The following is a 115,343-nucleotide window of genomic DNA, read 5'->3' on the forward strand; positions in this document are numbered from 1 at the left end:
CATTATTGGCAAAAGCTCTCACAACCGGCGTCCCTTTGAACAGCATCGTGTAGGATTCGAAGGTGAACTCCATCGGCCACAGCGTAACGAACCCGGACATGACGGGATCTTTGCCGCTCAAGGATAGGGACGCAAGGTGAACGAGAGGCAAAAAACACAGTAAACCGGCAGCAGCCAATACCATATAGTTAATGCCATAAAATAATTGTTCCGAAAATGAACTGCGCATGGGTGCAAACCCTCCTTTCACCACAGCTGTTTGTTGAAGCGCCTTGCGATGGCGTTCGTCAGCACGACAAGCACCAGCCCAACCAGCGATTCGAACAGGCCGAGCGCCGCTGTAAGGCTGAATTGACCGCCCTGTAAGCCTGCTTGATAGATGAACGTGCTAATGACCTCGGAAATATTGGCGACAATCGAATTTTGCAATACGTAGACCTGATCGAAGCCGACCTCCATTACACGGCCCATAGCCAAGATCAGCATGACGATTATCGTCGGACTTATACCCGGCAGCGTCACATGCCACATCTGCTTCCATTTCCCCGCACCGTCGATGCTGGCCGCTTCGTATAAGCTCGGATCGATGACTGTAAGAGCAGCCAAATAAATGATGGCGCTGAAGCCCGCTTCCTTCCAGATACCGGAGCCTAAGAAGATCGTGATCCACGACCATTCATGGAACAAAAAAGCGTAAGGCTCTCCCAAAAGCTTCGTTACAAGCGCATTCAGCATACCCGTTTGCGAGAACAAAGTGATGACGATTCCTCCGACGACCACCCAGGAGAAAAAATGCGGCAAATACACCAGTGTCTGAATCGTGCGTTTAAACCACATTTTACGAACCTCGTTCAGCATGATAGCGAGTGCGATCGGAAACGGGAAGCCGACGAAAACAGACAGCACGCTCAGCAAGAGCGTATTGCGGATAATTTGAACCGACTGGGCCTGTGTGAATAAATTGCTGAAGTTATCGAAGCCTACCCATTGGCTGCCCCAGATGCCTTCATAGAACGTATAGTTTTTGAAGGCTATGACAAGGCCAAGCATAGGGGTGTACTTGAAAAGCACATAAAAGACGGCGACAGGCAGAAACATCAGCCACAGCGGTACGTTTTGGCGAAATCGTCTGCTGCTCCATAAGGGGCGACGCCGGGCAGCATGCTTCTCTTGGAGTCCTGCTTCCCAGGCTTGCTGGTTATTCATATGTGTACCTCCTTCCCGGCTGTTAATGCGGCGAGCGCTTGCCCGCCTCTCTTGCTGAGATCACCTTACCTTTTGAAGGCGGTATACGGCAATATTCATCTTTCTTGTATACGGCTGCAATAACGAAAAAACCCGTCAGCCAGGCCCATGGGCGGCCAGGTGCTGGTTGCCGCTCCAATTTGCTCTATGCTGACGGGTCACGTTTTACTGTCATAAGCTTGAATCTTCCGTTCGCTGGCCGTGCTCCTTACGGTAATCGCCCGGAGTTATTCCTTCGACCTTCTTGAACACACGGATGAAAGACATCGGGTATAGATATCCAACTTTCTCAGCGATGACCTGGACCGGTTCCGATGTTTCAATCAGTTGTTTTTTGGCTTGTTCTAGCCTGACCTTAGCTAAATAATCAACGAATTTCTCTCCGAATTCCTCTTTAAAAGTTCGGCTCAGCGTCTTCTGGTTCATATTCAGCGCATCACTGACCTGAGACAGCGACAAGTCGCTGCTGGCATAATGCTCCATCACGTACTCCCGAACCCGTGAGGCAAGCGTGTATTGCTCCCGGTTTATACGCAGGCCGTGGAGCTTCCGCTCTACGCTGCCCAGCAGCTCCGGCAGCAGGCTCTGCGTCTCCCCGATCCATTCCGGGTCTTCGGGCAGCTCCTGAATGCGGGGCAGCCCATCCGCCTTCCACACATCCAGGAGCTCGGGCGGCAGCTCCTGCATTTCGCGTTTCAGCTGCCCTTTGAACAAGCGGAGCATCCCCGTGACATCCTCACGGGAATAGATTCCTGCCGCTATAGCTTGAAACGCCTGATTCATTAACAGCTTCCAATCCGGGTTGCCCAACCGGAACAATTGTGCGGTCTCCTGCAGCTCCTGCACTAACGTATCTACACCTGTTCCTTCAGCTAACGAGTCCCATTGCAGGTCATATACGACTACTTTATTGGCACCTAACGATATTTTGCGTTCAAGCGCCTTCCCCGCTTGCCGGAACGACGTGGCAATGTCCTTGGGATCCTTGACCGTCGTGCCGATACCGAATGTTACGGTAAACTTCAGATAAGCTTCCACCCATGCACGGGCCCTTTCGGCCAGCTCAGTTACTTTCACAACCATGTGCCGCTCTCCCCCGCTGCCCGCTTTTCGATATAAGAGCCCGAGCCGGTTAGTACTCAGCCATTCCGTCCATAGGAATTCGCCTTCCTCCTCGGCTATTTCCTGAATCGCACTGCGCAGCGTAAATTTGAACAGCAGCTGGTCCCTGGAGGAATACCTGGATACAAACCCGGCATATGCATCCATCTCCACGATAGCTGCAACGACATAATCAAACGGGGCATCCAGCCCCAATAGTGCGGATTCCCGATGAAGCTCTTCCTTGGTAACGTGCCTGGAGCCTTCCATCAAATCTTTGAACAGCATCGTACGCCTGTACAGAATTCCCTCAGCCTGCTGTTCTTCGAATTGATTCGATTGCTCGATTAAGCTAACCAGAGCGTGATCAATAAAGGCAAACTCATCCTTCACACTGGCTTGAGGGACCTGTCCCGTCTTTTTCTCCGTAAAGGTGACGATACGGCTTAGTACCTGATCGATTGGCCGATAGTGCCTGTGGCTGATGTAAGTCATCGCGCCGATTCCGCCGGCAATGGCGATGAGGCCAAGCACGAACCAGATGTACGAGAACGTGGACATTAACGAAAACCAGCTCCCCTGCTGAATGCTCATATACAGGCTCCAGCCGGTATAAGGCGAAACCAGCGTAACCTCCCCCTCATTAGCGGATGAAGAAGTCTTAGCACCGCATACGCGGCCAGGGCCCTCCAGGCTATTCCCGCTTGCATCGGCCAAACATGCAGCGCCTCCCCCGCCGGCTCCTGCGTACATTTCCTTCACCAGTGCTTGCAAGGATCCGGAGTGGATATTGATGACTATCAATCCTTGGTCACCCGAGTAGTACGGCATTTTTTTCACCAAGGATACAACAGTGCGCTGCCGCTCCTCCGATTGATATAGCGATAACGGCCTAACGCCGCTCCACGTAATCGGTTTCGTGCTTTTCACCGCTTGCTCAATAAATTCCTGGTCCCCGAACTCGTTGAGATCCGACGAGAATTGCTGCATCAATATTTTGCCGTCGGTTGCACGGTATAAGTAAATGGAATCGATCATCGGCAGAGGAGCTACAAAGTCGAGCAGCACCTCCGTTACACCATAATACGAATAGGGGGATTGCTCCCCCGTATTTTCGAAATATGCGGCTACCTTCGGATTCAGCAGCAAATTTTTACTGGCCAGTGTATCGATATTTTGCAATGTGGAGTCGACAATATGCATAACTTGCTGTGAATATACATGGTAAGCATTCAACGATTGCTTCTTCGTCCATTCGTTAACACCGAGGAAAAATAGCAGCATCAAGCAGAAGATGACCGCAAAAAAAATCGGGATGTAAGATAAAATAAAGCGGTACAACCATTTTTTCTGCAAAGCGCATCTCTCCTATGACCGTGTTTTAGGGTTAAGTGTAGATTTACCTGCATGATTATGTGATGACTTATCGATATTGTTGTAATACCAGTCTCATCAAGCCAGCCAATCGTTCCCCCATGAGCATATGTCCATAGGGTCCGGGATGAATCATGTCGCACGATAACGATGAGTAATCCTGCATGATGGCAGCCCCATCTAGTAAGTATAAATGAGGATGCCGCAGAAGAGCTACCTGCTGATGCAAAATTTCATTATACTGCCGCTCCCGATCCCCTGCTTGAAGGTCGGATTGAGTGGCGAAGTTAGGATACACTGTGATGATAAACACCGGCTTATCCGGGTGGTGCTTCACGACACGGTGCAGCAGATATTCGGAGCGTTCGGCAAAGGCCTCCGGCGTGAACCGGTCCCGCATGTTCACTCCCAGTTCAAGTGTCATCACATCCCAGTCCTGCTGGTCGACAAGAAAGTCAGCCATCTCCTTCTCGCACAGGCATGAGCCGCTCATCCCTTTGTTCAATACGTCAGCCTGCAGCCGTCGCGCCGCTTGATCGATGTAGGATAGCGGATAGCTTGAGAGACCATGTGTGATGGAGGACCCGTAGGCGATCCATCTCAGACTCGGTGTTTCATCAGGTCTCGGCGCACGTACCGGATGACCGAACGTATTCAGGTGAAGCAAAATACCGGCCGATCGGCCGAAGATAATTCTCCATACCTCCGGCGCAAAGCCCGAAGACAGCAGCTGTCCCCTTGGGATTGCACTTAGTCTCGCAGGCTCCTCCAAGTGGAGTGTATGGGGAACTCCTGCCTGTAACCGGTGTGACGAGTGAAGTATCCCTCCTTTGTACACGGCCACTTCCCCTTCTTGTTCGGGAGCTATCAGAGAAAGCCGAACATTGGATGCCGTCGTGACAAAACGGATTTCGCAGCCTGTTGATTCCTCGGCAATGAATTTGCCACGTTCGCCAAGTGAATGCCGCACTGCTTGCGGGAAGCGGCATAGATGAGTCCCTCCGAAATGAGGAACTTTTTCTAATGCTGTCACATTATGAAACAGCAATCCGTTTTCAATTAATGGCATCTTGATTTAAACACATCCTTCTATTCCAATTATGCCGCCGCTACAGCCTCACTTCTGCTCCGGTTCTCGCCGACTCGTATATAGCAGATAAAATCTTTATCATGTCCACTCCATCCTGCGGCGTGTTCAGCGGCTTGGCTCGACCTTGGATACAATCAATAAAATGATACAAATGCTCCTTATGTCCGTTACCGTCCTTCGGGAGCTTCGGCAGCAGATCGACCAGCGTCCCCTCTACTTCTGTAAACACTTTGGCTTCACCGCGTTTGTAGGAGAGTCCTGCCTTCGTGCCGCGCAGCTCGACGAAGCTCATCTCCTCCTCTACATTGGAGGCCCAGCTGAATTCGATTTGCAAGGCTGATCCGTTATCAAATCGAATGAAACCGGAAGCAAGATCCTCGACATCGAAGATTCCTTCCGCCTGAGCTTCTCCGAACTGGCTGTGCACCGAATCGCTGATCGTGGATGAAGCGAACTTGTTGTAAGCCGCGCCGGTTACGGACACTGGACGCGGGTTCCCCATCAGCCATACAGCTACATCGATAAAATGTACGCCGAGGTCGATCAACGGTCCGCCCCCGGACAAGGCTTTGGTCGTAAACCACCCTCCCTTGCCCGGAATTCCCCGTCGGCGCACCCAGCCGCATCGTCCCGTATAAATGTCGCCCGCATGCCCGCCTGTAATATATTTGTGCAAAAATTGCACCGACGGCCGGAACCGGTTGTTCCGCATTGCCATCAAAATTTTACCGCTATCGCGTGCTGTTTGCGCCATATGCTCAGCCTCTTCCGGTGTTACGGCATCCGGCTTTTCACAAAAAACATGGATACCCTGAGCAAGCGCTGCAATCGCTATCTCACTGTGATACGCATTGGGCGTACAAATATCTACGAAATCCAAATCAGGATGGGACTTCAGAAGCTCCCTGTAATCCTCATATACATTATTGATTCCAAGCTCTGCCGCACGCTGCCTGGCTCTTTCTAAATTGATGTCACACAATGCGACGAGCTCGACCTCCGGGTGACCGGCTAAGGCCGGGGCGTGAGCCGATATGAAAATATTCCCCGCTCCGATAATTCCAGCCTTCAAGCTAGTATGTTTCATAAATGATCTTCTCCTCTATTGATGAATGCTGTACCGAAGTAACATAAGTAATGTCTCGCGTACAGATAGCTTCAACATAGATCGGAATACCATCGCAAGCAATATTCAACTTTCTTGTATATAGCGTGAGTAATGTTCTTCTTTTAATAAAAAAGAAAAAAGCCGCATTGACATGCGACTTTTAATGTTAGTTAGCTTCCTCTACATCGATTGTGCTGCCCGTAAATATGCCAGTAATTTCTGCTACCAACTCTTCGATAGATTTATCATTGGCATCAATCGTATAATCAGCATATTTTCTGTATAATCCATTTCTTTCATTGTATACATCCAACATGGTTTTCCCTTGATCTATCACGATCCCGCGGCTTTGTATGTCCGTGTTCTCAAGCCGTTTTTTTATATTCGGATAGGAGAGATCAATAAACAGGATATCTGCATTTTGCTTCAGAAAGCTCATGGCTTTATCCGAATATACCGCGCTTCCACCTGTAGATATAATGGAATTTGTGCAATCAAGCGAACAAATCACTTCAGATTCTTGAATAATAAATTCTTTACTGCCGATGTCTTCAAGGATTTGCCACAGCCGCTTGCCGAATTTGTGCTCCATGATATGATCTGTATCTATAAATGCCATATCCAGTGCTTTCGCAATCAAGACGCCGATGGTGCTTTTTCCGCATCCCGCCATGCCTATAAATACGATATTTTTTTCCCCATGAACTTTATCCACTATATCACCTTCCAAACCGACTTTAGGTGGATATGCCGAACCATTTTTATCCACTTAATGATAACGAATCACCGGGGTGGGATTATCAAACAACGTCAACGTTAGCTCAAGATCGATTTGGACTTCAAAAGATGATCTGTTTCTTGAATCAAATCACGCAGCATGGTCAAAGCTTTGGCTAAGCCATCAGGATCTTCTGAAATTAAGGTGAAAATTTCATTAACTCTGCTTGAGTAGCTGCCGGGTACTATGTTAAATGAATCGGCTATGGCCGTTGCTCCCTTTTCGTTCATAAGATAGGTTTCGTTAATGGCAAACAAAACTTGGTTCAAGCATGCTACTGCCCTGAAGCAACACCCGGCGATATAGGACAAATCTTGTTTATAGATTCCTTTCCATCCGTTATCCACAGAAAAGCCGACTTCCCAGAAAAAATTTTGGATCATCGCTTTTTGAAACAATGTCGGGTAGGGTGCCGTCTTACGTTTCAGCTCTGCGATAGCTCCGGAAGGGTCCCATAAAACTTTGCACAATGCAATTTCGGCCAAATAAATGGAGTTGACGAAACCATGCGGATGCCCTGGCTGATAATCTATCGTAATATCTCCCTTAACACACTGCTCCGTGACCTGAGACACTTTATGGTAATCGCGAAATAAAAGATCAACCGGGGTTTGCTCCACCTGCAGCCAACCGCCGCCATTAATCCAAGGTCCCCATTCCCCTATGCCTGTTATTAGGTTTTCCCTATGATCATCATCAAGGAATACAGCAGCCTGACGAAGCCGGGCTAGATCCAATTCCTCTTCCGAATGGTAATAAATTCCAACATCGATATCGGAAGTAGGGGTGTCACTCCCCCTAGCTCTGGAGCCACCAAGTACAATGGCGCTTACTCCATTTATTTGCTTCAAACTGTCGACAATATTGGAAATTATGCTGTTCGCGTCCATCTATTTCGCTCCGATCCAAGGTTAGATCTGTTCATTATAATGAATGCCGTTCTTGTTGGGTAGGGAAAGGATTTGTTAAACGATTCTGTCACAGCGATCTTCCTCCATTATTGAAATACAATCATTTCTCCGATTTCCATAAATCCGAAGCGCTTATAGATATTTTTCCCATCCTGAGAAGCCTGTAATACAACCGGTTTATGTTTATCTGTTGTTTGGTTTAGAAGGAATTGGAACATTTCACTGCCGTATCCTCTGCCTCTATACCCTTCCCTTGTCATTACGTCATAGATGCCGTAGCTATCTTTGGCTTCTATTAATAAACCGGTGGATACCGTATTTTCCCCTACGCTGCCGATAAACATTTGAATCTCTGAGCCTAAGGCTTCATAGGAAAAGTTATCAAAATACGCTTTTAACGCATCCTTCTCCGATGTACCCTCAAATAGGCTCATAAAAACCTCTTTGTAGTTCATGAGTTCTTCATTATTTCTAACAGGAGTAATGGTAAGCTGATGGGCCATTCTCGCACCGACATGAAGCGTGTTATCAAGTTTCATTGTCACATTACGCTCCGCTTCCTTGAGGTCATATTCCTGAAGCAGATTGATCCACTCATTACTCAAATACGCAGCATCCATCCAGGCACAGAAAGGATATGCTTTCAACCGGAAATTTTCGATTCCGTGTGCGAGCTTTGCGGCATTTTGGATATTTGGAGATTTCGGCAGCAGCACGTTGAACGTATCGGTAGGAATTTCTGTATTCGCTATGAAGAAATCTACCTCCTCGGTAAGTTTTCCATTGACCGCTTGGGTAAATGCTTTTAACTTCTCCTCAAAATTACTTATAACTACTTGTTGATCTGTATTTACGTTCACGATTCTATCTCCTCCCTGTTTACTATATTTCTGGCCGTCATAATCACCGATAGATAATCATGTATCATGTCTCGAGTCACTTCAAATGCTCCTGAATGGTTAGTGCTTTTGTTGATCTATTAGTTCTGAGGGGTATGTAACAGATTAAATTTTAAAAATTCCTTATAATTCTATACTTGGCTAACTCTGTTTTGAACCATAGTCCTATGTAGCTTTGCCATTTGCAGCGCGCATCCCTGGAGGTCACCTGTTTACAACACCCAATCCAATAGGGACTCGCCCATGACCATATCATACACAATATCCATGCGGTTGTCGCAATTAATAATCCCATATGCCTTTGGTTTTGCAAAATGCATACATTGCATTGCCTTGGTATTATTGTATTCTCTTTCTACCGCATTAATGGGATATCTCTTTTTGAAAAGCTTAAGTACTTTTCCTTCCACCCATTCATACACCGTTGCCGTATTGCCTTCTCCAATGATTTTTCCATAGCCCATTCGTAAGCCTCCCTTATTAGGCCTTCAATGGGAGCCTCCTTGTAACTGTAGCAACCTACCAGTATACAAAAATAACTGAAACAAAAGTCCTCACCCTATCCTCTTCATCTCATTCGGATTCGATGGGAGCGTAAACATCGATGCGTCTGCATCGAAGTGATCGTGAGCACTGTTTCATGCAAGCTATGTTTGGTATTTAAGGGTTAATGGTATTGGGGGCAAAACATATGAAAAAAACAGTTCTTTCAAGCGGATGTACAGGCAAACTGTTTGAACAAATCTATGACTATATTCTGGATCGGATCCGTCGAGGAGAATGGAAGCCGCATGAGAAGCTTCCCTCCATCCGCTCGCTGGCGATGGAATTCAATGTGCATCGACTGACAGTCTTTAAAGCTTATCAGCTACTGAAGAAGAATAGAATTAGAATCGTCGAAGCGAAGGACAAGTCCGGCTATTATGTGAGACCGGACAGCGGTCTTCCTCCAGATTCGCTGAATAATCCGATCATTTCCGCTTACGTACATGAAAGCCGTCTTTCTGAAATCCATCAGGTGCAAGCCGAATATGTTCTGTCGAGATCGCTGCTCGACCCAAACCTGCTCCCCAATCTTTATTTTTCGGAATATGTGAAGCAAGTGTTCGATTTCTATCCCAAAATGCTCGGCACCTACTTTACCGCGCAAGGAGACCAGGAGCTGCGGGATGGGTTGTGCCATTACTTTACCGATTGCCATCGGTTTCACTTGTCTGCAGACGAATTGTTGATTACTTGCGGATCGCAGGAGGCCATGGATTTGGTTGCCAGAGCACTGGTCAAGCCGAGAGATGCCGTTATGTTGGAGCGTCCTACCTACAGCACGGCGATTGATATTTTCAGAAGACAAGGCGCAACTATTGTTCCGGTCGAGATTCACCCGTACGGTTATGATCTGGAGCAGGTGGAGAAGCTGATGCAAACCTACAAGCCACGGCTGTTTTATCTAAATCCCACCTTTCAAAGTCCAACAGGCTATATCGTACCCGCCGAACAAAGGAAAAGGCTCGTTGAGCTTGCCGAGCGGTATCAATGTCTGCTCTTAGAAGACGATCCTTATCGCGACATTTATTTTGGCGAAGAGCCGCCACGGCCTCTTTTTGCTTACGATACGGCAGGATGGGTCATTTATCTTCGCAGCTTCAGCAAATATATCGCTCCCGGCCTCGGCATCGCCATCGTTGCGTGCCGTCCTTCCATCATGAACTACCTGCTAAAAGCCAAATTGTTGTCGGACAGCGGGACGCTTTTGGTGAATCAGAAAATATTTCTCCATTATTTTTTCTCCGAGCGGCTGCAGCAGCATATAGAGAAACTTCGCATTGCGCTTGCGGTCCGCAAGGAAATCGTAGAACAGGAATTGTCCGCTACCGACTGGCAGTGGAACTCCCCTGCTGGCGGATTCAACTTATGGGTGAAGCTTCCGGAAACGGTGGAGATTGAACGTTTACTCAGTACATGCATCAAGCAATCAATCACCTTTGTGCCCGGAGCGATTTGCGATCCGCTCAAGGAGTACAAATCATGGATACGCCTCAGCTATTCCTATCTGAATGAGCAGCTATTGAGAGAAGGCGTCCAGAGGCTTGTCGAATTGGCAGACGAGGTTTGAAAGGATGACCTTGGGAGGATGTATTTATTGAAGACAAAATCAAAAAATTTCACCTATAAATCGGAGAATGTGGTGGTATGTTTCTAAAGACTTGATTTGTAATGATATCTTAGTACAATAGTTTTATGACTACTCAAAAAATAACAAGTGATGAGCACAGAGTCAAAATATTTAAGGCGTTAGCTGATGACACAAGATTGGACATCGTACGGGCTCTCTACGCCAGCAAGAAAGAGATGAATTGTGGAGAAGTAGGGAACATTCGCGATACTACGAAATCGAATACTTCATATCACTTGCGTACTTTAAAGGAGGCGAAATTGATCAAGGTACGAAAAGAGGCTCAAGCGAAGTATATGAGCATCGATTTGGAGACATTTCAAACTTACTTACCTGGATTTCTGGATACGTTGTAGAAGGGAATCTCTTTTTTTCTTCAATTAGTTCAATTGTCATTGAACTTTAGAACAAAATTGAAAGGATGGATACCATGTTAAGATTAACAACCCTATTATTCCTCGTCATGTTTGTCATCGGTACGGATACTTTTTTGATTTCTCCGCTCCTCCCCACGCTCCAACAATTGTTTCATATCCCGACCGAATCTGCCGGTTGGATGGTCGGAGCCTATGCCTTAGGTTATGCCCTATTCGCGCTGATTGCAGGACCGCTTTCCGATGGCTGGGATCGCAAAAAGGTCATGCTTTACGGCATGGTATGCTTTTCGGTTTCAACCCTGTTATGCGGCTTTGCCACAGGTTTTTGGTCGATGTTCTTATTCCGTTTTTTTGCCGGAGTCAGTGCAGCATTTGCGGCTCCTCAAGTCTGGGCCTCGATCCCTGCCCTATTCCCAACGACGAAGATCGCCAAAGTATCCGGAATCGTCATGGCCGGCTTGGCTTCTTCCCAAGCGTTCGGCATCCCTATTGGAAGTCTGCTTGCCTCCATCCATTGGTCTTATTCTTTCTTTACAATCGGAGCATTCGCATTATTCGTGGCAATATTCATTAATTATGCCTTGCCCGAAATGAAACCGAATCAAGGTCAAAAAAACAAATCTCCTATCCTCAGTAGATACCTCCCGCTATTGAATAGTTCAATGGCGAGAAGAGCTTTCTTCGCACATTTCTTATTTCAATGCGGATTCTTTGCCTCCTTCTCTTTCATCGGAAAATGGGTGACGGATCGCTTTCAACTTTCAATCGATCAAGCTGGGTATGTGATGTTTTTTCTTGGTCTCGGAAATATAGTTGGGAGCCTCAGCGGTGCCTATGTAATCAAAACATTAAACCGTTTCAACACGCTGGTTGCAGGATTTCTTGTCTCTATTGCATGTTTTATTGTTTTGCCCCACTTGCCGTCGGTTGCGGCTTTCGAAAGTGTTTACTTTTTCATATTCGTTACCATGGGAGTCACTTTTCCACTCATACTGGGACTGCTGAATTCATTAAATCCGACCATACGCGGCACGATCTCTAGCTTGGCCAATTCGATCATGTACGCCGCGACAACGCTCGGTTCTTGGATTGCTGGCCTGATTTACGCGTCTTTTAACGGTTTTTTCGCCGTTGGCTTGTTTGCGGCTACTTGCTTTGCCGGTTCGTTGTTATTGTTTATATTCAGCGGTATTTTGGCCAGTGATGCGAAAATAAAGAAGGAGTATGCAGCATAACTGCAAAAAAAAAATTCAAATGGATATGTTAAATCTTTCGAAATTCAACATCCTAGGTATTAGAGAGAATGAATTCGATATTCTAATTCAAGTCGTCGCTAACTCTCCACCTTTGACTTGCCCTCATTGTGGAAGTATAGCCAACCTTTACAAACACGACAGCAGGGAACAGATTTGTATGGACTTACCTATTCAAGGCAAGCATGTTGGGCTACTTATAAAGCGTCAGAGGTATCGCTGTAGAGACTGCAATCGAACCTTTTGGGAACACCTAAACCACACTATAGACGAGAAGCGAAGTTGCACCAAACGTTTATTGTCTTATATAGTGAAGCAAAGCCTTAAACGCACGTTTGTCAGTATATCCGAGGAAGTTGGATTGCATGAAAAAACGATACGTAATATCTTTCGTGATTACATCGATCATCTTAAAGAAACTCATTGATTCGAAACACCTAATTGGCTTGGGATTGACGAGATACACATTAAATGCCCCACAGCAACGGGCTATGCGGCTAATATTTATATTTAAAAAGGCATTTATTAATTCACTGTAATAAAATGATTTCAATTTTTAATTTACTCATCTAACAAGAAGGAAATTACTGTATTTCAAGCGAATTCCATATTCTTATCATCTTTGCTTCAAACATAATAACAAAGAAGGAGTGATAAAATGAGCTATATTTCAAGAATAGCCGGAGTGGAAATTCCTGTTTCCAATCTGAAAGCCGCCATCGAATGGTACGAACGAGTGATTGGGGTGAAAACCGTAGGCGAATTCGATGAGTCATGGACAGAAGCAATGATTGATTTCCCCAACCATCCGGTGGGGATCTATCTTGTGCAGACAGATACAGCGGACAGGCTTAAGTTCCACAATACCAATCATAATTACACTCAAAGCGTCATTGATTTTTACACTGAAGACCTGGTCGGGTTTCACAACTACTTAAAATCACTTGGAATCCCTACGAATCGTGAAACAATCGAATTAAAGCCGGGTGAGATTGGCGGATTTGGTTTCTTTGACCTCGATGGAAATTCTCTGGGGGCTACAAACGGTTAAATAGAATTGGCTCCTGTATTTCAATCGAACCACTAATATGCACACAAAGGCCAATCCCGAAAGGATGGCCTTTAAGTATGGATACATTTTTAGAACGCGTCGAACCAGAGAGAGGAAAATTACTCGGCGTTCATGTGTAACAATTGATAATTCTCTCCCCCCACTGAATCCCAAGAAACGGACAATCCAAGCGCCGACGTATTCTTCCAAGCCACATCCCAGGATATCACCTTCATCTTTTAGACGAGGTTGTTACATAAAAAGTTATGGCAAGCAGGATCTCGAATAAAAACCAATCTGCACAACTCTTATTACCTGAATTGGTTTACAATACCTTCAAGAAGTTTGCTGTATTACCCCGATGACCGGGTGGTACGCTCCATTACGCCTTCTAAGAACAACTGCAATTCGTTGATAAAAACCTTAGCCGCACGCCCCATAAATTTATCCGTCCGATGAATGATGCAGATATCCTGACTGGGCGTCGGATCAATAAGCTTAACCGCCGAAATGTTCTCTCGATTCAGATAATCAAGCAGCAGGCGTGGAAGAATACATGCTCCAATCCCTTGTTCGACTAAGGATAGGAGCGTTGACAAGCTCGAGGTGACAATCGGATTGTAGATGGTGATCCCTTTTTCTTGACAGCAGGAATGGAAGATTCGCGTGATTTGGTGCTCCGGCCCGAACATGACCAGCTTCAAATGCTGCAGCTGCTCAAAGGGGATTGCCTTTGATTTTGCAATGGGATGATCTGAACGGATAGCTAAAGCAAACTCTTCGTGGAACAAAGGAATGATACGGACACGGTCATCCGGGTTCGAAGGAACTGTGGTTACCCCAAGGTCCCTTGTGCCGTTAATAACCTGTTCATATACATCCATAGTCTCCGTTACACTAATCGATAGCTTGGGATAGGTAAGATGAAAGTTGATCAGCAGTGCATCAAATAACAAATTTCCATCACCAGGAAGGATTCCGATGTTCAATCTGCCCCCCTCTATATCCTTAAGATCCGTAATAGCGCCTTTAATATAGTCGATACGTTCGAAGATGATTTGGCATTGCTCCAGCAAGATTTTTCCGGCATCCGTTAGAGCGATCCGCTTGCCGATACGATCGAACAAAGGCATCCCCAGCTCATTTTCCAAAAACTTGATCTGCTGACTTAAATTCGATTGGGTAGTGCACAGATTCTCAGCCGCCCTCGAAAAATGCATCTCCTTACATATGGCAGCAAAATACTCAAGCTGTCTAAGCTCCATCCTCTCCGCCCCTTTCACCAATGGTTTTATTAGATTCGTTACGTCTAGCAATTTGGATGTGAGAACAAACCCTATATCAAGGCGATTTCATGATCTCTATTCTCCTATTAATAGAATATACCAACTACAACCTAGAACTTGTCTGCAATATTTAGAATAAGATACTTGTATTCTGAGACAGTTGGAGGGAGAGCAGGGAAATCATTAAATACAGGCGAATTTACTTTGTTACAACGTGAAATTCAATCCTTCGTCCGTAATGCAACCAAGCTTAACCTAAAAGTAACGGCCATTCACAACCATTGGTTATTCGACAAGCCTAGATTAATGTATGTGCATTTAGAATCCGTCGAAAATCCCATAGTTTTTGCAAGAAAAGTGGCCTCGCTTCTGAAAAGATTAAACTAATACAATCGAACAGTATCCTCCATCCTACTAGAATTCCAGCCCTATTTATCAGCTATAGAACTCATTATAATCGACACAGCGCCTGAAAAGAAGAAGGGGTTGGACTTACGAGTCCACTTCGAGTCAACACCGTTAGCTTTCGGTCTTATGTGCACCGAGCTGTGGGGCCGCCTGTCAGAGGAAGATCGAAATACGATGTATGAAACCGTCGGGCACGATCTTCCGGTCAGGCGTTGTAGGAGAACCAGAGGATGCGGCGGAAGCTTTTTTTTATTTGATGCGCGCGGATTAACAACTAGACAAACCATGGTCGTTGACGGGGCTCCACCTTGGTATGATGCAGTTCCCCCCTGTTATAACCTCAATAGTTTAATAAGTATGGAGCAGCTGCGAGAGTAGTTTGCTCCTTGTTTTTGCAGCTTCGTTGGATAACGTTATAGCCATTCAAAATCTTACGTCCTGTTTGTGGAAAAACGAAATACAAGCTTTTCCCCGTATTTGGGGTGGCGACCCATTTCTTCAGAGTACTCGCCATTAGTACAAGCTTCCAACGTTTTGCGCCAAAATTGGATAGCACGCACATTTCGTTCGGAAGGGTTGGTCTGCAATTCCCAATGCCCTGGCAACAAACCTATAAGTTGTCGCATCGCTTGTTCTCCGATCCCCTTACCACGATAATGACGCAACAGGAAGAATTCATTCAAAAAGTAATTGATGAAGCTGGGGCACGGAGTGTAAGGCGGGGTTGCTACAAAAGCAAGACCTGCCGGGATCTCATCTACCTTGATGATGTATGGAAACAGGACACCCGGGTGCTCCCACCAGATGTCAAAGATTCGATTCTGTTCAGCCAATGTCCGGGCATCGTCCTCTTCAAAAACACCAAAACGATTGGTCTTAAACTCCCACACTTCAGATAAATCATGTAAATATAGCGGGTATATGTTGTTGATGATAAATTTGTCATCGGCGCTGCAAAGCTGTACCACGACATTCGCATTCACATCTATCACTTCCTTAGTGTTCATTTGTTTGAAGCGAGGTTGGAATATCCCCGATCTTTCAATGAAAAGTATATAGATAGGCAGCACCGAATAATAGGCAGACAATACCTATAGCCGTTTATTATACAAAAAAGCCTGCGTTGTTATTTCAACTGAACGCAAGCCGTTGGATTATTATTCTTTTGTGTACACGATCTTCTTGATACTGTCTTCGGACAGGCAGTATGTAGTTGAGAGCTGATCCATACGGATGCCCTTACGAAACAACTCTCTAATTTCCGAGTTCCGATTGTTCAGATACTCTCTCTGTCCCGACAGCTGACCCCATTTTTTTCTGGCGCCTTCACGAGCCGGGATATAGAGCACCCTGCCTTGAATGTATTGTTGTATTTCACGAAGTAAATGCTCGGGTAAAATTTCATTCGCGGATATATATTTCATTGGCTTCGCCCCTCCATCTGTTAGTAGATGTACGGTTGCAAAGCCTGCGTGACAAACTTTTGTATCCTATGTGTCTAGAGCGGTTAAGTCATCAGGCTCCATGCAAACAACCGCTAGCGTTTGTCACATAGACTTTGCATGGAGCTTATTGGTAAACTGTGCATCGAAAATTTTTGACAAGTTTGCTTGAGATGTATTATCCATAATGTATAAAAGGTCAGCAGATCGTGCTGGCTACCCCTATCAAATATTTTACCAACTCAGGTTTCAATAGCAATGACATTGATGATATTATCATCCGGATCCCAGAAATCAAACAGTCTCATCTCTTTAAAATCAGTGTCCGCATCAACCTCAGTCACTTTAACACCCTTTTCTTTTAATGTCTGATGCAGCTTCTGAATATCCTTTGTAGCAAAGTTGAATGGAACATATTCCTTATTCGGCGTGTGATTACCAACCTGTACAAGATGAAAGCCGCAATTTGAAGCGACTGCAAGACCCGCCATTCTTTCATTTTTCCAACGTAGCTTAAAACCAAATAATTCTTGATACCATTTCAAAGATGATTCGAGATTTTTTACAGGCAGGAATACGGCGTCAATTCTTTCGACTAGCTTTTCAGATGCCTCTATCAATATTCACACAACCTTCCTTATTTTTTGGATTATAAGGTATATTATTCCATCCCATTATAACGCACATTTGTTCCTATAGTAAATAAACGTTCGTGTTCTTATCTGATGAAAAGGTCCCTAAATAGAAAAAAGCACCTGATCATGGATCAAATGCTTGCTCATCTTTATGATGTGTTTATGACTTGGAGGAGTTTACTCCTTCTCTTCTTCCCGAAACCGGAACGAACGCGCCAAATATAACACCGGTGTGCCTGCTGCAGAAATGACGAACTTCAGTACATAGGTTGTTAAAAGAATTTGTACCCATACGCCTAGCGGATACACCTTGTAGAAGGCTATGGAACAAAACACTAAAGAATCGACAAATTGGCTAAGGCCGATGCTTCCGTTAATTCGCAGCCAGAACTGGTTATGATTAGGAAACCGGTTCTTCAAGGCACTAAAAACACGAACATCCAGAAATTGGCTGACGAAATAAGCTGCCAGACTTCCCAGTGCAATTTGCGGTGCCAAACCAAAAATCGTCTCAAGAGCTTCCTGTGAAATATCGCCTTGCTGAGGTACGAAGAACAGCACCATCTGCATAATGATCGCCGAGGCAAACAGGCTGAAAAATCCGAACCACACCGCCTGCCGCGCGGCTCTGGGCCCGTACTTCTCATTAAGCAGGTCCGTCGTCATGTATATCGACGCATAAATCGAATTACCGAGCGTCATCACAATGCCGAATATTTCGATCGTCTTGACGACTTGAATATTGGCCAGTGCAGTAGCGAAGCCTACCCAGGCATACAGCCCCTTGCGCCCGAACAGGCGGTAGCTGAGCAAGAACAGCCCGAAATTGACGATGACAAATGCAACGCCCCAAACGAAATTGAACATAATCACTTTCCCCTTAGTTTTGATCACGCGGGATGGTTTCGAACCGCGATCGGCATAAAGCCCGCCAATTGGGCAGAGTATGATTGTATCATAGCCCGTTAATTCCGGCAATAAGGGATATGATTAGCGCTAAGACGAGCTCATCGTTCTGAAAATTAAACCAAAAAAAGCTGCCGCGAACACGCAGCAGCTCTTGGCTGATCAAGAATGATGTTCTTGTCTCCCGGCATAGTAAGGCTCTCCCGGGTCGATGTCGATCACGACTCGCCGAGGCGCCGCCAATGCATATTGATGCTCGCAGCGCCAACGCATATCTTCCGTGAAGCCGATAGTCTCACCGTCGGAGATCACATCTCCCTGGTTGAATAAATAATAGGCGATATCCATTAAAGTCCCGGCCATCTGGGAAGGGTCAAGATCATAGAAGTGACACTGGACGTCCGGAATGCCCAGCGCCGCGAGCCCAATGGAATCCATCAATCCTTCCTGACGCCCGCTTCCGCTTCCCTCGACATTATAGTAACGGATGTTCATGGCGCCGTATAAAAGAGCCCCCTCTTTAATTGCAGTTAAATAAGCGCCTGGCTCGACCAGCTTATCGCTTTCCCTGAAATAAACCGCATCGCAGGGTGCCGCCTCCAGAACCGCCTGAAGAGCACCAGTGAATAGCTGCAATCTTGATTTAGGATCCAGGCTTGATGCCATCATGTCGACGAGCAGAAGAGAATGGCTGCATGCATTCAGCGTCTCTCCGGCTTCCCGCCAATGCCAGGCTTGTTGAACGGCCGTTGTGTAGTCCGAAGCAGGACGATGATCAATGTTCATCAGGCTGGTTTGGGCAGGCATCTCCCCTTCTGAATAGGCGATCATATAATTCATATGAAAGAAATGCAGCAGGTTTTCTTTATCTGCGTCATTGGCCTCCCAAACTGCCAGCCTCGAGCCTTCTTCTTGCTGCTGCTCCGGCTGACTCAGCTTCCCTGTATACAGCTCCATTTTTTCATAAAGCAGCTGTCGGTCGAGAGTGGGCGGCTGTTTATATTTCAATTCTACGGCATATACTCTCGCAAATCCGAAATCTTGTTCCTGCTGAAGCAACTCTTCCATAATCTCCAAGCTCCTTTATCCGATCATCATCTATTTCTAGTTATTTCAGCGCTCCTGGCTTGCTCAGCTTGAATAAAGCGAGCAATAGGTTCTGTCAAACCGTCTTGCAAGAAGATCCTCTTTGCGGATGAAAAATTGCAGCGCTCCTGCATCCCACCAGCAAAATCCAATATCATTATCGGATTCCAGCTCAAAAAGCAGCAAAGTATCCTCGATCTCCTGTCTGGCCTTCGCCTCATCTCCTGCAAAATGAGCGGTGATCTGTTCAAGCGCCTTGCTTTTGCTGTAGTTGTAGTTTGTACCTGTCAATATCGTCAGGGCTGCTTCATGTTCGGCGTCGTCGTGCTGGCCATCTGGGTAGCCGAACAACGTAGCAACGTCATCGCTCTTGGAGCCGTTGATCGAAAAGCTTAAATCCTCGTAATCCTCATATCCTACCGATTCGTTCTCTATCTGATCATAATCGACATAAGCATAGTTCGGCGGTTCAAGAGAAGGCCTGGCCGTAAGCCGGAACCCGCGGAAGCTCTCCTCCAAGGCCGTCTCTTTCGGAGCAAAGCGTCTTTCGACGCCAGCAAGCTCTTCCTTGGTCACATACAAAACACGATGGTCAATATGATATGCCGGCTCGTCTATCCCTACAAAAAAATAAAGCATCCCGTCAACCGGCAGCAATGATGCTGTGTCATAACCAGACAACTCTTCCAGATTCAGCTGAGCCAGAAATGTCATCGGTATCCCGTCCTTTGTCAGCGGCCATTGCATGGAGGTCGGTAAATCCGGATCTCCTCCGGCTCTGGAATCGCACAGGGTTTCGTAGCGAGTCTCTCCGGCTTTCGTACAGCGAATGCTTGGACGGATATGGTCCAATATATACTGGGAAGCATGGGCAAATCCATACTCCTCAATTAAGCTCTCCACTTGTTTTCGTTGCTGCTCATTCAAATTCAACTGAAATCCTCCCATTTTAACGATTATGTCTATTGTACCGGGATTTCCCATCTCCTTCCATAATGCCATGTACCTAGGCCGCTTAGGGCCTTCAGGCTCAAAATGTCCCCAAAAGTAATAGAGATCAGTCTGCGTCTCCTACTGTCATGTTCATCGTTGATTGACGCGTCCCTTCACGGGAGATCGTTCAACCGTTCACGTAGACGGGTATATCCTGGGGCAGCCTCTTTTTTCGTACTCTGGTACCTTGGAAAATATAGGAACATTCATTAACCTAATGTTGGGTTACTAAAATAGAGCTGAAGGAGGAGTTTATCGTGAACTTCAAAGGCAAGCGGCTGGCGCTCATTCCCGTCATCGTTGTTCTGCTGACGTTGCTGTTCAGTCTGCCGGCCGCTGCGGAAGAGCCTGTAAAAATATTTGTCGATACTACGAAAATCGCTTTCCAGGTGGAGCCTCAAATTATTGAAGGTACTACGCTGGTGCAGTTCCGGCCCCTTTTTGAAACGATGGGCATGGAGGTGAAATGGGATGAGATTAGGCAGCAGGTGACGGGATCGCGGCCCGGCCTGTCTATTGCCCTCACCATTAACGATTCGAAAGCAGACGTAAATGGGAAGCAGGTGGAATTAAGTCAAAGTGCCCAGATTATAGACGGCAGCACGATGGTGCCGCTGCGTTTTATCGGTGAAGCCACGGGAGCCATTGTCCATTGGGACGAATATACCCGCGAAATTCAGATTATTACCGATGCGTTTTTAAAACAAGTAGGCATGTCCAAAGAGGAAGTGCAGAGACGCCTGGCAGAGTACGACGCCAAGCAGGCGAAGCAGCATGCGACTCAAGACACGCCAACCGGGCAGGAGACAACGCCGGCTGCACAGGAACCAACCCCTCCGCCTCCTGCAGCAGCCAGTGAGCCCGTAGATCTGTCGAATCTTTCGGGAATGTATTACGGTCTAAGGGATGATTTTGGCGGGTTTGAATGCGGCGGCGCCTGCTGGGATATGTATACCTTCCTTCCAGATAACCATATCTTCGTGGGCCCTCCGCCTCAAGGCGGACCGGAAACCATCGATTGCTCCAGGGACGGCTGCAGCACATACACCATCGCGAATGGAAAGCTGCAGATCAGTGCGAATGACATCCGTTCCATCCATATTAACGATAGGGGCGAGCTCGTTATTAATGATGTCGATATGTCCCCTATCGCAGCGGTTCCTGAGGGGACGAAGCTCAAGGGAACATATCAGTATATCGGCTACAGCGGATTGGTCGGGATCAATGCGTCTTCCAGCTCATGGACGGAGTATTTAAGCTTCTCCGGCGACGGTACCTTCCAAAGCACGGATTTGACTCTTTCCTCATTGAATAATACAGTATCGTCCACTAATGCGACAGGATCGAAGAGCGACAAAGGAACCTATGACATCTCGGGCAACACGATCACGCTAACTTATAAAGACGGAACCGTCGTGCGCAGTGTTTTCTTTTTCCATGACAATTACGGCAAGGACTCATTCCGCAACATCCAAATCGGGCAGAACCGCTTCTATATTCCGAAGGAGAACTAGCTCTTTAGCATACCGGTAGCCACTTCTACTTAATTTGAGGTCAGCCAGCTATTACTGGTTGACCTCTCTTCTATTTCATCTATTCTTCTATTCTTATGTTCCATGGAGCAATGACCCCTGAGATCCCCAGATTCTCTATTTTACCGATTTTACCCATATAAATGGGAAGCACTTTCTCAATTGCCTGTCCCCGCTTCAAGCTCGGTAGGCTTTTCATTAATGCAGTTCGCCAATTTCCATAATGTTTTTTTGAAAAACCGTACAATCGAGTCGACATCCATCCCTTAGATATATTTGCCGTGAAGCCTTCGTTCATCCACGATTCTAATCGAAAGTGTCGAGTCAATTTATATCTCCCGCTTAATTTATAGTAATAATCGGCAGGATATGATCGAATATATCGATGAGCGAGTAATAAACCTACAGCTTCTCCATAACCTTTATGCGGACTATCAACGGCATGTCTGACGGCTTTCATACCGCCTAAATAAATGTATCGGTTTGCTATAGTGAGGATTTTCTTGGATTGAATATCTCTGGTGCCTAATTCTAATAAGACGATGTAAGCGTCTGGAATTATTACACGTATAGACTCCAACGTTTTCATTGTTTGTTTCAATCTTTCTTCGGGTGTAAACCTGGAACGAGTTTTGCTGTAGGACAACGGGGAAGGCTCGAAATAGATAACTGAAGTAACAATAAACATGATCTTTTTCCGATTCAAAATATCACCTCCGTTACAAGGTTTGGCATGTCTTATTCTATGAAAGAAACGAAGATGAAGTGATAGAAAAACGAACTAAATACTTGTAAGTTGGGTCTATGAATCCACCGTTCTGACCTACCAAAGTAGTGCACTAAACGGCTGCTTCCGTATGCAATAAGCAGGATGGAATAGAAGAGCAAACTATCGATTATCACATACAAGTAGCATTATCTCTTCTAGAGACCCCACTAAACCAAACGTCAGAACTGTGCTTGAAACCGAAAGCGCAAAAAAAAGAAATCGGTCACAAATGGGAACGATTTCTCGAGGAATTTATTGGTCTTGTTCGGGATAAAGGTAAGAATCTCCTTCTTATGCGATATATCTTATTATCAAGAGGATGGTAACCTTGTCCATTCCGGCAGATTCATAGAGACATGCGTCTATTTTGCTGCCCAATCCATGTGGATAAGCATCTATGCACAGATAACGAACATAAACTGTTGACGTAACATAAAAAATATTGAATTTAAGGAGGATTTTTCAATGGCTCAAAACAAACGCTCTTATCAGCATTATCCTCATCATATGTACCATCATCCGTACCATCCGCATCATGGTTATCATCCGTATGGGTACCATCCTCATGTCTATCATGGGTATCACGGCTATCACCCTTATGGCTATCATCCGCATCATATTCACCACCCATATCATCATCATCATGGAATGGGACACCACGGCTATGGCCATTAATTCGACGCTTGAGGGTCCTCCAAACTTCTCTTCGTTGGACGGACCTTCGCGGTCCCTTATTACGTTGGGACAAGCCTTAACATAGAAACATTCCCGTTCTATATACCCAGACTTTGTTTGTACGCCAAGATTTCCTCGACGGCTCGCCGGTACCCTCCCGCGGCACGGAAAGACTCGCCAATGGCTTCGCTTGCTTTGCGGAATGATCCATCCTTGAGTACGCGTTCTGCCGCTCCTCTGAGCTCATCCGCGGTCAAACTCTCCTGATTCAGCTGGATGCCTGCCCCGGTTTCCGCCACGCGACGCGCTATAACAGGCTGGTCGGCACTTTGGGGAAGAACGATCAGCGGCACACTGTTATAAAGTGCTTCACTAGTGCTATTCATTCCTCCGTGGGTAATAAATAATTGGGCATGCTGCAATATTTCCAGTTGAGGTACGTAATCCCGAACGATAAAATTGGCAGGAATATCCCCTAATTCTTCAATCCTGGTTTGTTTTCCGACGGACATGATGACAGAGTAGTTCGTTCCGGCGAACGCGGCAAAACATAGCTTATAAAAATCCGCAGCTTGATTAAATACGGTACCGAGAGAGATATAGATCAGGCGATCCTTGTCCACATTAGAAAAATTAAACGATTCTTGAGAGCGAGGCACGATTGACGGACCGACAAACTTATACGTCTCGTCAAAGCTGCCGCCATCGGGTTGAAATAATTTGGATGTGTAGACGAGAGTCATTGGAGCCGGATTGCAGAAAACCTCATAAGCGGAATGAATTTGCACAGGGTATTCTGCCTGCACTTTATGGACCAGCTGTTGAAACTCCTGTTTCGCTTGATCATTTACCTCTGCCGGAAACTGCTGTGTCAGGCGATCCTGCAATTTGTCAAAGTCGTTTTGCTGAGAGGCAAAGCTTGTGCATGAGTTGATTGCCGGCAAATTAAGGATTTGTGCAAGCAGCCGGCCGCAGCCAAACATCGAGTCATGAATCATGTAATCAAACCGCTCTTCTCCAATTTGCTGCAAGAGGCTGGGGATGACGATATCGGCGGTGCGCAGCAGTCCGCCCACTCGAGCCCAAGGACTTCTTCCTCCTGCAATAAATGCCTTTATAAATTTGCCGTTATCAAGCGTAATGACCTTTGCCCCCGTCGGCTCTACGAGATCACGAAAGGGTTCCGATAAAAAGTAAACCACCTCTTCGCCGCGGCGGATCAGTTCCTGAACTACACCGAGCGTCGGATTAATATGTCCTTCGGAACCGGCATTAACCACCAATACACGTGCCATACCCATCACCTTTCAAGTAGAAATTTCCGCTTGCCTTTTGCGGTATTAGGTTTAGTATACTCCACCCTTCTCCACATATCATCCCTTCTTGGGGGTAGCTTACCGGCCATGTCCTTATCGCCTCTTAGCGTCCTACATGTGCTTGAGGCATAGGCTGCGAGATAGAGGACAATCGCAGCAGCTCCTCTTAAAAAGCTGAAGCTTCCGGTACCACACGTTGAGGCGTTTATGCTCTGGAGCTTGCAAATCTTTGCTTACGCAGCATCATCACATTGTAAGTGATGTAATAAGCGAACATAATAAGTATGAGACCGGCTGTCCAACCGGAACCCGAACTAAACACAGAGTTTGCCCAGGGATTGCCTGATTGCAGGGTATCTGAAGCACCCGCCGTATATATCCCAAATAACCGATATATGAAGCGTCCAATAAAAATAACAGTTACGAGGCTTCCGATCCATAGATTCGGGCGATAAAACCAATGACCATTGCGCATCTCTATCTGAGTAAGCTGAGCTCCAACATAAGCCAGAATACCTCCAGCGAGAATACCGAGCAGATCCGATATGACGGTGCTTACCTGGAATGTTCCTACCATAAGAAACAACAGCCCAATGATACTCAAAAGAACTATGGACACACCCATTTTGCGCGGCTGCAGCTGCTGCCAGCCGATATTACGGCGAATTCTCAAAAACATACGGTACATAATAAAAATAATAAGTAAACCCGTGATTATAACCTGTGTTTGCATAAAACGATGCCCCCTTAACATAATGCGTTTCATGCTTCTATACTACCTTTCCCGCGAATTAGGTTCGACTAGCTGAAGATAGAGTGTTCTCCCGCTCTTCTCTATCTACAGATAGATATTGCTCCAAAATAGGCTCTATTGATTGATTTTTTTCATGAAAGCATGGCACAATGGAGTGGTTGCATGGTAAAGGAGGGTCACGATGAAATATTACTTGTATGGAAGACCTGTAACCGACTCCGCTTTTTTATTTTTTTTAATGCAGTTCAATCATTTTCTCCAAGGTCCTCCCCTGAAAATCGCACTCAATGTAGTACTCTGGGTAACCTATACCTGTATGCTTTTTCTCCCTAAGAAGCTCTGGACAAGAACAAGACTGATGCTGGCTGCATGCCTGCTTTTGCTGGAAGCCGCAGTCGGGGTGTTCGGATTTCAAGAAATGAACCTCATATACATCATCGCAATCATTTTATTTGTGGGGGCTATTCGCCTATCCTTTATCAAACTGCAGACCCCTGCGATACTAGCCATTTGCGTAACCGCGGCATTCTATGTGAAATTCGGAAGCGGAGATATTTTTAATATCATCTCCTTTCTCTTCTTTGCGACAGCCCTGTACTTCTCCATACGAAGCCGAAGACAACGGAATGAAATGTATGAATTAAATAAAAAGCATCTGGAGGAGCTTCAATCAGCCTACGACCAGCTCCATCAGGCTTCGGCCACCACTATGCAATACGCGGTCCTCGAAGAAAGAACACGGATTGCAAGGGATATCCACGATGCGGTCGGACATAGTCTCACGTCCTTGATTGTACAAATACAGGCTCTGCGCTATATGGTGAAAGCAGATCCGGAGCGTGCCGCACATTCGCTGGACGGTATGCTGGCCGTAGCACGCCAAGGGCTTCAGGATATACGCACCTCTGTTCATGCTCTTGCGGACAACCGCTCCATACCTGGAGTAACAGGCTTAAAATCACTGCTCGCCCGAATGGAGGCTACCGCTTCCATTGCTTATACCTTTCACACTGATTTACAGGATGGAGAGGTTGAGGCGGAGGCATATGAAACCTTTTTCAGAGTTCTTCAAGAAGCCATTACGAATATTATCCGGCATTCGCAAGCGACCCAAGTCGAGGTTGGGCTTTTTAGGCGGACCGATAAGCTTGTAATGACTATCCGCGATAACGGGGTTGTCACAGCTATAAACGATATCAAGGAAGGATACGGCATCAAGGTTATGAAGACAAGGATTGAGGAGCTTGGTGGAAGTCTTCTTCTCACGAGTTTGGTACCAAGCGGGTTGGAGCTTACTGCGGCTATACCATATAGAGATCGTTCATCAGGTGAACTGGAAGAGGAGGATTGAGGATGCAGGAGCATCATAAAATTAAGGTACTGCTTGCCGACGATCAAACTATGATTCGGCAAGGATTCAGCTATGTTATCGGATTGCAGCCCGATATGCAGTTAGTCGGAGAAGCATCCGACGGTCAGGAAGCGATTGATTTGGCCTCAGAGCTTCGTCCGGATGTGATATTAATGGATATCCAAATGCCAAGAAAGTCCGGCATCGAAGCGACTCGAGAAATTAAGAGACAGTGGCCGGCTACGAAAACGGTTATTCTCACGACTTTTGATGATCAGGAGTATATTTATCAAGGAATTCGGTCTGGAGCGGTCGGATATTTATTGAAGGACGCAGAGGTGGAACAGATGCTGGAGGCTGTACGTTCCGCATTTCGCGGTGAGGCCATTTACAAGACAAGTCTCGCGGCCAATGCCCTGCTTCGGGTCGCTTCCTCAGCAAATACCCCTAACGTAACGGATGCCAAGCCGCTGCTTATTGACCCATTGACAGAACGTGAACAGCAGATCCTTCAGGAAATGGCCTACGGTCTCCGCAATGACCAAATAGCGAAAAAGCTGTTCATTACCGAGGGCACCGTTAAGTCCCATGTTCACCGCATTCTGCAGAAATTCAGCTGCGAGGACCGCACACAGGTCGTAGTCGCCGCTCTTCGAAACGGGATGGTGGATTGATGCGCAAAGCTGAAAGGTGTTAAAGTTCTGGTAGCCAATGCGGCAGAGGAATCCCTGTAAAGTAAAAATAGGATAGATCGGTCCATTTTACTGGATGATCTATCCCTTTTTAGCTGAGTTGTCAGATCCAGGTTGTCCAATATTTTTTGCTGATAAGACCGACATGAATAGCGAAACGAGATGCTTGAAGGAAACTGCTTCATGTCAACACTCGCCCTCAAGAAACCGGATGAGGTACAATTCAGGCTGAGCAAGGAACTCCGGGAAGCTGCACAAATCGGCATACTCTTGATGCTCCGCATCATAACAGCCGATCAAGCCCTTTTTCTTGGGGTTCCATACGAGCTGAACATCGGAGTAATTATCGATATCGGCCGATAGCCGCAGCAGCTTTTGACGACCGATTCGCATCTCAAAGGTATCAGTCAAGGTGAAAAAATCGATATACCTGATCTCATAATCATTTGGCGCTAACTCGACACGAAGCTTATCCCCGGTAAGAAAGCGGATCAGCTCATCGGTCAATTTATACTTTTTCAGTTCATATTTTTTGTTCTCCAAATGATGAAACTCAGCCGGCTCCAATGATTTCAGATAATCAGCCAAAGCCGTATTTTTATTCATTACGGCAATCGTATAAGGCCTCTCGCCGTCTTTCTCTGCCATCGTAACGTCCGCACCACGTTCAATCAAATGTTTTACCATCGCTGCATTACCCAAGCGCGTTGCAACGGTTAAAGGAGTCGCACGATAAGGGTACACCATATCCGGCTGATTGTAATTAATATCCACCCCATGCTCGAGTAAATAATCGATTGTTTTCAAATCATGATCGGATACGGCATGACGCAGCACGGCACCCCCATGCTGTTTAATATCCAATCCCAGCTCACGAATAAGCGGAATATTGGATTTGTTGCCGTAGTAGGCTTGGGAATAAGCTCCGGACCGAACTTGATTCAGCATGTCCATCCTGGCGCCATGTTCGGCAACGTAACGAACCATATCTTCCTTGCCATAGCGTACAGCGCGTAAAAAAGCAGGATTATGTTCAACATTCAAGTTAACTCCATGCTCGACCAGCAGCTTAACAACATCCAGTCTTCCGGATATTATCGCCAGATCTAATGGACTTAACGTGGTATATTGGCTAAGTACAATACCTTCCTCTATATCCCATCCCGATGCTACGGCTTCCAGCAATACCGGAATATTCCCTTCGTAAATGTGCATCGCGATTTCCGGCAGTTCTGCGAACTTCCCAATATCTTTCAAATGAATCATGACATACCCGCTCCCAGTCAAAGTCTTATGAAGAGTATAGAAAACTGCCAGACAAAAAACAACGGGTCTTTGGGCTTAAGACTATTCGTACACTCTTTATGGGACATAAAATACCTCCGCAAAGCGGGGCGTTGGTTTTCGTGCCATAAAGAAAAAGGCCCTTATCAGCCGCTTCATATTCCCATGGAGCCTAGCAGACTTGGATTGGGAATATGAGAATGGCGATTCAGGGCCTTACTGCAGCCTATCGGCAAAATCCATTAACGCTTAGGAGCGAGCTCAATAGCTTGGCGCAGCGCTTCCTTCATGCTTTGTTCATCGGCAATGCCTTTTCCTGCGATGTCAAAGGCCGTGCCATGGTCGACGCTCGTGCGGATGATCGGCAGTCCTACCGTGATGTTGACGCCGGCTTCCAGGCCGAGCACCTTGATCGGGCCGTGACCCTGATCGTGATACATAGCTACGACGATATCGAAATCCCCGCGCGTAGCACGGAAAAATAACGTATCAGCAGGCAGCGGACCGACGGCTTGAATGCCTTCCTGTTGAGCACGCTGTACACCGGGAATGACCTTTTCTTCCTCTTCGCCGTAGCCAAACAATCCGTTCTCGCCCGCATGCGGGTTGATGCCGCATACCGCAATTTTTGGTGCGGTGTAGCCTGCCTTTTGCAAGGTTTCGTGGGCCAGACGGATCACCTTGTACACACGGTCCGGATTAATCTGCTTCACCGCATCGATAATGCCGACATGCGTCGTCACATGAATGACCTTCAGCTTAGGTGCGGACAGCATCATCGAATAGTCCTTGGTGCCGGTCAGCTCCGCCAAAATTTCCGTGTGGCCCGGGTAAATATGGCCTCCCTTGTGAAGAGCTTCTTTATTCAACGGCGCCGTACAGATCGCGTCAATCTCTCCCCGGTTCGCCAGCTCGATGGCTTGCTGCAAGTACATGAACGCGGCATGGCCCGCCTCAGGACTTACCTTGCCGAACGGCAAATCTGCGGGAAGCAAATTCAAATCCCAGCAGTCAACGGTACCATGCTCGAATTTGGCTTCCTGAAGCGCTGCAATCGTATTGACCTTGAGTCCGCTGCGAACAACCTGCGCCGCTCTCTCAAGGAGCTTGGCGTCCCCGATAACAAAAGGACGGCTTTGCACATACATCTCCGCATCACTCAGCGCCTTCATAATAATCTCCGGCCCGACTCCGGCTCCGTCCCCCATGGTAATACCAATGATCGGTTTATTCATGTGTATACTCCCCTTTCAAAATTTGCATGGCATGCCATAACGAATCGACATTGCCAAAAGCTCCTGCTTTGGTGACTGTAGGTACATTCCGTGCGCCAATCAGTCTGCCGAGCGGAATACCCGGTTCAAGCTCCGAAGTCAATTCAATACCCCTTACACCCAAATGGCGGCATACCGCCTTAGCGGTATCGCCTCCGGTCAACACCATTCCCTGCAGCGTATATGCCGAGCACACAGCCGCGGCTACTTCCCCTAATGCATCCGCGATGGCATTGGATACGCTGGATGCATCCATCCCCCGGCTCGACCCGAGCTTCTGCGCTTCAGCTACCTGCTCCGGCGATGAACCTGCATAGAACGATACGTCCGAGCCTGCATTAAGCGCTGAGGACAGTCTGCGGTAGCAGTGCTCCTTCTCCTGAGCGGCTTGCTCCGGCGATGCGAGCAGTGTCAAAGGGTCCAGCTCCACGCATGCCACATCCGGTTGCTCATTTACCTTCTGCACCTGAGCGCGTGTTACACGAGAGATGCTTCCGGCCACGAGCATGACAGGCTGTCCGCCGCGTTGAACCTTTTGCTTCAGTTCCGCATCTGCCGCAGCTTCAGCCACATCAGCTCCTTCGGTGGACGTATCCGAGCCGACCATTCCAATGGATGACAGAGGCAAATATTCGGCCAATCCGGCAGAGCCAGCCCATAATAATCGTTCCTTAAGCTTTGGCATCAGCTCCGCAATTTGTTGAAGATCCTCGTCCGTCTCAGCATCGATCACTAACAGCTCGGCACCAGACTTCAATGCATGATTGACGCTCTCCTCCAACGCCGAAAGACCTTCGCGAACAGCGGCGAGCGGAATGCTCACCGCTGTTCTCCTCGCTTGCCCCGACAGCAGCTTGCTGATATCAGCTTCGGGAACAGGCGTCTTCGGGTCCCTGCCGATCTCTGTCTCATGGATCGGCACCCCATTTAAGTAATGCCTGCCGCCGACCGTCGTTCTCCCTATTCTCGGAAAGGCCGGAACGACAATGGCCCCCTCAAAGCCGTACACATCCAGGACGGCTTCGATTTCTTGACCCAGATTTCCACGAAGCGTGGAATCCATTTTTTTATATATAAAGGCGCAGCCTTGCTCCTTCAAGGACGCGGCCGCCTCTCGTACGCGCTGGTACGCCAGCTCCCCTGGTACCGATCTGCTGTCGGTATCCAGGACAATGGTCTCCGTTCTAGAAGATGAAGCGTTCAGCTCCGACCAATCAAAGACTACTTGAGTCGGCAGCCCTTTTCTAGCCACTTGCACACCGGAATCGGAAGCTCCCGTTAAATCGTCCGCAATAATTGCTAACCGCAGCAATCCGTCTCCCTCCCTTACTTTGAAAAATAGAAAGCATGTCCGGCAAACCTGCCGGAACACGCCTTCCTACCGGTTATTGCCGTGCCGTTACACCGACGCGTTTGGCCCACCAGGCCGTGACAATCGGCACCAAAATCGCTGTGACGATAACACATGACGCCACCAGGGCCGTCGCTGACGGAACAACCGGAGCGTACACGGAATTGGCTGCGGCTACTGCCGCCGGAACTCCTGCTGCATTCCCTGCTGTGGATGCCGCGGACAAGCCTGCAATCCCGTTACCGCCTGTCAGACGATCCATCAACAGAAGGGTAATTCCTGAGATAACAACAACACCAATACCGAGCAGCACACCGAGAATACCGGCTTGCCATACATTTTGCAAATTCAAGCCGGCGCCAAGGGCGAATGAGAAGAAAGGAACCATCACCGGTACGGCCTTACCCAAAAACTCGCGCAGCTCTTTATCCAGGTTCCCCAGAATCATGCCGACCACAAGCGGCAGGATGGCTCCTACAAGCGTCTGCCATGGAAATGCAGCCAAACCTGCTACGCCAAGTGTAATCATCGTAAGAAACGGACCGGACTCCAAGCACATAATAGAGTAAGCCCCGACATCTTCCTTCTTGCCGAACTGGCCCATCAGCGCCATATACAAGCCGCCATTCGTGTCATTCATCGCTGCTACAATCGCTACGACGGACAAGCCTGCGAATAATCCGCTTTCAATCATGCCCTCACCGAGAAATCTTGAGGCAATCAAACCGACGATAACCGCAGTCAAAATCTTAGTCCCGAGCAGCGTCCCGCCTTTTTTCAAAATATAGGGGGTAGCTTTAAAATCGATGGTCGAACCCATGCAGACATAGAATACAGCCAGAATCGGCAGCGAACCGGTCATCAACGCTCCGGTGAACGAACCGAACGTCTTGGGAATCGAAGGAAAGAGCGTGTTAATAATGGCACCCAAAAGCAAAGGTACAATCATCATTCCGCCGGGAATGCGTTCAATTGTCGCTTTAATTTTCACAAGTAACCCTCCAAGATGTTTGTATTATTTTGCAACAATTTGAAAGTTATAAGACCTTTCCTTAGTATTATAACAAGCTCTTTCTTCGCCACTCAATCCTGTTTATGTTTTATTTTTAAACATTTTGTTCATTTTTCTCCACAGTGTAGCCCGATTAATGCCAAGTCTCTTACAGGCTTTGGATTGATTCATTCCCTCTTCCTGCAGCACTTGCAACAAGATCCGTTCCTCAATCTCCTCATAGGTACCGCTTAAATCAATCTGAGCATACGCTGCGCGGGATGTGCCGGAGCCTGCATGCTGTATCAGACGCTCCCAGACTTCATGGACTTCTTCCCATTCGGTATAATGACCTTTTGTCATAAGAAGCATTTCCTGGATCGTACTCTCAAATTCCGGGATATTACCAGGCCAATCGTATTGGGTGAGCCGCTCGAGCACCGTCTCTCTCATCCCTACGATCTGCTTCCCGAACTGTGAATTATATTCTGCGATGAGTCCCCTTATCATTTCTTCCGCGTCCTCCAGATGCTCGCGGAGCGGCGGAACGGTTAGATGCAGCTCACCTACGGCATAAATCAAATCCTGGTTATAATCGCCACGTTTAGCCAGCTTGGACATAGCAATGGAGGAGGAAGCGATAAAGCGAAAGTTGCGGTTGCTGCGAATGAGCTGCAGAACGATCTCCTGCGCCTCCGGACTTAGACGGTCCGCGCGATTAAAATACAGCGTCCCTGTATAACCTCCGAGCAATAACCCGGGAACTCCTGCACTTCCGTAAACAAGCCGGTTCATCTCTTCATCGGTTACATCCTCGCATGTAATCATATAGAAGCCTTCCTGCTGCCGACGGCTGGACGAATGGATCGCTTGCGCGAACATGAACTTGCCGCTTCCCCTCTCCCCCGATATCCAAATATTCCGGTCCGATTCGGCGAATTTTTTGGCGCGGTTGACTGTTTTTTGCAGTGTCGGGCTTGTGCCTACAAGCTGTGTGAAAGTAGCAAGTCGTGACGGGATGTATGCTTCAAATCGACGCTCACTCCTCCATGCGGTAAGCGACTCCAGATAAACCAAATAGCCCCGATGTTCTTCCTCCTCTCGAAGCATGACACTGACCTTATACTGCTCATCAAACAAATGCACATAATGCTCGCGGTCTGAGGTGTTCCGGCTTTCTCCGGTCTGCTTGATTACATTCGCCAAGGCGGCCGAGGCCAGGACGATGTTTTGCCCCCGCAGTGTTCCTTCTGCCTGACGCAGCATCCGGCAAGCCGCTTCATTAACATATTCGACACGCCGCTTGTCATCCAGAGCGATGATCCCGCGAGAATCCGCATCCAGCAAACGCTGGTAAAAGCGCACCTGTTCCTGACCTTTGCGGTACACCTCGTACACTCTGTGCACTTCGCCCAGCATATCCGCCGCCGATTCTCTGCCGGATGTGATCAATATGCCCCGATGCCCCATGTCCTGAGCGGTACGGATAGTAACCATGTCGCCGAGTACAAGCTGGACACCCGATTGAAAAGCCTTCTGCAGCGCTGCCGCAACCTCGGACTTGTGCTGCACTTCATAGGAAGGGATGTCCATTTGCAGCAGGCTGGATACTTCTTTAACCCCGCGGCATATGGAAGGGAATCCAATAATAGCCACGGAGGCGTTGGAATTTTTCACAAGCGTTAATACCCTCAGGATGTCATACCCCGAGACTGGAATGTCTACGACCGGAATGGTCACATGCTCGCGAATCACCGTTGCCGTACCGCCCCGGCTCACAATCATGTCATATCCGCTTTCCTCAGCATGCTGAACGAGGGGAATCGCCTCCTGCAAATCGGCAACCTCTACGTCCATTTGAATCGTCTCTTCTTGCCTTGCCGCATCAAGCAGTACATCCTTTAAGCCGGGATAAGGCGCAATCGCTAATACGCGAATTTTCGTTTGCATAGAAATCCTCCAAGCTTTGTTGCTAAATTAATCATCACTACATAATTATACCTCATTACAAACCAAATGTTGGAGGTCTATTCAAATGTATATGTTCATTTTTTAAACAATCTTAAAAGTTTTATCCGTTGCTTCAACTATTTTCCCAAAAGAGGTCGAATAGAATTCACCTGGGAGAGCCGGTTGATGAACCTGTCAGGCTTGCATGTCAGACCGGTGTAGTATCAATCTGGAATGGGTGGATTGGGCAGAATCGCCCGTAAGTAGGGCATCACCAGCATGTGATATATGGGGAAATTAGCGGAGAAGTGAACATAAGATATCGCCTAGCCTTTATATGTCCACGGGAAAAGCATCGTTTTTGGAGATGTGTATCTTATCGCTTGGAAAAAACTTCATAAGATACTTTTCAACTTTAAAATGGATGTCCTTATGGTACCACTTCGATAAATCATGCGCTTCAAATATATGGGACATGCCCAAACGCTCTGAACGCTTCCCCATCGAACCGTCGCCGATATGAAGCGTATCGATCCAGATACGATCGGCAATGCCTTCGAGCATCTTGGGAAAATCAGGGGTAAACGGTAACACCGGAGAAATAGAAGCCTGTGTGGATATTCCCGCTTCATGTACCTCTTTTAATGCTTTGAGCCGCAATCGGATTCCCGGAGCATACGGAGCAAACGTCCGCTTGATCTCCTCCCGGTCTGTTTCGATCGTCATGGATACAAGGAGCTTGCATTGATCCTTCAATTTCACTAGCAAATCCAAGTCCCTTGTGACAAGAGGGCTGCGGGTCTGTATTTGCAGCAGATCCGGCGGAGCTTCCAGCATTTCTTCCAGTACCCGCCGAGTAACAGCCGCTTCCCTCTCAATAGGCTGATACGGATCGGTCGCCGAGGACATGAACAGACGAACCGGCTTGTTTCTTCGACGAAGGCTAGCGATTTCCTTTCTGTAATTTTCAGCGGCGTTTGTTTTGATGTCGACCCATTCTCCCCAAGGGACCTCTTTGAACTTTTGGATCGGCATTTCTCTCACATAGCAGTACTTGCACGAAAAAGCGCAGCCGCTGTACGGATTTAAGGAATGAGTAAAACCTATATCCAAGTATCCCTTGGCATCGCTAAGAATTTTTTTCGAAAGGATATTTCGTATTTCCATCTGCATGGTGCCCTAACCTCCGTTGGCCGATTTGACTTCTTTATTAACAGTACCATTTTGTGAGGTATCCGAACATAGCTTTCTCCCTGCTTCCGTTACTTTCCTCTGTCTACTGCTTTTCGATTATTAAATAAGAGCCGCTCACGTATACCAGACTAGCAATTGATAATCCTAATACAGGGAAATGGTAAACTGTAGGGAACCGTCACGATAACCGCCGGGGGAGACATCACGGGGTATTTGCCGCAGTGAGTCGGCATTGAGGATGGGAGTGAACAACATGAAGCAGAAATGGATGGATGTTATCAAAAACAAAGCGATCGTATGGAAAATCCCGCTGGCGGCAGCTCTTTCGTGGGAAATTGCGGAATGGGCCGGGTCCCAGCATCCGTACCTTGCGCCTTTGACGGTCATTTTATCCATTCAATTAACCGTCGATAAGTCCATTCAATTTGCATGGCAGCGTATTACGGGCACCATTGCCGGCGTCCTGTTTACTGTATGGATCGCGCCTATAGTTGGTACCAGCGGTTGGAGTATCGGCCTCCTCCTGTTGGTCGGAGCTCTATTGGTAACTTGGTTGAAATTAGACCATGCCATCCTGGTACAAGTTGCTCTCAGCATTTTATTGGTCATGTACTTTCAAAGCAAAATGCCGAGCTATCCCTTGGACCGGGTACGCGATACGCTAATCGGAGCTGTTGTCGCTATGGTCATTCATTTGCTGGTGTTCCCGCCCGATTCCATTCACAAAGCCCGCAAAAAGATGGTCCATTTCTCAGATCATCTGTCCCATCAGTTTACCAATACGGCACTATGGATCAAGGAAGGCTGTCCCCCTCATAAAGCCCAAGCCCTGCAAAACCAATTGCAGTCGTTATTTCAAGAGCTGCATCAGACAACGACCGAGCTGGATCAAGCGGATAAGAGCTTGAAATACAATCCGTTAGGCACCAGGAAGCGCATGATCTTGAACCAGCTGACGAGGCACATGGAGCGGCTGCGGTCCGGATATGCCAATCTGGCTGACATGCTGCGGGTTTTAACGAAATGGTCCGAAAGCGGCCATTTTGCAATAGATCATCAACGCATGTGGTCCGAACATTTGTTTGAGTTATCAAGTCTCATCAAGCATTGGAAAAAAGGGTTGGAGGAACCTGAAGCTGCTAACACCATTTCTAAAGCATCTACCCAGCAAATCCAGGCTCCCGCTCATTTAAAAGAAGAGCAGTATCCGCTTGCGTTATATATGAATGCAGAACAGGTGATTCAGGATTTCCAGAGCTCCAGTAAATTCCTGTAATCATCTGGAGTATCCACGTCCATAAACAAGTGCGGGCTCGCAAAATCTAGACAAATACCGGAGGGATCGTTGCGGATAAGCCGCCTCGCTCCTTCGTCCTTCTGCAGCATGAGCAGGTCTGGGAATGTTCCCCTCGAAAAAAGTACCGGCGGTCTTGCCAAGCCGTCATATCTTGAGGCTGCGAAGCTGCTGTTGGGATGGGATTGATATGCAAGCAGAAGCTTGTTAATCATTGATGGAGTGATCAAAGGCTGGTCCGCTAACAGGATCATAATCGCTTCCGCTTCCATCTCTTGTGCAGCCATGACACCGCACCGCAAAGAGCCCGCTTGCCCCAAGTGTGCATCAGAACACGGAACAACGGACCATTTCCGAGACATCGGCTCCACATACAATGAGCTGTCGATCCAATCTGCTTCACCGTCCCCCGACACTATCACTACATGATCCAAGTCGGAGCTCAAGGCCGCTCTCAACGCATAATTTCCCAAAAGCATTGATCCCAGCGGGAGCCGAAGCTTATCCGAACCCATTCGGGTGCTTAGTCCTGCGGCCAAATAAATCCCTACGATCTTATTCCGCTTCACGGTGCACCCATCCCTGTAGCGCTATTTTTTCTAAGCACGGCTATGAGCTCAGCCACAATACTGACGGCAATTTCCTCAGGCCCTTCCGCTCCAATGTCGAGCCCGACAGGATAATGAGCCTTCACAGCAACCGGCACATCGGACAGCAAACGTTCCGTTCTTCTTTTTGACCCCAGAATGCCCAGATAGCGAAAGCGCTTTATAGACAGCAGCCGAAGCAGCTCTTGATCCCTTTTCAAATGATGAGTCATAACCACTACAAATTCGTAAGGTGAAAACGAAATCTCCGGTATCGTTTCTTCGGGAAACCCAACAAGGATGGAATCGGCATCCGGAAAATAACGCCGGTCGCACAATGCGGGTCTCCAATCGCTAACCAACACGGAAAAGCCGGCAGCAGCAGCCAATGCAGCAAGCGGTCTTGCATCGGGTCCGGCACCGAACAAGACGAGTCTCGGCTTCGGTTCATATCTATACGCAAACAAAGAAGACGGGTCGGATGAAAGGAATCTGTTACCGCTATTGCAGTGTGAACCCGTCCCGGTGGACATCAACTCTGTGAGTGATCGAGGAAGATCCCCTCTCCATTCTCCGAACAGGCGGAGATTTTGGGTCAAGAACCCGTATTCGGCAACGGAGCCATCCGGTTCGAATCTTTTGATCGCCATAACCGTGTTTTGCTGATCCAGGCAATGCTTCAATGTGACTAAATGATCCTTGAGAATATCATCTACCGGCTCCATCGTCACCTGAACAATACCGCCGCACCCCTGCTCTTCCCCCCACGACAACACATCCGATGATTGCATATCGAACACAAAGCTGCGGGAAAGTCCGGTTTCCAATATATCCGGCACGCAGGCTGCAAGGTGAGCTTCCAAGCACCCGGCACTGAGAACCCCGATTTGTGAACCGTCCTCCTGAAACAGCATGGCGGCTCCTTCTTTCCGGTAGGCGCTCCCTTTCACATGGGTAATTGTTGCCAATACACTTCTAGGGCCGGTACGTTGGACAGCTTCCAGAATACGATGTATATCCGCCAAACTCTTCCCTCCCTCTGCTTCGAGATTAGTCCATCATGATGATTTCGGGGATAATATTTCCTTTACTGCAAGATATATTTCTTCATAGGACGTGCACCTGCAAATGTTGGACTGAAGCCACACCCGAATGGTTTCTTCATCTGCATGGGGATGTGCTGCCCTTCGTAACCCCTCGCAGTTCATGATAAACCCCGGCGTGCAATATCCGCACTGGAACGCCTGATATCGAACAAATGCCTCTGGTACCGGAGAATTCATCAAGCCTTCAATTGTCGTTACCTGCTTTCCATCGGCTTCCACAGTGAGCATTAGGCACGATTTCATGGGCAGGTTACCTAATAAAATGGTACAAGCGCCGCAATCGCCATTATCGCAGCCGGATTTGGTTCCCGTAAGCCCGAGATGATCACGAAGCGTATATAAAAGAAGCTCGGCGGCTCTTGCATGAATCGTTCGTTTATCGCCATTGACTTCACACTGCACCTGAACCATAGTCGAATCGCGCAACACCATCCTTCACCTGCCTTCCAATGAGTGTAACGTATCCGCTATCGTTTGTTTAAGGACAAACCGCCGATAAGGGGCAGACCCCTCGACATTAGTCAATAACGGAGCGGGAAGCTTGCCGATTGCCAGTTCTATTCTGGTCTCCAATGCCATCGAAGAATCGTTCAATAACTCATCCATCGGGATGGATCGGAACGGGAACGAGCAGACGCCGCTATATGCGGTATGAACCTTACGGTCCTTCTTCATCGCAGCTAGAGTCACTACGGGGTAGCCGATGCTCCCGATCTGCCTTTTTTTGTAATGAACGAACGGCAGCCCCAAATTGCTTTGGTCTGTTAATGTCTGTACGAGAAATTCACCTTTCTCCAGTCTGATTTGCTGTGAAAACACCTGATGGATCGAAGCCTCCCGGATACCATGCGCTCCTGCAACAAGCACACGGCTATCGGCCAGAAGAAGCGGAAGCACTACTTCCCTGTAATGAATTTTGCCACAGATGTTTCCTCCCAGTGTAATTTTGTTCCGGGCTGTTTGATCAGCTATTCCAAGGGCCGTTTGACTGAGCAATGGAAACAGATTCGCGGCGGATAATGCGGATAACGTGACGCAGGACCCGATGATCAGCGAACCGTTACGGATGCCCATGACATTGCATTCCGGTATGGATTTTATATCGATAACAGCATCCGGATGGATGGCGTGAGTTCGAGCCCATGTAATGATTTCCGTTCCCCCGGAATAATAGATAGGCTGCTTCCCCTGCTTCTGCAAATGCTGAAACTGTTCGACAGCCATCTGAATGGTAGAAGGCTTGAAGTATTCAAAGTTCAGCGGTATCATACATCGTCCTCCAGATCATCTCGGGCGTCAGAGGCAAATGTTTCAGCTGCACACCGGCGGCGATACTCAAGCTATTGGCCAAAGCCGCGGGCATGCCGATCAAGCCATGTTCCCCGATGCCGCGCAAGCCGTAAGGCGCTTCCCAATGAGGCGTCTCTACGAATTCAACGAAGTACTGTGGCTGCTCCCCGTAATGAATCAATTTGTAGGTTCGAAATTGCGGATTAAGGACGGCACCTTGTTCATTGAATACAAAAGCTTCCCGGCTTGCCAGACTTAAGCCCATACTCATGGCGCCTGTCACTTGGCTGCGGGCAAATGCAGGGTTAATCACTTTGCCGGCATCCAAGACCGCTGCCGCTTTGATGATTTTGTATGTGAAATCTTTGCTATTCCATTCCACCTCTACCGCTTGAGCGCCAACCGTCCATTCCGGCCCGGGGTTCCCTTTTCCAGTCTCGGGATCCAATAAAGTCAGGTTCCGCATAGCGTAGCTTCCGCGGCCGATGATTTGTCCGCCGATTGTATTGCCATTCGGGTATGTATAGCCGTAAGCGATTTTCTCGATAGGAATCCCTCTATCAGGGTCATTCTGCAAGTAAACCCGGCCCCCGCCTACCTCCAAGTCTTTTGGCAAGCATTGCATTACGACAGCCGCTATGCTTTTTAACTGAAGGATGGCATCATCGGCCGCTTGCAGAATCGCATTGCCGACAAGAAAGGTGCTGCGGCTCGCCACGGTTTTCCAGTGATGGGGATCGGTTGCTGTATTAACATCCGGCGTTATGTGGATCCTCTGTTCATCCATTCGCAAGCGCTCGGCTAACAATTGAGTCAGCGCTGTCCTCGTCCCTTGACCAATTTCCACTGCGCCGCAAAGCAAATTCACACTCCCATCGGGATTGAATACTACAGTGGCTCCCGCTCCGGCATTTGTCGGCGTACTCGAATTTTTCCAGAAACAGCTAACCCCTGTTGCCCTGACGAGATGACCATGAATTTCAAGCTGGGGACGGTCGTCCCAGTGGATTAGTGATTTTAATTTCGCAATGCACATGGGCAAATCGCCCAGGTTACTTCTATTCAGCGCTGTTTGTGTCGGAGACGTAGCCCCTGGCCCTATCGCATTATAAAATCGGAATTCCAAAGGATCCATCCCGATTCGTTTCGCCAGCTCATCCATAGCTCTTTCTATGGCGTATGTCAGTTCCGGATGGCCGAATCCCCGAAAGGAAGTCGAGTACGGGTGGTTCGTGTACATGCACAAAGAATCGCAATGAACATTCTCGATGTGGTACGGCCCTGTACAGTCGACGGCTGCGGCCCGGCTCATGATCGCTCCCCTGTCCGAATAGGCTCCGGCGTCAAAAAAATGCCATATTTCTGCAGCCATCAGTTTGCCTTCACGGGTGCAGCCAAGCTTTATGGTGGATTCGAGTCCAATATGAACAGGAGAAGTGACCATGTCCACTTCACGGGAATTAATCAATCTCACTGCTTTGCCGCCTACAGCAAGGGTTGCCATATAGGCAAGAAACTCCAGCTGTATCGTGGATTTCCCGCCAAAGCTTCCTCCGACCAGCGGAGTATGGACAGTCACCTGATGAAGCGGAATATGGAAAATTTGGCTGATCTCCTTCTGAATTTCATAAGGCGATTGGGATGCGGAATGGATGATCACTTGTCCGTCGGGCATAATCTGGGCCGTACTGCAGCGTCTTTCCATCGCAGCATGATCTGACTGAGGTGAACGAACCTCGATTTCAACAATTTGATCACTAGTCCTCCATCCCTCTTCCATATTCCCCTTGCGTATTTTAGTACGGTTTGCAACGTTAGTCCCGGGCTCCGGGAACACCTCCTCATGGCGCGCATACTCTTCCAACCGCTCATGAATGATCGGAGCATTGCTCCGGTAAGCTTCCTTGGGGGACTGAACGACGGGTAACAGCTCGTATTCTACCTTGATTCGACGGGCCGCCATCTCAGCTATGTATTCTTCTTCTGCGACAACTATAGCCACAGGTTCGCCGTGATATCTCACCTTATCTATTGCAAGTGGAGGGCGATCGGACAAAGGCGTCCCGGTCAAGACGGGATAATGACGACCTGTAACGACAGCTTTAACGCCAGAAATCTTCATGGCCTCGGATGAATCGATTGATTTTATTAAAGCGTGGGCGTGAGGACTTGTAGCAAGCTTCGCATACAGCAGCCTTGATGCCGGAATATCATTTACGTATTGCGCCGCCCCTGTAACCTTATCCCACGATTCTTTTCTGGGGATGCTTTTCCCAACCGACCGTCGGATGTAGACCCCCTCCTTACATTGAATTCATTCGCACATACTTATCTTCCTTTTCTATCTATATACAAGAGATGTTGTCCGTATTATCTATTTAAATGAATGAACTTCCAGATAAAGGAGAACCTATTTTATATGGTACAAGGAAGGGATCTGAACCTGCACTATGGAAGCAATATGGCAAAGCTCCATCCGGACGTTGTTAGGCTTTATCGTTTTGCTGTTATTAACGCGTATTTTAGGAAAAAAACAATTAAGTCAAATGACCTTCTTCACCTACATTACAGGAATTGCCCTTGGCAACATTGCGGGTGAGATGGTTTTACATAAAGACGAAATCGTTTCCGGTATCACAGCCATGACCGTTTGGGCAATGCTGACTATCTTTGTCGAGCAGCTAAGCCTTAAATCACCGATGATACGAGTTCTATTCGACGGTGAGCCTGCAATCGTCATCAAGCATGGAAAATTACAGCAAAAGGCGATGGCTTTAAGCAAATTAAATATGGATGATTTAAGCATGCTGCTAAGGGACAAAAATGTGTTCTCCATCCGGGAGGTCGATTACGCGATCCTGGAGCCTAACGGCAAACTAAGCGTATTAAAAAAGCAAGATATGGAAAGCCCGACAAAAAAGGATCTCCAGCTGCCTGTTCAAGATCGTTTGTATCTCCCTACCGAGCTCATCGTCGATGGCCAGGTTGTCAAAAGAAATTTGAAAGAGCTGCAACTGAGCTATAAGTGGCTGGAAGAACAAATCAGGCAGTCCGGCGCCGCCTCTATTCAAGAGGTGTTTTTTGCCGAGCTTCAAAGTGATGGCAGTCTTTTTGTGGATTTAAAATCAATCTTTTCAAAGCGGTAGATAGAACCGATTTTATTGATTAATCAATTACTATTTCTCAAAAATATCTCACTTTCTGTTCTGCAATTCCCGGATTGTTGCTGCAATCCCGTCTGCTGGCTTCGTAACCGGAATCGGTCCGATGTGGCGCCTGTATTTCTCCCCGCTTAAGCGCAGCGGTTCCTCCGTTAAGTACAGCATTTCAACAACCTCCTTCATGACAGGAACGAATAGTCCCAGCAGCGACAATCCGAACCTGCCAAGGGCAATAACGGGCTTCTTCATTCCGCTCGCTTGTCTGGCAATCCGAACTATCTCATGTCCGGAAATCACGTCGGAGCCAGGAATATTCCAATTTTGCCCGTATGCATGGTCGCGTCCCGCCAGCTCAACAACCATCACAGCCGCGTCAGGCAAATATACGTATTCCCGAGGTACGGTCATATTGCCAATGAAAAAGGCCATTTTGCCCGCGGCGATCGCTTCAAGTGTCCCACCCAGATATGAAGCCTGATTCGCAGTCGGTCCGTAATAATCCGGCAAACGAACTATCATAGCCTGCGTTTGCCCCCATCTGCCGCTAAAGATCATCTGCTCGAAAGCAAGACGCACTTTTCCTTTCTTAGTATGCGGTTGTTTGGGATGCTCCTCCGCAACCGGATTTGTCTGTCTCCTTCCATAAGGGTAGATACCGTCTATTGCGACTACCTTCAAGCTCAGTCGATTAGCTGCCTCCATTACGGATTCACCCAGGGGAATCAATTTGCTCTCCATCTCGTGGTAAGGGACATTGGCACAATGAAACAATACATCTGCTTCCTTCGCCGCCCTAGCGATATCATCCGGCTTGAACGCATCCCCAGTAGCCAAAGATAGATGCTCTGGATGACCGAGCTCTCTAGCAAGCTCCTCGAGCTTTTGGCGTGACCGCCCGAAGGCAATGACGGGGATCCCCCTTTTTGCCAACTCCGCTGTAATAACTGCACCCGTACCTCCGGTTGCGCCCACCACAATCGCTTTATTCATCATTCATCAGCACTCCTTTTTATTTGTAATTGATCAATCACTAACTTATGTGAAAACTATACCAAGTTGTTATTGATTAGTCAATAACTAATTTTCCGATTTGTTGAAGAATAATAGTACAGCTGCCGCGGCACGCCGTTCCTTAAGCTTTACGACTGGTTGTAAGTTTGAGCACGGATAGAGGAGTTGGACCATCATGGACAGCGCGTAAAGGCGGAAAACGGGATGCGAGTGCTTTTGTCATATGTACAAAAAAGCCCCCTTAAGTAAGGGGACTTTAGAGTTATTGCATGCTAATTATTAATTACGGATTAGATAGTCGAATGCGCCTAAGGCCGCATTGGCACCTGATCCCATAGAAATAATGATTTGCTTGTAAGGGCTGTTGGTGCAGTCGCCGGCAGCGAATACACCAGGAACATTCGTTGCGCCATGACGATCTACGACGATCTCGCCGAAGCGAGTACGTTCAACCGTATCGCCCAGCCAATCGGTATTAGGAACAAGACCGATTTGAACGAATACTCCTTGCAAATCGACATGGTGTTCAGTACCCGAATCGCGATCGATATAGGTAATTCCATCTACCTTGTCCGTGCCTGTAATCTCCTTGGTTTGGACGTTCTTGAGGACCGTCACGTTAGGGAGGCTATAGAGCCGTTTTTGCAATACCGCATCGGCCTTAAGTTCAGGCATGAACTCGAGGACCGTCACATGCTTCACGATACCGGCCAGATCAATAGCCGCCTCGATACCGGAGTTGCCGCCGCCGATCACGGCTACATCCTTCCCGATGAACAATGGGCCGTCACAATGAGGGCAATAAGCTACCCCCTTGTTCTTGAATTCCGCTTCACCCGGAACCCCGACATTGCGCCAACGGGCACCAGTCGAGAGAATGACGGTTTTGCTCTTCAGCACTGCGCCGTTCTCAAGCTCGATTTCGACGAGATCCTTCTTCTCCAAGCGTTTGGCACGCTGAAGCTTCATGACGTCGATGCCGTATTCCTTTACGTGCTCTTCTAAGCTCGCCACGAGCTTGGGACCTTCGGTATACTTCATGCTGATGAAGTTTTCAATACCCATGGTATCCATGACTTGTCCGCCAAAACGCTCGGCGACAATCCCGGTGCGAATCCCTTTGCGTGCCGCGTAGATTGCCGCACTGGCACCGGCAGGACCTCCGCCAACGACAAGGACGTCGAAGGGCTCTTTATCAGCAAATTCAGCCGCGTCAGGAGCGTTACCGAGCTTCGCAAGAATCTCTTCAAGTGTCATACGGCCGCTGCCGAAAAATTCATCATTGAGATAAACCGAAGGTACGGCCATAACGTCTCTCGTTTCAACCTCGTGCTTGAAGGCTGCGCCATCAATCATCGTATGGCTGATACCGGGATTAAGGATGCTCATCAGATTCAAAGCTTGGACGACATCGGGACAATTATGGCAGCTCAGGCTGACATAGGTCTCGAAACGGTATTCGCCACGGATGCCCTTGATCTGATCTATGAGGTTCTGCTCTACTTTAGGCGGTCTGCCGCTTGCTTGAAGCAGTGCAAGTACCAAGGACGTGAACTCGTGCCCTAGAGGGACACCGGCAAAAACGACACCCGTGTCTTCACCCGCACGGTTCACGCTGAAACTTGGCGTGCGATATAGCTCGGTTCTTTCTACCGTAATCTTGGAGGAGATGCCGGTGATTTCATCGATCAGCTCCAGCATCTCCTGGGATACGGCATCAGAACCCGCACTCACTTTGATCTGCACATCGCCTTCCATGAGCTGCAGGTATTGAGTTAGCTGTTCTTTGATATCCGCATCCAATGCCATAAGTTATCGCTCCTTAGATCTTTCCGACGAGATCAAGGCTTGGCTTCAAGGTTTTGGAGCCTTCTTGCCATTTTGCAGGGCATACTTCGCCTGGATTGTTACGTACGTATTGAGCAGCCTTAACCTTGTTCACCAAGATGCTTGCATCACGGCCGATTCCGCCTGCATTGATTTCAAGCGCTTGGATAACGCCGTCCGGATCGATAATGAAAGTACCGCGATCTGCAACGCCTTCCTCTTCGATCAATACGTCGAAGTTACGGGAGATCGTATGAGAAGGATCGCCGATCATGATGTAAGTGATTTTTCCGATTGTCTCGGAGCTATCATGCCATGCTTTATGTGTAAAGTGAGTATCTGTGGAAACAGAGTATACTTCAACGCCCAGGCTTTTCAGGGTTTCGTACTGGTTTTGCAAATCTTCAAGCTCTGTAGGGCATACGAAGGTGAAGTCTGCAGGGTAGAAGCAAACAACGCTCCATTTTCCTTTGAAGTCGGCTTCTGTAACATCGATAAATTTGCCGTTATGGTAAGCTGATGCTTTGAATGGTAACACTTCTTTTCCGATTAGAGACATAGTGAAAGTTCCTCCTTAGAAATTGGATTCGTTTTTGTACATATCATATGATACCTCAAACTGCCATTTTAATCATGAAGTTATGATGAAGAAATTATGAAAGAATGATGAAAATCATGGAGAATCCGATTGCGGGCCGGATATGCATTCAATAACTTCCTTTGGATCATGTACAAAAAGAGGGAATCCCTTGCCTGCAAGCAAAAGTCTCCCTCATTATATGGAAGTTGATGATGATCCGGACTGCTAAAGCTAAACTGCGGCAGAAACAATCGGTTTCCCGATGGTTGACTCAATGGGCTTCAATAAATTCTCGTTGCTCATCGTCGTGCTCAGAATCAGTTGTTCTTTAGGTGCCGATATCACGGTCAGACGCTGGCCTTTCTCGATAGCTGCAGAAACAACCGGTTTAGCCGTGGATGCATCCAATGTCATGATCAGATCCGGAAAAGTCGCGAGCCGCTCCCCATCCTTCTCCAGCGTCATATATTCGTTCCAGAAGGTCAATTCAAATTTTCCGTCAACCGTAACGATACCGACATCGAAGCCATTTTTGGTCTCCATCCGGAAATCGGTCACCGTACCTGTTGTCTCTACGCGTCCGCCAAGCTTATTCACGACCGCATCAATAGCCGCTTCTCCCCTATGATTCAGCAAGGCTTCCCCAAGCTCAATTGCCTGCCGGATGGCTCCTGGGGCACCGTGCTGTTTGGCATAACGGACGGTAACCGGATTTCTGGCCACAGCAACCATCCCGCCGGCCTCAATCGACGCATTACGTACCATCGATGCGGATCTTTCCAGTACGCCGGATACGCCGATTTCGATGTAACGGCCGCCTTTGCCGCCGACTGCACCTTGATGGGAGATATAATCGGGCAATTCGGAAATGTTCATAGCCCCCATCAACCCTGTCGGATGCGCGCGGCCGTTGCAAGGATTATCAATGACCGGAATGCCGGTCATCGCGGATTGGAACCAGCCGTTCACAGTTGTCTCTGCGCCATTCTCGTTGGTAATCAAGCCTTGAATCGGCTTTTGCACTCTTTGCGATACCATTTCGAGAGCCCGGATATAATGAACCGGCTTCAAATATTTGTCCTTAGCGCCGGGAGCGCCGACTAGGGCTACCGTAACAAGAAGATCCTCGTCATTCAATTCGTCTACAGTAAGAAGCTTCGGTTCCCCGAGTTCAAGAGCAAGCTTGCCGATCTCAAGTCCTCTCTCGATCCAGCCGCCGCCCCCTCCTCCGAGCACCGCGCCGCCGTAAACGGCATATTCCATTATGCGTTGATCCAGTGTCATCGTTGACATGCCAATCCCTCTTTTACTTTTTTAATTTGAACACGGAATTAAAGAAGCTGTACAAAGCATCACCGGCAATGAATCCCGCTGCCATTATGCTCATCGTCTTTTCCGCTTCTTTACCTTTGACCTTCAAGACGATCAGGCGAATCGCAATCCCCGCCAGCACAGCCCAGCAAGCGTACGGTGTCAGAATCAGCAAACCGGTAGCAAATAAAATGCCCAGCTGCCGCTTCGATCCGCCGATCAGCTGAAGGAGCGCTCCCGGTATAGCCCATAAGACTAATTGCATAGCGACGTCAGGTGTAGTGCCGGCACTAATCGTTGACGCATACACGGTATCAATAGGAGGAACCATATGATTGCTAAAGTAGCTGGGATAAGTAAGGATAACCGTCAAAAGCGATACGCCGAAAGCAATCATTCCCGTAATATATTGGGCTCTTCTGCCCTGCAGCTCATACTCGATGTCTTCACCGTTCCCGCGCAGGATATAGCCTGTCTTCAGGTCATAACCCATATCCGCGAAGGCAGGCCCTGTCGCCGCACTGAATCCTGCCAGCAATGCCAATGCAACCGGCGGAAATCCGATCAGCATCCCGATTAGCAAAGTGATAAAGGACACGGCAAAAGCGGGAAACCAGCCGGAGTGCATCGCCGCAATGCCGACGATCAATTCATGCACAAACGCCGCAAAAGCAGCGAAAAGCAGGAAACCGATAAACATGCCGGCTGACATTTCACTCAGTATTCCGCCAACAATCGCAATGATCAGGGCAATCCCTAAATATAGAAGAAAGCCATATCCTAATACGCGTCTAGTTGCCTTGGTTGAAACCGTTCCTGATGAAGCTGAGCTTGAGGTGGGCTCCTGCTGGGCAGGCTCCTGTTCCTTTTGCTTCTTGAGGATCAGTGACGCGACCTGGAATAGCGCAACGAGACCGGCACCGATCATTAAACCGTGCGCTATGTAATACTTGCTGATGTCAAAATGGAACCAAGGCAGGGAATATTGCCGAATCATTAGACCGATTCCGAACATGATCAGCGCCCCGATATTACCAATAAAAGCAACCCCGAAGGCTGACATGGAGATGTGAAAATAAGAGCCGACTAAACCGATCAACGTACCAAGCCCAAGCAGTCCCGCACGCTTACCACCCTGGTCACCGGCCATAATGGATTCCGCTGTGGCTACTCCTGGCGCCCATGTTCCTTTGGCCGGAAAAATTTTGGAATCAAACAGCTTGTACAGCAGTGTGGCATCAAGGAGCATCGCCAAGGCGGCACCTACGAGCATAGGAACAATCAGCTCCTGCTTGCCCATCATAAAAGGAATCCCGATGGGGATTAATAAGCTGTTGGCCGCCCCAAAGGTCGCTGACGATATTGCCGTTTGAACCAGGTTCTGTCGATGAACCGAACGGTATCTGCTCAGGATGGCGACAGGAACCCTGGCAATAAGCATCGCAATCAGCGCGCCGATAATAGATGTGCTCGGTGTGATCCCGAGTGAAGTGATGATTTGCATCCCGATGATCGCACCGAAAACCGACGTGACAATAGTCAAGATTAATGTAAGCGGCTCCAAAGCAGACGGATGCTTTTTCTTTGAATGGTCCATGGTCATGTTGTAATCTCCTTCTATGCTGTAGTGTTATGGAAGCATCCGATATGCTTCTGGGTTCTGAGCAAGCAGTCTTTGAATTTCGGACTTGGCCGCTTTAAGATGCTCGAGGGCAGGCTCGATTTTATCGGCCGGCATCCGAAAGTCGGGTCCGCCAATCGCCAACGAAGCCATGATTTCATGACGGGCATTAAATATCGGAACAGCTATGGCAAAAACCTCTTCCGTATACTCTCCCATGGAATAGGCCCAGCCTGCTTTTCGAATTTCGTCCAGATCCCGACTCAGCTCTTCCTTCGATACAATCGTTCGATCCGTATATCGGCGCAATCCCTTATCCATGATGGCCATTTGGACATCCTTGCGCAGATAGGCCATGATCACTTTGTTGGAAGCGCCCACACAAAGAGGCGAGCGACTGCCGACGGTAACACCGTACCGGATCGTCTGCGAGCTTTCTACAATCTCAACACAAATGCCCTCATCCCCATCTCGCCAAATCAAATAGGTCGATTCGCCGGTTTCAGCGGCAAGACGGCGCATGACAGGAAGCATAAAATCGGAAATGGAGAAGTTGTCCTTCACGACAGCCCCGAGCTCCATCCATTTGATCCCTAGCGTGTATTTCTTTGTTTCTTGATTTTGGATCAAGTACCCGTGCTCCTCGAAGGTTGATAAGATCCGGTGAGCTATGGAGTGACTCATATTCATTTCCTTTGCCAGCTCCCGAACCCCCCATTGCGGCGTCTCTCTCGTAAAATAACTTAACAATTTCAATGAGTTATCCAGCGTTTTTAACAAAAGCAATCCTCCTTGTCCCTATATTAGAACCAGTGTATCTATTTTTGATTAAAAACAGTATAGTCAGTTTCGTTTGCAAATTCAAGAAAAACTATTCCGTACAATTTTGAATGATCCAAGCCGTTTAACCGCGATAAACTCCTTGCATGAGAAAAGGAGCTAAGCCGCCTTATTTGAGCTTAACTCCTTATATTTATCGCGCAACGATGGAAGATAGTGTCCTTCATTATTGGGAGCTGCGATCAGTGCCACAGTAAAATGATGACTATAATAAGCAGCTGGCAGTACAGATCAGAAGATTAAAAAATAATGAGCCGAAGTATGATAAGATGATGTAAAAGGAGTTGATAGACCGATGAAATATTTGCATTCCATTGCGGAGGAAAAAATTCAGAAGGCCATCCGGCAAGGAGAATTCGATCGTTTGCCCGGTGACGGAAAGCCGCTGCCTCCCGATGAATTGGAGAACGTCCCGGAGGAGCTTCGCGTCGGTTTTAAGATTCTTAAAAATGCCGGCCTGATTCCCGAGGAAATGCTGCTTCGCAAAGAAATGGTTACACTAGGGGACTTGATTGCCGCCTGTCAGGATGATACGGAACGCGAGAGGCTTCAGAACGAGTTAACCGTCAAGAAGCTTCGTTATCAATCACTAATGTCTGACCGCGGCTGGCTGGCATCCGATGCATTCTCCGAATATGAGCATCAAATCAATCAAAAGCTGACGGACAATGAAAAGTAATGAGGCCAAGGCGGCTTGCCTACGCTAGCTCCAAATGGTTTCGAATCATGGAAGCCAAATTGGCCGCTTGTTCCTGGGCTAATGCCCCGGATACTATAGATCGTGCCGCCGCCGGAATATACCAGGCTTTGATGTCTTCCTCCGATACACCTGATAAGCTGCAATACTCCTGAAGGAACGCATGACAGGCTGCCTGCTGCGAAGCCCGGAAGAACTCGTCCACTGCCGCAGACGTTTCCGGTGGGAGTACGGACCGGGGAACCGGCAGCCCGCTCTCCCAAGCAGCAGTACTATTCGTGAATTCCTGCTGCACGGCCTTCCAAGACGAATGGGCTTGATACAGCTTGACGACTTTGTCGTCACCGTCCCATGCATATACATCGCAACTCGAACCCGTTCCTACACAGTGTCCTAGCATGTTTCATCCGGCCTCCCCCTAGCTTCCATAGATTCTATTTTTAAAGCTAAATCATTCGACACCCTAGCCTATTTTCCTTTTTTTACCTAATACTATTCCTTAACAGTTCCCATTTCATCCCATATCCCCTTCTTTCTGGTGATTACCTGCAGTAAGAATGTCTGCTTTCTCTCTTTTTGAAAAAAACTATGTATTTTCAATGCTAAATTAAGTAATATTATATAGCGGAAAAATAATAGACATCAGGAGGTAACTATGCTGTTCAAAGAGCAATTCGATGAGATTCACCGGATCGCGCGGACGATCTTCGACAATCCCGAATTGGGTTATAAAGAAGTGAAGACCCGGCAGACTGTTGTGGATTTTTTGACTCGCGTCCATCCCGGGATCGAACTCGAATCCTTCAGCACGACAGGACTCAAGACGTCGCTCGGCAGCGGCAAAAAGCTGAACATCGCTTTCATTGCAGAGCTGGATGCCGTCTACGCCCCTTCGCATTGGCGTTCGGATCAAGCGACAGGTGCGGCGCATAATTGCGGCCATTATACCCAGGTAGCCATCGCGCTGGCGTTGTACAAGTACTTTTATACTACGGGCGCTTACAAGGCTTGGGATTACACGCTGACGTTCATCTTCGTTCCTGCAGAAGAGTATCTTGATCTGGCTTATCGGGACGAGCTTCTCAAGAATAAGCAGATTTCGTATTACGGCGGCAAGCCGGAAGCGATGAAGCTTGGCGTGTTCGACGATATCGACATCGGCGTTTGTGTCCATGCAATGGGCGGCGAATTCCCGGTACGGACGATTGAAACGAACTGTGACTTGGCCGGATTTTTGTACAAGCGCTATACGTTCGAAGGTAAGGCTACCCACGCCGGCTTCGACCCGTTCTCCGCGAAAAATGCTTACAGTATGTCTACGCTGTTCAATGTCGCTCTAGGCCTTGCCCGCCAGCAAATGAAGGATTCGGAAAAGGTCCGGATGAATCCGATCGTGATGGAATCCGACATGTCCACCAACGTCATTCCGAACCGGATTAAGGTCGGGTCTGACTTAAGAACGCTTACGGTCGATTATATGAAAGAAGCCGCTGTCAAAATGGACGATGCGGCAAGAGGAAGTGCCCTAGCGCTGCAAGGAAGCGTGTCGATCGAAACGCAGATGGGCTATTTGCCGTTCGTACAGGACCGTTATCTGTCCGAGTTCGTTATTGAAGCGTTCCATGCTAACGACGAAATCGCCGCCTTCCGGAACGAGACGCCCATCAGCGCCGCAGGCGACATCGGGGATTTGTCTTATATGATCCCTTGTATTCAAATCGGCTACAGCGGTTTTACCGGAACGATCCATGGAGATGACTTCAAGGATATCGATCCCGAGTTCATTTACGAAATTTTCCCGAGATTCCTCGCTGACGTATTTGAACGTTTCAATGGCCGGATCGACCGATCCAGGCTCTATCGTCGTTCTTATAAAGAATACGAGACATTAATTAACTCCATCGCGCAACAGTAATTAACGGAAAAGAGGATTATCATGAAATCGACGGCATCCAAGTCCCAATTTATACTTTTGCTTGTTTTCGCGCTTTTGGTCATTACCGTATCAGAGTTTATCGGCATCCAGTCGGTGAAGTTCGGTTCGGTTAAGATCAGCTTCCTGCCGCTGGTCTACGCGATCCTGATCACGATGATACTAGGGATCACCGTTGTGCGCAAAGGCATCCTGAAAAAGGTATACAGTAAAGAAAACGTCAACTTTTCAGGAAAATATTTGATTTTCATCATGCTTCCCTTGATGGCAAGATACGGGGCGGATGTAGCTCCCAAAATTCATGAGATTTTGCAGGTCGGCTGGATTTTCGTTATCCAGGAATTCGGCCATTTATGTACTGTCTTGATCGGCCTGCCGATTGCTATTCTGATCGGATTGCGCCGGGAAGCGATCGGAGCTACTCTCGGAATCGGACGTGAAGGCGAGCTTGCCTATATTTCCGAGAAGTACACGCTCGATTCTGACGAAGGCCGCGGTGTCTTGTCGCTGTACATCATCGGTACGCTCTTCGGAACCTTGTTCTTCAGTATCGTCACACCGATTCTGCTTTCTATCGGCTTCGACGTAGAAGCCTTAGCCATGTCGGCGGGTGTCGGCTCCGCAAGTATGATGACCGCTGCTTCCTCTGCCCTGGTCGCTGGAATTCCGGACAAGGCGTCCACTATTACGGCCTATGCATCAGCAAGCCAGCTGCTGACCAGCTTCATGGGTACGTACACGATGGTATTTCTAGCTGTACCTATTCAACGATTCATGTACAAACTATTGGTTAGAGGTGCTAAATAATGGAAGGCGGATTAAATAAATACGTAAAGTACGCTTTGGTGCTGCTGTTAAGCATATCCCTGATTTTGTTCACACAGGAAATTAAACTGCTCAAAAACCCGAACAGCACTCCGATTTCAATGATGACGATATATGGTTTGATCGTGCTGTGGGCGTTTTCCTTCATCGGAATTCTGATCTCCAGCCTGATGAAAAAAGTGCCGCTCAAGCTGATTCAGGATTTCCCTGTGCTCGGCTGGGTATCGATTACTTCCCTAGTTTTTTGCCTTATTTCCGATACTTTTATCCATATGATCCAAGCCGTCGACTTTCTGTCGATCACAACGCCGATCCTGACCTTCGCGGGAATTTCCGTTGCCGATCGTTTGATCGACCTGCGCAAAACATCCTGGAAGGTTGCTATCGTCGCAATCTTCGTCTTTAGCGGCATGTACGTAGGCAGTGCTATCCTGGCGCAAATCGGTCTGCATCTTTCCTAAGTACCTCCTGCGGGTTGATTCCAACACGGTTTTCCGGCCTCGCCGCATTTCCTGTACAGCAAAAAACCTTAGTCGCATGCAGCGGCTAAGGTTTTTTGAATTTTAACCTGCCCTATCTCTCCTACTCTGCTTCGCTGATCATACGGGGGCACTCCGCAGGAAAATCCCTCCCTAGGCTCGCACTCGATCCAAATATTCGTGCCAGATCTTGCTCTCCTCATCTGACATGCCACCCGTGATGGTAGAAAAATCGATGAACCGGTCGAATCTGTCTTTTAAAAGAGCAAATTGCTGGAATGAGGCCGTTATTTTGCTGAGCGAAGCTGAACTTGCCAGCTGCTCCAGATTGCTAGCATGAGTACCGCTTAGTTCCAGAGATTGAAGGTTTTCAAGCTGATTCAATGCAGAGATATCCTCTATCGCCGATTCTCTTACAATCAGCTTTTCCAGTCTATGGAGTCCTTCCATAAACTTCATATTCGGCAGAGTGCCTCCCTCCAGCACCAGCTTGCGCAAGTTTACGAGCTTGCCTAATTCAGTCAATTCGCTCTCCGTTATTTGACCCAATTTGGAGATGGTCAGCTCCTTAAGCTGTTTGAGTTCAGCTATACTGCGAAGCTGCTCCTTATCTGGATTGGATATTTCCAGGGCACGCAAGCTCTTGACCAGCTTCAACGGAGAAAAATCGCGAATCTCAGTATCCTGGACATCCAATATTCTCAATTTGGGAAGCGAGCTGAGAGGAGTAACATCCGTTACGGCCGAGCCGGAAAGAATCAGCTCCTGCAGCTGCTCACATTCTTGCAGAGGGCTTAGATCCGTAACCGGATTTTTCACCAGGTACAAATTTTTCAGCTGCTTGCAGCCGGTTAATGCTTCGATGGAGCGGATTTCGTTCACGCTCAGGACTAGCTCACGTACATCCGTGCACTGCCCTAGCGGAGAAATATCCGTCAATCCTTCTCGTATAAAATATAACTTTTTCGCACGAACAAACGCATCCGGGGAGCCGGTCGTCTTGATGATTCTCTCTTTCCAATCGTTATCTAGACTGTCATACCACTCATTCAAGTTCTGTCCGCCTATCTCTTGTCCAAACGGCTCACACACTGGAAGCTCCATTGTGCGGATCGCATCGAGAAAATGAACTTCCCCTTCCTTGCCGAAGCTCCAGGTGATATATTCTTCATCCTCGCGATTGACGCTGTAATTGCCTTCCCTTGCTGTGTTACGGATAAATTCAAGCAAACGAGTAAGCCGAAGAGCTATTACATACTTAACCTCTTCGTCGCGTCCGAAATTAATAACCTGTCCCTTTATTCCTTTGTCCGCAGGATCCATGTCAATGCCAAGGTTGTTACCGCCCCAATCCTTGCTGATCGGCAGCCAGTAACGATGGATATATTGTTCCTTGATCCAGCCGGCGGGAACAGAATAATGCTCGACTTCCATAGCATGATTCTCTAGACTGACCCAAATCCTCCATTCCGCAAGCATGTCATCCAATGATAGAAACGGTAGTCCAAAAAACAACCCCGGACCCCCGTCCTTTTCCCCATTATGGACTAAATAAAGCTCTCTCAGCTCTGCAGGCAAGGCAAATCCCATTTCCGCTTCCGCCTTGTGAAGCTCCTCCTCCGATGCCGGCGGATTTAACGCTCCGGCTAGCTCAGGAAGATCGGTCTGCAGCAGATCTATTATTTCTTGTAGTAATTGTTTCATTAGTACATTTCCTCCTTAAATAAAGCGGCGCTGAGTCCTGGAGCTTCTCATGAGCTCAATTAGCTTTCATATTCGACACATGCTAGAAGCACGGGTGAAGCCACTGCCTGTAAACCTGCTTTGTTGATACGAAACAACTCCTCGTTAATGGTTCCATAAGGCGATTGGTTTCCGTATTGGAGGATGATCGCGTTATAAGCCTGGATCGCCTCATCGATCGCAGCAGGGAGCTGCTCAACGAATGCTTGATGCTGTGAATATTCCAACCGCAAATAGTTAATAAAGGACTTACGATCTTCCTCGGCTCTGAAAAAATGCAGCTCTTGAAAATCTTCATCGATCCAGGAACATCCTATGCTAATTAAAAAAGCGGAAGGCCGCGCATCTCCTTCATCATCATACAGGGTCTCAGTAAAAGCTTCTAATTCTTCTTCCGTAGAAAAGTTAGCCCCCCATATCGTTACAATGTGCTTCATTATCATTCACCTGCCCTCAAGTTCAATGCCCCGGGATATCTCTCCTCACTTACGCTTGTCCATTTTTGCCAATATAGCTGCGAATAATTGCTGTTCTTCTTCGCCCGCTTCCTTGCGTGCTCTTGCCTCCAGGTTCTTCCTGCTGCCCCAGATCAGATACGCCAAATGCTCTACCTCATGGGATTTGAGCGGCTCCATGAATGTCAACAGAGCCTGCAAACTCCCTGCGCTTTCAAATCGGGCCTGTTCCTTGGCGAACTTGCCTTCGTTGCACCTCAAGAGACATGCTGCGACAGTCGGAAGCGTCGTCGAGTCAATGCCGTACTGCTGGATAAGCGCAAGCGTAAACGCCTGCTGTACCGATTGATGCTCCTGATCAACTACGCTCATATAAGCTTCTACCAAGGGAAAATAAGACTTACTCTGCAATCCCAAGCCGAATACCGCATATGTGCCGGGCATGCAATTTTTCTCCCCTTCAGTATCGTCGTACCATTCATGCTCGACCATGGCTAACCGCGCATAAACCTCGAGCTTCGGAAACAGCTCGGCATATTGCAATGCATTGGCGAAGAAACGATGCGTCTGCGATTTAGCCAGCCCGGGGATAGGGAGCAGCTGCTTGGATTTGGACTTCAGCTTGATTTGATAGCTTCTGGAGAAGCCTTTGTTCAGCAGATTGCAAATAAAATCAAGCGCTTTTGCATAGCTGTCCGCTCGTTCCTCCTTGATATGTATCGTAATCGTCGAAAAAATATCGTTAGCCCGGCATTCAAGCTGACTGTCCTTATAACTGATATCTTCATCGGGGAGAGTGCCGCTTCCATTCTCCATAGCCTGCTCCGCCCTGGTGCTCCCAAGCTCCTTCAACAGCTCCAACAGCTCGATACCTGTGCTTCTGCTGTAATTCGGCTCATGCTTGATGATCAGAATAGCCGTCTGCAGAGCAAGCTCCATAGCCTGCGGATCTATGCTGCTTGGATCAATCCCTTCCTTCTTCGTGTACACAGGGAGCCCCCATGTCTGCTTCGCACAATGGAAATAAAGTGGAAGAAATTCGGTCTCGGTCCAGCTTCGAAAAGCTCTGATAAACGTTGCCCTATGCTCGGCCAGCTTCTCCTGTTTGCTCTTGTTTAATTCGAGCACCCGGTCGTAAATACGAAATAGTTCCTTCAAGTCTATTGTCGGGAACAGCCCGGAATCGACTAAGTGATTCGACAGAAAGAAGCTTTCTAACGGAGCTGTCGGAAAGCTCTTGGCTTCCAGCTTATTGCGTATGTATTGACGGATTCGTTCCAGCAAATCGTTTCTCTTGCTTTGATTGATATAATCGACGACGATGACATCCCATTCCCCATCAGCTAAGGCGAATTTGCCTGCTATCCTGAAGCGGTAATTGAGCAAGGGGCTGCTATCGTACCTTTTTAACCGAAGAAGAAGCCTTTCTTCGAGCTGCGGCAGCAGCTCTTGCTCAATGCTTTCCTTTGTTAAAGGCACCACGGGCCGAGACCCTTGGGATTCGAATTCCGGTGAACTGAAGTCATCGTCGAATGAGAATACACGGATGGCTCCATCATCATATTCGAACCGGACATAATCATGTACGCCAATCTGTAAGGTGGTACGCCGAATAATGTCTGCGGCATCTTTCTTATCGAGTTGATCGAACCATTCGTTCAATATATCGGCTATTTCGTCAGCTATTGTTGCAACCATTGCTTGAGTATCCATTACGGTCATCTTCACCACCATGATTTATTAGTAAAAGGATTCCAGTAAATTCTATTATAAGTTTTGAAGCCAAAAAGGTCAGCGGTCTTAATACCTAATTAACAGGTCTTGGGACATACGATTGACCAATGGGCCTATTTGTGTCCCGCACAGTGGTGAGAGACTGTTAAGAAGACCTTGAATTAACGCCAATAACTTTGTTGGGGTATGCCCCTCCTGCCAGGCTTTAGAAGCGGATCATGGTACTCGGCGGGGGCGCTCCGAAGTTGTTCATTCCGTCAATTCAAAAAGAACGCCCATTGACCAATGAGCGTTCCTGTGTGGTTCATATAACATCTGCCCAGGGTTCAGCGTTCCTGCTTGATCTCCTTGGGCGCTTCCTCTTCCTTGATCTGCTCCCATTCTTGAGCATACGCGCCTTTGGCTAATACCTTCACATAAGCTCCTTCCGGCAGCTTTGTGCTTGCTGTAAAGCTCACCTTTTTCTTAAGCCCCTCTGCGTTGTATCCGGTAAGGTTGTATCTGAACCTTCCATCCTCGTCCTGTGCCGGTTGATTAATTCGAACATATACGTATTCTTTATTTATTAAAGGGTTGAAACGATCAATAACGTCTTTGGAAGTCATAAATACAATGGCAACAATCACGATAATCAATGCCAGAACCGCACCTGCTTTTTTCATCGAATTTTCCTCCTATTCCTTCACCAATGAGCTTATTTAGCCCCTACATCGCAAGCTTCACCATTCTCTTGTAATACCCGATGGTTAATGCTGCAAAGACAAAGTAAATCAAGGCATACACTCCCATAGCTATCGCAGACGGCACGACAATATTAGACAGCACAAGGATAGAGGCTGCCTTAACCGCGAAGACGGAATGCAGCAGCCCGATCAAAAGGGGGATCGCAAAGACGAAAAGCTGCTTGCGCACAACGCCTTTCATAATGTCCTGCACGTCAAAGCCAAGCTGCCGCAGGGTGACAAAGCTTCGCTTCTCCTGCTCCGCTTCCGTCATTTGCTTGAAATATAGAATGCTGCCGGTCGCAATCAGAAAGACAAGCCCAAGGAAGCCCGAGATAAAGATATACAAACCGAACGACTGAAGTGCAGCCTTAAATTGCGTATAGAAATCGGGCATGAATTTATCCTTCGGAATATATTTTGCAAAAAGTGCGGAAGCCTTGGCCCGTTCTCCCCGGTCAGGGACTTGAAAAGTATCAAAACGAACCGCTTCAACCTCGGGCAAGCCTTGCAGTTCCTCCCTGAGCTTCTTTAGGATAGATTCGGTTACGACGAGCTGGTCGCCGTACACGTTATAATTCATGGCAAACTTATCGACAAGCCCGGTTAGCTGAAGTGTTGGTTTGCCTCCACCGGTACCCAATTCAATATCCAACGGATAGTTCCTGTTGCTAACCCGCTGATTCCAATTGAGGCGGGCCCGGCCATCATAGAGAACGGCTTCGCCTTGACCAGGCGATTGTATAGCAGCCCCTGCTTCCAGAAGCTGCTCTGCGGGAAGAAACAGCATTCTTTTTTGAGAGTCTCCATCCGGGCCATTCACGGTGTCGCGAACCGTTCCCAGAACCCGTACGGCATCAACCGGCCTGTGAACGAACGGGATTCCCTCCCTTTTCAACTCCTCCCCAAAAGATTTCGCATCCACCCCGCTGTTCTCAAATACATAATCGTACGGGAGTGACAAACGGGTATCTGTTTCAGCGGAGAAGTATAACGAATAAGCCATTGCTACCATCGTAAGTGTCATGGCAGACAGCACGGTAATCAAGGTTAACGAATTGGCGTTGGCTTTCATTCTGTGCATAAGAGGAGCCAGCGACAAGCTGTTCTTTAGTCCGAGATGACCGTTGGCGCTCCTCCTGAATTGATAGAACAGCCAGCTGATGGTGACGCGGAATAACAGATACGTACCCATGATGGTGGAGAACAGGACGCCAAGCATATTCAAGAAGAGCATATCGTTCAGCATGTGCCCCGAAAGATAATAACCGAACGCAATAAGAGCAATACCAAGAACAGCGAGAATCGCGGCTGTGACCGTTTTTGGTTTGTGGGGATGCTCGCCCTGCTTCTCTGCATGAAAGAGCTGCAGCAGTGTGCTTCGATAAACGATCCGCAGCATCTGTATCGAGGTAAGCACGATAAGAGCGCCGTATACGATAGCGGTTTGAACGAGAGCTTGGCCGGAGAACTTGACTGAAATCACTTCTTCAATTCCCAGGAGCTTCATGAGAATGAGCAGGAATAGCCGAGTCACCAATGCACCTGCACCTAGTCCGATCAGTAGCGCCCCTACACCGAGCACGATATTCTCAATGATTAGAAACCGCGCGACGCCTCTCTTCGTCAGACCGATCAGCTGATACAGTCCAATTTCCTTACTTCGACGGTTTAGGAAAATGGAGTTCGCATAAATGATAAATACCGCAACAATAACTAATAGTAAAATTCCTGCTGCCTGGAAGGAAGCGGAGAAATTGACATCTGTGCTTGCCAAACGAATGATGGACGAGTCATACTGCAATGTGGCGAACACAAAGTAAAGACTTGTACTGAAAATCAGCGCGAAAAAGTAAAGGTAGTAATGCTTAATATTTTTTCGCATACTGCGGATAACCAGTTCATATAACGTCAACCGTGTCACCCCCAAGAATAGCCTGAACATCCATAATTTCTTTGAAAAAAGCTTGCCTTGACTTATCGCCGCGGTACAATTCCGAGTAAATCACCCCATCCTTTAAAAAGACCACACGGCTGCAGTAGCTTGAAGCAACAGGATCGTGAGTGACCATAACGATGGTAACGTTCCTTTCCTTGTTGAGCTCTGCAATGGTCCCTAGTAACGCGGAAGCGGTTTTGGAGTCCAGTGCCCCTGTCGGTTCATCGGCAAATACCATGGAAGGGCGATGGATGAGAGCGCGGCCTGCGGAAGTTCTCTGCTTTTGTCCGCCGGATATTTCGTGGGGGTATTTGTGTGCCAGCTCCTTGATCCCTAGAACATCGGCGATCGTATTGAACTCCTTCTCTGCCTCGGCCCGGTTCATTTTACCAAGTGAGATGGGAAGGAGAATGTTCTCTTTCACGGTCAGCGTATCCAGCAAATTATAATCCTGAAAGATGAAGCCCAGCTTGCTGCGGCGGAAGGACGATAACTCGGTATCCTTCATAACGGAGATATCTGTATTTTCAATAAGAATCGTACCTTCCGTCGGACGGTCAATGGTCGCAAGCACGTTCAGCAGAGTGGTCTTCCCCGATCCGGACGGTCCCATAATGCCTACGAATTCCCCTTCTCCGACGCGAAGATCAATCCCTTTTAGAACCTGCTGTACACTACCTTTCGTTCCGTAAGATTTGCGTACATTCTGGGCGTGCAGCATGGTTTTATGTGATTGGTTCTGATTCATATCTAACCTCCAAATGTGCTATAGCCTTATTGTAGTATGTCCGTCCGGCCTTGTCGTACGTTTTAGGTGATATTTGAACGGTCTAATGTTACATTATTGTCACTTTCGTCGAAGCAACCGCTCCTGCTATTAACAGAAAAAAAGCAGTCAGGGGCATCCTGCTGCTTGGATTTCTTGGCTACGCTTCATGGGTCTGAATAGCCGCTCTTCGAATAGATTCAAACTCATTTCTTGCAGAAAACGTCATTTTCATGACGGTACCCTTGTTCGGCCGGGATTGGGCTTCGAGCGTAATCCCTATTTTGTCGGCGACACTCTTGGTAAGATACAAGCCGAGTCCTGTGGCTGCATTCTGGATTCTTCCGTTTCCTCCGGTGAACCCTTTATCAAAGATGCGCGGCAAATCATGTGCAGGAATACCGGGGCCCTCGTCTACAATGCTCAGCTCGACCTTGCCGGTTTCCGACATCGTGGTAGTCCGGACCGAGATTGTCCCTCCATCCGGGCTATATTTCACAGCATTCATAAGGATTTGCCGGATAATGAACCGGCACCATTTGGAATCCGTTATGACTTCCGCTTCTTCCCCTTCGAACTCGACCGCAATATTCTTCTCCATGCACCACGAGGCCAGCTCCCGGACTTCCTGGGCTGCAAGCCGCTGAATCACCATTGTCCCAAGGACATAATCCGATTCCAGCGTTGGCAGACGTGTCATGTAAAGCTGACGATCCACCAGCAAATGGATACGAAGCCACTCTGCTTCCAGCTTGCGCATAGCCGGTACGCTTTGGTTCGAGTCGATGGCGAGCTTCATAGCGGTAAGAGGAGCTTTGATTTCATGTACCCAGGAGGTGATAAAGTCTTGCTCCATGAGGTGGTCTTTTTTGAGATCGTTCCATTTTCGTCTATAAAAGCGGTCTGCTGCACGCAATGCTTCACTTATTATCTCGTCCCGCGGATCTCCTGGTCTCGGCAATGCTTCCAGCCAATCGTCATGAATCTCCTGAGTGAGAGCCTCGAGAGCTTGTATGTATTTCATTTCCTTGAAATAACGCCAGATCAAGAAGATAGCAAAAAAGAGAACAAACAAACTATTCAAATAAATAATGGAGCCGGCATGTACAGAAATTCCTCTATCCAGTGCGATGAGAAGGTCCACAAAGCCAAGCATCAGGATGAACATCAAAATCCAGCTTTTCCTGCTGCTCACAAAGCGCATAAACACGGCTGTTCTTCCCCCTTATAACGTGATCGCCATGTAGCCCAATCCCTTCTTGGTGACGATGGCATCTTCAAGCTGAAGGATGGCCAGCTTTTGACGTAATCGGGTTATATTCGCGGTCAACGTATTATCATTGACGAATTGCTCATCCTCCCACAGCTTCCGCATGAGCTCATGACGCTGAACGATTTCGTTCTTTGCCTTTAAGAGAACAGCCAGAATGAAAAATTCATTCTTCGTCAATTCGACCTCCTTTCCCTCCCTGCAGATCACACACCGCCTCATATCGATAACCGCACCGTTCCATTCAACTAGATCAGACACTTCTTCTCCATAGGCATACGTGCGGCGGAGGATCGCCTGGATCTTGGCAAGCAGCACGTCCATGTGAAACGGCTTCTGAATGTAGTCATCCGCCCCCATATTCATGGCCATAACCATATCCATCGGGTGATCTCGCGATGATAAAAAGAGAATGGGGACCTTCGATACGGCGCGGATTTCCCGGCACCAATGAAAACCGTCATACAACGGAAGCTGAATATCCAATATGACGAGATGCGGCTGCTCTTTCAGAAATTCGCCAAGGATATCATCAAATTGTTGGGGTCCTGTGACACGCAGCGACCATTTCTCTAAGCGATCCTTAAGCGAATCCAATATCGAGGAATCGTCCTCAACAATGAAAATCCTCATATCCATTCAGATACCCTCTCTTCCAGGCGAATCTTAAAAATGCTAGATGGCTTTGCCGGCTTCTTCCCGCCTCTATGGTTCCCAATGCAGTATAGCCATTCTACCTGATCTTGAACTTATCGTTGTAAACTATTGTTAAATAAAATATTGTACCGGGTCAAGCCCTGGCTTTGAACCCCCTCTTTTCTTCCCAGCCATGAAGCAAGGCCCCCTGTCATTCCTGCAGCCGTTGCTTATCGTTTATTATGCTGCAGCTCTATCTCAAACGCAAAAAAAGCCGCACAGAAGGCGGCTTGAAATAAGTTAAGCTTATTGTATTTGATTTTTGCCCAAGGCTCTTGAACTGTTAGGGCTTCACCGTACCATTGGTCGGTACGGCCTGGAGTGTAACGGGTACGGCCGAGTTCCCTGCAGCGTCGACAGCTGTAATCGTAATATCGTTCATCCCCGGGCGAAGCTCCACCGGCGCCGAGGTAAAGCCCAGATTGTCGCCTACCTGCGCACGAACACCATTCACCTGAACGTCAGCCCTCTCGTTTATCGTACCGCTTAGTATCCAAGGCTTTGTCCCGATATTATAGTGATTGCCCGTTTTTTTGCCAACAGGCTGCAGCGAAATCACAGGTGCAATTGCATCCTCGACTCTCTTCATATCACCGATATTCAGAGACTGGCCATCAGCGGTTTTGGAGCTGCTGCCAATGACTTTGACGTAAACGCGGTTTTCGAAATAACCAACCGAATTAGCTATTTTGAGCAAGTTTAGAGGCCAGCTGCCTCCCCAGCTGTACCCGTTGCGCCGCTCGGCTTCGATTTCCAAAATATTATGTTTGATAACACCGTCACGCCCTGAGAAGATAGGCAGGTTCGTTCCTATTTCATAGAATCGGTACCAGGAAGTACTGGCAGGATCCGGTACGAAATACACATTGTTTTTATCTCCCGAAACATATTTGATACCGCTAAGCTTATTTGCGTCAAACCAGGCTAAAGCGCTTTCGATAGACTTTTTCACTTCCGGCGTTTGATTAGGCAGCGCCATCAAATACTTGACTATCTCAACAGATTCAGACCCGGAGATGGATGGATGCTCGTAGGCGCGGGCCTCACGCGGCTCATAAGTCACTGGGTCATGCTGAGCACACCATGCTGTGAGAATACCATTCACCTCAATTTGCGATTTGAGAATGTAATCCAATCCGCGATCCAGACTTTCCTGCAGCTTCGTTGCGGTGTCATCGGATACAATGTCGGTATTAAACGGGTACTCCCTCTTCTTAGCCATCGTAAGAACGTTCATGACACGCATCATCGCATTATCGTTAAAGGTGACATAATCGGAATAATTCCCCCGCGCCGGATATACCTGCGGCCATCCTCCATTCGGATACTGCATCGTCAGCAGAAACTTCAGCCCTCTATCCACCGCTTCCTTGTAGCGGACGTCTCCGGTCTGCTTGTACATAACGGAGAGGAACAAAATTTCATTCGTAGTGGCATTATTGTCGATAGTGCCGATATCCTTGCCGTCCTTGGTCCGCCAATCCGATTTGCCTTCCTGGCCGTCCCAGGCACGCCCGTATTTATCACTGATACTGTATTTATACCAGCCGCCTTCCGCTGTCTGCCATGTCAACAGGTTGTCCGCCTGACGAATGTCTTTTTCCGCATCCCCTGTATAATATGCCGCTTTTTGAAAAGGGACGCTCTTCGGGTTCTCTTTCGCCGGCCGGGTTATGGTAGCATCCGGGTTCATGGCTTCCTTGGTCTCAAGCACGACCGTCGTTCGGCCTTCTGAATCCGTGGCTTCCGAGGCGTTCACAATTGTAAACGCTTTCGAAAGATTCGGATTTAGAGAATACCAGTCTCCCATAGCTCCCTGAAGCTCAAGATCGGCTGCGTTAAAGCTGCTCAGCTTGCCGCTTAGAGTCACTTTCACCTTGGTCGGGGCGATCGCTTCGGCCTTGACGATCTTCGGCGCTTCGGCAGCTATTGCAGCGGATCCGGTGCCTGCCGGTTGGAACGAAAGCATCAGCATTCCTAATGAACACATCGTTGTAAGCAATACTCGTTTCGATTTGGATATCGATACCATCACTTTGATCCTCCTAATTCATGAGATTGGTAATGTGATAGAGAGATCGAAAAGCGGTTCGCTTTCCGATCCCTTTTGATAGACCGCCTATTCATTGTATAGGATAATGAGATGAAATTCTTGTCAAAAAATTGTTCATTCCTCCCGATTCTTTAACATTTTTGTCTAGATGGTCTTATTCACGGTAGCCTGTATAGACTTCATATATTCAACAAGTGTCATATAAATGATTCCCAAAACTTCCCGCCGCCGTAATGATCATTCATCCGTTATAATTACCTTTGAAGTGCTTACATAAGTCTTCTAGAAGACTGTTGAACATGGTTTAACGATGTCAGGAATCTGCTAACAATACAACATGAAAAGGTGTGATACCCCGTGCAATACCAGGTTATACATCTGCAAACCCGCGAACTAAAGACTCTTACGGCTTCCGATATAGTAGACATGGATTATGATTCCGAGGGCCGAGTCATGATTACTGCCACCGATCAAAAAATATATTTATTGCTTGCAAATAGAGACCTTGTCGAAGAGATTTAATTTACTTTTTCGGAAAAAAGCCCTTTATCCCAACAAGGAGATAAGGGCATTATTTTTTACACATCCATCTTCCGATCAATCCGTCCATCAAGTATTGTGTTCAGAAAAGCTAGCTCGGCAGCCGTCATAGATTTGTCTACAATTTTTTGCATCCAGCTCCAATTGAGCTGCCCATCGTTATAGGCCTTACCTAAAACCTCATAGAGAATGTCCCACTGCCATTGTTCCAATTTCATCGGCATATTGTCCTCATCCTCCTCTAACCTATCGTACCGGTCCAAACCATAGCTCTTGATGATTTGAATCAACTTATCTGCGTATCCGGGATCTGTTGCATATCCTGCTATCTGCAAGCTTCGGGCAGCCCCGGCATAATCCAAGGACGCGCAGCAAATGAAGAACCCGGCCTCTGCATATCGGGGATTCTCGATCAGGAAATTGCTATGGTCGGTCACACTTCCTTCCCAATCCGTATAGCTTCTGAATCCGGTGATAGTATCTATAAATTTTCCGTTCACATACTCCTTGGTGCTTAACTCCTGCCCCGTTCCTTTGATGCCAAATAAATTATTGCCGGGAGCTGAAGATCCCCAAGCACTCTCTAAGGCCCCTTGGGCTAATGTGATAGAAGCCAGAACACCGGTTCGGCGTTGTTCTGAAACAGCAATCGGTGCCAGCAGGTTTATGAACTCTTGTGCTTTCACATCCATCATCCTTCATTTTTCATAGTGTATTCATTTTTGGATTTGCCCGAACCTTGTGTGTGTCCTGTTGTATTTTACGTTGTTTTGGAAATAATGGTAACAAAACGCATGGAGACAATAACCGAATGATTGAAAAAGGGAAAATTTCGGCTAGTCAGCTGGGGATATTGACTTTATTACTCGTAGGGGCAACCGGCATTCTTACCGTACCTTCTATTACTGCGAAGCATGCGGAACGTGATATGTGGATGTCCCCTGTTTGGGGCTCTATCAGCGGTTTTTTAACCATTTACATAGCGTTTCAGCTAGAAAAGCTTTATCCTAACAAGAGCATCATTGAGTATAGCGAAGCCATCCTGGGCCGGTGGCTAGGAAAGATATCAGGACTTTTTGTTTTGTTCTTTTTACTGCATAGCTGCGGAGGTGTTGTAAGGGAATATGGGGAGTTTATTGTGGGTGCCTTCCTCCAACGAACGCCTCTTATTGTTGTCATGTGGAGCTTGGTAATCACCTGCAGCCTTGGTGTGAGAGGCGGCCTTGAAGTTTTGGCCAGATGCTCACAGGTGTTTTTTCCCATATGTGTTGTTATATTCTTGGTCGTAGTAGTCTCGCTAATTCCTGATCTGAGGCCCAATCATATATTGCCGGTGCTGGAATTTGGGTTGACCCCTTCTCTGGAAGGTTCAATAATACCTCACTCCTGGTTCGTCCAATTTTTTTTAATTTCCTTCCTGCTTCCCTTTCTGGGAAAAGCAAACGGCAAAGGATTGCTATGGGGAAACATTTCTGTAACTGCATTGATGTTGATTTTCGTCGTAACGAACCTTACGTGTCTGTTCCTTTTTGATGATAAATTAACAAGCCGCCTCACCTACCCCGTTTATACAGCGATTCGATTCAGCAATCCTGCCGGCTTCCTTAGCCACCTTGAATCATTGGTGATGATGTTCTGGATCATGGCCGGATTTGTACAAACCTCCGTCTGGTACTACTCCCTTGTGCTCGGCTGCGCCCAATGGCTGGGACTTAGCGATTATCGTCCAATTGTGTTTCCCATGGGAATGCTAATTGCTATGAATGCTGTCTGGGTTGCACCTAACCTGAGTACATTGATAACATTTATTTCAACAACAGAGATCTTTTTTAAATACACTGTCTTGTTAGTCCTCCCCATTATTCTGCTATCTATTGCTTTACTGCGAAAAAGGTGGCTTCATTAAGGCCGTCTAATTTCAGTCGTGACCTTTTACCTAACGGGCTTCGAACCTCCGGAACCCTATTTGGCAGGGTTAGAAGGTTCTCTGTGTTGCCAATCTACTTCCTCTGCAACATCCCGCATCCCACTATCAACATAATCCGTCACTATCTTGTGCAAAATAAATTAAAGCTTGACGATGAGCCATTTTAATACTATAGTAAGCCCATCGGAATTAACTTAACTGACTCGTCAGTTAAGAAGAAAGGAGTTTATTATTCTGGCCTCATCCTTGAATGAAGAACAGCAGCGGGAGCAGATATTAATGAGAGCCGCTATGGAATTATTCGCCCGCAAGGGATACCATAATACGAAGATTTCCGACATTGTAAAGGCTTCGGGAGTATCCCAGGGAACATTCTATTGGTACTTCGAGAGTAAAGAGCAGGTGGCGATCCGGCTGATCGAGGACGGCACAACGAAGCTCACGAAGGTGATCGAACAGGGCTACCGTAAGCACGCAGGATCGGTGGACGATATGATTCATTCCTCTGCAAGGCTGCTGACGGACTTATTCGAATTCGGTCATGAGAATAGAGCTTTAATGGCGTTTTTACTTATCAAGGGTCAAGGAGCCGATCCATCTGTGCGGGAAGCGGTATCGCAAACCTGGGTCGCCTTCGAGGAAGCGTTCAAGAAAAATGTGAACCGGGCTATTGAGCTGGAAATGATTCCGCGGTTCACCGACGTTACTCTTCGCGTCAACATTCTTGTTTCTTTGATCACTGGAGTTTTGACCAAGTGGTTATTCGGACCTATGCAGGACGTGGATTATCACTCCCCGTATTCCCCATCGCAAATTGCCGAGGAAACAGCTAGGTTCGAATTCAGGGGATTACTTGGCTAACCATAAAAAAATACTTAGGAGTGCATCAAAATGAAATTTCAGGTTAAACCATTATTAAAAACCGTTTCACTTGTTGCTATCGTCGGTCTGGCACTGGTCGGCTGCGGAAAAACGGCGGACAAGCAGCCCGCTTCAAGTCCGGCCCCGGGCAACAACAATGCTGCTGTGGCGCCTGCCGGCAACCAGCTTGAGCAAATCAAGAAAAACGGCAAAATCAAAGTGGGCTTGATGGGGACTTACGCTCCTTACAACTTCTTGAACGATAAAAAAGAAGTGGACGGCTATGACGCCGATATCGCGAAAAATATTGCGCAAAAGCTGGGCGTTCAAGCTGAATTCATCACCGGGGAATTTTCCGGTCTGATCGAAGGTCTGCAAAGAGACAAATATGATGTGTTGATCAGCCAGGTTACCATCACGGATGACCGTAAAAAAACGATGGATTTCTCGATTCCTTACATTAAGAACTCGGTGAATGTCGTCGTTAAGGGCGATAATAATACGATCAAAGCGATCGAAGACTTTAAAGGCAAAAAGATCGGTGTAGGTCTTGGTACGAATGACGAGAAGTATTTGCGCGATACGGTGATGCCGAAGGTCGGTAACTTTGAGATCGCAACCTATAACGATGTCATTACTTCCCTCACAGATTTGAATACGGGCAGAATTGACGCAACGATCAACAACATGTTTGCCTTAAAGCCGATTATCGATAAAAACAAGCTGAACATGAAAGCAGTCGGTGAGCCGATCAAGGAAGACTTCGCCGGTGTGGCTATGCGTAAAAACAATCCGGAGCTGCTTGACGCGGTCAACAAAGCTCTGAACGATATGAAGGACGACGGAACATTGAAACAAATTCATCAAAAATGGTTTGGTGTAGATCCTAGCTTTTAAGTCATTTGCCTTGGGAGGCCGTAATCCATGGAACTTGTTATAGAAAACATAGGCTATCTTCTCAAAGGCGCATATTATACCCTTTTAATCACGGCCGTCTCGATGTTCTTCGGTTTTTTCATTGCATTGCTTGTCGCTGTTGCGCGTCTAAAGGGAAATTGGCTGATTAGCAATATAGCGAGAGCTTATGTATCTCTTATCCGCGGGACACCGATTATTGTGCAGATCTTTATCATCTACTTTGGTTTACCCGATTACGGGATTACCCTTGGGCCGCTTACAGCGGCCTATGTTTCACTTAGCATCAATATCGGCGCCTATTTATCCGAAACATTCAGAGGGGCTATCCTGTCCGTACCCAAGGGACAAACGGAGGCCGCACTATCGTTAGGTCTGTCCCCATGGCAGACGATGCGCAAAATCATTCTCCCGCAGGCTGCGAGGGTGGCCATACCTCCTATGGGGAATACGTTCATTGGCATGCTGAAGGAAACTTCGCTTGTATCCATAGTGACAGTTACCGAGCTTCTGCGCTCGGCTCAGCTGCTTATAGCCCAATACTATGTCGCTATGCCTTTTTACATTGCCATCGCCCTCATGTATTGGATTATGAGCATGTTCTTCTCCAATATTCTGGACCGGATCGAGAAAAAATTATCCAAGGCTTATTAAGGGTGTGAGTGAGCTTGATAGAAGTTGCAAATCTTAGTAAACGTTTCGATAGCTTGACTGTACTGAAGGATATTCATTTAAACGTAAAATCCAAGGAAATTGTCGTGCTCCTGGGTCCAAGCGGTTCCGGCAAAAGCACCCTGCTCCGCTGCTTGAACGGGTTGGAGGAAGCCAATTCCGGAACGATTCAGGTCGGCAGCGTCCTGCTGGATGCCTCCATGAACAGCTCGGAGAAGAAGAATGCTATCCGCGAGATACGCGGCTTAACGGGGATGGTGTTTCAGTCCTTCAACCTCTTCCCCCACCTTACCGTATTGGAAAATGTAATAACCGCGCCCATGACGGTGAAAAATATGCCTAAGCCGCAGGCCGTCGAGCTGGCCGAATCGCTGCTAGGCAAAGTAGGCTTGGCTGAGAAGAAGAATGAATACCCTTCCCGGCTGTCTGGCGGCCAGCAGCAGCGGGTGGCGATCGCCCGCGCTTTAGCAATGCAGCCGCAGATTATGCTGTTCGATGAGCCGACCTCAGCTCTGGACCCTGAGTTGACCGGAGAGGTACTGCTGGTGATGAGGCAGCTTGCCCAAGAAGGAATGACGATGATTGTCGTCACGCATGAGATGAAATTCGCTCAAGAGGTGGCCAATCGAGTTATTTTTATGAGCGAGGGAATCATTCAGGAGGAAGGGACTCCTGAATCCTTTTTTGCCCATCCCCAAACGGAACGCGCACGCAAATTTTTGCGGCAGATGGCGCTGGAATCCGAAGATGAGTAACGGAGAAAGGTCAGCCTAATCCGAAGGAGTTGAAACTGTGGTTACCATAGATCCTAACCATACAAGAATCATCACAGAGCGGGCCCGCTCCTATATGGAAGAAGAGGGAATCGACGCTATTGTTGCCTCGAGTCCTGAGAACTTTTATTATGTATCCGGCCACCAAAGTGCCTTTATGTATACGCTTCGCATGTCGGATGTGGCATTGGCAGTGTGGTTTCGGGATCCCAGCCGCAAAACGGTCCTGATTATGAACGATTTTGAAGCTGCCGGCGTAGCACCCGATTCTCATTTGGAAATTTGGACATACCCGACCTGGGTGGATGTAGATGATCCGCTTGGTCTTCACGGAGGAAAATTCGAAGGCAAACGGCCTGTCTCCCCGCAAGTCGACGAAATGTTTAAAGTGCTGCAGCAGGTTCTGGAAAACTACGGGGCATCTAAAGGGAAAATCGCCTTCGAGCTAAATGCAATGCGACATCCATCCGTTGCCGCTCTCCGCCAAGCCTGCCCCGGTATTGCGGAGCTGGTAGAAGCCGGTCCGATATTTACAAAATTACGGGCGATCAAAACCCCATGGGAAATCGAACAGCTTCGCAAGGCTTGCGGTTATGCCGAGGAGGGCATCGTCGCCGCTATTAACGAATTCAAGCCGGGAATGTCCTCCGCCGATCTCGTTGCTGCCTTCCGCAGAGGCATCATGAACTTCCCGGATGGCTCTAACGCCCGCTTTCATATGATATCCGTTGGAGAAAGATTTGCCCCGGTACAGGTATTTGATACAACTCCAAGCAAACCCGGTGATCTGATCAAATTGGATGTCGGCGTGGAAGTCGCCGGTTATGGCTCGGATATCGCCCGTACCTTTGTACTCGGACCTCCGTCAGATGTAATGAAACGCATCTATGGAGCATTAAAACGCGGCCACGACCATCTCCTGCAAATGATCGAGCCGGGCTTGCCGATGCAGACGGCGTTCCACGAGGCCATGGAGCTGATCCGGTCCTACGGCCTGGACAATTACAACCGGGGGCATCTCGGCCACAGTGCCGGACTCAGTCTCGCCGCTGAGGAAGGCCCCTTTCTGGGTCCTTCTGAAACCACCGTGTTTCAGCCCGGGATGGTGATTTGTCTGGAAACGCCTTATTACGGCCACGGTCTTGGCTCCATCATGATCGAGGATATGGTGCTTGTGACAGACAAGGGCTGCGAGCGATTGAACAGCTTAAGCAGAGAGTTCGTTTCGTTATAAGCTATGCAAGAATCGGCTTCCTTCAAGGCAAGAGCGCCTGTGGAAGCCGGTTTTTTTCTATAGTGCGGGGCATTAGGTTTGATGGAACTTTTTAATGTAATTTTTTTGATCCTTGGTAAATACATAGCCGCGTCGTTCATATATTCTATGGGCTTGTACTCTGCTTGGATGAGATAACAGCTTAATCCCGAAAAATCCGTTCTTCTCTGCCCACTGTTCAAGCTGCTCTATCAGCATGCTGCCAATCCCCTGTTTCCTATACTCTTCTTTCACCACAAAGCCCAAGACATTGACCAAGGATTCCGAGAAAAGCAATTCATAGGGACTTCCATGAATGTATCCTATCACCTGGTTATTTTCCTCGTAAACCAAAACGACATCTTTGGTTTTCTCCATAATAATGTGGATTTTTTCTTTTACTTTGTCTTCGGAAAACGCTCTCAAGTTGGGGTTAAAATCCTGATTCAGCAAGTAAATATCACGATAATCGGCTGCTCTAATTTCTCTAATCTTATTTTCTTTCATTCCGCATGCCTCCTCTATGATCTCGTTCACCTAATCCAATGGTAGATGTCTTTTCCAATTTTTGCAAGATGTTTGACCTGCTTGTTTTAATAAAAAAACTCTGAACCCTTCTCCTATTGTAAAACATGATTTTCAACCAAAAAATTGTTATTGTGGAACATTTATCCGTTATTCTCCTTGTTTTATGATGAGTTTAGCTTCATTGGAAAGGAGGAAACCAACCTTTGTATTCGCTTACAGCAAACAATAATTTCATCTAAACACAAAAAGGAGAATGGTAATGAGAACAACGATTCACACTAGTCATTTGAGAACATCAAGCTTACTAATCGCAGGGATGGTGCCGTTATTATTTGCTATATGGCTGGTCTTCTCTCCAAAGGCGCATGCCGCAACGATAAATGTAAGCAATGATTCCCAGCTTGCATCGGCCTTAACGGCCGCAAATCCGGGGGATATTATCGTTTTGGCTGATGGAAGTTATTCAGGCCTCACGATTACTACACAAGGAACGGCTGCCTCTCCTATTGAAATCAAGGCGGCCAATCAAGGGAAAGCGGTGTTCAACTCCGGAGTTATCCATCTTCAGGGGGCTAATTATACGACGCTTAATGGCATCAAAGTAACAACAAGCGGCGGTACCAAAACGGTTGACGGCAAAAACCGCAACGTCGGGGTCTTAATCGAAGGAAATAACAACCGGATTACCCGCTCCACGTTCCAGCTCAATGTTACAGGGACAACCGAATGGGTATTAATAGCCGGCAATAGCAGCAATAATCGCGTAGATTATAGTGATTTTGGCCCTGCAGCCGTAGGCGGACACTACATCATGGCGGTCGGATACCAGACTATAGCCGGCGTAACGAATCCAACGGACCGTACCAACTGGGCGAATTACCAATCTCCCTATAATCCCAATATGCCCCGATATACGCAAATCGATCATAATTACTTTCACGACAACAGTAATGGTCTGGAAACCATCTGCCTGGGCTGCGCCGGAATGGCCGGAGATTATCAGGATACTTACATGACCGTCGAGTACAATCTCTTTGAAAACTGCGACGGTGACGCTGAAATTGTGACCATCAAGTCCTCCAATAATACAGTTCGCTTCAATACGATCAAGACCTCCTCCGGTATGCTCTCCTCCCGTGCGGGCAACAAAAACTCGATTTACGGCAATTTTATGCTTCAGGGCGGCAAGTCCGGAGCCGGCGGCATCAAAGTATATGAAAAAGACCATAAGGTCTACAACAACTATATCGACGGAGCCTCCGAGTATCCAATCCTGATCGGCGGCGGTGATGCATATACGGACTCAGGCTTTGCCCATGCTCAAGTATTCCGCGCCATGGTAGTGAACAATACCATAGTTAACGCCAACAATCGACCGGTCATTGTCGGACATGGAAGCAATCTGCCGCCTGTGGACAGCGTGTTCGCCAACAATATCATCAAAGGCTCTGCATCCTCCCTGCTCAATAAGCGGCTTGCATCCAATACAGTATTTTCGAAAAACATAGCTCAAGGAACTCTCGGAACAACGGCACCGCAAAGCGAATTTTGGATGACGGATCCGTTGTTCACAACGGTAAACGGATTGCAGAAGCTTTCTGCGAGCAGCCCCGCGATTCAATATGCCAATACGAGCTATACTTCTTTTATAACCCATGATATGGACGGTCAAACAAGATCCTCTCTTATCGATACGGGCGCTGATCAATATACGACCTCGGCTATCGTCATTCAGCCATTAACCGCTTCCGATGTGGGTCCTTCTGCAAGCGTAGGGGTGAATCTGGCAGCTGGAAAATCCGCTCTCGCTTCCTCGGAGTGGAGCAGTACGTATTCCGCAGGCAAGGCGGTTGACGGGACGACAAGCACGCGCTGGGCATCCGCTAAAGGGTTAATCGCAGGAGAGTGGCTGCGGGTCGATCTGGGCGCCAGCCAGCCCTACAGCAAAGTCATTATTAGCGAAACCACGCATGCAGGAATCGCTTCCTTCAAGCTGCAGTCATCGAATGACGGGAACAGCTTTGCAGATATAATAAGCGGCACGACTATCGGTTCATCCAAGACGATCACCTTCAACCCGGTCACGGCCAGATACATCCGGCTGCTCATCTTATCGGGAACCGGCGAAGCCAATGTCAATGAGTTTGAGGTTTACACCAAATAACCGCACCTATTTGATAGAGTTAATCGTCTGAGATAATCCCGGTTACTTTATGGGAGCGTAGAAAGTTGACAAAAAGACGGGGAAGGATTCATCTTTTCCCGTCTTTTTCTGTTTTCCCAAGCACAATATGCTTTCATTGGGCTGGGCAATTTTTGATCTGCGTTCTATTGGGTTTCATAAGCAGCCCGAATGTCGAATTTCAGCTCTGGGAATTGTTCGCCCCATTCTTGAATCCTGGCTTCGATGATTTCTTTGTCAAACCGGCCTGCAAACAGCTCCGGATCGGGCAAGAATGTAACGGTTATACCGGTCTCGTTCGTTCTCCCCACCGTCATGAGCCCGGATTGTGGAATGCCGTGACGGTATTCCTGACGGTTAATTTCCCCGTCCCTTCGAACTTCTACGCTTAGCGTGCGTGATAATGCATTGACAACCGCTATGCTGATTCCTTTCTCCGCACCAGAGGCGACAAACGATAGCTTGGGATCGCTGAACATGTCCAGCTTGGTCATCATGGATTGGACCGCCGGCTGTCCGGTTTGCGGAAGCAGCCGGATGGGAATCCCCCGTCCGTTATCCGCAACGGTGACTCTTCCGTCATCATGTAAGTAAATGCCTACCTCGGAGCAATAGCCCGCCTGATGCTCCTGAATTGAATTACTGAGGACGGCCCATAGAAGCTGATGAAGGTCATAGCCTTCCATTGAAGAACGGCCCAAATAATTATGCGCTTCATTTCGCGCTTCCGTCATTTCGATATAATCGCCGGTATCTATTAATTCCGAAACGGCTGATAACAGAAGGAGAATCGGCATCCGGCGGTGAGCCGGAATCGTATAACGCCCGCCGCGCTCCTCCTGTTTCAACAAATCAGCGCCGGTCAAAGCTTTCAAATGGTGATACAGCTGTCCCGTTGTTCCCATGTTCAGCCGTTCGACCAGCTCCGCACCGGTCAAGGGCTCGTTCCATACTTCAAGGAGCAGGTCCAGTCTTTGCTTGTGTCCGAGCGCAGACAATATCTTGGCTGCCTTGCCTGACTGAAGTCCGAACAGCTCTTCGGCTTTTTTTTCCTGGGGCTCGCATCGCACGATCTGTTCTCCACTACGATAGAATCCGGAGTAATAAATGGAGCAGGATGAAGCGCTGTCGGCCCCTTCTATTACGGGGAACTTTTCCTCAAAGCCGTTCATCTTCCTAAGCAAGCTTTTTAGCTCGGACATCTGCTGCTTCAACTCATCCAATTCAGCGCCATAGTCTCTATTCATGAGATGAATGCTCCTTTTAGTAATACATGAATTAACAACTCAATGTATATTACGGTTTTATCGATTTACGTATTATAATATCCCAAGCGCCATTGGATGTAAATGGATATAACCTTTCCTTGGTACAAATGAATTCGCTTGATTCTCCACCGTATGTTCCTCCTGCTATGGAGGATCCGGATCTTAATGGATTATTTCACCATGTAGGTCTTCGCAAGCTTTAGCAAATCTTCTTTCGAAAGGTCACCTGTAATTTCCAATGAAATGACTTTTCGATCCGCCGTTTTGTACTTTATAACTAGCAAGTTCTCATACTCATTTGCCGTAAACATGGCTAGTGTATCATTGTCAGCTTCAACATTCTCCCATGGTGCATCCTGATAGGTTATGGACATCGTCAGCTCTCCATCCTTCAAAGCTTTCGTCATATCGCCGTCCAACTGTTGTCTTACGACAATATCCTGTTGCTCCCATTGGTATAGATCATAAAATCCGCCCAGCCACCATTCATCTGCTGACTTGACACGATAGTTATTATCTAATGGAACCACTCCAAATGATTGGACAAGAGTGAACGGACTCGCTTGCGGTCTTAACAGGGAGTAGGCCCATTGGTTCTCTGCCTCTTCCGTGGATACTGTCTTCCAGATTGCTGTCGATCGGGATAAAGCCGCTTCGAGCTTGTACCTATAGGAGACTGCATTCTTCTCAGTATGTGAAGCCTCATGCCCCCCATTGTGAAGGATATTGATTTGTACTCCGTTCCAGGAAGCGTGAAATATAGTGGCAGCGCTGACGGAAGCGGCGGCAGCAAACAACAAAACGCAGGCAACCCACACTGGCATTACTTTAAGCCGATTGCGCTTTTGCAGACCTTGAGCTTTATGAAAGGCATAAACTTGCTGCATGACTCTATCGGTGAGATCGGCCTCAGTCCATGCTGTCTCTCTCATTCTGCGAATCAGATGGTTAACACTCGAATCGTTGTCCATATCCCGTATCCTCCCATTGCTCTCTGTTTCTTTTCAATTTTTTCTTTAGGCGCTCGAATCTCTTACGTACCGTAGATGAACTGATTCCCAGCAGCTCTGAAATTTCTTGAAACGACCGATCTTCAATGACCCGCAGAGCCAAAATCTCCTTTTCTGCCGCGTTTAAACCCTCGAGCCACTGCAAGTCCATATCGCCCCGGTCGGAAACTATTTGCTCAGCGCTCTTCTCGTTACGAGCAATTCCAAATAGCGGCATGAGGAGCTTCCATTTCTTTTTTCTTTGGATCAGGGTTCTGCAATGATTCCCGGCAATCTTATACAGCCATGCCAGGAACAAGTCATCATTGGCGTGACGATAGCTCGCCAAATTCCTGTATGCTTTGAAGAAAACCTCTTGCGCAGCGTCCTCCGCCTCCTGCCGATTTCCAAGCATAAAGTAACAGTATGCCGCTATATTCCTCTGATACCTCCGAACGACCCACTCGAACGCATCCGGATGACCTTGAAGAACCTGGTCGATGTGTTTCTTAATCTCCATGGTTACAGACCTCCTTTCCATCGGGTTCATTTAGTGAAGTCTTCTCTATGTATAACTAACTAAGCGCGAGGAATGTGACCTTGTAGTGTCAAAAAGAGAAAACTCTCTCCCGGCTTCTCCATTTCTGACATGATGTCTCAATGGATACTGTTATGCACAAACAAAAAAGGCCAGCCAGATAGTTCCGGCTAACCTAATAATACGAAAAAGCAGCGATAGCTGCGAAACCCATATTGAAAAATGCGCAAGGGAATAGGTGGGATACCGACGCTGCCGGGATGTAATCCTTACCGATTTGTTTTTATCTCCTTATAAGTAACTACGGCTGATAACTGAATAATTTCCAGTATAATGGGAGTTCCGCGGTAGATCGTTGTGTCGCTGGTATTAAGAGTCAATGTAGTAGGACTGAGGCTGTATACGTCGCTCGTTTGCAAAATGCCGTTGATAAATAAACTGTTATAGCTGCTAGGGCCTATCCCTAGAAAAAGAGCAGCGGGCTCGCCAGCGTCGTTCGTAAACAGCTCAGCCGGGATCTCTATTGGCTCTGTCGAAGACAAGTCGGACTCAACCAGATAGTAGTACCTGGATGCTGCCGGGATGATGGTTATTTCCGGGAGCGGCCCCGGAGGTCCTGCCGGCCCAGGTTCTCCCTGAATCCCTTGTAGGCCTTGAGGGCCCGGTATGCCCTGCAGCCCTTGTTCGCCCTGCGGACCGGGAGGTCCTGGTATTCCCTGCGGCCCTTGAGGGCCCGGAGCTCCCGGTAGCCCTTGTGGCCCTCGTTCGCCTTGCGGTCCAGGAGCTCCCGGTAGCCCTTGCGGCCCTCGTTCGCCTTGCGGTCCGTGAGGCCCCGGTAGCCCTTGCGGCCCTTGTTCGCCTTGCGGTCCGGGAAGCCCCGGTAGCCCTTGCGGCCCTTGCTCACCTTGCGGTCCGCGTGATCCCCTTCCCCCCGGTAAACGGTATATCCAGCGGCAGGTTCGCGAAAGTTTTCTTTTTGGATCCTTCTTCTCGACTTTTCGTTTAGGTCTTCGAATACACAGCTTTATTTTTTTCTTAGATGCCTTCAGCTTCATTCGTTTTTTTAAAAGAGGTTGATGTTTTTGCTTACGGGCTGGATTGCGCCTCACTACCGTTACCTCCCAATCTCCATAAAATACCATATTTTCACTCTTGATCTACCTATGGTATTCATTCGCCGGGATTAAGAATGGACTGGCGTCCATATTTCTTTGTGCGAGAGTCTATTTTTGCAGATAAGATTTCATGAATCCATGAAATGAACCCCACTAAGTGGGCCTTAGTGGGGTAAGCAGTAACCTACCGTATCCTCTTAACGCAGCAGGCAAGGACGCTTAGGATCGAAAGTCCATCCTGGTATTAAGTACTGCATGGCGGCTGCATCATCGCGCGCTCCAAGACTCATTCGGGTGTACAGCCTGTGAGCCTCTTCGATTTGCTCCACATCGGGCTCAATACCAAGTCCGGGCTTATCCGGAACTTGAACGCGTCCCCCGACAATTTGGAGCGGGTCCTTTGTTACATGCTGTCCGTCCTGCCATATCCAATGCGTATCGATCGCTGTTATCTCTCCCGGAGCGGCAGCAGCTACATGAGTAAACATCGCAAGTGAAATGTCAAAGTGATTATTGGAATGCGAGCCCCAGGTGAGGCCCCAATCACTGCACATTTGTGCAACACGGACAGAGCCCTGCATCGTCCAGAAATGCGGGTCCGCCAGAGGAATATCAACCGAGCGGAGCTGTACGGCATGACCCATCTCCCGCCAGTCGCAGGCGATCATATTCGTCGCCGTCGGAAGCCCTGTCGCACGACGGAATTCTGACAGCACCTCACGGCCGCTATATCCATTCTCAGCGCCGCAGGGATCCTCGGCATAAGCTAAAATATCTCTCTTGCCTTTACATAACCGGATTGCTTCTTCTAATGACCAGGCTCCGTTAGGATCCAGTGTTATACGCGCATTCGGAAACCTCCGGGCAAGCAGCTCAACGGCTTCCATCTCCTCTTCCCCGGAGAGGACACCGCCCTTCAGCTTGAAATCGTTGAAGCCGTATCGGGCATGTGCCGCCTCGGCAAGCTGCACTATCGCTTCACCTGTGAGCGCTTCCTCATGACGAAGCCGGAACCAGCCGTCCTTGGCATCGGGATCGTCAGTATATGGCAGATCAGTTTTACGGCGATCCCCGATATAGAACAAATAACCGAGCATCTCTACGTCTTCCCTCTGCTGACCGTCACCGAGAAGCGCAGCGACCGGGACATTCAGGAACTGCCCCAGAAGATCCAGAAGCGCAGCCTCCAGCGCTGTTACGGCATGGATGGCTATGCGCAGATCAAAGGTTTGAAGCCCTCTGCCTCCGGCATCGCGATCGGCAAACCTGCGCTTAACCTCTCTCAAGACATTATTGTAGCCTCCGATGGACTGCCCGACTACAAGCGGCTTGGCGTCTTCCAAGGTCTGACGGATACGTTCCCCTCCAGGCACCTCACCTACCCCTGTATGCCCAGCACTGTCTTTAAGGATGACGATATTGCGGGTAAAAAACGGCCCATGAGCCCCGCTCAGATTCAGCAGCATGCTGTCCCGTCCGGCAACGGGGATTACCAGCATGTCCGTAATGACGGGTGAAGAATGGGGCGATGAATGCAAGGATTCAAGCTTCATAACTTAGCCTCCTCGTCATGATTTGACGAACACGGTTTTGACTGCCGTAAAAAACTCGATCGCCGCACGTCCCTGCTCGCGGGAATGAGAGCTCGACTGCTTCATGCCGCCGAACGGAGCCTGAAGTTCCACCCCGGCACTTTCCGCGTTGATTCGTACAAGGCCGGCGTCCATCTCTTGAATAAACTGAAGCATGGACCCGATATTCGACGTAAATATGGATGCGCTAAGCCCGAATTCGGCGTCATTAGCCAACTGCAGTGCTTCTTCGATACTCTCAACCTTCATCAGGGCAAGCACAGGGCCAAAGATCTCCTCCCGGGCAATCGTCATGTTAGCAGTGACATTCTCGAATACTGTAGGTTCAATAAAGTAACCGCCGGCGAAATCATCGGCTTGGGTCTGTCCCCCGCCGCACAGCAGCTTCGCTCCCTCTTCAATTCCCTTACGGATATAAGCAAGAACCGTTCGATGCTGCCGTTCATTTGCGCAAGGTCCCATCCACACCCCATCAAGCATGCCATCCCCGACCCGGATCTCCTTGATCCGATTCAAAAGCAGCCGCTTGAACGGTTCATAGATTTCCTCATGTACGATAACCCGGCTCGTAGCCGTACATTTTTGTCCTGTGGATCGAAGGCCGCCGCTCACCGTAGCCTCCACTGCCAGCTCAAGGTTAGCGTCCTCCGCTACGATCACCGGATTTTTGCCGCCCATTTCAAGCTGATATTTCGCTCCGCGGGCAAGTGCAGCCTGACCTATCGATTTGCCAACCGAATTGGAGCCGGTGAACGATATTCCCTGGATTCCAGAATGCTCCGCGATGCCTCGGCCGATAACGCTGCCGGAGCCGGTTACCATATTGACGACACCGGGAGGCAAACCTGCTTCCTCGAAGCATTCCATCAGCAGGGAGCAGGTCACCCCCGTCTCCGACGCAGGCTTGATGACTACCGTATTGCCGTAGACTAGGGCGGGCGCCATCTTCCATAGCGGAATCGCGACCGGGAAATTCCAAGGTGTAATAATACCTACTACGCCTAACGGCACTCGGGTCGTGAACATGAGGGCTTCACTATCCGTGGATGGAATCACATCTCCAACAGGGCGCATCCCCTCGCCCGCATAATAGCGAAGAATAGCTGCCCCGCGGGCCGTTTCGCCTTTGGCTTCGGCGAACGTCTTGCCCATTTCCTTGGTCATCACCGTCGCTACCTCATCCAGCCTTTGCTCTAAAAGGGACGCGGCTTTGTACAGATAATCTCCTCTAACGCTTCCAGCCAATTGCCTCCACGCCTTTTGAGCATCAGCCGCAGCCTGTACAGCCTGATTGAGATCCTCCAGCGAGGATTGCTGTACATACCCAACCACTTCGTGTTTACGGGCCGGGTTTAGGCTGGCATCTATTTCCCCTGTATGGGAGGGAATCCACTTCCCGCCAATAAAATTCAAATAAGTCGGACTAGCCTGTGATGTGCTCATGCTTGGGGGTTAACCTCCTTCCTAGGCTCAGGGAACCGGTCGAACGCTACCTTAATGATTTCCTCCAGCTTCCGGTAATGTTCTTCTTCCACAGAGATAATCGGAGGACGAACATCAGTCCCAACCGGCAGTCCGACGATTTGCATGCCGGCTTTGATCAAGGCTACCGCATAGCCTTTTCTTTGACGGCGGATCGCATTGATCGGCAATATAACATGACGGTACAGATCATTCAGCATGGATTGATTGCCATTTAGCAGCGCGTTATAAAACAGCCGTGAAATATGCGGAATATAGTTCGATATGGCCGACGAATAGGCGCTGAAGCCCAAATTCACATAAGCCGGCATCGTCACCTCGGCCATGGGCATTCCGTTCAGCCAAGCCAATCGGCTGCCTATGGTCTGTGTCAGTTCGATATTCAGGTCCATACTCCCGTGCCCATCCTTCAACCCGACCAGCTGAGGGTGCTCGAGCAGCCGTTCCAGTGTACTTAACGTCAGGATACAGTTATCCCGCTGATATACAATAGCGTTCAGCTCCGTGCTCCCGATAATGGCGTTTAAATACCGGTACAGCCCCTCCTGCTCCGCATCAATCAAATAAGGAGGAAGGATCAGATAGCCGTCCGCGCCCAGCTCCTCAGACAGCTTGGCCAGCTCTATCGCATGAGTGATGTTGCCGCCTACGCCGGTATATACAGGGACCCTCCCTCGGGCAGCCGAAAGCGCCGTCTCAACCATGAGCCGGTAATCCTGATGGGACAGAGCATGAAATTCTCCGGAGCCGCAAGCTACGAAAATTGCAGAGAGTCCCTCTTGAAGCAGAAATTCTACATTTTGTTCAAAGGCCTTCTCGTCCAGTCTTCCGCTTTGATCCATCGGTGCAACCGGAAAGCCTAGTATACCGGTAGGTACTTTTTTGGAGCTATGGTTCATGTTCATTGACTACCCGCCCTTCCTTTTTCCTCGTTTATTCTTTTTCAGTATAGGGGCTGGGAGAACAGCTGTCTTTTCAAAATCACGCCTTATTTTTGCACTTTTCGTGATATAATGAGGCGGTTGGGAAAACCCTTTCATTTAGAATTTCAAGGAAACAATATAAAAGGAGGAAGCGCATGGTCCCTAGCACAGCCTCATGCCAAAAAAGCAGTCTATATTTAAACGAGCATGTTACGAGACTTCAGGGTCCCCCCGCCTCCTTCTTTATACATTATTGGGGAGGCAAACCAAGTCATCGCGGTAATACGCCTCATGCCCATTCTTTTTTTGAAATTTGCTATGTAGCAGATGGATCCGGATCTTATGTACATAACGGCATTACCTATCCCCTTCATAAAGGAACTCTGTACTGCTCCAAGCCTAACAGCTCCCATCATATCGTAAGCGAGTCCGGCATGCTGCTGCTGTTCGTCGCCTTTGATGTTTTAGAGGAAGCTTCCGATCCAGATGTAATAAGCAGTTTCGATAAGCTGAACCAGTTTCATCATTTGTTTATAGCCGATGCGGAGCAATCCGCCCCTGTACTGACCTGGAAAGCGCTCATTGCTTATTGCTCAGGAGAAACCGTCGATCATCCTTTAGCTGCCGAAAAGCTCGCCCACTCACTGCTCCTGACAGCTCTGTCCATGTTCTCCCGGCACGGCGGCACGGTTACGGCAGAGCAGGAAGCCGAGCCTGTTTATTCGGGTGCGCTAAAGGAAGCGAAAGATTATATGCTCAGCCATCTTTCCCGGAAATTGACGCTTAAGGAATTGGCTCAGGAAATTCACTTATCGGAGAGGCAGCTATCCCGTCTTCTGTCCGAGCAGCTCGGGCTTACGTTTCCTTCGTGGATTCGCAATGAACGCATCAAAAGAGCCGCCTATCTGCTAGTCTATACCGACATCAACATGGAGGATATCTCTTCGGAGGTCGGTTTCGAAACGGTGCATTATTTCAGCAAGGTGTTCTCCGACCTGATGAACATTACACCAGCCAAATTCCGCAAGGCTGTTCGAAGCAATGAGATGGACTTTGCCTTGCTGCATCGTTACTTGCAAGCGGCTGTCAACCGAAGCTTGTCTTAAATCTTAATCGTGAAGTGCCATGCTGTACGATTCAAAAAGATGATATAGGCATCCGCACAAACATATAGTCATTCACCTACGTACTTTAAAAGAAGATGGATGGATTCTGTTATTCGATTAAAGGGAGAGGATTACCATGATGTATACACCGCTGTGGAGTTCCCAGGGATTGATGAGGCAGCCGCAATCACCTCCGCCCGCGTACATTCCCCCAAAGCCTTCTGTTTCTTATGTAATCGACTGTATTCATGAGTACACCTATGTTTGGCTTCTTAACGGGGACCAATTTTGGTTCTATCCTACCCGCGTGGAATACGGCGAAATTTCCGGCTATAGATGGAACGGCGCCTTTTGGATGTTTTACGGGATAGATCCAAGGTTGATCGATGCTGTCGCATGTCCGCCAATTCCTACCCTTTACTGACAGATACTTGCAATTTCAAAAGAAAAGTCCCCCTTCATGCGCATTTCGGCATCAAGGAGGACTTTTTGACTTTTGTATGATGAATGAATTCACGATTCAGGTGTTCACCTTGAACGGAGATAAGCCAGCACGTCCTCAACAGGCAGAGAGTGAACCACACTCCCTCCACGGCCTGTTGTCGTTTCCGCCATGAATAAGGAGTTATAGATCGCTTCCTCCGTTGCGTCTGCAGCTGCGCGAAAACATTCGGACATCAGCGGCCCGTCTTCGCGAATGCATTTCAAAGTGATGAACCCCGTATCCGGCGAATGCGGTATAAGGGTGCCGTTGCTGAATGCGATCACGATGTCCCCGCTGCCATGATGAGCGATGGAGCCTGTTCGCGCCAGACCGATGCCCGCTCTTTTAGCAATTCTTTGCAACTGGCGGGAGTCTAACGGAAGGTCAGTACCTACCACGATAATGATCGAACCGTCATTATTCCCGCCTTCTATCATTGGTTGATTAAGGAATGCCCCGACCGGCTTTCCAAGTATTGTAAGGTCCTCGCCCTTTCCATAATTGGTAAGAACCAGCACCCCGATATGATAAACAATACCGTCTACCGTTATTTGTCTGGAAGAGGTGCCGATACCGCCTTTATACCCGAAGCACACCATGCCGGTACCGGCTCCGACCGCTCCTTCCGCAACAGGTTGCCCTGCTTTCGCTTGCCGAATAGCCTCCATAGCATGCTCGGGCCGCACATGCAGGCCTTTCATATCATTTAACAGCTTGTCATTGCATTCGCCGGTAACGACATTCAGCGAACCATCCTGGCCGCCAATCCCCTCGTCCAGCTCCATCATGAATTTCAGCGCGCCTTCCGTCGCTGCAGGGACACTGAACGTATTGGTCAGCATAATCGGGGATTCCAGCGTACCCAGCTCATTGACCTGCACCAGTCCCGTCGTTTTGCCGAAGCCATTGATGACATAGGCCGCGCCAACTGCCTTTTCCCGAAACGGATTCCCCGGATGCGGTAAAATCGCAGTCACTCCCGTCCTAACGCAATTGCCCTCCAGATTCTTGTTCAAAGTCACATGTCCGACGGCAACGCCGGGCACATCGGTTATACTGTTAAGCCTTCCCGTCGGAAGCTTGCCGACAGAGAAGCCATAATCGCGAAAACGCCGCTTGGTCATTCGTCCTTCTCTCCATTCCTAGGGTGAATTGCCAATATTACCGCCTCCATTTTAACACATAGGGTGGGAGTCTCCGCCTTTTCCACACTAATTTCCAATAACAATCCTGCTAGAAAAAAATTATTCCAAATGAGATACGTTTGCAAAATCAACAAGCTGAAAGGTCCCGTCTCTACAAATCAATTTGGTAATGGAGCACTCAGACACAAGCTTGCTCTGCTCTTTAAGAAAATGAGGATGCCATTGATTCAGCTCTATCTGAGAACATACATGCACCAAGAAATCGGTTATCAATCCTCCGTGCGTGACCGCAATAATAGGACCCTGTGGAAACTCAATGGACATTTCTACTAGAAATGAACTTAGGCGTTCACCCGCGATCTTCGCCGAATCCCCAATCGCTGGGATAAAATCTCTATCCTTCGTACAATGATCCCACATAGCTGCGAATTCCTCAAATGATTGCCCGGGCAAGTCCCCCCAGTTGGCTCTTTCCCGTAAGCGAATATCCTCTATCACCGGTAGGATTATTCCCTCAGCAATACATTGAGCGGTTTGCTTGGCTCTTGCGAGCGGGCTGCATAGGAGCTTTGTTATCGACATACTGCGAAAATGGCTTGCCGTCATCTGCGCCTGCTTAACTCCCTCAAAAGTCAAAGGAACATCCCCGATCCCCTTCTCCTTTTTTGCATGTCGAACCAGATAAATCGTTGTGCTCATGGAACCAACTCCTTCCGCGCAATAGTATCTAATTAGATTATTGTCTAATTAGATTATAGCACATCTCTACATATTGGAAATCCCTAATTAAGCACTCGAACCGCAAAAAAAATAAAAGCCTGATTGCTCAAGCTTTTCTATCTCGACTTATCGCATGTTTCATAACGTTCGCCTTATAAGGACTCCCGGTATTTGCCCGGAGTCGTTCCTTCATACTTTTTAAATACCCGTATGAACCCAATATCGCTGGCATAGCCGACTTTGTTCGCAATTTGCGTAAAGGTCAGCTTTTTATCCTTCATCAGCTTCTTGGCTTCCTCAATACGGACTCTCGTTAAATAATCCGTCAGGTTCATTCCCGTTTGTTTCTTGAAAAAAGCGGATAAATATTGCGGCGTTAAGCCAAAGTGATCCGCAATGGTCGTCAAGCTGAGCATATCGTCCCCATAGTGCTCTTCGATATAGCGGGTGATTCGTTCTGAGAGCTGTCGGCCGTGATGACTGCGTCCCGCATTCAAATGCTGGCACAGAGCGAGATACCACTCTCTGATCTTGAGCTTCATCTCCTCCACGGTCGTGCACGAGGATAATTCCTTCAGCGGATCGAACCCTTCGCCGAATACCTCGTGATACAGCGGCTCCATCGGATTCATGATTTTCCATAAGGTGCTGACCATATTAATAAAGAAATTCCTTCCCAGTTCAGGAGAGATCCGCCGCTGGCTGAAGTGCGCATGAAACAGATTGTCGATAAGCCTGCTGACATTCTCTTTGTCGCCGCTTTTGGTGAAGTTGATAAGCTGAATCTCCGTTTCGATTGGGTAATAATAGTGACCGTCCGTGTCCGAAATTTCCCTGTAGCGGATAATGGAACTGTGGCCCCTGTACATTTTATAATCCAGCGCACTGAGCGCTTCGAAGTAGGATTCGCATGCGTGCTCCGTCCCTTCATGCATATTCCCTATGGCGAGGGTGATATACGTATGAAACCGTTCCTCCATCATCTGCTTGAGCCTGGCTGCGATGTCGTCGAGCGCCTGATCCGCTTCTGCTCTGCGCGCTTCCGAGAAGTTAACAAGCAGGGCTACACGGTGCTGGTCCAGCTCCACCGCATACCCCCATTCTCTCTCGCGAATCAAATCGTTGCCTATGTTGGAAATAATAAAACGAATCAAAGCCCACTGCCGTTCCGACGAATCCGCACTAAACCGGCTGATATCGGCGATGTCGATTAAAATCACGGCAAATAAATCGGAAATAAACCGGATATTCATAAACGCAAGCGATTCATCGGTCATTCGGCTTACGTCAACATGCCCGCGAATAAAACGAGACAGAAAGCTTGCCTGGATGACCGGGGTTTGGCGGGACAATGTCTTCCGAAGCTCACGCTCTTCATCCATGGTCATTTGAATGGTTTCCCGAATAAACTCATACTCATTGGACGGCTGCTTCGTTCGCAGCGGCTTCCCGTTCTGCAGCACGCGTACTACGTTACGCAGCGGTGTGTAATTGCGGTGCAGCCAGAACCAGATCGCCGCTCCGCCGCCGGCCAGACAGATCAAGAGCAATGTGATCATCCAATTTCTCAGCGTATAGACCCGCTCCAGATACACATTCTTGGGCATGATATGGACGTATTTCCAGCCATTTTGTTCCGAGGCGGTATAAGACAGCATCATCTCCTTGCCATGGTCCTTATACTCGTAAGGTACGCCTTTGTACTGGACGACGTCACGGATTTGGTCCCAGGGCAGGGCTTGACGATCGTTTCCGATCATTAGACGATCTTTCCGGTCCAGGATGAATACCGAGCTTTGGTATGCTGATTCGACTTTGGACAGCATGCTGCGAATTTGATTCACATCCAGCAAAATAACAAGCGCTCCGCGGATATCGCTCGGCTCGCCAAGCGGCAATGTCTGGATATACGTAATGGTATCCAGCGTGCCGGTGGGCGTATCATAGGTGACCGGGATAAAGTCCTGGTAATGCGGACTGCTGATCAGCCCGTTGCGCCAGGCTTCAAAGCTGGTTCCCACCGGCCGGTACAACCGTTCATAGAGCACGTCCGCCGAAGTTTTGGCTGTCGGCATCAAGACCGTATCATTCACCCCAAGATAAACGTAGTAGCCTTGAATGAGATCGCTTACATTTTGGTAGCGCGACATATGCTCCGAGACGAATTCCACGAATTTGTACGCATCGGCAGAGTCCGCCGTCTCCGCATTATTCATAAGCCATTGCAGGCGGGGGTTCAGCGCGATTTGCTGGGACATAAGCTGGACATCCCTGAGCTTGCTGTCCATGACTTGACGGAGCTGCTCTAGCATGGCATAATTCGCCCGATTCGCATTATCGGTCATAATCGTATTGGTTTTCGTGTATAGAATCGATCCTAATGCAATAGGAAGCAGAAAAACGGCCAGATAAGACAATAAAAGAGTTGTGAAGGCACTCCCACGAGATATGCTTTTGATTCGCACCATACCCCACCTCTCCCGATTCGTTCTCCGTATCTATCTTATTCTGGAAGTGGGTCCCGTTTTCCTGCTTCCCGGCTTTTATTCCTTCAGCGCTCCGATCATTACCCCCTTGACGAAATATTTTTGCAAGAAAGGATACAGCACCAGGATAGGAACGGTTGCAACCATGATCGTTGCGTATTTGATCGCTTCTCCGATCGGCATTTTATCCACGCCCGACGCATCCACCATCATGTTGTCCGTGCTGTTCGTAATTAGAATTTCCCGCAGAATCAGCTGCAGCGGATACAGATCGCGGTCCCGCAAATAAATCATCGCATTGAACCATGCGTTCCAGTGAGCCACAGCATAAAACAAAACCATGACGGCCATGACGGGAATCGACAGCGGCAGAATAATTCGCCACAACACGGTCCATTCGCTCGCCCCGTCGATCTTCGCCGATTCTTCGAGACTCACCGGCACCGCCTGGAACGAGGTCCGCATGATAATTAAATTCCATGTATTGATGGCCCCGGGAATAATCATCGCCCATGGGGTGTCTACAAGACCCAGATTGCTGACCAGAAGATAGGTGGGAATAAGTCCTCCCTGAAAAAACATCGTGACCACAATCATAAACATGACCGCGTTCTTAAAAAATACATTTCTTCTCGAAAGAAAATACGCCCCGAGCGCCGTCATGATCAGATTGAAAATGGTTCCGACAATGACATAAAACAGGGTATTGCGGTAACCGCTCAAAATGTTCGGGTTCGCAAACACGGCTTTGTAGGCATCCAGACTAAATCCGTATGGTTTCCATAGCAAGCCGCGGTGCTGTGCGAGCAGCCCGGGATCACTCAGGGAAGAAAATGCAACGAACAAAAACGGATATAGCGTCAAAAAACATAGAACAATCATAAAACATGCGTTCAATACGTCAAACGTTTTTTCGCCGAGAGTCGGTTTGTCCATTCTGCTGTTCCCCCCATTACCATAGTTTAGTCTCGCTTACCCGCTTGCTTATGCTGTTGGAGAGGATAAGCAGGGAAAAAGCAATAACGGCGTTAAACAGACCTACGGCTGTCGTGTAGCTGTAGCTTGCTTCCAGTATCCCCTTGCGGTAGACGAAGGTGGAAATGACGTCGGCTGTATCGTAGGTCAGCGGATTGTACATCAACAAAATTTTCTCGCTGCCGACGGACATCATCGACCCCATCTTCAGTATTAACAAAATGATGATGGTAGGCATAATGCCTGGAATGGTGATGTGAATCATTTGCTTCCAGCGGCCCGCTCCGTCGACCTTGGCAGCTTCATACAAGGTGGGATCGATATTCGACAGCGCCGCCAAATAAATGATGGAGCCCCATCCGACCTGCTGCCAAATGCCGGACGACACATAAATAAAGCGAAACCACTCCGGCTCGGACAGATAAGACTTGGAAGCCACCCCGAAGAAGGCAGCCAATTGGTTCACAATCCCGTCTCTCGCCAAAAAATCCACCAGCATGCCGACAACGACGACAACGGATATAAAATGCGGCAAATAGGTAATGGTCTGAACGATTCGCTTAAAATATTGCCTGCGCAATTCGTTAAGCAAAAGCGCGAGGATGATCGGTGCAGGAAAACCGAAGATCAGCTCATACACGTTGATCAGCAACGTATTACGAATCAGCCTCCAGAAATAATAGCTATTGAAGAAATCAATGAAATGCTGGAACCCGACCCACGAGCTGCCCCAGATGCCGTCTCCGGGACTATAGTCTTTAAATGCGATTTGCAGTCCGTACATCGGGCCGTAATCAAAGATAACGTAATATGCAATGACGGGCAAAACCATTAAATACAAAAGCTTGTTGCGCTTAAGATCGCGTCCAATCGTGATCCACAGGCTCTGCCTGGAACGGGCGGACTTGCTAATGGCCCCCTCGGCGGCTTTCATCGTTTCCATACGGCATCCCTCCTCCTCTTTCTATAGGATAGGGAGATGAACGGGTCATCTCCCCCTGTCTTCCCTTCAAAGAACCATGAAGAAGCGTTATCTCTTCTTGTATCTTTCCAATGCTGCCTGTTCAATTTTGATAGCTTCCTGGATGCCCATGCCTTCAATGGTTTTTACATACTTATCGAAATTATCCAGAGGCTCCGCTCCCATAATGAACTTGTTGAACATCTCGTCCTTGAACGTATTGACATCGTTCATAATGGACGCGAACTTACTGCTCTCATCCGAAGTCGGTGTAACCGGAGGCAGCTTTCTTTCATCGGTCGGCTCCGACCAGATCTTGATCGAATCCTTCTGCTCAGGCAAAGCGGCGTATTGCTCCATATATCGTTTGTCTTGTACGAACGGACCGTTGAAGTTGGCGCGGACATGACGGGCCATAGCCTGGGCCATGGACATATCCTTCGGATTCATGATGTCGTCCAGGTAAGTCGGGTAACCGTTGACCATTTTATAAGAAACGCCATCGACTCCAAAGTTAAACAGCATCTTGCCTTCGTCGCTGTATGCATAATCTAGCCATTTGGCCGTAGCCTCCGGGTTCTTGTTCGAGGTCGAGATCGCAGCGGCCACCCCTCCGGAGAAGTTGTAGGTTCTTGCGCTCCATAGCTTCTTATCCCCTTTGTTTACGACAGGGAAAGGCGCGGCTACCAGCTTGAAATCAGGAATTTTGTTCTTGACAAGCGATGTATAGTTACCGATACCGGAGCCGGTGCTCATGACCGTCGCGAACAGCTGATTTCCTGTCACCTTCGCATCCTTCAGCTTGCTGTCCGTCACGGCAAAATCCGGATCCAGCAGCCCTTCCTTGTACCATTTGTTCATCACGGTCAGGAACTGCTTATATTCAGGCTGGATAGGCCCGTAGCTCACCTTGCCATCCACATGGTAGAAATCGTAATTGACGCCGAACGAACCGAGAAAAGCAACAGAACCTCCCATATCGTTTTTGCTTATCAGCAACGGGATTTCATCCGCTTTTCCATTGCCGTTCAAGTCGCTCTTCTTGATCGCGGTCAAGGTGGTGTACCACTCGTCAATAGTTTCCGGCATTTTCAGGTTCAGCTTATCCAGCCAGTCTTTGCGGAGTGCTATGCCGTTACTGACCAGCAAATAATCGTCGCCGCGCAAGAACGGAAAGCCATAAATGCTGCCTTCATCCGTCATAACCTGCTTTTTCCATTCCGGATTGGCATCCAGAATTTTCTTTAGATTCGGAGCATGGTTAGCAATAATATCGTTCAGCTTAATAATTTTTTTGTCCTTGATCGCTTTTTCCGGACCGCCGGGATATCCCGTCCAGCCATATTCGATCACATCAGGCAGGTCTTTACCGGTAATCATTAAATTGAACTGATCCTTCTCCTGCCCTACAGGGGGATGCTGGAACGTCACATTCACCCCGGTACGCTTCTGCAGCTCCTGGTACACCGTCATATCGCCAAAGCTCTTTAATGTTGCAGCAACGTTGCTTGCAAGACCTACCCAATAGGTAAGCGCTTGCAATTTAGGGGGCTCTTGTCCTTCTTTCTTATCTGTGCCTTGTTTTGCCGGGCTCGAGCCGCTGCATCCTGCAACGACCGATAGGGTCAATAGAGCCGATGCCCCTGCAGCAGCCCATTTTTTACCGCTGGTCTTTTTCATATACCCCTTTTACCTCCTTCAAATAAAAGCAAAAGTTTGGCGAAAGCAGCCGGCTTCACGCGATGGTGTAAATGATATCGAGGATAGCGTCAGACCAAGAATGCAGGTCGCTGCGTACCGACGATTTCGCTTATGTTTATTTTTGCAAAGATTGCGTCACATGGAAACCATTCAATTTAACCAATGATAATCCAACCTTAACATTGGCAATAATCCGTTTTTAACATCGGCTAACCGATATTAAGGTATGGCCTGCACTCCATGCATCAGAGGTATGAAATGTCATAGCGCACGCACAGGTTCTGGGAAAATGTGCAAGTACAATCGGCAGCTTTTTATCGGAAACAGCCTCCTTCATACATAGGAACTGCTTAAGGCTGAATGGCGTTATCTTTAAAAAAATCATTTCATGATTATGTTGTATGGCGCATGATTATCCCTGTTCTAAGGTATAGTCTATTTTCAAGTCGGGCTAACCGAGCCGCAGAATTGCTTCGATACATGGTTGTGGAACCATTACCCTCCGCGTATTTACGCAATTATGGGATACCTGAAGAATCTTTCCGACCCCTCTGGGATGCCGTCGCCTCGCATACTACCACAGGTATAGCACAGCACAAAGAGCCCGAGATCGCTTTGATTTACCCAGGCGGCTTCTTCCGGAATTTCATGAGGCATATCCCGAAGTTCAGGTCCGAATCATCAGCGCAGACAATGTTTCGGAACGGTTGCATAATAACGAGATCGACCTTGCGTTGACGATAACCCCTGTACATGACAAGCGCATCATTTCCCAACTATTATACAAGGAGAATGGCAGTCAATTCGTTTCAATCCTTTACATCGAATTACAAATAAGGCATCCATGGCAAGACAAATAAATGGAATGGGTTGGGCACATAGGATGTCCTTCAGGTATGGCAGGAATTGGGTCATTATCATCGATCTCACTCCATTCCCAATAATGACTTTCGAGAACATGATCTACGTTGAATGCTCGTATCAGTTCTTTGAATCGATGTAAGCATCTAACTACCATTTCTTCATTAGGTTGATAGTCGAGAACCTCCCACTTAGTTTTGTTTATTGCTCCCTCGATGGCTTTCAACATAAATAGTTTCATCCGATTGAAATCACGAATTAACCATGGCATCTCCTCCAAACTAAACCCAACTGTTCCAATACCTACAATGGACTGATCCCGTTGAGCTAACCAAACGATGAATTCTTTTTCCCGGTCCGTCACTGCCAGTAATGAACCGCTTAATACAAGCGTTTCAAGAAATACCGAGGTGAGACCATTAGACATATGCAAATCCTCCAATGAATTATGTTGGCCAGGTAATGATACACAATTTCCCAACTTATCAATCTCCTTTAGCGCTTATGAACCCTTATATCCACTCGCTTTCACATAAAGCTTTTCTTTCTGTTTCCTATCCCTTTCCCCGGCTTCGGGTTTTTGAAAGAGCTCCAAATCTGCCTCATTAATCAAACGTTCATCTAATGCTCGAATTAACAAATCATAACCTCTTAGTCTTTGGAGTGTCTGAATCTCTGCGGTACTCAATACCTGCCGTGTCTCTAATTGGTTTCGTACTGACCAAAAATAGATTTGCCGGCGCAGTCCGTCGTTATCCGGACCATGCTGTAGAATCAAATCGATTTGTTCCTTGGTTGCATGATCTCTGGTAACTGCATTTATGATTATACTTTCCAAAGCAACATACGGATCCTGTTTATACTCTTTGATCAGCTTGAGCAATAACGCATCCGACCATTCCTGATTCCGGTAACAAGCCCATACGATATGCTCTTTCACTGCATCATCAAAAGTAAATCGCCCCCTGTTCATCGTTATATACTCCAGCGTTCCAGGGTCCAGCAGCCCATGAATGGATAGCTGATCAGAGCTTGATAAGGACAGTATCAATCGATTAATAGAATCATCTTGATCTCGTATAGCAAGCTCATCGATCTGTTTGGCCGCTGTTTCCAGGCTCATAAAAAGCATTACCTCCCCACGACCCTACCGTAATGAGTAGGTGAACTTTTATTTTTCCCAGACAACGCCCATTGCCCAACCCATTTTTTGAAAACGGCAATTCGGTAATAGCTTCCCGAATAAGTCGTAATATTGTTTTTCGGATAGATACTTGTCCGATGCTAAATGTTCAAGCCAGGACTTGGAAGTGTTATGCTTGAAAATTCTGATGGCGTTTCTCAACCCGAATTTGCGATGATGGGGAATAAACTCAAGTACCGCTCCAATAACATACACGTAAGCTGGCGGAGTTTCTCTCTCTGACACATTGTCAAGAATGACAAGCTTTCCACCATCATTCAGCAAGCCTTTCATATTGTTTATGACACTCGGTATATGATTTAGGTGGTGGAGGGTGGTTCTGCTCACAATGAAATCAAATCCGCTATCGAAGGTAAAATGTTCTGCATCCATATTCAAGTAGCTTGTATTGGAACGCTGACGCTTCGCTTTAGCTATCTCAAGCAATTCGTCTGAAATATCAATACCAATGACCTCTTCAAAATGAGATGACAATTCATGAACTAAAATACCCGAGCCGCAGCCAACATCTAATGCACGTCCTCTTTGCTCGGGGAGATTGGACATAAAAAAGGAATAATCATTTACTAACGTATTCACAAAATCATACTCTACCGCAACTTTGTTAAATTGATGTTTGGCTCTGTTCAAAGTAATACCTCTTTTTCACGTTTATGGTTTCTTCTTTATTCGACGCTGCATTCACATCCTCCTTGCCATCAAAAAAATCTGACAAAGTGAAAAGCGCTCTCCCCGAACGGAAAGAACGCTTGAACACACAACTTATTGATGATAAATTCGGTACAATAATACGGCTGCTTCCGCCCTCGTTGCATTAGCCAACGGATTCAGCCTGCTTCCGTCACCCTCGACCACACCGGCCTTGACCATTGCAGCAAGATCACCTATAGCATAAGACGATACTTGTGAACGGTCCGCAAAAGCGGCCAAGTCCTCCTCTGAACTTGAGGGCAGTGTTTTCCCAGCTTTATGCAAAGCGCGGCTGATAAGCACCATCATATCTTGCCGTGAGATAGGCTCCCTCGGATAAAATTCCCCATCTTCTCGCCCTTCCGCTAATCCAAGAGCTTTAGCCACCCCTACTGCATGATGATAATAATCATCCGGGGTTACATCGTGAAATTGGGTGGAAGCCGAAGCATTGAATCCCATAGCCCTTGTTAATAAAAGGATAAAATCCGCTCTGGTAACCCTGGTTCCCGGATCAAATTCCTTCTCCGATATCCCGGTTATCACTCCTTTGGACGCCATCACTTCAATGGCTTCCTTAGCCCAAGGTACGGTTTCAAGATCCTCGAAGCTTTTGAATACGTAAGCCGCCGCGAAGGAACTGAAACGAGTCGTTTTAAACATGATCTGCTCCTTAGAGGCCACATATTGGGCCGTCGGAACCGGCTCTATGCTACCCTGCGGATCGATATGCCACACAGTGAGATGCTCTGCATGGGTAAGCTCCTCACCAGCAGCACGATATGGAATGGCAACCAATACGGCTGCATCCGGGTTATTGAAGGGGACGATTTGCCCGTCAACCCGGATATCCAGTTGAACTATCGGCCGATCTCCAACCTCTTTCTGTACAGATTCAGGCAGTGTATTCGCAGTGCCTTTCCCAATCCTTAGACCAATCTTCTGTGCTTCATTTAAAGACCTATTCGACAGCATATGAGAAGGAATCCGGATCGTACCCAGCTCGGTAACGATAATGAAGTCCATATTCGGCTTGCTTATAAAATAGGCAACCGGAATAGACAGCTCATAGCTCTGGGCTCCTTCCGCTTTTTCCAGCTCAAGGGTGATACTGCGCTGCTCACCAGACTGGGCTTTCTTTAGAGCATCGTTATACAATTCATCCGTTAACTGCGCCAGTGCCGCGCCGGAGAGTGGATCCAATTGGACCTTCAGCGGCAAGGTCAGCCCCTTCTCCGTAGAGATTTCCGGATTCGGAGGCAGCTGCGGAATCACCGGAGCGGAAGCCGAGCCGGATGACGATGGCCGTCTGGAGCTGCCTCCCAGCTGAACGGCAAACGTAGCGGATTGAGACAGGCTGCTGTCCTGTCCCCATACCTTGACGGTATAGATGCCATTCAACAATTGGCTCAAGGTGTACTTGAAGTAGTAAGCACCTTTAGCTCCAGTCGCGCTTTGATCGGAATATTCCACGACCTGGTTCGGGTTTCGAAGCTCGACATGTACAGGATTGCCCTCTATAGTCCCCGACGTACCGGAAATGATGACACTGCGAGTTCCGTAGTCGAACACGGCTGATACACTTGGGGCTTCCAGCGGACTTACATAAAACGCAGCCGTTGCAATGCTCGACACATTTTCACCGCTTACCTTGACAAGATAGTTCCCATTGACTCTTTGTTTCAGTGTATAGACAAAGGAATAACGGCCGTCCGGACCAATCGTTCCTTGATCCAAATAATCGAGTACGTCATTCGGATTCCGAACTTGTACCGTTACCAGGCTGCCCGGAGGCGTCCCCATGCTTCCTGTTATTTGGACCTGGCCGCTAGAGCTATCATATGAAGCGTTGACCGCAGAGGAAGGTGCCGCTGCAGCTGGAGACACCATACTAAAGCATAATAACAGCACGAGCAATAGCACCGTGGATTGTTTCAAACTTACTCCTCCTTTGGGATGCAGGGGAATGCTGCAGCTTAAGCCCGCTTATTCCCCTATCCCCATGTTCGACTATGGAATCGAGACTACATTGGAGATCACATTCCTGCTCGATGTTTGATCCCACACGAATACCTTCAGCTTGTAGCCTTCTGATACATTCTCTGGCAGCCTGAGCAGCGCACTTGCTTGAGTAGTTGCGCCTCCGGAAATGGTTTGTTCGGTCAATGCATATCGGGTCATCCGATCCTGTGAATCGAACAGCGCAATGACTACCACTCCATTCTGACTGACCTTGGAGTTGCTGGCCAGCGTAGCTTTGACCATAACATCCCTGACGCCATTAAGACTGTAAATCAAATTGCCTCCTAGATCATGCAGCTCTGTCTTTTGTATGGTGAACATCCCGGACCCCCAATTAGGGTTATAAGTCATCCGGAAGGTGCTAGTGCCCGTGTTCCCATACTCGTCTTTGCCGGTAATCACAATATCATTGGCTCCTTCTTGCAGCGTCAAAGGAATGTGCAGAGGAATGCCCGGCGTTATGGTTACATTCTCCATTAGCACCGAGCCGTTCAGAGACACAACAGCTGCAGCTCCCCGATTCGCCGTAACGGACAGCTCATAGGCTGGGACATGGACGACTGCCGGAACGGTTGAAGTCGGCTGGAATACAATGGCCGATTTGTTATAGGTGACGGAAATCGTTTTTGAGTTGATCACGTCGCCGGAGGCTTCGCTATGCACCGAGATGGTAATGGTATTCAAGCCTTCCGTCAGCTGCAGGTCATGCGAGAACAGGCTTCCTGCTTCATGGTATACCGATTGGATGACCGTTGTACCGTTAAGGCTGATATCCAAATTGGCTCCATCTACCATAGTTCCCTCGACGGTATAGGAAGGAATCTCAACGGCAGCCGTACTCGGGTTATGAAGGAGGAACTTTGCGGAACGATGCAGCTGTACGTCGTTGAATTTGGCTGCGGCCAAGTAATCGGAGTTGCTCGTAGATTTCGGCGCATCCACCGCCATTCCGATATAGGCTTGGTCCTCAAGCTCCAGGACGGCGGAATTAACGATCCCCCAGTTGACCCGATCGGTAGACACATAACCGGTAATGGTATTGTCCGTTCTGACAAGCTTCAACCAGAAAGGTGCCTTCAGGCTGCTGGAGGCTGCCGCTTTCGAGCTGTATTTCGCCCCTGCTGCCAAACGGTTCATGAAGAGAGCTTTCCTTCCGGTCGGTGCATTTTCATCCGTATCCGGGGTCAGGAAAATCGCCGCAGCCGGCGCATTATCGGCAAGACTGGCTCTTACCATGAGTCCCGATTTGGTCAAATCATCGATTTCCGAGTCAAAGTCAACATAAGCGATCATCTCGAAATTGCCTTCAACCGGCTGATAAGTATAATGGAAGGAATCCGTGCTGCCGCCGATGACTCCTGCCCCTTTGACCGAGAAATCATTCCCTACCTGACTGGCGCTCCCCTCAATAGTGACGGAGCCTATGTCGCTGGAAACCCAAGGTGTGATCTCTCCCGCACCATTGACGTAAATAATGATAACGGACGAAAGGGTCATTCTTCCCGTATTATCAATTGCCTTGGAATAAATATAGTGCTCTCCCTTGGGGGCTTGCTTCCACTCCAGCGTGAACGGAGCGTTCTGAACCCGGCCGATTTCCTGACTGCCGGAATAGAAGATAACCTGGGCAACGCCGCTCTCAGCTGATGCTTCCGCACCAAGGGTGATGATGTCCCCCTCTTTGAAGGCTTGGTGCATACGAATCCCTGTCGTTTGAACAATCGGATTCGGCGTAACAGGAACGACCAGGGAATTGATATAGTTCTCCAAGTAAGTATATCCGTTCGCATCTAGTCCCGCCCCATCCGAACCATTAGCGGGGTTAAGCCCATGTGCAACCTCCCAATCATCCGGAATCCCGTCATGGTCACTGTCCAACGGAGGTGCCGCCGGGAGAAGCTCAGGCAATCCTCCATCGCTCTGGATCGTATTAATGATCCGGCCTGTGCCGTTTCTCACATCGTCCACAATCCTCGCATCCAACGAATCCCTTTTTGGCAGAGACGCCCCTGCGCTTTCCAGTACTTTCTCATACGCCGCTTCAGCCGTATCCGTAGTGACAGGACCTCCTATGGGATCGGTCGCATCCGGAATCAGGATAGGCTTATACTTGCGAACGATAGGCCCTTGTGGATTGATGGCCTTCCATTGGCCTTGCGAATTGGTCACCCAGTTATTGGCGGAGACATCCGGCGCCCCTTCCACAACATTGCCGTCAATGTACCAGGTACCGCTGTTCGCTTCGCCGGAAGGAGCGACAATTCGGCTTTTTACCCCGTCAAAGGTGCTGGGACCCGGCTTATAATAATTGTTGATCATATTGATGCCTACGGCCTGCTCTCCGCCATAAGCAGAGTTGTTGCCCCAGTTATAGACGACATTGTTCCGGTAATCAATCTTGGTCGGATAATTATCCGGATCGGTTTGCCGGTCAAACCGCGGATTTCTGCTGTTGTGGCTGGCCAGAAGATTATGATGGTATGTGGCGTTCGTTCCGCCCCAAATCCCCCCATATCCGTGCGCGCCTTTGCCATGAATGGAAAGGTTCAAGCTGTCGCTGATAATACTCCACTGCACCGTGAAATTTTTGCGGTTTTTGACCGAGAACGTTTCATCGGAGCTCCAGCTGAATGAGCAATGATCGATGATAATATTGTTGCCCGTAATATCTGCGGTATCGCTCAGCACGTTAATTCCGTTGCGGAATCGGATATATCGGATAATCTGATCGGTCCCCACATTATTGTTGCCAAATTTGACCATGTACCCGCTAACCGCGATGCCGTCTCCAGGAGCTGTCTGCCCTGCTATTGTGATATTGCCCACGGTAATATCCAGCTCCCGCTTCAGATGAATGGTTCCCGAGACGCGGAATACAACCGTTCTATTGCCTGCGCTAACCGCATCGCGAAGCGAGCCGGGAATCGGAGCTTCTCCCGCTTTGGTGTCATAATCCTCCAGAGTCGTAACTTCGTATACTTGTCCGCCCCGGCCGCCTTTGGCGTACATCGCTGCCCCTTCGGCACCAGGGAAGGCCGGAACCCGAGCTACGGCATTCGGATCCACAGTTACACGAATGGACTGGACGGCACTCGCATTGCCCGCTTTATCGAAATAGCGGTACTGAATGACGTTATCGCCTTGCCCACCGACTTCAAATTCAGCGGCATATGCTTTCCATTCCCCCTCATTCACCCGGTATTGAACCCTGCCTTCTTCCGGGAGCTCCCCATTTTGCTCCAAATAGATGAGCACAGGCTTGGTATAGGCTCCGTTCTGCCCGTCCGGCATGGCAGGTGCCGCAAATGCCTTTAAATCAGGAAACATGCCCGGAATAATAACGGATTGGGTCGGGTCCCAGCCATCAAACATCCGGGGAATCGTCAGCTCACTCGCTTCCTGCGCCGACATTTGGGTTCCCATGACCCTGGTGGCAGGACTTGCTCCCGGACCGCTGCTGTTGTATTCCGTGAACGAATACGGATCGACTTGCATCGTGGTCCAGCCGGCTGGATCAATATGATCATCCATATAGGTATTGATAAACCGCACAATCGGCTTATCCTGCCATGGTCTGCCCAGAAAATGCTTTCCTTGTGTGCTGCTGTCCTTCAACAACCGGGAGTTTATAAACACAAGCCCCGGATCGGTTTCATTCTTAGTCGCCGCTGCCGTCAAGACTCCGCCGCTGTCCGACTTGTTAATACTGACAGCGTCTACATGATCGAATACGGCAGCGCTTGCCGGGCCATAAATAAAGTCAGTGCGTCCGACAATCGTGCTGTTGCGGTAATATTGCCTGCCGATTCGGGGGCTTTCAGCCCGAATGCCCGCATACAGCGTATCCTGGTAACCAAGGAGCTGAACATTTTCCAGCACCGCTTGATCGGCTTGGACAGCCAGCGCAACGGCTTGACCGTCGGAAGGCTTGGCGCTATTTTCAATCGTCAGATTCGTGGCCGAGAAATGATCCCCTTGGACTATGACTGTCGCTGCGGAGATTGCCTGATTCGGGTTCGTCGCATTCGATTTGTTGCTTGTAATCTTGGATTGTCCGGTTCCTTCCCCTACCAGGCTGACATAAGGCGGCGTAATAACGACATTTTCGGTGTATGTCCCCTTCTTAATAAAGACGACGGTACGCTTCGTGTTCTTAGGGTCGATAGAAGCAATCGCGTCCTTGACATTGGTAAAATCGCCGCTACCATCCTGCGCTACCGAAATCACTTTGGCCGGAGACACAGCAATCTCTTTCGCCGGCTGGCTTTCCCCTTTATCATTGGAGGCCGTTACAATATAATAGTAGGTTTCTCCATTGCGAATGGAGGAGGCATCTCCTTCAATAACCTTATCCTTAAAGGTTGGAGAAGTCAGGTTGGCAGCTATCGTCGTATAAGGTCCACCGCTGGTGCTGCTTCTTTTGAGGCTGTAGCCGACCGCTCCGGTCACTTTGGACCAAGACAATTCTACACTGCCGTTATATGCCGTTGCTGCAAAATCCCCTGGCGGCTCCGGAGCACCGGCAATCGGCGCATAAGGCGATGCCTTCACCTGATTGGAAATCATACTTTCCGCGGAACCGTTAGTTGCCGTGACCACATAAAAATAGACAAGGCCGTTCTTTACAGTCAGATCCGTGAAGCTTGTTGCTGTGTAGTTGCTTTGGATGATGTCATAGGGCCCCCCGTTCACCGTACTGCGCTTGACTTGATAAGCTGCGGCACCCGGAACGGCATCCCATGATAATGCAACCTTGTTATTGCCGGGTATTGCTTGAAGCGCCTTCGGCTGTTCCAAGGGCGGAACAGCTTGTACGGCTGCCAGCGCTTCCGAAGGACCGGTAAAAAAGCTGATCGGCATAAGATTCAAGCTGAGCAAAAGGCACAGCCCTACTCGCAGGGCATGCTTCATATCGTAACCTCCCTGAATTTTACATAGAAGAACATCACTTCACCCATGCTGTTAATCCAGCTCCATAACGCCCGAATAAGGCTTCATACCCGTCAGGCTATCCCATACGAATGCTTTGACTTTATAGCCGCTCGTTTGGGAAGGCAGTCGGAAGCCGGCCTGCAATGTTTTGGTTTGTCCCGGTTCAATGTCGGCATCTACGCTGGAGTAATCGACCATTGCATTATGGCTATCGTAAAGCACAAACCATAACGTGACATGCTTCAGGGTGGCGGTAGGGTTCGAGATCTGCTTTCGAGCCAGCACATCCTCGGACGGCTTAACGGTATCGATGAATTTGCCGTCGAGAGTGACCGTTTCCAGCTCCCCGATCCAATACTCGTAGTTAATGACAAAGTTAACCGTGCTTAGGTTGCCTGCAATATCTGCTGCGGACACTTCAATGGTGTTAGCGCCCTCCATTAGCTTAAGCGGGTATGTAAACGGCACATTCCCTGCCTGGGCAATAGAGTCCGCCACAACGGCACCGTTTAATTTTATAGTCACAAGTGCATCTTTATTTATAGATCCGCGCAGCGCATACTCGGCATCTCTAACCCATGGCGGCGGTACATCGATACGGAATTCCGGCGAAACCTGGTCATAATGGACAACCGCAGAAACCCTATCGAATAACGTGGCATTCGGCCGCTGCGCATACACCTCGATCAGATTCGCGCCCGGCACCAGCTTTATATCAACCTTGTACTGATCTTGGGTCAAAAGGCTGCTGTATACAGGCATTTTGTTCTGATATACCGATAAAGTGACGGAACCGGCGTAGACGCTGCTATAAACAGAGGAAGCTACCGTTCCGGAATACACGTTGGATGCAACGGTTCCGGAGATGGTATAGCTTGGAACATTCGTATAGGCCTTCACCGGGTCCAGCTTCAAATCCGTCGGTACCCGTTCTGCGAACACGAAGTAGCCGGCGTTTTTGCCGCTGTTGTATTCGGTATAATTGTTCCACGGCATTTTAACCTCATCTTTAACCCCGTATAGCTTTTTATAGATTTTAAACGTGTACGAAAGGGCCGGATCCGCTAACTGGATAACCTCCCCCGTATCGGTCCACCCCTCGCCTTCTTTCAACCAATTAGGCAATGTTTCCCGCTGATCCATAGCTACATAAACGGCCGTTTGGTCCCGAACGGAAAACGTCGCTATTTGCGGATAGGGGCCGCTGTATTTCATCGTGTCGACGTGGGTTTTGATCCAATCCGCTTCACGGTATTTATCGGGTATCGAGACGATTTTGAGTGGGGAGGCCCTGTCGGCAAACGGTTCATCTCCCGGATGTAAGCCTGATTGGACAGACCATCGGTGAGCATTATAATTTTCATAAGCAAGAACCTTGTCAAAAATGCTGTCTTCAGGAGTTGCTACGGGAGTGACCTCATAGGCTATCGCCTCAAATTGCGTGATCTCTCCTTCAATATCCACCTTGGCAACCTCATCCCTCGTTATGGCTGAGACACCGATAATATAGGGTTTTCCAAGCGTTATCTTGACGGCTTTGTTCAAAGTATAATCCCATTCGTTCGATGCGGAAGGCGATGCCAGGAACGGATAGCTCGTCGGAGTGCCGGTATACGTGGAGGTTGTATACCACGGATCTTCTTCCCTGGCTTTAATTTTGATGGAATATTTGGTTGCGGCCGTGTCAGGATAGATCCACATGGCAATGGATTGATTGTTGCGTCCTACCCAATAAGCGATTTGCGGGGCGTCCGGCGCTTTGATCGGAGTATGAGTGACCTTGACGCTTCGAATATAGACCTCGCCATCGCCAGCAGGAGTTCCGATCACCAGCTTTTTAAAATTAAATGCGTTCGCATTTTTCTCATCGTTCGCCGAAAATAGGTTTGCCTTTTCCCTCGCTCGAATCGGTACGCCGTCCAGCCACAGACTAAACCGTTTGTTCTGAGTATTGACCTCCAGCTTCATCGTATGCCATTGGTTCAGCTGGTACGAGGCTTTCAAATCAGCCGGAGCGGTATCCGTCCAATAGACGGCTCCCTTCCCCGGGTCCAGACCCCCGATGACCAAATACTTGCTGCTTGTACCGACTCCGGAGTTATACAGCTGCAGCAGCTGATCCTGCTTCTTGGAAGTGCCGGGCTGCATAAAGGTGATTTCAGCTCTGATGGTTCCGGTCTTGCTCTCACCAAACGTCTTGCTGATCAGAAAGGGGCTTTCTCCGGCATGATTGACGGACAGATGAAGCGCTTTTTGCTTCGTCATAGGCTCCTCTTCAATCACGGCATCGCTCGATGCGCCTGCAGGAAGCGCAGAATAATCGAATCCCAGCTGGTTGGCAGGGATCCCTTCCAAAGCGGCCGAGAAATCTTCTTCCAGGAGAGTAACCTCTCCATCATTGACTGCGGCTGCGGCAGTCTGCTTCGGCGCAAACACTCCTGCCGCTAACGGCTGAAGAAGTAAAGCGCAGCATAACAGCTTTGATATCCATGCGCGCAAAATGGGTACACCTCCAAAATCTTAAAATACTTCATTTATGTAAACGATTACATAACAGGGATAAACAAGGCCTCCTTTCATTAGCTCCTTAAAAACAGCCGTTTCATGATGATCATAATCCAAAACTTTCATTCCATAGTAGGCTGAGTCTTTCATTTTCATAGGGAAATACGATCACCCTAACACGAAAAAGGCCGAGCACCCGAAGGCCGCATCGGCTTTAGTTGATCTATATTCCATTCGTCTTATCCCAATGATGGAACCTTCAAGGCTGTCTGAATGTTTTGCAGATCCAGACGGACTTGTTCATTAAGGAGATGAGGGTGATACAGCCCTTTCCCGATCAAATAATCCGAAATTTTCTCATGGGTGTCGATAGCGTCCTCTAATTGCCGGGTTAAGATTGTCTTGATTTCAGGCGATACACATTCAGTTACGGCCATCGCGTAGTTACGGACACCGCTTTTGGCGGTATTCAGAAAGTCCATGGCGACCACTTCATCCGTTAAATGAGTCATGCCTGTTAAATATTCCAGCACAGGATTCATTGCAGCGCCTCCTTGCTGTTGTTTAATATAGCTTCAAGCTCCTGAAGATGCCTCGTAGTCGTGGCGACATCTTGCTGCAAAATGGTTCCAAGCTGCGGGTCTGAGACCAGGGCTTGCATCATTTTTGATTTGGTCAGGCAGACGGTTTTGAATGCAGCAATTTCGTGAACCTCCAAGGTTTCATGTAATGCATAGGGCTTCATGCTTGATTCACTCCCCGTTCCAGGATCTCATGGCTTCAATATGACTTTAATGCAGTTGTCGGTTTTGGTATCGAACAGCTCATATCCGCGCTTGGCGTCGCTTAACGGAATTACATGGGTAATAATGTCTCCCGCATTGATTTTGCCTGTCGTAATCAGCTCATACATATAGGGCATATAGTGAATGACCGGTGCTTGCCCGGAGCGGATATTCACGTTACGCTGCATAATATCTCCGAGAGGAAAGCCATTGTATCTCCCGCCATAGACGCCGGTGATTTGGATGGTACCTCCTTTGCGCACCGCTTGGGAAGCAATCACGAGCGCACTCATCGTGCCGCCCTGGAGCTTAAGACCGCTGGCCAAAAATTCGAGGTCGCTCATTTTTCCGTCCATCCCTACAGCGTCAATAACGACATCCGCACCGCCTTTGGTGATCTCCTTGAGATAGCTGCCCACGTTTTGCTGCTGCTCGAAGTTGACGGTTTCCACATGATTCGTCCGTTTTGCATGCTGCAAGCGGTAATCGACATAATCGACCGCAATGACCCGCTTGGCTCCTTTAAACCAGCAAAACTTTTGAGCCAGCAGCCCTACCGGACCACAGCCCAGCACGATGACGGTGTCCCCGTCCTTGACTCCGGCATTGTCAACGCTCCAATACGCTGTTGTCATTGCATCGGCAACCAAGCACAAGTTCTCATCCGGCAGTTCATTATTCTCCGGAATTTTAAAATGAGTGAAATTGGCAAAAGGAACCCTTAAATATTCCGCTTGACCGCCCGGATAACCGCCCGTAGTTCCCGAATATCCGAAGTAAGCCCCCATGTCCCCGTGTTCATTGGCATTATCGCATTGGCTTTCCAGCTGGTTTTTACAATAAAAACACTCGCCGCATGCAATCGTAAACGGGATGATGACTCTGTCGCCCTTCTTCAGCTTCGTAACCTCTGGGCCGACTTCTTCCACAATACCCATCGGCTCATGACCAATGATATAATTTTCCTGTAAATTGGGAATCATTCCATGAATAAGATGCAGGTCGGAGCCGCATATCGCAGTAGAGGTCAATTTGACGATCATATCGTCCGGCTTTTCAATCTTTGGATCCGGGACCTCCTTAACGGCGACGTTTTTGATACCTTGATACGTTACCGCCTTCATGCGTGTCTACCTCCCATATGCTCATCCGGTGTACGGTCGAACATCCCCTTGCGGGACGTATCCTCCGGGAATAAGTTCATTTGAGAAATCATTTCCGTGTTTTTGGCGGCCAGCTGATCCAATTGATATTGCTCCTTCAGCCCATACGGATGGAACCATTTCTTACGAAGCATGAGCTCCGTGATTTCCTGATGAAGAGCAATCCCCTGCCTCAGCTGCTTCCGCAAAAGGGCCCTGACATCTGGAGATACCGTTTCCGTCAAGGCGATGGCCGTATTCCGGACTCCTTCTTTGGCACGCATAAGAAAATCCATAGCAAACGTCATATCCGCCATTTCCGGCATATGAAGCGAGTTGATCGGGTCAAGATAATCATGATTCATTGGATTCACCCTCAATTCAGGATTGGAGTAGGTTTATTCTCGGGGACGGGTGCCTGAAATGGCGCTCTTTCATAAACTGCCATGAGCTCATCAATGGCAAGCTTCGTTTGTTCAACATCCTTCTGCATGAGTGCTTTTAATTGCTGATCAAAAACTAGCCCCTGCATCAGTTTCGATTTGGCCAAGCATAGCGTTTTAAAATTTAGCGCTTCGTGCAGCTCCAATGCTTCATGAGGAGCTAATGTGGGTTGATCCAAGCTGATTCGGCCTCCCTGTAAATAATATGGTCAAAGTGTAGCATTTCCCGATACTTTTCTCTTAATTCAGGCACCTTAGGCAAAAAAAAGCCGCACCAATGGCGCGACTTCGTATTTAACCGGATTCAATCCTTTACTATTCTGCATCAAATCCAGCAGCTTACTCCTTAGTGACCAGCTTGAGCGGTGCCGGAATCGTCTTCTCTACCGTTTTGCCTTGCAGCACATCGAATGCGGCTTGAACCGACATTTGACCGATCAATTCAGGCTGCTGAGCAACGGTAGCAGTAAGCTTGCCAGCCTGGATCGACTTCAAAGCATCCTCATTGCCGTCGAACCCGATGACCGGAATGGATTTGCCGGAGCTTTGAATCGCTTCAATGGCCCCTAACGCCATTTCGTCATTGTGGGCAAATACGGCTTGCACATCCGGATTCGCTTGGAGCAGGTTTTCCATTACATTCAGGCCTTTAGTACGGTCAAAATCCGCCGTTTGCTTAGCGATAACCTTCAAGTCCTGATCCGCGATCTCGTGGAATCCCTTACCGCGCTCACGGGTAGCCGAAGCACCGGCAACACCCTCCAGCTCAATTACCTTAGCTCCTTTGCCCAGCAGCTTTTCGATATATTCCGCCGCCATTTTACCACCTTTGACGTTATCCGAAGCAACCAAAGCCTTCACATCGCCTTTATCCGAGGAACGGTCCAGTGTGATGACTGGGATGCCCAGACTGTTCGCGGATTGAACCACGGTCGAGATGGCAGCCGAGTCTGTTGGGTTAATCAACAGGACATTAACACCTTTTTGCATCAAATCGTCCACGTCATTGCATTGCTTGGCCGAATCGTTTTGCGCGTCGACGACAATCGTTTCGATGCCGTGCTTGTTGGCTTCAGCCACGACGCCGTCCTTTAAGGATACGAAGAACGGGTTATTCAAGGTCGATATGGAAAGTCCGATCTTGATATGCTTTAAATCCCCGCCGGTTTGCGGCTTAGCCCAGCTCGGCGGCTCCAAGGAGCAGCCCGTGGTTAAAATAAGCAGAAGCATGGTGATGACAATCGTTAGCTTTTTCATAAATCAATCTCCCCTTATGCGGATTTCTTGCGGTCGATGAGGACGGCGATAAGAATAACAATCCCTTTGACAACCATTTGGTAGAAGGAGGATACGCCGAGCAGGTTAAGACCATTGTTCAGCGTACCGATAATCAAGGCACCAATCAGTGTACCTACGATACGACCGCGACCGCCGGAAAGACTAGTTCCCCCGAGGACGACCGCTGCGATTGCATCCAGCTCATAAGAGGTACCTGCCGTTGGCTGCGCCGAGTTCAGACGGGATGTCAGGATAGCCCCCGCCAATGCGGACAGCATTCCTGCCAAAGAATAAATCATAATTTTCACGCGTGGCACTTTAATACCGGAAACGATAGATGCTTTTTCATTACCGCCGATAGCATAAGTTTTCCGCCCGAAGGAGGTTTTGTTCAGAACAACCCACAGAATAACAAAAGCAATGATCATCGTAACGGCCGGTACCGGGATGCCCAGCATATACCCACGGCCAAACATCTGGAACGTTAAGCTGTCGCCTAATCCGGTAATCGGATTCCCGTTCGTGTATACCAGCGTCAAACCTCTAAAAATCGTCATCGTTGCCAGAGTAGCGATAAACGGAGCCATCTTCCCCTTGGTAATCATAAATCCGTTAACCATCCCCATCACGCCGCCTAGCAAACAGCCGATAATAATGGCCAGAACCGGATCAAAGCCGGCAACCATCATGTTAGCGACAAATGCGCTCGATAGCGCCAATATAGAACCGACGGACAAGTCGATGCCCCCGGTCAAGATAACAAACGTCATGCCGAACGCGATCAGAGCATTAATGGACACCTGCCGCAGCAAATTTAATATGTTGAGCGGTTCCAAAAAGCTTGGATTAAGCACGGATACAATGATAATCAAGATGATTAAGCCGAGCAGAGGACCTAATTTTTGTGTAATTTGCGATACTTGCAAGCCTTTGGACGATGCTTCATTCTTCGTTGTCATATTACTGTCCCCCTGTCGCGAACATCATTATTTTTTCCTGTGTTGCTTCTTCTTTACTCAATTCCCCTGTGATGCGCCCTTCGTGGACAACAACAATGCGGTCACTCATGCCCAGCACTTCCGGGAGCTCGGAGGAGACCATAATGATCGCAACACCATGCCCTGTCAGCTCGTTCATCAGCTGATAAATTTCGCGCTTGGCGCCAACGTCCACGCCTCGGGTCGGCTCGTCCAGAATCAGGAGCTTAGGTCCGATCCCGATCCACTTGGCGATGACCACCTTCTGCTGGTTACCGCCGGACAGATTGCCTGCCGCCGTTTCGGACGAATGGGTCTTGATTTGCAGCCGCTTGATCAGGGCATCCACGAACGTTTTTTCCTTCTGCGCCGAGATCAGCCCTTTGGAAGTATAGCTGCTCAGACTTGGCAGCACCATATTGTCCCGTACCGAGAAATCCAGAATCAGCCCTTCATCCTTACGGTCCTCGGTAATGAACCCGATCCCCAGATTAACGGCGTCAACCGGCTTACGGATAACCGCTTTTTTGCCGAACAAGTAAAGCTCTCCGCTGTCGAGACGATCCAGACCAAATATTGCCCTCATAATCTCGGTGCGTCCGGAGCCCATAAGCCCGGAGAAGCCTACAATTTCACCGGCACGGATCTGGAAGTTTACATCCTCAAACCATCCCTTCCGGGTGGCATGCTTCACTTCAAGGACAACCTCGCCCGGATTTGGTGTTCTTGCAGGATAACGCTCGGTCAATTCACGGCCAACCATTTTCTTAACGACTTCGTCAAAATTCGTATCCGGAATGCTCTTCGTGTCTACGGTTCGTCCGTCCCTCATGACGGTAATCCGGTCGCAGATGGCGAATATTTCTTCCATTCGATGCGAAATATACACGATGGAGACGCCGTCTTTCTTCAACGACTCAATCACCTCGAACAGCTTCTGAATCTCTCTTTCCGTCAAGGCTGAGGTCGGTTCATCCATAATGATGACTTTGGTGTCTGTAAGCAGCGCTTTGGCAATTTCGATCATTTGCTGCTGTCCGACAGAGCATTGTCCGGCTTCAATATTCAACGGAATGTCTACGGAGAGCTTGCGGAACTGCTCGTTTGCGAGCGCCTTCATCTCGTTCCCCTTAAGAAAGCCCCAGCGGGACGATACTTCACGGCCGATGAACAGGTTCTCGAGAACCGTCATATCCGGCCATACGTTAAGCTCCTGATGAATAAATGCAATACCATTGCGTTCCGCTTCTTTAGGATTGGCATAATAGGTTTCCTTGCCGTCGATGACAATCGTTCCTTCATCTCTGGCGTGGACCCCGGTAAGAATGTTCATCAATGTGGACTTACCGGCACCGTTCTCGCCCATTAGCGCATGAACCTCGCCCTCGCGCAGTTCAAAATCGACACCGGACAGCACCTGATTGCTTCCAAAGGCTTTGTGGATCCCATTCATTCGAATGTGCATAAAGGCTCCTCCTTATGAACCAAAATAGACGCCTGCTTGTAAAATGATGTTCGCATACGGCTTGGCTTCGCCTGTACGAATGACCGCTTTAGCCTTCTTCGTCAGCTGCTTGAACTCTTCATGAGAGCATTGCTGAATCGAAATCCCGTTGAATTTATTTTGTATATAATGAAAGGCTGCCGGGTTGTCCGAGCCCATCTCCTCCGCAATGACCGCCTTCTCCACTTCCATGTCGGCGGCTATGGCGTTAACGGTTTCCTCAAAGCCTGGAGAGCCGTGAGTTAAGGCCAAATCGATTTTCTTGACCCCTTCGGGTATAGGAAGCCCGACATCCGCAATCACTATCGTATCGGTATGACCCAGATCGGCCAGAACCTTAGAGATATGACTGTTCAATATCCCATGCTTTTTCATCTCAGATCTGCACCTCCACTTCCTGACGGCTCGGCATGCCGCCTTGAGCCCCGAACTTGGTCACGGATAAGGAAGCGGCACGATTGGCGAACCGAACGCTCTCATAGACGGGTTTCCCCTCCGCCAATGCAACCGCAAAAGCTGCATTAAACGTATCCCCAGCACCCGTTGTGTCCACCGCTTCCACCTTATAAGAAGGAACCAGTACTTCCTGCGTACCGTCAAAATAACGGACTCCTCTGCTGCCTTCAGTTATAAACAGCTTGTTCGGGTATTTGCGGAGCGCTTCGGAAACGGTCATATCTGCGAAGATCATTTTCGCTTCATGCTCATTAGGCGTTAGATAAGCCGCGTTCTCGATCACTTCTTTCTCCAAAGGCCGAGCGGGAGCCGGATTCAGCAAAAGCGGAATGCCCAGCTTTCGGCAAATTCTGCTGACATGAGTGACGGTTTCCTCCGGCATCTCCTGCTGAATCATCACCATATCCGCATTATTAAAAGCATCCAGGGAACGATCAATGTAGTGCGGTGTAACCTCATTATTCGCAGCTTTTATGACAACAATACTATTATCGCCTTCTGCCAGAATGATATGAGCGGTACCGCTTCCACAATGTGTAACCGGTTCCACATAGTCGACAGAAACATGATTTCGTTTCAAATTGTTTACAATCTCTACGCCGAATGGGTCGTCCCCCACTCTTCCAATCATAGTAACATCGGCACCAAGACGCGCTGCGGCCACTGCCTGATTGGCGCCTTTCCCACCGGGAACGGTGCTGAAGCTGTCCCCAAGAACCGTCTCTCCGGCTCCCGGGCGCTTCGCCGATGTTACAACAAGATCCATGGATGCGCTTCCTACTACGATAATTTTAACCACGCAGCTTCACACCTTTCTTGTCGTATCCCGCTCTGTGAATGTAACGGGCATCTGTATTGTTTTTTGGTCTGGATTTTGATTGTCGATCAATCGAATAAGTAGCCCGGCAGCTGTACTTCCCATATCATAAGCCGGCTGGCGAATCGTCGTAAGCGACGGCGTCAGCAGACTGCTGAGCGGAATATCGTCAAATCCTATGATCTGTACGTCGTCCGGAACCTTCTTGCCCAACCGGAGAGCTTCGTGCAGAACCGCTGTAGCGACAATATCATTACTTGCGATGACCCCATCGGTATCAGGGAATTGCTCGAACAGCTCTTGAGCCCAGTTGCCCGCTTCCGTAAAAGAATAGGACGAGGTTTGAACTACGTTATAGGCAATCCCTTGATCACGAAGCACGTCAATGGCGCCTTGATAACGATCCTGTGCCGGACGGATGTGCTTAGGTCCTTGAATAATCGTGATCTGACGGCTGCCGCGGGTCACGATCTCATGGGCTGCCATTCTTCCGCCCTCTCGTCCATCCGAATATACGGAAGGCCGGTTATCCGCCGTCCGGTCGAGAAACACGACGGGAATACCCAGCTTCCGGTATGTATCTGTGTCCGGATAGTTGGTAGAGGCGATAACCCCGACTACGTTATTTTGAATGAACGTTTGGATATATTCTTTTTCCTTGTTCGTGTTCTCGTCGCTGTTGCCAATGATAATGCGAAAATCATGCTTGTGCATCTCATCCTCCACCCCGCGGGCAAGCTCGGGAAAGAAGGGGTTGGTGATATCCGGCAGCAGCAGGCCGATGAGCCTGGATTTGCGTTTATATAAAGAACGAGCGACCTCATTAGGCGTGTAATTCAACTCACGGATAGCAGCTTCTACCTTTTTGCGGGTATCTTCATGCACGTAGCCAATCTCGTTAAGCACCCGCGATACGGTTGCCACCGAAACGCCCGCATGTTTAGCCACTTCTTTAATGGTTGCCATCTCAGCTTCTCTCCTTAATGTGGAACCGGTTACACATATAAAATATCACAATCGTTCTTTTTTGGCAAGACGGAATCTTATCCCTGTTGGTCTTACTCCCTATTTGTACAGGCTGAAGAGGCAACCGAGGACTTAATCGATTGCCTGTAGTATGCTTCCATCCTGTAAGGATGTCTGGTTCCGCGGCAGCTCAATATAGAAAGTAAAATGTCCGTTTTGATGACCAAGACCTAACCGGCCGTTATGCAGTTCAATGATATTTTGGGCGATCGAAAGACCGAGGCCCGCCCCCTGCGCTGTGTCGCTATCGTGACGGGACGACTCTACTTTATAAAACCGTTCAAATAACCTGCGTTCCTGCTCCTCGGTTAGCGGCTGCCCTACGTTCTCGACCGCGAGATAGATTTGATCTTCCCAGATGGAGAGCCTTACTGTAATTTCCCCGGGGTTATATGAGAATTTGAGTGCGTTGATCAGCAGATTATCGATTGCTCTTACTAGCATTTCAGCATCTACGTCACCATAGATCGGCATAGGCTCACGAACAACATTGATGGACAAGCCTTGCTCCTGGGCGATCGGTTCAAACTCATTCAGCATTTGCTCGAGCAAGCTGCTCAAGTCTACCGTCGACTTGATTAATTGAACGCTTCCGCTGGTCAAGCGGGTATACTCGAACAAATCATCTATAAGCTTTTTCAGCTGCTGGGTTTTATTGAAGGCATTCGTAATATATCGTTTATGCTCTTCGATATTTTGATAATCATCATGCTTCAGCAGGTTTAAATAGCCTGCGATGCTTGTTAACGGTGTTCGCAAATCATGGGAAACATTCGTGATCAGCTCCATCTTCGACTTCTCGATCCGCCGTTCATTCTCCATCATGGACTGCAGCTGATCCGCCATATAATTAATATTGCTTGCCACGATGCCCAGTTCATCCTGTTTTCTTATAGGCACCCGATGGCTCAGATTGCCCTGTGCGATAGACATTAAGCATTCGCCCATGGATCTCAAATATCGAACGTCACGGCGCATAAACAAAAAGAAAAGGAACATGAAGAGCCCAAAGAACAGCAGCAGCGAGATCACTTGGTCCAGATAGCCCGGCTCGAATGAAATATAATTCCCATAAACAAACGAGATCATAGCTGTGAGAAAGAAGCTCAGGAATGACCCGCCCACGATACGTACGCGAATGCTCTTATTCCAGTTCAGCAGGGAAAAGAAGTATTTAATCAACTTTATATCCTACCCCCCACACGGTTTTGATATATCGGGGCTCCCGCGGATTATCTTCGATCTTCTCGCGGATATTCCGGATATGCACCATGACCGTATTATCGGATAAAAATTTATCCTCCTTCCACACGTTCTGATAGATTTTCTCTATGCTGAACACATGGCCGCGATGACTTGCCATCAGTTCCAGGATCGAGAACTCGATAGGCGTCAAGGACACTTCCTTCCCGTTAACGGTGACTACGTGGCGTTTTCGATTTATTACGAGCTCGTCAATTTCCGTGATCTGCTCATCCGTATCGAGTCGTCCGCTTCCTCCTGCCTTGGCCAGAGTCTGCCGCCGGAATTGCGCCTTCACCCTGGCGATCAGCTCCAAGGGGTTAAACGGCTTGCTGATATAATCGTCCGCTCCTGTCGTAAGCCCGGTAATTTTGTCCATATCCTCCCCTTTTGCAGAAAGCATGATGATAGGGGCATTGGTCTTCTCCCGCATTTTCATGCACGCCTGAATCCCATCCATGGTAGGCATCATGACATCCAAAATGATCAAATCAACAGACTCCTTAAGCATGATTTTCAAAGCTTGAGCCCCGTCCTCCGCTTCCAATATTCTGTAGCCCTCATTGCGCAAATAGATACGAATAATATCTCTGATTTCCAAATCATCGTCCGTGACCAGAATCGTTTTGACCAATACATCCGCCTCCTTGCAGTATGCCACTCCCCGGCATGGTATTATGTTTACATTACCATATTCTTACACCCCATGCTCGAAATATAGGTGTTCTCACGGTTTGGAAACTTATTTTTTTCGGCAAACATAGACAAATGCGGGAGGCAGATTCATCGGTACAAATTGAATATGCTCGATCTCCAGCCGTTCGCTTAATTGCCGTTTCATCTGCTGGGAATATTGAAAGGCGATGAACAGCCCGCCCGTTCTAAGCGAGGCGATGATCTGATCCATGAGCTGGTCCCGAACCTGCTGTGGAAAGTTGAAAAAAGGAAGGCCGCTAAGAATACAATCCAGTTCTTCAATCCCTTCGTTCATCATAGCGGATTGAAGTCTGCACGCATCGCCGTAGCAAGGATAATCGGGATATTGCCGCCGCAAACCGGAATGCAGCTGCGGGTCTTTTTCGAATAAAAGTATTTTCGCATCTTCGTGTATTTTCGAGCTCAGATGTTTTGTTAT

General features: G+C 48.3%; 106 protein-coding genes and 1 pseudogene (2 of these 107 cut by a window edge). 25 read left to right on the forward strand and 82 right to left on the reverse strand.

What is annotated here, in order from left to right; genetic code table 11:
* From B1728_RS17620 to B1728_RS17660, 9 genes are all read right to left on the reverse strand, one after another.
* A protein-coding gene (locus tag B1728_RS17620; protein WP_079911608.1) for a carbohydrate ABC transporter permease crosses the window boundary here: on the reverse strand, window positions 1-229 show its 5' portion. Its footprint begins 647 nt before the window's first position; only the first 229 of its 876 coding nucleotides appear in the window; the start codon lies at window positions 227-229; its stop codon lies off the left edge, out of view.
* 17 nt (window positions 230-246) lie between these two features.
* Window positions 247-1,206 carry an ABC transporter permease subunit gene (locus B1728_RS17625; RefSeq protein ID WP_079911609.1) on the reverse strand — a complete coding sequence of 320 codons (960 nt, stop codon included), beginning with the start codon at window positions 1,204-1,206 and terminating at the stop codon, window positions 247-249.
* Between the two features lie 210 nt (window positions 1,207-1,416).
* Window positions 1,417-3,702, reverse strand: a complete 2,286-nt coding sequence (locus tag B1728_RS17630) for a helix-turn-helix domain-containing protein (protein WP_079911610.1) — start codon at window positions 3,700-3,702, stop codon at window positions 1,417-1,419.
* 67 nt (window positions 3,703-3,769) lie between these two features.
* Entirely contained in the window at window positions 3,770-4,789 is a 1,020-nt protein-coding gene (locus B1728_RS17635) for an SGNH/GDSL hydrolase family protein (RefSeq protein ID WP_079911612.1), read from the reverse strand.
* Window positions 4,790-4,829: 40 nt separating this feature from the next.
* Window positions 4,830-5,897 (reverse strand): Gfo/Idh/MocA family protein, encoded by a 1,068-nt coding sequence (locus B1728_RS17640; RefSeq protein WP_079911614.1) that lies wholly within the window; start codon window positions 5,895-5,897, stop codon window positions 4,830-4,832.
* Between the two features lie 187 nt (window positions 5,898-6,084).
* Window positions 6,085-6,633: a shikimate kinase gene (locus B1728_RS17645; RefSeq protein ID WP_079911615.1), complete on the reverse strand. Its 549-nt coding sequence runs from the start codon at window positions 6,631-6,633 to the stop codon at window positions 6,085-6,087.
* Between the two features lie 101 nt (window positions 6,634-6,734).
* Window positions 6,735-7,586, reverse strand: coding sequence for a nucleotidyltransferase domain-containing protein (locus tag B1728_RS17650; RefSeq protein WP_079911616.1), 852 nt, complete (start codon window positions 7,584-7,586; stop codon window positions 6,735-6,737).
* Between the two features lie 107 nt (window positions 7,587-7,693).
* On the reverse strand, window positions 7,694-8,467 hold the full coding sequence (locus B1728_RS17655; RefSeq protein ID WP_079911617.1) for a GNAT family N-acetyltransferase: 774 nt from the start codon (window positions 8,465-8,467) through the stop codon (window positions 7,694-7,696).
* Between the two features lie 251 nt (window positions 8,468-8,718).
* Window positions 8,719-8,970, reverse strand: a complete 252-nt coding sequence (locus tag B1728_RS17660) for a hypothetical protein (protein WP_079911618.1) — start codon at window positions 8,968-8,970, stop codon at window positions 8,719-8,721.
* Between the two features lie 227 nt (window positions 8,971-9,197).
* Between B1728_RS17660 and B1728_RS17665 the strand changes: the two genes are divergently transcribed.
* The 5 genes and pseudogenes from B1728_RS17665 (at window position 9,198) to B1728_RS17685 (ending at window position 13,360) form a co-directional block, all read left to right on the forward strand.
* On the forward strand, window positions 9,198-10,619 hold the full coding sequence (locus B1728_RS17665) for an aminotransferase-like domain-containing protein (protein WP_079911619.1): 1,422 nt from the start codon (window positions 9,198-9,200) through the stop codon (window positions 10,617-10,619).
* Window positions 10,620-10,744: 125 nt separating this feature from the next.
* The gene (locus B1728_RS17670; protein WP_079911620.1) at window positions 10,745-11,035 is read left to right on the forward strand and encodes an ArsR/SmtB family transcription factor; all 291 of its coding nucleotides are present in this window, start codon (window positions 10,745-10,747) and stop codon (window positions 11,033-11,035) included.
* A gap of 74 nt (window positions 11,036-11,109) precedes the next feature.
* Entirely contained in the window at window positions 11,110-12,291 is a 1,182-nt protein-coding gene (locus B1728_RS17675) for an MFS transporter (protein WP_079911622.1), read from the forward strand.
* Window positions 12,292-12,310: 19 nt separating this feature from the next.
* A pseudogene (locus B1728_RS17680) lies at window positions 12,311-12,733 on the forward strand (transposase family protein); the annotation flags it as partial.
* A gap of 234 nt (window positions 12,734-12,967) precedes the next feature.
* A complete protein-coding gene (locus B1728_RS17685) occupies window positions 12,968-13,360 on the forward strand; it encodes a VOC family protein (protein WP_079911623.1) in 393 nt (130 codons plus the stop codon).
* Window positions 13,361-13,713: 353 nt separating this feature from the next.
* Here B1728_RS17685 and B1728_RS17690 read toward each other — a convergent pair whose 3' ends face one another.
* Window positions 13,714-14,625, reverse strand: coding sequence for a LysR family transcriptional regulator (locus B1728_RS17690; RefSeq protein ID WP_079911624.1), 912 nt, complete (start codon window positions 14,623-14,625; stop codon window positions 13,714-13,716).
* A 165-nt stretch (window positions 14,626-14,790) separates the two neighbouring features.
* On the opposite strand from B1728_RS17690, the gene B1728_RS17695 reads away from it, so the two are divergent.
* A complete protein-coding gene (locus tag B1728_RS17695) occupies window positions 14,791-15,033 on the forward strand; it encodes a DUF1259 domain-containing protein (protein ID WP_225948128.1) in 243 nt (80 codons plus the stop codon).
* 452 nt (window positions 15,034-15,485) lie between these two features.
* Here B1728_RS17695 and B1728_RS17700 read toward each other — a convergent pair whose 3' ends face one another.
* The 6 genes from B1728_RS17700 to B1728_RS17725 form a co-directional block, all read right to left on the reverse strand.
* Window positions 15,486-16,037, reverse strand: a complete 552-nt coding sequence (locus B1728_RS17700; protein WP_306293535.1) for a GNAT family N-acetyltransferase — start codon at window positions 16,035-16,037, stop codon at window positions 15,486-15,488.
* Window positions 16,038-16,211: 174 nt separating this feature from the next.
* Window positions 16,212-16,478, reverse strand: a complete 267-nt coding sequence (locus B1728_RS17705) for a CD3324 family protein (RefSeq protein WP_079911628.1) — start codon at window positions 16,476-16,478, stop codon at window positions 16,212-16,214.
* A 260-nt stretch (window positions 16,479-16,738) separates the two neighbouring features.
* Window positions 16,739-17,116 (reverse strand): VOC family protein, encoded by a 378-nt coding sequence (locus B1728_RS17710; RefSeq protein ID WP_179136062.1) that lies wholly within the window; start codon window positions 17,114-17,116, stop codon window positions 16,739-16,741.
* A gap of 192 nt (window positions 17,117-17,308) precedes the next feature.
* On the reverse strand, window positions 17,309-17,998 hold the full coding sequence (locus tag B1728_RS17715; RefSeq protein WP_079911631.1) for a queuosine precursor transporter: 690 nt from the start codon (window positions 17,996-17,998) through the stop codon (window positions 17,309-17,311).
* 201 nt (window positions 17,999-18,199) lie between these two features.
* A complete protein-coding gene (locus B1728_RS17720; RefSeq protein WP_079911632.1) occupies window positions 18,200-19,105 on the reverse strand; it encodes a DUF4261 domain-containing protein in 906 nt (301 codons plus the stop codon).
* A gap of 63 nt (window positions 19,106-19,168) precedes the next feature.
* Complete coding sequence (locus B1728_RS17725) at window positions 19,169-20,056, reverse strand: YwqG family protein (protein WP_079911634.1); 888 nt, start codon at window positions 20,054-20,056, stop codon at window positions 19,169-19,171.
* A gap of 317 nt (window positions 20,057-20,373) precedes the next feature.
* Here B1728_RS17725 and B1728_RS17730 point away from each other — a divergent pair, with 317 nt between their 5' ends.
* On the forward strand, window positions 20,374-21,630 hold the full coding sequence (locus B1728_RS17730; protein ID WP_256865401.1) for a stalk domain-containing protein: 1,257 nt from the start codon (window positions 20,374-20,376) through the stop codon (window positions 21,628-21,630).
* A 79-nt stretch (window positions 21,631-21,709) separates the two neighbouring features.
* On the opposite strand, the gene B1728_RS17735 is transcribed toward B1728_RS17730, so the two are convergent.
* Entirely contained in the window at window positions 21,710-22,354 is a 645-nt protein-coding gene (locus B1728_RS17735) for a hypothetical protein (RefSeq protein WP_079911635.1), read from the reverse strand.
* Window positions 22,355-22,882: 528 nt separating this feature from the next.
* Here B1728_RS17735 and B1728_RS17745 point away from each other — a divergent pair.
* The gene (locus B1728_RS17745) at window positions 22,883-23,092 is read left to right on the forward strand and encodes a hypothetical protein (RefSeq protein ID WP_079911638.1); all 210 of its coding nucleotides are present in this window, start codon (window positions 22,883-22,885) and stop codon (window positions 23,090-23,092) included.
* 98 nt (window positions 23,093-23,190) lie between these two features.
* Here the strand turns inward: B1728_RS17745 and B1728_RS17750 are convergent, their stop codons facing one another.
* Window positions 23,191-24,387 (reverse strand): macrolide family glycosyltransferase, encoded by a 1,197-nt coding sequence (locus tag B1728_RS17750; protein WP_079911640.1) that lies wholly within the window; start codon window positions 24,385-24,387, stop codon window positions 23,191-23,193.
* Window positions 24,388-24,613: 226 nt separating this feature from the next.
* Window positions 24,614-25,174 carry a CcdC protein domain-containing protein gene (locus tag B1728_RS17755; protein WP_144027908.1) on the reverse strand — a complete coding sequence of 187 codons (561 nt, stop codon included), beginning with the start codon at window positions 25,172-25,174 and terminating at the stop codon, window positions 24,614-24,616.
* Between the two features lie 169 nt (window positions 25,175-25,343).
* On the opposite strand from B1728_RS17755, the gene B1728_RS17760 reads away from it, so the two are divergent.
* A complete protein-coding gene (locus tag B1728_RS17760; RefSeq protein WP_079911644.1) occupies window positions 25,344-26,513 on the forward strand; it encodes a sensor histidine kinase in 1,170 nt (389 codons plus the stop codon).
* 2 nt (window positions 26,514-26,515) lie between these two features.
* The gene (locus B1728_RS17765; protein ID WP_079911645.1) at window positions 26,516-27,187 is read left to right on the forward strand and encodes a response regulator transcription factor; all 672 of its coding nucleotides are present in this window, start codon (window positions 26,516-26,518) and stop codon (window positions 27,185-27,187) included.
* Between the two features lie 204 nt (window positions 27,188-27,391).
* Here the strand turns inward: B1728_RS17765 and B1728_RS17770 are convergent, their stop codons facing one another.
* The 6 genes from B1728_RS17770 to B1728_RS17795 all read right to left on the reverse strand — a co-directional run bounded on the left by B1728_RS17770 (window position 27,392) and on the right by B1728_RS17795 (window position 35,228).
* Window positions 27,392-28,471: an ankyrin repeat domain-containing protein gene (locus B1728_RS17770; RefSeq protein WP_079911647.1), complete on the reverse strand. Its 1,080-nt coding sequence runs from the start codon at window positions 28,469-28,471 to the stop codon at window positions 27,392-27,394.
* 260 nt (window positions 28,472-28,731) lie between these two features.
* On the reverse strand, window positions 28,732-29,724 hold the full coding sequence (gene pdxA / locus B1728_RS17775) for a 4-hydroxythreonine-4-phosphate dehydrogenase PdxA (protein WP_179136063.1): 993 nt from the start codon (window positions 29,722-29,724) through the stop codon (window positions 28,732-28,734).
* Window positions 29,717-31,075 (reverse strand): four-carbon acid sugar kinase family protein, encoded by a 1,359-nt coding sequence (locus tag B1728_RS17780; RefSeq protein WP_079911650.1) that lies wholly within the window; start codon window positions 31,073-31,075, stop codon window positions 29,717-29,719. Before B1728_RS17780 ends, pdxA begins: the two co-directional genes overlap by 8 nt.
* Before the next feature lie 73 nt (window positions 31,076-31,148).
* Window positions 31,149-32,105 carry a 2-keto-3-deoxygluconate permease gene (locus tag B1728_RS17785; protein ID WP_079911651.1) on the reverse strand — a complete coding sequence of 319 codons (957 nt, stop codon included), beginning with the start codon at window positions 32,103-32,105 and terminating at the stop codon, window positions 31,149-31,151.
* A gap of 102 nt (window positions 32,106-32,207) precedes the next feature.
* Window positions 32,208-34,055: a sigma-54-dependent Fis family transcriptional regulator gene (locus B1728_RS17790; protein WP_079911653.1), complete on the reverse strand. Its 1,848-nt coding sequence runs from the start codon at window positions 34,053-34,055 to the stop codon at window positions 32,208-32,210.
* Window positions 34,056-34,388: 333 nt separating this feature from the next.
* A complete protein-coding gene (locus tag B1728_RS17795) occupies window positions 34,389-35,228 on the reverse strand; it encodes an SPL family radical SAM protein (RefSeq protein ID WP_179136064.1) in 840 nt (279 codons plus the stop codon).
* A gap of 274 nt (window positions 35,229-35,502) precedes the next feature.
* On the opposite strand from B1728_RS17795, the gene B1728_RS17800 reads away from it, so the two are divergent.
* Window positions 35,503-36,525: an FUSC family protein gene (locus B1728_RS17800; RefSeq protein ID WP_079911654.1), complete on the forward strand. Its 1,023-nt coding sequence runs from the start codon at window positions 35,503-35,505 to the stop codon at window positions 36,523-36,525.
* On the opposite strand, the gene B1728_RS17805 is transcribed toward B1728_RS17800, so the two are convergent.
* From B1728_RS17805 to B1728_RS17825, 5 genes are read right to left on the reverse strand one after another with little or no spacing between them, the layout of a single operon-like run.
* A complete protein-coding gene (locus B1728_RS17805; RefSeq protein ID WP_079911656.1) occupies window positions 36,492-37,112 on the reverse strand; it encodes a nucleotidyltransferase family protein in 621 nt (206 codons plus the stop codon). The two genes, B1728_RS17800 and B1728_RS17805, sit on opposite strands and share 34 nt — an antisense overlap.
* Window positions 37,109-38,155, reverse strand: coding sequence for an XdhC family protein (locus B1728_RS17810; RefSeq protein ID WP_079911657.1), 1,047 nt, complete (start codon window positions 38,153-38,155; stop codon window positions 37,109-37,111). Before B1728_RS17810 ends, B1728_RS17805 begins: the two co-directional genes overlap by 4 nt.
* A 33-nt stretch (window positions 38,156-38,188) precedes the next feature.
* On the reverse strand, window positions 38,189-38,662 hold the full coding sequence (locus tag B1728_RS17815) for a (2Fe-2S)-binding protein (protein WP_079911920.1): 474 nt from the start codon (window positions 38,660-38,662) through the stop codon (window positions 38,189-38,191).
* 9 nt (window positions 38,663-38,671) lie between these two features.
* A complete protein-coding gene (locus tag B1728_RS17820) occupies window positions 38,672-39,505 on the reverse strand; it encodes an FAD binding domain-containing protein (RefSeq protein WP_079911658.1) in 834 nt (277 codons plus the stop codon).
* A complete protein-coding gene (locus B1728_RS17825) occupies window positions 39,486-41,816 on the reverse strand; it encodes a xanthine dehydrogenase family protein molybdopterin-binding subunit (RefSeq protein ID WP_079911659.1) in 2,331 nt (776 codons plus the stop codon). The genes B1728_RS17820 and B1728_RS17825 overlap by 20 nt, the downstream gene beginning before the upstream one ends.
* A 160-nt stretch (window positions 41,817-41,976) precedes the next feature.
* Between B1728_RS17825 and B1728_RS17830 the strand changes: the two genes are divergently transcribed.
* Entirely contained in the window at window positions 41,977-42,672 is a 696-nt protein-coding gene (locus tag B1728_RS17830) for a YetF domain-containing protein (protein ID WP_079911661.1), read from the forward strand.
* A 48-nt stretch (window positions 42,673-42,720) separates the two neighbouring features.
* On the opposite strand, the gene B1728_RS17835 is transcribed toward B1728_RS17830, so the two are convergent.
* From B1728_RS17835 to B1728_RS17860, 6 genes are all read right to left on the reverse strand, one after another.
* A complete protein-coding gene (locus B1728_RS17835) occupies window positions 42,721-43,677 on the reverse strand; it encodes an SDR family NAD(P)-dependent oxidoreductase (protein WP_483310985.1) in 957 nt (318 codons plus the stop codon).
* Window positions 43,678-43,977: 300 nt separating this feature from the next.
* Complete coding sequence (gene ahpF / locus B1728_RS17840) at window positions 43,978-45,507, reverse strand: alkyl hydroperoxide reductase subunit F (protein WP_079911664.1); 1,530 nt, start codon at window positions 45,505-45,507, stop codon at window positions 43,978-43,980.
* Window positions 45,508-45,520: 13 nt separating this feature from the next.
* Complete coding sequence (ahpC, locus tag B1728_RS17845; protein ID WP_079911665.1) at window positions 45,521-46,084, reverse strand: alkyl hydroperoxide reductase subunit C; 564 nt, start codon at window positions 46,082-46,084, stop codon at window positions 45,521-45,523.
* A 252-nt stretch (window positions 46,085-46,336) separates the two neighbouring features.
* On the reverse strand, window positions 46,337-47,398 hold the full coding sequence (locus B1728_RS17850; protein ID WP_079911666.1) for an S-methyl thiohydantoin desulfurase family protein: 1,062 nt from the start codon (window positions 47,396-47,398) through the stop codon (window positions 46,337-46,339).
* Window positions 47,399-47,411: 13 nt separating this feature from the next.
* A complete protein-coding gene (locus B1728_RS17855; protein ID WP_079911921.1) occupies window positions 47,412-49,013 on the reverse strand; it encodes an OPT/YSL family transporter in 1,602 nt (533 codons plus the stop codon).
* Between the two features lie 33 nt (window positions 49,014-49,046).
* Window positions 49,047-49,817 carry an IclR family transcriptional regulator gene (locus tag B1728_RS17860; protein ID WP_079911668.1) on the reverse strand — a complete coding sequence of 257 codons (771 nt, stop codon included), beginning with the start codon at window positions 49,815-49,817 and terminating at the stop codon, window positions 49,047-49,049.
* A gap of 355 nt (window positions 49,818-50,172) precedes the next feature.
* Here B1728_RS17860 and B1728_RS17865 point away from each other — a divergent pair, with 355 nt between their 5' ends.
* Complete coding sequence (locus B1728_RS17865) at window positions 50,173-50,556, forward strand: DnaJ family domain-containing protein (protein WP_079911669.1); 384 nt, start codon at window positions 50,173-50,175, stop codon at window positions 50,554-50,556.
* A 19-nt stretch (window positions 50,557-50,575) separates the two neighbouring features.
* Here the strand turns inward: B1728_RS17865 and B1728_RS17870 are convergent, their stop codons facing one another.
* Window positions 50,576-50,974, reverse strand: coding sequence for a hypothetical protein (locus B1728_RS17870; protein ID WP_079911670.1), 399 nt, complete (start codon window positions 50,972-50,974; stop codon window positions 50,576-50,578).
* A gap of 255 nt (window positions 50,975-51,229) precedes the next feature.
* Here B1728_RS17870 and B1728_RS17875 point away from each other — a divergent pair, with 255 nt between their 5' ends.
* Genes B1728_RS17875 through B1728_RS17885 form a run of 3 tightly spaced genes read left to right on the forward strand, consistent with a single transcriptional unit; the run spans window position 51,230 to window position 53,793 of the window.
* On the forward strand, window positions 51,230-52,489 hold the full coding sequence (locus tag B1728_RS17875; RefSeq protein WP_079911671.1) for a M20/M25/M40 family metallo-hydrolase: 1,260 nt from the start codon (window positions 51,230-51,232) through the stop codon (window positions 52,487-52,489).
* 21 nt (window positions 52,490-52,510) lie between these two features.
* Entirely contained in the window at window positions 52,511-53,314 is an 804-nt protein-coding gene (locus B1728_RS17880; protein WP_079911672.1) for a DUF3100 domain-containing protein, read from the forward strand.
* Window positions 53,314-53,793, forward strand: coding sequence for a hypothetical protein (locus tag B1728_RS17885; RefSeq protein ID WP_079911674.1), 480 nt, complete (start codon window positions 53,314-53,316; stop codon window positions 53,791-53,793). Before B1728_RS17880 ends, B1728_RS17885 begins: the two co-directional genes overlap by 1 nt.
* Window positions 53,794-53,964: 171 nt before the next feature.
* Here the strand turns inward: B1728_RS17885 and B1728_RS17890 are convergent, their stop codons facing one another.
* The 10 genes from B1728_RS17890 to B1728_RS17935 form a co-directional block, all read right to left on the reverse strand.
* Window positions 53,965-55,515, reverse strand: coding sequence for a leucine-rich repeat domain-containing protein (locus B1728_RS17890; RefSeq protein ID WP_079911676.1), 1,551 nt, complete (start codon window positions 55,513-55,515; stop codon window positions 53,965-53,967).
* Window positions 55,516-55,574: 59 nt separating this feature from the next.
* Complete coding sequence (locus B1728_RS17895; protein WP_179136066.1) at window positions 55,575-55,991, reverse strand: immunity 22 family protein; 417 nt, start codon at window positions 55,989-55,991, stop codon at window positions 55,575-55,577.
* 45 nt (window positions 55,992-56,036) lie between these two features.
* Complete coding sequence (locus tag B1728_RS17900) at window positions 56,037-57,731, reverse strand: DUF6138 family protein (RefSeq protein WP_256865403.1); 1,695 nt, start codon at window positions 57,729-57,731, stop codon at window positions 56,037-56,039.
* A 338-nt stretch (window positions 57,732-58,069) separates the two neighbouring features.
* A complete protein-coding gene (locus tag B1728_RS17905) occupies window positions 58,070-58,405 on the reverse strand; it encodes a YxeA family protein (protein WP_079911679.1) in 336 nt (111 codons plus the stop codon).
* A 43-nt stretch (window positions 58,406-58,448) separates the two neighbouring features.
* Window positions 58,449-60,389, reverse strand: coding sequence for an ABC transporter permease (locus B1728_RS17910; protein ID WP_256865404.1), 1,941 nt, complete (start codon window positions 60,387-60,389; stop codon window positions 58,449-58,451).
* Complete coding sequence (locus B1728_RS17915) at window positions 60,367-61,152, reverse strand: ABC transporter ATP-binding protein (protein WP_079911683.1); 786 nt, start codon at window positions 61,150-61,152, stop codon at window positions 60,367-60,369. Before B1728_RS17915 ends, B1728_RS17910 begins: the two co-directional genes overlap by 23 nt.
* A 178-nt stretch (window positions 61,153-61,330) precedes the next feature.
* Window positions 61,331-62,374 (reverse strand): sensor histidine kinase, encoded by a 1,044-nt coding sequence (locus B1728_RS17920; protein ID WP_079911923.1) that lies wholly within the window; start codon window positions 62,372-62,374, stop codon window positions 61,331-61,333.
* A 21-nt stretch (window positions 62,375-62,395) separates the two neighbouring features.
* Window positions 62,396-63,079 carry a response regulator transcription factor gene (locus B1728_RS17925; RefSeq protein ID WP_179136067.1) on the reverse strand — a complete coding sequence of 228 codons (684 nt, stop codon included), beginning with the start codon at window positions 63,077-63,079 and terminating at the stop codon, window positions 62,396-62,398.
* Between the two features lie 340 nt (window positions 63,080-63,419).
* Window positions 63,420-65,168, reverse strand: coding sequence for a pectate lyase (pelA, locus tag B1728_RS17930; protein ID WP_079911685.1), 1,749 nt, complete (start codon window positions 65,166-65,168; stop codon window positions 63,420-63,422).
* A gap of 599 nt (window positions 65,169-65,767) precedes the next feature.
* A complete protein-coding gene (locus B1728_RS17935) occupies window positions 65,768-66,415 on the reverse strand; it encodes a glycoside hydrolase family 73 protein (RefSeq protein WP_179136068.1) in 648 nt (215 codons plus the stop codon).
* 125 nt (window positions 66,416-66,540) lie between these two features.
* On the opposite strand from B1728_RS17935, the gene B1728_RS17940 reads away from it, so the two are divergent.
* The 6 genes from B1728_RS17940 to B1728_RS17965 all read left to right on the forward strand — a co-directional run bounded on the left by B1728_RS17940 (window position 66,541) and on the right by B1728_RS17965 (window position 72,111).
* Window positions 66,541-67,635 (forward strand): GerAB/ArcD/ProY family transporter, encoded by a 1,095-nt coding sequence (locus tag B1728_RS17940; protein WP_079911687.1) that lies wholly within the window; start codon window positions 66,541-66,543, stop codon window positions 67,633-67,635.
* Window positions 67,636-67,935: 300 nt separating this feature from the next.
* Window positions 67,936-68,517: a TetR/AcrR family transcriptional regulator gene (locus tag B1728_RS17945; protein ID WP_079911689.1), complete on the forward strand. Its 582-nt coding sequence runs from the start codon at window positions 67,936-67,938 to the stop codon at window positions 68,515-68,517.
* A gap of 30 nt (window positions 68,518-68,547) precedes the next feature.
* Entirely contained in the window at window positions 68,548-69,414 is an 867-nt protein-coding gene (locus B1728_RS17950) for a transporter substrate-binding domain-containing protein (RefSeq protein ID WP_079911690.1), read from the forward strand.
* A gap of 27 nt (window positions 69,415-69,441) precedes the next feature.
* Entirely contained in the window at window positions 69,442-70,086 is a 645-nt protein-coding gene (locus tag B1728_RS17955; RefSeq protein WP_079911691.1) for an amino acid ABC transporter permease, read from the forward strand.
* Between the two features lie 14 nt (window positions 70,087-70,100).
* Entirely contained in the window at window positions 70,101-70,859 is a 759-nt protein-coding gene (locus tag B1728_RS17960; protein WP_079911692.1) for an amino acid ABC transporter ATP-binding protein, read from the forward strand.
* Between the two features lie 37 nt (window positions 70,860-70,896).
* Window positions 70,897-72,111: a M24 family metallopeptidase gene (locus B1728_RS17965; RefSeq protein WP_079911694.1), complete on the forward strand. Its 1,215-nt coding sequence runs from the start codon at window positions 70,897-70,899 to the stop codon at window positions 72,109-72,111.
* A 72-nt stretch (window positions 72,112-72,183) separates the two neighbouring features.
* Here the strand turns inward: B1728_RS17965 and B1728_RS17970 are convergent, their stop codons facing one another.
* Complete coding sequence (locus B1728_RS17970; RefSeq protein ID WP_079911695.1) at window positions 72,184-72,636, reverse strand: GNAT family N-acetyltransferase; 453 nt, start codon at window positions 72,634-72,636, stop codon at window positions 72,184-72,186.
* Between the two features lie 280 nt (window positions 72,637-72,916).
* Here B1728_RS17970 and B1728_RS17975 point away from each other — a divergent pair, with 280 nt between their 5' ends.
* Complete coding sequence (locus B1728_RS17975) at window positions 72,917-74,821, forward strand: chondroitinase-B domain-containing protein (protein ID WP_179136069.1); 1,905 nt, start codon at window positions 72,917-72,919, stop codon at window positions 74,819-74,821.
* Between the two features lie 164 nt (window positions 74,822-74,985).
* On the opposite strand, the gene B1728_RS17980 is transcribed toward B1728_RS17975, so the two are convergent.
* The 8 genes from B1728_RS17980 to kdgD form a co-directional block, all read right to left on the reverse strand.
* Window positions 74,986-76,086: an ATP-binding protein gene (locus B1728_RS17980; protein ID WP_079911697.1), complete on the reverse strand. Its 1,101-nt coding sequence runs from the start codon at window positions 76,084-76,086 to the stop codon at window positions 74,986-74,988.
* 191 nt (window positions 76,087-76,277) lie between these two features.
* Window positions 76,278-77,078: a hypothetical protein gene (locus B1728_RS17985; RefSeq protein ID WP_079911698.1), complete on the reverse strand. Its 801-nt coding sequence runs from the start codon at window positions 77,076-77,078 to the stop codon at window positions 76,278-76,280.
* Window positions 77,056-77,616, reverse strand: coding sequence for an RNA polymerase sigma factor (locus B1728_RS17990; protein ID WP_179136070.1), 561 nt, complete (start codon window positions 77,614-77,616; stop codon window positions 77,056-77,058). The genes B1728_RS17985 and B1728_RS17990 overlap by 23 nt, the downstream gene beginning before the upstream one ends.
* Window positions 77,617-77,903: 287 nt before the next feature.
* Window positions 77,904-78,176, reverse strand: a complete 273-nt coding sequence (locus tag B1728_RS36850; protein WP_256865405.1) for a DUF4183 domain-containing protein — start codon at window positions 78,174-78,176, stop codon at window positions 77,904-77,906.
* Window positions 78,177-78,223: 47 nt separating this feature from the next.
* Complete coding sequence (locus B1728_RS36855; protein WP_256865406.1) at window positions 78,224-78,538, reverse strand: hypothetical protein; 315 nt, start codon at window positions 78,536-78,538, stop codon at window positions 78,224-78,226.
* Between the two features lie 408 nt (window positions 78,539-78,946).
* Window positions 78,947-80,302: a glucarate dehydratase gene (gene gudD, locus B1728_RS18000; protein ID WP_079911702.1), complete on the reverse strand. Its 1,356-nt coding sequence runs from the start codon at window positions 80,300-80,302 to the stop codon at window positions 78,947-78,949.
* 15 nt (window positions 80,303-80,317) lie between these two features.
* A complete protein-coding gene (gene gucD, locus B1728_RS18005; RefSeq protein WP_079911704.1) occupies window positions 80,318-81,784 on the reverse strand; it encodes an alpha-ketoglutaric semialdehyde dehydrogenase GucD in 1,467 nt (488 codons plus the stop codon).
* Entirely contained in the window at window positions 81,781-82,722 is a 942-nt protein-coding gene (kdgD, locus tag B1728_RS18010) for a 5-dehydro-4-deoxyglucarate dehydratase (RefSeq protein ID WP_483310986.1), read from the reverse strand. The genes gucD and kdgD overlap by 4 nt, the downstream gene beginning before the upstream one ends.
* 179 nt (window positions 82,723-82,901) lie before the next feature.
* Here kdgD and B1728_RS18015 point away from each other — a divergent pair, with 179 nt between their 5' ends.
* Window positions 82,902-83,852, forward strand: coding sequence for an AraC family transcriptional regulator (locus B1728_RS18015; RefSeq protein ID WP_079911706.1), 951 nt, complete (start codon window positions 82,902-82,904; stop codon window positions 83,850-83,852).
* 528 nt (window positions 83,853-84,380) lie between these two features.
* Here the strand turns inward: B1728_RS18015 and B1728_RS18025 are convergent.
* From B1728_RS18025 to B1728_RS18050, 6 genes are all read right to left on the reverse strand, one after another.
* On the reverse strand, window positions 84,381-85,460 hold the full coding sequence (locus tag B1728_RS18025; RefSeq protein ID WP_079911707.1) for a DmpA family aminopeptidase: 1,080 nt from the start codon (window positions 85,458-85,460) through the stop codon (window positions 84,381-84,383).
* 120 nt (window positions 85,461-85,580) lie between these two features.
* On the reverse strand, window positions 85,581-86,180 hold the full coding sequence (locus B1728_RS18030; RefSeq protein WP_079911708.1) for a histidine phosphatase family protein: 600 nt from the start codon (window positions 86,178-86,180) through the stop codon (window positions 85,581-85,583).
* 173 nt (window positions 86,181-86,353) lie between these two features.
* Window positions 86,354-88,669: a helix-turn-helix domain-containing protein gene (locus tag B1728_RS18035; protein ID WP_079911709.1), complete on the reverse strand. Its 2,316-nt coding sequence runs from the start codon at window positions 88,667-88,669 to the stop codon at window positions 86,354-86,356.
* A gap of 75 nt (window positions 88,670-88,744) precedes the next feature.
* Entirely contained in the window at window positions 88,745-89,623 is an 879-nt protein-coding gene (locus tag B1728_RS18040) for a carbohydrate ABC transporter permease (protein ID WP_079911711.1), read from the reverse strand.
* Between the two features lie 16 nt (window positions 89,624-89,639).
* Complete coding sequence (locus B1728_RS18045) at window positions 89,640-90,596, reverse strand: ABC transporter permease (RefSeq protein ID WP_079911928.1); 957 nt, start codon at window positions 90,594-90,596, stop codon at window positions 89,640-89,642.
* 96 nt (window positions 90,597-90,692) lie between these two features.
* Window positions 90,693-92,303, reverse strand: coding sequence for an extracellular solute-binding protein (locus tag B1728_RS18050; protein WP_079911712.1), 1,611 nt, complete (start codon window positions 92,301-92,303; stop codon window positions 90,693-90,695).
* A gap of 701 nt (window positions 92,304-93,004) precedes the next feature.
* On the opposite strand from B1728_RS18050, the gene B1728_RS37480 reads away from it, so the two are divergent.
* Window positions 93,005-93,184, forward strand: coding sequence for a hypothetical protein (locus B1728_RS37480; protein ID WP_483310987.1), 180 nt, complete (start codon window positions 93,005-93,007; stop codon window positions 93,182-93,184).
* Here B1728_RS37480 and B1728_RS18060 read toward each other — a convergent pair.
* The 20 genes from B1728_RS18060 to B1728_RS18155 form a co-directional block, all read right to left on the reverse strand.
* Complete coding sequence (locus tag B1728_RS18060; RefSeq protein WP_256865407.1) at window positions 93,142-93,612, reverse strand: hypothetical protein; 471 nt, start codon at window positions 93,610-93,612, stop codon at window positions 93,142-93,144. The two genes, B1728_RS37480 and B1728_RS18060, sit on opposite strands and share 43 nt — an antisense overlap.
* A gap of 75 nt (window positions 93,613-93,687) precedes the next feature.
* A complete protein-coding gene (locus B1728_RS18065; RefSeq protein ID WP_079911714.1) occupies window positions 93,688-94,308 on the reverse strand; it encodes a hypothetical protein in 621 nt (206 codons plus the stop codon).
* 48 nt (window positions 94,309-94,356) lie between these two features.
* The gene (locus B1728_RS18070) at window positions 94,357-95,019 is read right to left on the reverse strand and encodes a class I SAM-dependent methyltransferase (RefSeq protein WP_079911716.1); all 663 of its coding nucleotides are present in this window, start codon (window positions 95,017-95,019) and stop codon (window positions 94,357-94,359) included.
* 132 nt (window positions 95,020-95,151) lie between these two features.
* Complete coding sequence (locus B1728_RS18075) at window positions 95,152-97,017, reverse strand: S-layer homology domain-containing protein (protein WP_079911717.1); 1,866 nt, start codon at window positions 97,015-97,017, stop codon at window positions 95,152-95,154.
* 72 nt (window positions 97,018-97,089) lie between these two features.
* On the reverse strand, window positions 97,090-102,012 hold the full coding sequence (locus B1728_RS18080; protein WP_079911718.1) for a pectinesterase family protein: 4,923 nt from the start codon (window positions 102,010-102,012) through the stop codon (window positions 97,090-97,092).
* A gap of 51 nt (window positions 102,013-102,063) precedes the next feature.
* Window positions 102,064-104,532 carry a hypothetical protein gene (locus tag B1728_RS18085; RefSeq protein ID WP_079911719.1) on the reverse strand — a complete coding sequence of 823 codons (2,469 nt, stop codon included), beginning with the start codon at window positions 104,530-104,532 and terminating at the stop codon, window positions 102,064-102,066.
* 245 nt (window positions 104,533-104,777) lie between these two features.
* The gene (locus B1728_RS18090) at window positions 104,778-105,080 is read right to left on the reverse strand and encodes a spore coat protein (RefSeq protein ID WP_079911721.1); all 303 of its coding nucleotides are present in this window, start codon (window positions 105,078-105,080) and stop codon (window positions 104,778-104,780) included.
* A complete protein-coding gene (locus tag B1728_RS18095; RefSeq protein WP_079911722.1) occupies window positions 105,077-105,283 on the reverse strand; it encodes a hypothetical protein in 207 nt (68 codons plus the stop codon). The genes B1728_RS18090 and B1728_RS18095 overlap by 4 nt, the downstream gene beginning before the upstream one ends.
* Window positions 105,284-105,310: 27 nt before the next feature.
* Entirely contained in the window at window positions 105,311-106,447 is a 1,137-nt protein-coding gene (locus tag B1728_RS18100) for a zinc-dependent alcohol dehydrogenase (RefSeq protein ID WP_079911723.1), read from the reverse strand.
* Window positions 106,444-106,830, reverse strand: coding sequence for a spore coat protein (locus B1728_RS18105; RefSeq protein ID WP_079911725.1), 387 nt, complete (start codon window positions 106,828-106,830; stop codon window positions 106,444-106,446). The genes B1728_RS18100 and B1728_RS18105 overlap by 4 nt, the downstream gene beginning before the upstream one ends.
* An 11-nt stretch (window positions 106,831-106,841) precedes the next feature.
* The gene (locus B1728_RS18110) at window positions 106,842-107,087 is read right to left on the reverse strand and encodes a spore gernimation protein GerQ (RefSeq protein ID WP_079911727.1); all 246 of its coding nucleotides are present in this window, start codon (window positions 107,085-107,087) and stop codon (window positions 106,842-106,844) included.
* 160 nt (window positions 107,088-107,247) lie between these two features.
* Window positions 107,248-108,165 carry a ribose ABC transporter substrate-binding protein RbsB gene (rbsB, locus tag B1728_RS18115; protein WP_079911729.1) on the reverse strand — a complete coding sequence of 306 codons (918 nt, stop codon included), beginning with the start codon at window positions 108,163-108,165 and terminating at the stop codon, window positions 107,248-107,250.
* A gap of 14 nt (window positions 108,166-108,179) precedes the next feature.
* Window positions 108,180-109,145, reverse strand: coding sequence for a ribose ABC transporter permease RbsC (gene rbsC / locus B1728_RS18120; RefSeq protein ID WP_079911730.1), 966 nt, complete (start codon window positions 109,143-109,145; stop codon window positions 108,180-108,182).
* Between the two features lies 1 nt (window position 109,146).
* Window positions 109,147-110,628, reverse strand: a complete 1,482-nt coding sequence (locus B1728_RS18125; protein ID WP_079911732.1) for a sugar ABC transporter ATP-binding protein — start codon at window positions 110,626-110,628, stop codon at window positions 109,147-109,149.
* A 12-nt stretch (window positions 110,629-110,640) separates the two neighbouring features.
* On the reverse strand, window positions 110,641-111,042 hold the full coding sequence (gene rbsD, locus B1728_RS18130) for a D-ribose pyranase (RefSeq protein WP_079911733.1): 402 nt from the start codon (window positions 111,040-111,042) through the stop codon (window positions 110,641-110,643).
* Between the two features lies 1 nt (window position 111,043).
* Window positions 111,044-111,922, reverse strand: coding sequence for a ribokinase (rbsK, locus tag B1728_RS18135; RefSeq protein WP_079911735.1), 879 nt, complete (start codon window positions 111,920-111,922; stop codon window positions 111,044-111,046).
* Between the two features lie 6 nt (window positions 111,923-111,928).
* Entirely contained in the window at window positions 111,929-112,906 is a 978-nt protein-coding gene (locus tag B1728_RS18140; RefSeq protein WP_079911736.1) for a LacI family DNA-binding transcriptional regulator, read from the reverse strand.
* Window positions 112,907-113,038: 132 nt separating this feature from the next.
* Entirely contained in the window at window positions 113,039-114,148 is a 1,110-nt protein-coding gene (locus B1728_RS18145) for a HAMP domain-containing sensor histidine kinase (protein WP_256865408.1), read from the reverse strand.
* On the reverse strand, window positions 114,141-114,842 hold the full coding sequence (locus B1728_RS18150; protein WP_079911738.1) for a response regulator transcription factor: 702 nt from the start codon (window positions 114,840-114,842) through the stop codon (window positions 114,141-114,143). Before B1728_RS18150 ends, B1728_RS18145 begins: the two co-directional genes overlap by 8 nt.
* Window positions 114,843-114,950: 108 nt before the next feature.
* A protein-coding gene (locus B1728_RS18155) for a class I SAM-dependent methyltransferase (protein WP_079911930.1) crosses the window boundary here: on the reverse strand, window positions 114,951-115,343 show its 3' portion. Its footprint extends 168 nt past the window's final position; 393 of the gene's 561 nt are visible here — the last part of the coding sequence; its start codon lies beyond the right edge, outside the window — the gene reads right to left on this strand; the stop codon is at window positions 114,951-114,953.

This window comes from Paenibacillus sp. 32352 (assembly GCF_002042965.1).
Taxonomy (GTDB): Bacteria; Bacillota; Bacilli; order Paenibacillales; family NBRC-103111; genus Paenibacillus_S; species Paenibacillus_S vulneris.

Excerpts from the sequence above, each read along its gene's own strand:
- B1728_RS17625 (WP_079911609.1), bottom strand. The coding sequence starts at position 1,206 with ATGAATAACCAGCAAGCCTGGGAAGCAGGACTCCAAGAGAAGCATGCT.
- B1728_RS17635 (WP_079911612.1), bottom strand. The coding sequence starts at position 4,789 with ATGCCATTAATTGAAAACGGATTGCTGTTTCATAATGTGACAGCATTA.
- B1728_RS17640 (WP_079911614.1), bottom strand. The coding sequence starts at position 5,897 with ATGAAACATACTAGCTTGAAGGCTGGAATTATCGGAGCGGGGAATATT.
- B1728_RS17650 (WP_079911616.1), bottom strand. The coding sequence starts at position 7,586 with ATGGACGCGAACAGCATAATTTCCAATATTGTCGACAGTTTGAAGCAA.
- B1728_RS17660 (WP_079911618.1), bottom strand. The coding sequence starts at position 8,970 with ATGGGCTATGGAAAAATCATTGGAGAAGGCAATACGGCAACGGTGTAT.
- B1728_RS17665 (WP_079911619.1), top strand. The coding sequence starts at position 9,198 with ATGAAAAAAACAGTTCTTTCAAGCGGATGTACAGGCAAACTGTTTGAA.
- B1728_RS17670 (WP_079911620.1), top strand. The coding sequence starts at position 10,745 with ATGACTACTCAAAAAATAACAAGTGATGAGCACAGAGTCAAAATATTT.
- B1728_RS17675 (WP_079911622.1), top strand. The coding sequence starts at position 11,110 with ATGTTAAGATTAACAACCCTATTATTCCTCGTCATGTTTGTCATCGGT.
- B1728_RS17685 (WP_079911623.1), top strand. The coding sequence starts at position 12,968 with ATGAGCTATATTTCAAGAATAGCCGGAGTGGAAATTCCTGTTTCCAAT.
- B1728_RS17690 (WP_079911624.1), bottom strand. The coding sequence starts at position 14,625 with ATGGAGCTTAGACAGCTTGAGTATTTTGCTGCCATATGTAAGGAGATG.
- B1728_RS17705 (WP_079911628.1), bottom strand. The coding sequence starts at position 16,478 with ATGAAATATATATCCGCGAATGAAATTTTACCCGAGCATTTACTTCGT.
- B1728_RS17715 (WP_079911631.1), bottom strand. The coding sequence starts at position 17,998 with ATGTTCAATTTCGTTTGGGGCGTTGCATTTGTCATCGTCAATTTCGGG.
- B1728_RS17720 (WP_079911632.1), bottom strand. The coding sequence starts at position 19,105 with ATGGAAGAGTTGCTTCAGCAGGAACAAGATTTCGGATTTGCGAGAGTA.
- B1728_RS17745 (WP_079911638.1), top strand. The coding sequence starts at position 22,883 with ATGGCTCAAAACAAACGCTCTTATCAGCATTATCCTCATCATATGTAC.
- B1728_RS17750 (WP_079911640.1), bottom strand. The coding sequence starts at position 24,387 with ATGGCACGTGTATTGGTGGTTAATGCCGGTTCCGAAGGACATATTAAT.
- B1728_RS17755 (WP_144027908.1), bottom strand. The coding sequence starts at position 25,174 with ATGAAACGCATTATGTTAAGGGGGCATCGTTTTATGCAAACACAGGTT.
- B1728_RS17760 (WP_079911644.1), top strand. The coding sequence starts at position 25,344 with ATGAAATATTACTTGTATGGAAGACCTGTAACCGACTCCGCTTTTTTA.
- B1728_RS17765 (WP_079911645.1), top strand. The coding sequence starts at position 26,516 with ATGCAGGAGCATCATAAAATTAAGGTACTGCTTGCCGACGATCAAACT.
- B1728_RS17770 (WP_079911647.1), bottom strand. The coding sequence starts at position 28,471 with ATGATTCATTTGAAAGATATTGGGAAGTTCGCAGAACTGCCGGAAATC.
- pdxA (WP_179136063.1), bottom strand. The coding sequence starts at position 29,724 with ATGAATAAACCGATCATTGGTATTACCATGGGGGACGGAGCCGGAGTC.
- B1728_RS17790 (WP_079911653.1), bottom strand. The coding sequence starts at position 34,055 with ATGCAAACGAAAATTCGCGTATTAGCGATTGCGCCTTATCCCGGCTTA.
- B1728_RS17795 (WP_179136064.1), bottom strand. The coding sequence starts at position 35,228 with ATGCAGATGGAAATACGAAATATCCTTTCGAAAAAAATTCTTAGCGAT.
- B1728_RS17800 (WP_079911654.1), top strand. The coding sequence starts at position 35,503 with ATGAAGCAGAAATGGATGGATGTTATCAAAAACAAAGCGATCGTATGG.
- B1728_RS17820 (WP_079911658.1), bottom strand. The coding sequence starts at position 39,505 with ATGATACCGCTGAACTTTGAATACTTCAAGCCTTCTACCATTCAGATG.
- B1728_RS17830 (WP_079911661.1), top strand. The coding sequence starts at position 41,977 with ATGGAAGCAATATGGCAAAGCTCCATCCGGACGTTGTTAGGCTTTATC.
- B1728_RS17835 (WP_483310985.1), bottom strand. The coding sequence starts at position 43,677 with ATGAATAAAGCGATTGTGGTGGGCGCAACCGGAGGTACGGGTGCAGTT.
- ahpF (WP_079911664.1), bottom strand. The coding sequence starts at position 45,507 with ATGGCATTGGATGCGGATATCAAAGAACAGCTAACTCAATACCTGCAG.
- ahpC (WP_079911665.1), bottom strand. The coding sequence starts at position 46,084 with ATGTCTCTAATCGGAAAAGAAGTGTTACCATTCAAAGCATCAGCTTAC.
- B1728_RS17850 (WP_079911666.1), bottom strand. The coding sequence starts at position 47,398 with ATGTCAACGATGACACTGGATCAACGCATAATGGAATATGCCGTTTAC.
- B1728_RS17855 (WP_079911921.1), bottom strand. The coding sequence starts at position 49,013 with ATGGACCATTCAAAGAAAAAGCATCCGTCTGCTTTGGAGCCGCTTACA.
- B1728_RS17865 (WP_079911669.1), top strand. The coding sequence starts at position 50,173 with ATGAAATATTTGCATTCCATTGCGGAGGAAAAAATTCAGAAGGCCATC.
- B1728_RS17870 (WP_079911670.1), bottom strand. The coding sequence starts at position 50,974 with ATGCTAGGACACTGTGTAGGAACGGGTTCGAGTTGCGATGTATATGCA.
- B1728_RS17875 (WP_079911671.1), top strand. The coding sequence starts at position 51,230 with ATGCTGTTCAAAGAGCAATTCGATGAGATTCACCGGATCGCGCGGACG.
- B1728_RS17880 (WP_079911672.1), top strand. The coding sequence starts at position 52,511 with ATGAAATCGACGGCATCCAAGTCCCAATTTATACTTTTGCTTGTTTTC.
- B1728_RS17885 (WP_079911674.1), top strand. The coding sequence starts at position 53,314 with ATGGAAGGCGGATTAAATAAATACGTAAAGTACGCTTTGGTGCTGCTG.
- B1728_RS17890 (WP_079911676.1), bottom strand. The coding sequence starts at position 55,515 with ATGAAACAATTACTACAAGAAATAATAGATCTGCTGCAGACCGATCTT.
- B1728_RS17895 (WP_179136066.1), bottom strand. The coding sequence starts at position 55,991 with ATGAAGCACATTGTAACGATATGGGGGGCTAACTTTTCTACGGAAGAA.
- B1728_RS17900 (WP_256865403.1), bottom strand. The coding sequence starts at position 57,731 with ATGACCGTAATGGATACTCAAGCAATGGTTGCAACAATAGCTGACGAA.
- B1728_RS17905 (WP_079911679.1), bottom strand. The coding sequence starts at position 58,405 with ATGAAAAAAGCAGGTGCGGTTCTGGCATTGATTATCGTGATTGTTGCC.
- B1728_RS17915 (WP_079911683.1), bottom strand. The coding sequence starts at position 61,152 with ATGAATCAGAACCAATCACATAAAACCATGCTGCACGCCCAGAATGTA.
- B1728_RS17920 (WP_079911923.1), bottom strand. The coding sequence starts at position 62,374 with ATGCGCTTTGTGAGCAGCAGGAAAAGCTGGATTTTGATGTTCATCCTG.
- B1728_RS17925 (WP_179136067.1), bottom strand. The coding sequence starts at position 63,079 with ATGGATATGAGGATTTTCATTGTTGAGGACGATTCCTCGATATTGGAT.
- pelA (WP_079911685.1), bottom strand. The coding sequence starts at position 65,168 with ATGGTATCGATATCCAAATCGAAACGAGTATTGCTTACAACGATGTGT.
- B1728_RS17940 (WP_079911687.1), top strand. The coding sequence starts at position 66,541 with ATGATTGAAAAAGGGAAAATTTCGGCTAGTCAGCTGGGGATATTGACT.
- B1728_RS17945 (WP_079911689.1), top strand. The coding sequence starts at position 67,936 with ATGAGAGCCGCTATGGAATTATTCGCCCGCAAGGGATACCATAATACG.
- B1728_RS17950 (WP_079911690.1), top strand. The coding sequence starts at position 68,548 with ATGAAATTTCAGGTTAAACCATTATTAAAAACCGTTTCACTTGTTGCT.
- B1728_RS17955 (WP_079911691.1), top strand. The coding sequence starts at position 69,442 with ATGGAACTTGTTATAGAAAACATAGGCTATCTTCTCAAAGGCGCATAT.
- B1728_RS17970 (WP_079911695.1), bottom strand. The coding sequence starts at position 72,636 with ATGAAAGAAAATAAGATTAGAGAAATTAGAGCAGCCGATTATCGTGAT.
- B1728_RS17975 (WP_179136069.1), top strand. The coding sequence starts at position 72,917 with ATGAGAACAACGATTCACACTAGTCATTTGAGAACATCAAGCTTACTA.
- B1728_RS17980 (WP_079911697.1), bottom strand. The coding sequence starts at position 76,086 with ATGAATAGAGACTATGGCGCTGAATTGGATGAGTTGAAGCAGCAGATG.
- B1728_RS17985 (WP_079911698.1), bottom strand. The coding sequence starts at position 77,078 with ATGGACAACGATTCGAGTGTTAACCATCTGATTCGCAGAATGAGAGAG.
- B1728_RS17990 (WP_179136070.1), bottom strand. The coding sequence starts at position 77,616 with ATGGAGATTAAGAAACACATCGACCAGGTTCTTCAAGGTCATCCGGAT.
- gudD (WP_079911702.1), bottom strand. The coding sequence starts at position 80,302 with ATGAAGCTTGAATCCTTGCATTCATCGCCCCATTCTTCACCCGTCATT.
- gucD (WP_079911704.1), bottom strand. The coding sequence starts at position 81,784 with ATGAGCACATCACAGGCTAGTCCGACTTATTTGAATTTTATTGGCGGG.
- kdgD (WP_483310986.1), bottom strand. The coding sequence starts at position 82,722 with ATGAACCATAGCTCCAAAAAAGTACCTACCGGTATACTAGGCTTTCCG.
- B1728_RS18015 (WP_079911706.1), top strand. The coding sequence starts at position 82,902 with ATGGTCCCTAGCACAGCCTCATGCCAAAAAAGCAGTCTATATTTAAAC.
- B1728_RS18025 (WP_079911707.1), bottom strand. The coding sequence starts at position 85,460 with ATGACCAAGCGGCGTTTTCGCGATTATGGCTTCTCTGTCGGCAAGCTT.
- B1728_RS18030 (WP_079911708.1), bottom strand. The coding sequence starts at position 86,180 with ATGAGCACAACGATTTATCTGGTTCGACATGCAAAAAAGGAGAAGGGG.
- B1728_RS18035 (WP_079911709.1), bottom strand. The coding sequence starts at position 88,669 with ATGGTGCGAATCAAAAGCATATCTCGTGGGAGTGCCTTCACAACTCTT.
- B1728_RS18040 (WP_079911711.1), bottom strand. The coding sequence starts at position 89,623 with ATGGACAAACCGACTCTCGGCGAAAAAACGTTTGACGTATTGAACGCA.
- B1728_RS18045 (WP_079911928.1), bottom strand. The coding sequence starts at position 90,596 with ATGAAAGCCGCCGAGGGGGCCATTAGCAAGTCCGCCCGTTCCAGGCAG.
- B1728_RS18050 (WP_079911712.1), bottom strand. The coding sequence starts at position 92,303 with ATGAAAAAGACCAGCGGTAAAAAATGGGCTGCTGCAGGGGCATCGGCT.
- B1728_RS18060 (WP_256865407.1), bottom strand. The coding sequence starts at position 93,612 with ATGTCTAATGGTCTCACCTCGGTATTTCTTGAAACGCTTGTATTAAGC.
- B1728_RS18065 (WP_079911714.1), bottom strand. The coding sequence starts at position 94,308 with ATGAGCCTGGAAACAGCGGCCAAACAGATCGATGAGCTTGCTATACGA.
- B1728_RS18080 (WP_079911718.1), bottom strand. The coding sequence starts at position 102,012 with ATGAAGCATGCCCTGCGAGTAGGGCTGTGCCTTTTGCTCAGCTTGAAT.
- B1728_RS18090 (WP_079911721.1), bottom strand. The coding sequence starts at position 105,080 with ATGAATCCTGTGCTGGAATATTTAACAGGCATGACTCATTTAACGGAT.
- B1728_RS18095 (WP_079911722.1), bottom strand. The coding sequence starts at position 105,283 with ATGAAGCCCTATGCATTACATGAAACCTTGGAGGTTCACGAAATTGCT.
- B1728_RS18100 (WP_079911723.1), bottom strand. The coding sequence starts at position 106,447 with ATGAAGGCGGTAACGTATCAAGGTATCAAAAACGTCGCCGTTAAGGAG.
- B1728_RS18105 (WP_079911725.1), bottom strand. The coding sequence starts at position 106,830 with ATGAATCATGATTATCTTGACCCGATCAACTCGCTTCATATGCCGGAA.
- rbsB (WP_079911729.1), bottom strand. The coding sequence starts at position 108,165 with ATGAAAAAGCTAACGATTGTCATCACCATGCTTCTGCTTATTTTAACC.
- rbsC (WP_079911730.1), bottom strand. The coding sequence starts at position 109,145 with ATGACAACGAAGAATGAAGCATCGTCCAAAGGCTTGCAAGTATCGCAA.
- B1728_RS18125 (WP_079911732.1), bottom strand. The coding sequence starts at position 110,628 with ATGCACATTCGAATGAATGGGATCCACAAAGCCTTTGGAAGCAATCAG.
- rbsD (WP_079911733.1), bottom strand. The coding sequence starts at position 111,042 with ATGAAAAAGCATGGGATATTGAACAGTCATATCTCTAAGGTTCTGGCC.
- B1728_RS18140 (WP_079911736.1), bottom strand. The coding sequence starts at position 112,906 with ATGGCAACCATTAAAGAAGTGGCTAAACATGCGGGCGTTTCGGTGGCA.